Origin of the sequence: Streptomyces sp. ID05-26A, from assembly GCF_033794685.1 — a bacterium.
Taxonomy (GTDB): domain Bacteria; phylum Actinomycetota; class Actinomycetes; order Mycobacteriales; family Pseudonocardiaceae; genus Lentzea.
Genome location: NZ_JARAYZ010000003.1, coordinates 113,196 through 225,922 on the forward strand (window position 1 = coordinate 113,196; position 112,727 = coordinate 225,922).

Here is a 112,727-nt window from a genome sequence, read left to right on the forward strand (position 1 = left end):
GAGAAGGTCGAGCCGCGCCGCAACTGGCTCGTCGAGTCCGCCGCCAGGGTCGACCAGTCGGCCATCGACCTCTAAGCCTTCTTCCAGAGACAGACGGAGTCACGAAGTCATGGCACGCCGCAAGGGACCCACGACCAAGGTCGACCCAGCCGCGTTCGACAAGGCCGGCGCCAAGGTGCTCGACAACTCGCTGAAGACGGAGATCGAGGACTCGTACCTGGAGTACGCGTACTCGGTCATCCACTCGCGGGCGCTGCCGGACGCGCGGGACGGCCTCAAGCCGGTGCACCGCCGCATCCTGTACTCGATGCACGAGCAGGGGTACCGGCCTACGCACGCGTACGTGAAGTCGTCACGCGTCGTAGGCGACACAATGGGCAAGTTTCATCCACACGGTGACACGGCCATCTACGACGCTCTCGTCCGTCTGGCACAGGACTTCAGCCTCAACGAGCCCCTGATCGACGGCCACGGCAACTTCGGTTCCCCGGACGATGGACCGGCCGCGAGCCGATACACCGAGTGCCGCATGTCCCCGGTGGCGATGCAACTCGTCGGTGAGCTGAACGAGGACACGGTCGACTTCCGCCCGAACTACGACGGCTCGCTGCAGGAACCGGCCGTGCTCCCCGCCGCGTTCCCGAACCTGCTGGTCAACGGCACGTCCGGCATCGCGGTCGGCATGGCCACGAACATGATCCCGCACAACCTCCGCGAGATCGTGGGTGCGGCGCGGTGGCTCATCAACCACCCCGGCGCCGACCTCGACAAGCTCATGGAGTTCGTGCCGGGTCCCGACCTGCCCACGGGCGGCATCCTGCTGGGGCTGGACGAGGTCCGGAAGGCCTACGAGACCGGTCGCGGTGTGGTCCGGATGCGTGCCAAGGTGGAGATCGGTCCGCTGGAGGGCAGCCGGGGGCGTCAGGCCATCACGGTCACGGAGCTCCCGTACGGCGTGGGCTCGGAGCGGATCGTCGAGAAGATCACCGACGAGGTCAACAAGTCCAAGCGCCTCACGGGCATCGCGGACGTGAAGGACCTGACCGACCGCGAGAACGGCATCCGTCTCGTCATCGAGTGCAAGGTCGGTGTCAACCCGCAGGCGCTGCTCGCCGACCTCTACCGGCTGACGCCGATGGAGCAGTCGTTCGGCATCAACAACCTGGTGCTGGTCGACGGTCAGCCGCAGACGCTGGGGCTCAAGCAGTTGCTGGAGGTCTTCCTCCAGCACCGCTACGAGGTCGTCACGCGGCGCACGAAGTTCCGGCGCCGCAAGCGCGAGGAACGTCTGCACCTCGTCGAGGGCCTTCTGCTGGCCCTGCTGGACATCGACAAGGTCATCAAGCTGATCCGGGGCAGCGAGAACGCGGCTGCCGCCAAGGACGGCCTGATGAAGCAGTTCAAGCTGTCGGAGATCCAGGCGACCTACATCCTCGACACGCCGCTGCGCCGCCTCACCCGGTACGACAAGATCGAGTTGGAGAACGAGCAGGACAAGCTCCGCCAGGAGATCGCGGAGCTCAGCGCGATCCTGGACGACGAGGGTGTTCTAAAGAAGCTGGTGTCGTCCGAACTCGCCGCAGTGGCGAAGGACCTCGGCGGCGAGCGGCGGACGAGCCTCATCGACGGTGACCTCAAGGAGGTGCTGGCGGCGTCGAAGCCGGCCGGGCCGCTGGAGGTGGCGGACGATCCGTGTCAGGTGATCCTGAGTGCCGCCGGTCTCGTCGCGCGGACCGCGGCGGAGTCGGAGGAGGCGTCGGAGGGCAAGCGCCGTGCGGGTCGTGTGAAGCACGACGCCGTGCTGGCGATGGTGCACTCCACGGCGCGAGGCCAGGTCATCCTCATCACGAACCGAGGCCGGGCGTTCAAGACGGACGTGCTCCCACTTCCCGTGTTGCCTGAACAGAGCGGCACGGTCTCGTTGCGCGGCGGTATGGCAGCGAGTGAGCTGGTGCCGCTCGACAAGGGCGAGAAGGTGGTGGGCATCGCGCCGCTCGACCCGAAGGACTCGCCGGGCATGGCGCTCGGCACGAAGCTCGGCACCGTCAAGGTGTGCGTGCCGGAGTGGCCGGTCCGCTCGGACGAGTTCGAGGTCATCTCGCTCAAGGACGGCGACGAGATCGTCGGCTGCACCTGGCTCACCGATGGCAGCGAGACGATCGCGTTCGTCAGTTCCGACTCGTCACTGCTGCGCTACGACGCGAAGCTCGTGCGGCCGCAGGGCCTCAAGGGTGGCGGCATGGCGGGCATCAACCTGAGCGGTGACGCGTACGTGGTCTTCTTCGGCGCGATCCGCACGGACGACGACGAGCACGGCGAGCCGATGGTCGTCACGTCGTCCGGTCTGAGCGTCAAGGTCACGCCGTTCAGCGAGTACCCGGCCAAGGGGCGCGCGACGGGCGGTGTGCGGTCGCAGCGCTTCCTCAAGGGCGAGGACCATCTGGTGCTCGCGTGGATCGGATCCCGACCGGCAGGCGCGGACGACAAGGGCACGCCGGTGGAGTTGCCGGCCATCGACCCGAGGCGCGACGGCTCCGGTCACGCGCATCCCGGTCCGGACATCATCGGGCACCTGGTCGAACGCGACTAGCGGCTCGCGGCCGGTGGGGCAGGGCGACCTCCTCACCGGCTGCTGCCGCACGTGCTGCCGGGGAGGGAGCCGTGCCCGACCGACCTGAGATCGTCTGCATCTGCGGCTCCACCCGGTTCGTGGACGAGATGAACGCGGCGAACCGTGATCTGACCTTCGCGGGTGTCATCGTGGTCGCGCCGGGCGTCTTCCCCCGCATCGAGGCAGACGAGTCGGTCACCGGCGAGCAGAAGGCCGCGCTGGGTGCTCTCCACCTGCGCAAGATCGACCTGGCCGACCGGGTTCTGGTCGTCAACCCGGGCGGGTACGTCGGCGAGTCCACGCGTAGGGAGATCGAGTACGCCCGCGCCGCCGGCAAGCCGATCTCGTTCACCGATCCCATGTGAAGGCCACCGAACGACACCACCGCTGATCCGGACCATGGCAGCATTCCGCCATGGTCCGCACGACTCCGCCGCGCCCGGTCGATCTCACGGCACACCTGCCCGCCCTGGCGCCACTGGCCCGCACCGCCGTCCGGTTGCATCCCCGCCCAGGCGAACCAAGTGCGGCGGACAGTTCATTCGGTGGTCCGCTCCTGTGGCCCGCGGGCGAGGCGTGGCCGACGTGTGCCGCGCACATCGGTTCCTTTGTGGACGGTGCGACCATTCCCGATGTGCTGGCACGGCGGCGAATCCTGACGGAGGCGTGGGCCCGCCCGCGTGAGCGCGGCGTGAACCTGTTGACCCCGGAGGAGAAGGTCGTCGTCGACCGGGTGGACGAGGGCACGCAGATGGCTGTCGGCGGGCCTGTTCCATTGGTGCCCGTGGCCCAGTTGTACGCGCGGGACGTTCCTGGTCTTCCCGGTCCTGGCGGTGCTGATCTGCTGCAGGTGTTGTGGTGCCCGTTCGACCACGAGGACGACGGTTACGTGCCGAGCACCGCGCTGCGCTGGCGGGTCGCGGCCGAGGTGACGGACGTGCTGGTCGAGCCTCCGGCGCCGGTCCTGGTCGACGACAACTACCTGCCGCAACCCTGTGTGCTGCACCCGGAGGAGGTGACCGAGTACCCGGCTCCGCACTGCCTGCCCGAGGACCTGCGGAAGCAGGTGCGGGAGTGGGAGGAGCGGGAGGGGACGCGGTACCAGTACGACCTGTCCGTCGCCCCCGGTTGCAAGGCCGGCGGGTACGGGCCGTGGAGCTTCTCCGACCCGTTCCCGATGTCCTGCGACGACTGTGGCGCTGCGGTCGAACCGTTGCTCACGATCGCGAGCAGCGAGTGGGACGGCGTGGAGAGCTGGCTGCCCGTCGAGGACGCCGGGGTCGAGCACCCGCCCTACCCGGCCGCGACCGAGCCGACCATGCTCAGCATCGGGCGTGGCTACAACCTGCAGCTGTACACGTGCGTCGCGTCCGCCGAGCACCAGCACGTCACGAACATGCAGTGACGCTCTAAAGACCGAAACCGCCGGACACCTCGACGTTCTGCGCGGTGATCCATCGGCCGTCGTCGCCTGCGAGCGCCGCGATGGCCACCGCCACGTCACCGGGCTCGCCGACGCGGCCGAGCGCGGTCTGGGCGGCCAGCGCGGGGATGAATTCGGGGAACTTCTCGAAGGCGTCGTCGCCCAGCCTGGTGCGGGTGGCGCCAGGGGAGACGGAGTTGACTCGGATGCCTCGCGGGCTGAGTTCCTTGGCCAGGTAGCGGGTGAGCACCACCAGCGCGCCCTTCATGGTGGCGTACCCGGAGTAGCCGGGTTCGGGGCTCTCGGTGGAACTGCTCGTCGTGTTGACCACGGCGCCGCCGTCCGCGAGGAGCGGGAGCAGGGTCTGGGTGAGGAAGAACGGACCCTTGAGCAGGACGCGGTAGAACCTGTCGAACAGCTCCTCGGTGGTGTCCGGGAAGAGGGCGGTCTGGGCGAAGCCCGCGTTGTTGACCAGGACGTCGAACGTGTCTCGTTCCCACCCGCGCAGCACCTCGGTGACCCCGTCGCGGAACGCCTCGAAGGTGTCGCTGCGTCCGGTGTCGAGGTGCAGCGCGGCCGCCTTGCCGCCGTTCTGCTCGATGGCCGTGACGGCCTGCTTGGCGCCTGCCTCGTTGGAGCTGTAGGTGAGGATCACCGCGGCGCCTCGCCGGGCGAGTTCGACGGCCGTGCTCCAGCCGATGCCCGAGCTGCCACCGGTCACGATCGCGACTGACATGTTCCTACCGCCTTCTTGGTCTGCTTGGTTTTCGATGAACCAAGCAGACCAGTCAGGGCAGTGGTTGCGGCAGATCGGAGCTATCGCGTTCTTGCCTGATCCTCTTCTGGTGTGCCGAACCTCTACTGGCACACGGTGGTCATCGCCTCGGTCAGCGCGTTCGCGTGCAGCCGGTCGAGGCGGTGCCGCACGACCGCGGACCGTTCCGCGATCTCGGCCTGCACCTCGCAGCGGAGCGAGGGGTGGCGGACCCGCTCGGTGTCCTTCAGCTCGGCCAGGAGGTCCGTGGTCAGCCGGTCGGGCACGGGGCGGACCTCGGTGGCCAGATCAGGGCGCTTCGTCGGCGCTTCACCGGGATGCGTGGTCCAGCGCTCGTACAGGCCGCGCTGCACGAACTTGTTCGCCTCGATCTGGGCGCGGAAGAACCGCGCCGCGTTCTCGGGGTCGAGGTTCAGCGCCACCGCCTTCGTGCGCACGCCGTCGAGCACGACCTGTTCACGCGCCGGGTCGTCAATGGGCTGTGTCGTGCCGAACTTGGCCGCTGCCACCAGATCCGCGATCTGGACGCGCCGCACGGCCAGGTCGGTGAGCTCGCCGAGCTGCCCCACGGGCGCGATCGGACCGAGCGACGTCGCCAGGGTGAGCGCGACCGCCATGATCTTCATTTCCGCAGGATGCCACGTCGGCCGGTGCCGACGCGGCATCTCGCGGGTGGTCACTCGATGTGCAGGCTCTGGATCTTGGCCTCCGTGACGATGCGCTCCGCCTCGTCACGGGCGACGTTGCGCAGCTCGGCCAGCGCCCGCATGGCTTCGGCCCGGCGGGCCGACATCGCGAGCCGGAAGTCCTCGCGGATCCCGTCGCGCTTCTCGGCCGCCTCCTCGTCGAGCCGGCGGGCCCGTTGCTCGGCCTCGCCCACGATCATCAGCGCCTTGAGCTGGGCGTCCCGCACGACGTCACGGCGCTCTTCCTCGGCCAGGGCGACCATGCGGGCGAGCCGTTCCGGCAGGCCCTTCGGGTCGATCGGGGTCAGGCAGATGCGGTGCAGGCCGTCCTGCAGGGCGGCGTTCTCCTCCTGGACCGTGACCAGTCTGGCGGCCAGGGCCTCCGCTCGGGCCTCCGAGGCGTCCCGGTCGGCCGTGACCAGGCGAAGCTCGGCTTCCAGCTCGGCGACGTAGTCGTCCACCTCGTCGCGGTCGTAGCCGCGCCAGCGCAGCCCGAACCACGTGCGAAGGGGTACGAGCTCTGTCCTGCTGTCGACACTCACTGCCGTCTCCTCTGCCTCCCGCGAGTCAGTCTTGACAAGGGGTACGTACGGGGCGCGGCATCGGTTCTAACGGGTTCACCAGGCACAATGTGGAGGTGACCAACAAACTGTGCCCCTGCGGTACCGGTCAGTCCTATGTGGACTGTTGCGGTGCGCTGCACTCCGGGGCCCGCAAGGCGGCCACCGCGGAGCAGTTGATGCGTTCTCGCTACAGCGCTTTCGCCGTGTCCGACGAGGACTACCTGCTGCGCACGTGGGCCGCGAAACACCGCCCTTCGAGCGCCGGGATCGACTCGACCGACCGCTGGTTGAAGCTCGAGATCCTGTCGACCGAGAACGGCGGGTTGCTCCAGGCCGAGGGTGTGGTGGAGTTCCGGGCGCACTACGTGGGCGGGGTCGTGCACGAGCGCAGCAAGTTCGTCAGGGAGAACGGCCAGTGGGTGTACGCGGAGGGCCTGGAATGAGCAGCGTGATCGTCGCGAGCAGGTTCAACGGGCCTCCCGGCATGGGCAACGGCGGCTACTCCGCCGGTCTGCTCGCCGCGCACGTTCCCGCCGCCACTGTGAGCGTCCGGCTGCGCAAGCCGGTGCCGCTGGACCGGGAGATGCAGGTCAGGGACGGTCAGCTGCTCGACGGCGAGGTCGTGATCGCCTCCGCCGAGCCCGCCGCGCTCGACCTGGAGGTGCCCGCCGCGCCGACCCTGGACGAGGCGCTGAAGGCCTCCGCGAAGGTTCCGTGGCGCGACCGGCACCCGTTCCCCACCTGCTTCGGTTGCGGCCCGGACCGGGAGGACGGCATCGCCGCGCTGCTCGGCCCGCTCGACGGCCGCGACGAGTGGGCCGGGGTCTGGACGCCGACCGGGATCCTGCCGAACGACGGGGTCAGCGTGCTGCCGGAGATCGTCTGGGCCGCGCTCGACTGTCCGTCCGCGCAGCCCGTCGCCCCGGACGGCGGCCCGGCGTTCGTGCTCGGCACCTTCGTCGCGCAGGTCGAGCGGCCGGTCGCGCTGGGTGTGGACCACGTGCTCCTCGCGTGGGAGCTCGGTAAGGAGGGACGCAAGGCCTACTCCGCGTCCGTCATCATCGGTCCTGACGGAGTGTGCGGACGAGCACGCGCCGTGTGGGTCTCGATCGGATGAGATCAAAGAACCCAGCTGGGTGACGGAACTACGGCGCGTCTTGATAGCGTGCACGACCGTTGCCCGATTAAGCCGAAAGGGCGAGTGACCGGGATGGCACGGAGGTGATCAGGCGCTTGTTGGGCCGACGTGCCGCCGCCCAAGGCGACCAGCAACCACAACAGACCCAGAGTTCTGGCCAGAGCAGTTTCGGAGTTCAGACCATCACGAGCACCGACCAGGACATGGACCTGTATCCAGTCGAGCAGCCGGCGGCCGCGATCCCGCAGCCGGACCCGGTACCCCAGAGGACGCCGTTCGCGGCGAACTCCGTCGGGTCGACGCTCGTCATCTCCGCTCCCGAGGGCCCGAGTCAGGGCGCCACGGGACTGGCCCGCGCGCTCCCGGCCGACCAGGGCCGGACCGTCGTCGTGGTCGATTTCCCGAGCGGGGACCAAAGCACCTTCTGGCCGCACGTCGTGACGGCGCTGCACGGCCGCGGGCCCGTCCGGCTCGCGGTCTCGCACGCCGGCACGATGCGGCCGACCGCTCCCGCCCAGTGGCTCGCCGAGCAGCTGCAGGCCGAGGTCGTGGCGCCGGACGGCGTGCTGACCACGGTGCCCGGTGCCGCGTTCGTCGTCGGCACTCAGGGTTACGGCAGCTGGGTGCGGTTCCAGCCGAACGCGTCCCCGATGCCGTTCGGCCGCCGCTTCCCGGTGCCGCAGTGGGAGGCGATGGACCCGAACTCGCCGTGGCCCACGGGCGAGGTCGGCGTCTCCGAGCCGATCCCGAGCGGGCTCTGGCTGCGCGCGCAGCAACCCCCGTTCGACCCGGCCGCCCAGGACTCGCGGCCGATCGTGGCGCTGCCGTGCCGCGACAACGTGCTGACGGTCGTCGTCGGCGGGCCCGGCCAGTCGTCGATCCCGATCGACGAGGTGTGCCGCCTGCTCACGGCGCTGCCCCAGGCGGCCCGGTCGCGCGTGCGACTCGTCCCCTACGGCATCGACGCGAGCATCGGCAGCCTCGTCGCCGACCAGATCGGCGAGCCGATCGCGATGTTCACCGGCATCCCGGTGGGCAACCTGCGCGGCGGCGGCCCGGCGGTGATCGCGGTCGACCCGCGCGGCCAGCAGACGTGGCGCCCGTTCGTCACCGAGGTGCTGTGCGTGCCGAACGAGTCCGTGCCCGTCGTCTCGGGCTACCGGACGCCGGTGCAGGGCCTGACCGAGGTCTCGTCGGGCGTGTTCGCACTCGGCGACGGCGTCGTGCTCGAAGTCGTGCCCTCCGGCCTGTGGGTGCGTGAGCAGGACGAGCCGTACAACGCGGCCGAGGTGCGCACACAGCCGTTGGACCCGGAGTGGGCACGTCTGACCGTGGGCACGCCAGGGCGCACGACGCCCGGCGCGGTCGCGGTGCACGGCGCTGCTCTCGTGGAACGCCTCGAGCCCGAGGTGCGCAAGCTCCTGCGCCTGGTGTTCTGCGACTCCAAGGTGATCGCACCGCCCCCGCCTCCGCCCACCGCACCGGTCGTCTCAGCGAGTTCGCCGGCGCACGCGCTGTCGACGCGGGACTCGTCCGACAACGGCAACGGCTTCTTCACCCCCGTCACGCCCGCCGAGCCCGAACAGCCCGCGTACGCGAGCATGGGCGCCGGTCCGGCCATGTCGTCCGTGACGTCGCACGCGCTGGACGACCCGGACGAGGCCGCGTTCCCGTCGGACGACCCGGACTTCGCGCCGGTGAGGTTCCGCGTGGACGGCCCGCTGCCGTTGCAGCCGCTGGCGACGTGGGAGGCCCAGCCGGAGAACGACGGCGAGCGCGAGTTCATCGACGCGGACCACAGCAGCTCCGACGCCGAACGCGACACGGTCCGCCGTGCCCTCGGCGAGCGCTACGGCGTGCACGCGGCGACGGTCGTCCGCCTGCTCTCCCAGCGTCCGGACGCGGAGGAGGACCCGGCCGCGTTCGAGGCCATGGTCACCGACCTCACGGCGTTGCTGGCGTGCGTGTCGCAGGACGAGGACATGGTCGTCGAGACGCTCCGCATGGGACGCCTGGGCCGGTTGCGCCCGTACGTCGCGTGCATCGTCTCGGGCATGAACCGCCTGCCCGTGCACAGCGGCGTGGCCACGGTGTGGGGCGTCAGCGGCCAGACCGGCCCGCGGCGCTACCGCAGCGGCGACGTCCTGGTCGAGCACGGCCTGCTGGACGCCGTCGCGAACCCGTCCCAGCGCGTCGGCGGTGTCACCGAGTACCTGATCTGGTCGGTCACCGGCCGCCGGGTCGAGGTCGCCGACCGCGTCGCCGTCGCCACCGAGGAACGTGTCCTCTTCGCGCCCGGCACGCCCTTCCGGGTGCTGGCCGTGGCCGACGCCGAGGGTGATCACCCGCAGCAGGTGCTGCTGCAGGAGATGGCCGGACCGGCGTCGGACCAGGAGATCGCGGGAATGCGCCCGAGCGTGCTCTCCCAGCTGGAACGGGCGGCGGCGAACCTGCGCGTCCTCCCGGTCTCGCACCAGGTGACGGCCTGAACCTCGGCATCCGTTACGCGGAGCCGCCGGTCGGCTCGCTGCGCCTCCACCCACCGGTGGACTGCGACGGCGAGCCGACCGGCGCGTTCGGCGACAGGCACACGCTCAACGTCTGGTCCGCGGTGGACTCCGGTGCGCCGGTGATCCTCTGGGTCCACGGTGGCGCGAACACCGTCGGTTCCTCGGCCCAACCCGAGTACGCCGGCGACGTCCTCGCGTCCCTCGGCGTTGTGTTCGTCAGTTGCGACTATCGGCTCGCTGCCGACGGTTATGGCGCGGTGGAAGGGTTTCCGCACAACCGCGGTCTGCTCGACGTCGTCTCGGCGTTGCGCTGGATCCAGCGCAACATCACGCGCTACGGCGGCGATCCCTACAACGTCACCGTCGCCGGCCAGTCGTCCGGGGCGCAGACCGTCGCGAGCCTGATGGTGATGCCGTCGGCCGCGGGCCTGTTCCACCGTGCGATCGTGCACAGCCTCGCCGGACGTTTCTTCACGCCTCGCGAAGCCGTCGAGGTGCAGCGTGCGAAGGAACCGGATGTCGTGCTGTACCAACCGATCATCGACGGCGACACGCTGCCGCGCAGCCCGCTGGAAGGCCCGTACGACGTCGAGCTGATGGTGTGCCACACGGCCGACGAGGACACGGAGCTGTTCCAGCGCCCCACGATGAGGCTGGCGAACGAGCACGGCGGCGCGTTCCGGTCGATCTACGCCCGGCATCCCGCACATCACGGCGCGGACGTCCCGGACATGTTCCGCGGCGACATCGCGCGGGCGTGGGCCGAGTTCGCGCGCACTGGCGATCCCGGCTGGACGCAAGAAGAACTGAAGCTGTGGACCTAGCGGCGTGACTCAGAACGTCGGCGGCGAATCCGCGCCCAGCAGGGCGCCTCGCGGCACCGCCCCCACGCCCCCGTACAACCAGTACGAGGACGTGGTGGCGGCACCACGAGACACCCGTCTGAACACGAATACACCGGCAACGTTCTGAGCCACGCCACTAGCTCTCGGTGTTGAGCCCGAGTGACCCGTCCAGCCGCGCCACGCACGCCCCGTCCCGCTTGTCCGACGCCAGGAACTCGCTCAGGCACCGCCCGATCTGCTCATGACCGCGGGCGTTGGGGTGGAACGACTCCTGCAGCGCGTGCGACGACCGCCGCTGGTCCTTCAGCCCGTCCCAGTCGACCGACAGCCGCGTGAACCACTCGGTCTCCGGCTCGTCGCCGCCCACGCACGCCTCGCGGCCGACCCCGGCCCGCGCCAGGTCGAGGAACCGCGCGCCGACCTTCGCCGCGGCCGTGCGCAGGCCGTTCGACAGTTCCGGCACGGCCTCCTCGACGACCCACTCCAGGTCGGCGGTGCGCAGCGGGCAGCCGGACAGGTTCTGCAGCGACTGCGGCATCTTCGGGGACACCGGGGCCGCGTACGACTGCACGACCAGCTGGTACGACGAGTCGAGGTAGCCGGAGTCGCGCATGGTCTGGCGGATGGCGTTCAGCGTGTTCTCGACCTTCGGGACCATCCGCCGCACGCGCTTGGTCCACTCCGGCGCCACGGACGACGTGCAGTCGCTGCGCTTGCCCCACGCCTCGAAGCACTTGTTGAGGATCTCGGAGAACCTCGGGTCGTCGTTCGCGCCGATGGCGACGACGATCGCGACCACCTGGTTCGCCCCGGCGATGTCGCGCAGACGGGGCAACTGCTCGTTGCGCAGCTTGTCCGAGTTCGCGCCCGAGCACGCCAGGTTGATCTTCTGGTCGGCCTGGATCGCGGTCTTCATGATCTCGGCCTCGCGCGAGCGGTGGCACCAGTTGCCGCCCTCTTCGCCGTCGGTCCCGGCCTCGTAGCTGCCGGCGCCCTCGCCGGACATCGTGCTGTCGCCGAGCGCCACGACCGCCGTCCTGGTCTCCCGGTCCGGGGCCGAGGGGGGCGGGAACACGTGGTCGCTCACGACCAGCACGATCGTGAGCAGGCCGATCGCCGCGAGGAAGAGCAGTTTGCGCATCGCGCACCAGTTTACGGGGGTGGCCGAATGCGAGGGGGATCTGGCGTTGCCGCCTCAGCCGGGGTTGAGGAAAGTGGAGGTGTGGGGAATCCGAGGGAAGTAGTCGTGGTCGGGTACGACCGCACGGCGTTGCTGGACCTGGCGGGACCGATCGAGGTGTTCGAGGCGGCGAACTACAGCGGGGAGCGGTACCGCGTCACCGTCGCCACGCTCGGGGGAGGACCGTTCACCGCGACCGCGGGTGTGCGCATCGAGGCGGGGGCCGACCTGCGCACGCTGGACCGCCCGATCGACACGCTGCTCGTGGTCGGCGGCTGGGGGTACGACGAGGCCGCGTCCGACGCGGTGCTCACGACGCACCTGCGACGGCTGGCACTGCGGTCCCGGCGCGTCGCGGGCGTCTGCACCGGGGCGGTCGTGCTCGCCGGCGCGGGACTGCTCGAGGGCAAGAAGGCGACGACGCACTGGGCGTTCACCGGCGAACTGGAGAACCGCGGCGTCGAGGTGGAGCCGGACGCGATCTTCGTCTGCGACGGCGAGGTGTCCACGTCGGCCGGGGTGACGGCGGGCATCGACCTCGCGCTCGCCATGGTGGAGCAGGACCACGGACCGGCGCTCGCCCGCAAGATCGCGCAGTACCTGGTCGTCTTCCTGCAACGCTCGGGCGGCCAGTCGCAGTTCAGCGTCCACACCCGCGCGAAACCGGTGTCGGACGGCTCGCTGCGCGCGTTGCTCGACGACATCCACGCCGATCCGACGCGGGAGTGGACGGTGCCGGTCATGGCGCGCAAGGCCATGATGAGCGTGCGGCACTTCGCGCGGGTCTTCTCCCGCAGCGTGGGCATCTCGCCCGCGCAGTACGTCGAACGAGCCCGCGTCGAGGCCGCCGCCGACCGGCTGGCCAGCAGCGGAGACTCGCTCGACCTCGTCGCCCGCCAGTCGGGGTTCGGCTCGGCCGAGACCCTGCGGCGGGCCTTCCTGCGCGTGCTCGGCGTGTCGCCGGGCAGCTACCGCGCCCGTTTCCGGACCACTGGGGTTGCCTGATGGATGCCACGTTCGTGCTCTACCCGAACATGACCGCCCTCGACTTCGTCGGCCCGTTCGAGGTGATCGCCAGCGTGCCGGTGGTCTCGGCGCGGTTCGTCGCCGCGACGCTCGACCCGGTGAGGTCCGACAACGGGCTCGTCGTGACGCCGACCGACACGTTCGACTCGCTGAAGTCGACCGACATCGTCGTCGTGCCGGGCTCCGGGCACTGGAAGGAGCTGCTCGAGGACTCCGGCGGTGTCGTCGAGTGGCTGCGAGAGGTGCACCCGACGACGAAGTGGACGACTTCGGTGTGCACGGGGTCGACGCTGCTGGCCGAGGCCGGGCTGGTCTCGAAGGCCACGACGCACTGGGCCGCGCGCGAGGACCTGGAGGTGCGCGGCGTCGAGGTCTCGACCGACCGGGTCGTCTTCGACGGCAAGGTCGTCAGTGGCGCGGGGGTGTCGGCGGGCATCGACATGGCGTTGCGGCTGGTCGAGGCCGAGTTCGGCGAGATGGTGGCGCAGGCCGTGCAGGTCGGCATCGAGTACGACCCGCAGCCGCCGCGCGCCTACGACTCGATCCCGCCGGAGATCATGGACGGCCTGAAGGCCGCGTTCGACTCACGTCAGGCCTGACTGGACGGCGAACACGACGAGCTGGGCGCGATCGCGTGCGCCCAGCTTCACCATCGCCCGCGACACGTGCGTGCGCACCGTCGCGGGCGAGATCACCAGCACCGCCGCGATCTCGTCGTTGGACGCGCCGGACGCCACGTGCCGCATGATCTCCCGCTCGCGCTCGGTCAGCTTGTCCAGGTGCGGCACGGGCCGCGCCGACGCGCCGGACGCGAACCGGTCGATCACCCGGCGCGTCACGGACGGCGAGAGCAGCGACCCGCCGTCGGCCACCACGTGCACGGCGCGCAGCAGGTCGGTCGGGTCGGAGTCCTTGACCAGGAACCCGGACGCGCCCGTCCGCAGCGCCTCGAACACGTACTCGTCGAGGTCGAACGTGGTGAGCATGACGATTCGGACGTCGGCTAGTTCGGGGTTGGCCGAGACCCGGCGCAGCACCTCCAGGCCGTCCAGCAACGGCATGCGGATGTCGAGGAACACCACGTCCGGCTTGACCGACTGGATCAGCGCCAGCGCCTCGCGTCCGTCGGCGGCCTCTCCGGCGAGTTGGACGCCGTCCTCGGTCTCGATCAACGTCCGCAGCCCCATCCGGACCAGCGGCTGGTCGTCGGCCACCACCACGCGAATCATGCGGGCAACGGTATCCGGGCGAGCACCGAGAAGCCGTGCGCTCCGCCCACTTCGAGCGTGCCGCCGAGCGCTTCCGCCCGTGATCGCATGCCCGTGATGCCGTGGCCCTCGACGAACGCGGCCGGCGCGCCCGTGTCCGTCACGTGCACGACCAGTTCCTCGCGCACGGTGTAGACCTTGACCGACGCGGTGACGCCGGGGGAGGAGTGCCGCAGGACGTTGGTCAGCGACTCCTGCACGATCCGGTAGACGGCCAGCTGGTAGGCGTCGGGCAGGTCGATCTCGGCGACCTCGACCGACACCTCCAGTCCCGCCTCGCGCATCCTCGAGGCGAGCGCGGGGACGTCGGCGAGCGTGATCGTCGGAGTCAGGGGAGCCGAGCCGCGCAGGGTGTCCAGTTCGGACCGCAGGCCCTCCAGGGCCTCTTTCGACGTGTCGCGGATGGCTTCGAGTGACGCCCGCGCCTTCGCCGGATCCTTGTCCAGCACGTACAGGGCGACTCCGGCCTGCATCGCGATCACTGAAAGGCCGTGGCCGACGACGTCGTGGACCTCCTGGGCGAGCCGCAGCCGTTCGGAGATGACCACGCGCTCACGAACGTCCACAACGGACTTCTTGCGCAGTTTCATCAGCACGCCCGCCGCGACGGGCAGCAGGATCCAGCCCGCCGACCAGGTGATCCACGACGTCACCGTGTCGTTCCACCACGGCAGGATCGCCAGCGCGTAGGCGAGCGCGCACACGGCCGCCAGTTCGATGCGCGCGTACACGGCCACCGCGTACATCGCCGCGACGCCGCTCATCAGGATCGGGCCGAACGGGTAGCCGAACGCCAGGTAGACGACGATCGGCACGGTCGTGATCGCCACTGTCCACAGCGGACGCACCGAGCGGAACAGCAGGCCGGACGCCGCCATGGCGATCAGCAGGTAGGCGAGGACGTCGAGGTTCTCCGCGCCACCCTGCAGGCGCGCGGCGAACCGCGTGCCGCCGAGTCCGAAGAACAACAGCGCCACGGTCAGCGCGATGTCCTGCCACTTGATCCGCATGGTCCGACCATACGACCGGGGACGTACGCAGATGTGCGTATCTTGACGACGCTCCGGAGCGGACGCGCCGCGTCTCCAGCGGGACCAGTGTTACCGGCATGATCGTGACGACGGAGAAGCTGACGAAGCGCTACGGCGACCGCGCCGTGGTGGACGAGGTCAGTCTGTCCGTGCGGCGGGGCGAGGTCTACGGGTTCCTCGGCCCCAACGGCGCGGGCAAGACGACCACGATCCGCATGCTGCTGGGGCTCGTGCAGCCCACCAGCGGATCGGCCAGGGTCCTCGGTGAGGCGCCGGGCACCCCCAGGGCGTTGCTCAAGGTCGGGTCGCTGATCGAGGGACCCGGCTTCTACCCGTACCTGTCCGGCCGCGACAACCTCCGCGTGCACGCCGCCCGCCGCGGTGCCGGCAGGACGCAGGTGGAAGCCGCGTTGGAACAGGTCGACCTGGTGAGCGCCGCCGGCGAGAAGTTCCGCCGGTACTCGCTCGGCATGAAGCAACGGCTCGGCGTCGCCGCGGCCCTGCTCGGGCAGCCCGAACTGCTGATCCTCGACGAGCCGACCAACGGCCTCGACCCGGCGGGCATGGCCGACATGCGCGACCTGGTGCGGGCACTGGCCGCGCAGGGCCAGACGGTGCTGCTGTCGAGCCACCTGCTCGGCGAGGTCGAGGAGATCTGCGACCGGGTGGGCGTGATCTCGCAGGGGAAGCTCGTCGCGGAGAGCACGGTCGAGCAGTTGCGCGGCGAGACCGTGCTGCTGATCCGCGCCGACCCGATCGAGAAGGCGCGCGTGCTGATCGAGGGCAGCACCCTGCACGGCGACGTGCTGCACGTGCGGGAGACGGACGCGGGCGCGCTGGTGCGGACCCTGGTGGCCGCGGACGTGGACGTGCGGGAGGTCCGGCCGCTGCGCCGGACGCTGGAAGAGGTCTTCTTCGAGATGACGGGAGCGGCGTGATGGGCAGCGTGAAGGCGGAGCTCCTGCGGCTGTGGAAGTGGCCGGCGACGTGGGTGCTGATCGGTGTCTGGCTGGTGATGACGCTGACGTTCGGCTACGTGTTCAACTACCTGGCCCTCAACGGCGGCACCACCACGCGGTCGATGTCCCAGCAGCAGTTGATCAGCGCGATGCAGCCGGAGAACGTGGGCGCGGCCGTCGTGCGCGGCCTGCCGATGTTCGGCGGCGCGATCGTCCTGGTGCTCGCGGCGCTGGCGGTCGGCAGCGGATATGGCTGGGGCACCTGGAAGACGACGCTGACCGCGGGTCCGCGCCGGGTCTCGGCGATGGCCGGCACGCTCGGCGCGTTGGGGATCATCGTGGTGTTGCTGGTGGCGCTGACGTTCGTCGTGAACCTCGGGGCGTCCATCACGGTGGCCTCGCTGGAGGGCTGGGACTGGAGTCTGCCCGGGCTCGGGGTCTTCGAAGCCCTGGGCGCGTCCCTGCTGATCGCGGCCATGTGGACGGGATTCGGCGTGTTCCTCGGCGTCGTCACCAAGGGACCGGCGCTGGCCGTCGGTCTCGGGCTGATGTGGGCGATCGTGACGGAGAACCTGTTGCGGGGCGTGGGATCCCTCCTCGGACCGGTCGAGTCGCTGACGAAGGTCCTGCCGGGCGGGTCGGCGGGCAACCTCGCCGGAGCCGTGGGCGGATCGGGTGCGCCAGGGGTGCTGACGGACCTGAGCGGCACCACGGCGGCGCTGTTCCTACTCGGGTACGTGGTGTTCTTCGTTGGTGCGGCGACGCTTCTGAAGGTGCGCCGCGACCTCGTATAGGGCGACGGAGGCCCAGACCAGGCCCAGCACGACCGCGACTCCGGTGGGGTAGTCGCGGTCGTGCAGGCCCGGGTTCACCGGGCCGCCGTGCTCACGCCAGAGCAGCGGGACCGCGAGGAGTCCGACGATGCCCGTGGTGACGAGCCCAACGCCGATGGACGGGCGTGTGACGACGAACCCGGAGACACCCACGAGCGGGGCGATCACGAAGTCGTGCAGGACAACGCCTCCGCCGAGCCAGAACAGGAGCTCGATCGTGATCTGGGGCAGGAGCAGCCAGGCTCCCCAGGCGCCGAGCGCCACACCGGCGACACCGAGCACGATCCTCATCGGACCTCCAGCGACGTGACCCACTTGGTCTGCAGCACACCCGGCCGGTTCGGCGCGATGAGCCGGCACGGATAACCGTGGTCCGGGCTCAGCTCCTCGCCGTTGAGTTCGAGCGCCAGCAATGTGAGAGGGTCCCGCGCGAACGCCTCCGGCAGCGTGGTCGCCCGGTACAGGCCGTCCTTCTCCAGCGACTCCACCCGGACGTCCCCTCCGGCCACCAGATCGGAGATCCGGACACCGGTCCACGTCGCGTTCTGGCTCCAGCCCTCGACGCACGCGATCGGCAGGTCGACCGTGGTCTGCGGCAGGGCCTTCAGCTCCGCCAGCGAGTAACTCTTCGCGCCTGCTCGGAGCCGCCAGTCCGGTGGCACCACGATGTTCGCGGCCTTCGCGGTCCGGTTGACCGGCAGATCGCCGTCGGACCGCCACGCGAGCACCGAGACCTTGCGCAGCCACGGCACCGTGACACCCGCCGTCGCGACGACGGCGACACCGGTCGTGAGCGCGGTCGTGCGCAGGAAAGCCCTGCGGGAAAGCACGGTCTTCTCCGTCGACGCTGGTTCGAGGGAGCGCCGGATCCGCGGGATCTTCACCGCGATGTGCACGAGCAGCGCGCCGATCACGATCCACGCCACGGCGTAGTGGGCGGTGGGGAAGTAGAACGACCACGGGTAGTTCTGCGCCGCGTTGAACAACCCGGTGGCCAGCTCGAAGAACGACGCCGCCACCAGCACGAGGATCGAGCCGCGTTCCAGGGCGTGCGGCACGGACCTGACCAGGGGCCGTTCGAACAGCTTCGGGTAGACGCTCCACAACTTGGCCAGCAGCAACGGGATCGAGGCGACGCCGGAGATCACGTGCACGCCCTGGGTGACGCGGTAGAGGTCGACCGGCCGGGTCGGCCACGGCCAGTCGTGCTGCACGCCGTGGCTGAGCAGGCCCGTGACGAAGCACAGCCCGAACGTGATGCCGAGCCAGGTGCCGACCCGGCTGGTCACGCCGGTGTGGTGGGCAGGCGACCGGAACCTCACAGCTTCTCCCAGCACGCGAACCAGCGACCGGCGCGTTCTCGCTGCCACAGCAGGAAGAACCCGTCGGCCGTGAGGGACTCGGCGTCACTCCAGGCCCACGGGAACCACCGGCCTTCGCTGCCCGCGGACCGCACCCGTGCCTGCCCGACCGCCAGCCCGGTACCGGGCGGCTCGACCTCGACGACGACCGTCCCGCTGGGCATGAGCAGTGCCTTGACCCGGCGCAGCAGTGCGGCCGGATCGCCGCCGATGCCGATGTTGCCGTCGGCGAGCAGCACGTGCTGCCAGCGGCCCTCGCCGGGCAGCAGGTCGAACACGTCGCGGCGGATCGCGATGCCGCCGCGTGCGGTGGTGCGCCGGACCGCCTCCGGGGACACGTCGACGCCGAGCGCCCGGACCCGGCGGCCCAGCAGGGCGGCGACGAGACGGCCGGGGCCGCAGCCGACGTCGAGGGTGGGGCCGGTGCAGGCGTCGAGCAGGACGTCGTCGCCACCGCCGGCGTCGGCGTGCCAGCGGGCGACGGAGAGTTCGCGGGGGCCGGTGCCGGAGAGGTCGAGCCAGCTGGGGCGGCCCTGGAGGGCGAGGTCGAACATCATCGCGTCACCGCCGCGATGTCCAGCAGCGTCGCGGCGAACCGGGTGTCCGGTGCCTGAGCGGCGACAGCGCGGGCGTCCGCCATCGTGTCCACATCGGACAGAGGCGGTAGCGTTCGTACCTCCAGGCCGGGCGCCGCCTCCGGCGTTCGCACCTCCAGGCCGGGCATCGACTCCGGCGTCCGCACCTGCAGGCTGGGCGCCGCCTCCGGCGTTCGCACCTCCAAGCCGGGCGCCGATTTCAGCGTTCGCACCCGTGGCTCGGCCGCGCCGGTGATCGGCCACGCCTGCGGGCTTTGCAGCGCCTCCAGCGTCCGCGCACCCGTGTCGGATCGCGACATCGGCACGTCCCTCAGCACGTGAGCCCGCAGCGGGTCCCGCAACCCGAGCGCCCACCACCCGCCGTCCAGCGCCAGCCCGAGCGCCGCCTCCTCGAACTCGGCACACGACGCCAGCAGCGACGGCGTCACCTGCGGCGTGTCCATCCCGATCTGCAGCACCGGCATCCGGAACCGCGCCACGTCGGCGTGCGCGTGCACCAGTCGTTCGGCGAACGTGTCGCCGCGCTGCGGGATCACCACGCACTCCGCCAGCGCCTCCCGCACGTCCTCGCGCCGCACCACCCCGGCCAGCGCCACCACCGGCACCGCGCCGGGTGTCTCCAGCGCGGCCTCCACCGTGTCGAGCAGCGAGGCCGCCGCGACGTCCGCCGCCTCCTCGGAGGTCAACGGCGGGCACAGGCGCGTCTTCACCTGGCCCGGAATCGGCGACTTGGCCATGACCAGCAGGCAGAACCTCACCGCAGCACCCCCGCCATGTCCCGCGCCGCCCGCAGCGTGCCGCGCACCGAGCCCGAGACCTTCGAGCGCGTGCCGGCCGCGCGTGGCCCGTAGGTCACGTCGACCTCGCGCACCCGCCAGCCCGCCGAAGCCGCGCGCACCAGCAGTTCCAGCGGGTAGCCGAACGCGCGGTCCTGGACGTCCAGCGCCAGCAACGCCTCCCGCCGGCACACCCGCAGCGGTGCGATGTCGTGCACGTCCAAACCCCTGCGCCGCAACAGGGACGCGATCACGGCGTTGCCGGCTCGCGCGTGCCACGGCCACACGCGGGTGCTGACGGGCCTTCGCCGGCCCACCACCAGATCGGCGTCGGTGAGCAGCGCGGCCATCGCGGGCAGTTCGGCCAGGTCGAGCGAGCCGTCCGCGTCGCCGAACGCCACCAGGTCGGTGGTGGCCGCGAGCAGGCCGGTGTGCACGGCGGCGCCGTAACCGCGCCGGGGTTCGTGCACGACGAGCGCGCCGAGCGAGGCGGCGACCTCGGGCGAACCGTCGGAAGACCCGTTGTCCACGACGATCGCGCGGTGTCCGGGAGGCAGGGAGGCGAGGACCGCGGGCAGTGCGGCGGCCTCGTCCAGGCAGGGCAACACGACATCCATGCGTCCACCCTGGACCATCGGAAAGTGTTGTGGTGCTTACGGAATTGTGACGCACGAAAGAGTTCTTACGGTTGTCTTTCGAGGCCCGCGAGCGCCCTTGCGACCCCCTAGGTTGGGCGCGGTGCGTCTAGTCATCGCAGGGCTGCTCGTCGCTGCCGCCATCATCACCGGGGTCGTCCTCAACGTCAACGAACCCGGCCTCCTCTTCGCCGCCGCGGCACCGCTCTTCGGCGACTGGCAACCCCATCTGGGCCCCGGCACCCCGGCCGCGGTGCTGATCGCGTTCCTCGTGGTCGCCAAGGGGCCGGAGCTGGCCCGGCACCGGTACGCGCTGCCGATCGCCTACGTGACGGCGACGGCGTGGACGTTCTCGCTGGCCATGATCGACGGCTGGGGCCGGTTCGTCACGCGGCTGACGACCGAGGACGAGTACCTGCACGAGGTGTCCGGGATCACCGACGTCCCGGCGATGCTGCGCGGGTTCGCCGCCCGCATCCCGGACTTCCAGCCCGACTCGTGGACCACGCACGTCTCCGGCCACCCGCCGGGCGCGCTGCTCACGTTCGTCGCACTCGACCGGATCGGGCTCGGCGGGGGAGCGGCGGCCTCGATCTTCTGCGTCCTCGTCGGTTCGCTCGCGGTGGTCGCGATTCCCAGGGCCATCGGCACCAACGCCGTGCTGCCGTTCCTCGTGCTGTTCCCCGGAGCGGTGTGGGTCGGGGCGTCGGCGGACGGCATGTTCATGGGCGTGGCGGCCGTCGGCATCTACCTGCTCACCAGGAAACCCCTGCTGGGCGGCATCGTGCTGGGCTGGTGCCTGTTCCTGTCCTACGGGCTGGTCCTGCTGGCCCCGCTCGCGATCGTCGCCGTCGGCAGGAAGATCGGCTGGGCCGTCGCGGGCGCGCTCGCGGTCGTGGCGGCGTTCGCGCTCAGCGGGTTCTGGTGGCTCGACGGCTACGAGCTCGTGAAACTCCGCTACTACCAGGGCATCGGTGACACCAGGCCGTACTGGTACTGGGCGTGGGCGAACCTCGCGGCACTCGCGCTCGTCATCGGCCCGGCGGGGATCAAGGGGCTGCACAAGGACAAGTGGGTCATCGCCGCCGGCATCGCGATCCTGGCCGCCGACCTGTCCGGCCTGAGCAAGGCCGAGACCGAACGGATCTGGCTGCCGTTCGCGATCTGGCTCCTCGCCGGCACCGCGAAGCTCGACCGGCGGTGGCTCACCGCCCAGGCCGTCACGGCCCTGGCGGTGAACCACCTGGTGCTCACGAACTGGTGACCGGCTCCCGCTGCGAGGCGGAGGCGAACTCCCGGACCCCCTCCTCGAACCCGACCCGAGCCTCGAAACCCAGCGCCTCCAACGCCTTCGCGGGCGACGCCACGACGTGCCGGACGTCGCCCGGCCGCGCCCCGCCCACGATCTCGGGCGCCGGTCCGTCACACGCGTCAGCGAGCGCGAACGCCAAGTCGCCGATCGTGTGCGGGGTGCCGGAGCAGACGTTCACGGCCTCGAACCCAGGGCGAGGGGACGACAGCGCCAGCGCGTTCGCCCGCGCCACGTCCGTGACGTGCACGAAGTCGCGCCGCTGCCGCCCGTCTTCCATCACCCGCGGTGCGACGCCGTTCTGGAGCGCGGACCGGAAGATCGACGCCACCCCGGCGTACGGGGTGTCCCGGGGCATCCGCGGGCCGTAGACGTTGTGGTAGCGCAACGCCCACACGCTGCCGCCGGTCTGCCGGGCCCACGCCACCGCGAGGTGCTCCTGAGCCAGCTTCGTGGCCGCGTAGGTGCTGCGGGGCTCCAGCGGAGCGTCCTCGGGCACCAGCTCGGACACCACGAAGTCACCGCAGAAGCACCGCGGTTCGTACACACCGCGCTCGACGTCGGCGGCCGTCCGCTCCGCCCGCACGATCCCGTGCGAGAGGCACCGGTAGCGCCCTTCGCCGTAAACGACCATCGACGACGCCAGCACCAGCCGCGACACCCCGGCCCGGTGCATCTCGGCCAGCAGCACCGCCGTGCCCAGGTCGTTGTGCCGTGCGTAGGAGGGCGCGTCGAACGGATCGACGCCGTGCCCCACCATCGCCGCCTGGTGGCACACCGCGTCCACTGTGGACAACAACGGCCGCAGCGCGTCGGCGTCGGTCACGTCGCCGACCACGAGTTCGTGCTCCAGCAACGGAACTGTGCCGTGCGCTTCGGGGAGCAACGCGTCGAGCACCACGCATTCGTGGCCCTGGGAGGTCAGCTCGTCCGCGACGTGCGACCCGATGAACCCTGCCCCGCCGGTGATCAGTACTCGCATGAACCGACCGTAGGGCCGTGCACGACGGGTGGCGCGGCCGGACGGCTAGCCGTCAGAACTCCGTAAGACCATCTCCACGACGAAACGGGAACCGTGCGGGAACCTGTCCTCCACCCACACCCTGCCACCCAGCCGGTGCACGTGCTCGCGGACCAGCGCGAGCCCCAGGCCGCTGCCCGTGTCGTCACCCCGCGCCGTCCCGCCGCCGCGCGCGAACCGTTCGAAGATCTCCTCCCGCATCCGTCCCGGCACACCGGGCCCGGCGTCCTCCACCTCCAGCCGCACCCGAGAGCCGAGGGCCCGCACGGACACCAGCACCGCGCCGCCCGCGTGCCGCTCGGCGTTGTCCAGCAGGTTCGTCAGCACGCGGTCCAGCCGGCGCCGGTCACCCAGCACGACGGCGGGCCGCAGGTCCAGCGGCACCGGTGCGCGGGTCGCGACCACGTTGCGCACCAACGCGTCCAGCGCGATCTCCTCCGGCACCGGATCGTCGGTCTGGTCCGCCCGGGAGATCTCCAGCAGGTCGACGACCATCCGCGCGAACCTGTCGATCTCCGATGTGAGCAGTTCCAGGGCCGTGCCCGCCGTGCCCGGCACGTCGTCACGGCGACGGCGCAGCACCGCGCCCGCGTTCACCATCGTCGTCAGCGGTGACCTCAGCTCGTGCGACACGTCCGAGGCGAACCGGGCGTCCCGCAACGCCCTGCGCTCCAGCGCCTGCGCCGTCGAGTTGAACTTCGCCGCCAGCGCGGCGAGATCGGGGTCGTCCTGGACGGGCAGCCGGGCGTGCAGATCACCGCCCGCGATCCTGCCCGCCGCGGAGTTCAGCTCCTTCAACGGTCTCAACGCCCGCTTCGAGGCCCACGACCCGAGCACCGCTCCGAGCAGCGCCGAACCGATCGTGCCCGCGACCAGAACCGCTCCCAGGAGCGCGAACGTCCGGTCGAGCTGCTGCAACCCGGACAGCTCGACGTAGACGGCCCCGTCCGCCAGCGGACGGGAGACGACGAGCATCGGCAGCCCGTCCACGGTGACCCGCGCGGTGGCGGGAGAGTGCTCGACCAGCCCGGCGGGCAACTGCGCCGGATCGACCTTCCGGCCCGCCGTCCGCGGCCCCGCCGGGCTCAGCACGAGGATCGCCCCGTCCGGTCCGGTGAGCAGGGAGTCGAGGTCCAGCGACTTCTCGACGAGCCGCACGTTGACGTCGGCCTGCCGGGTCGCGCTCGCCTCCCGTTGCCGCAGCATGGAGCCGGAGGCGAGGTTCCAGGTGGCGAACGCCAGCACGCTCGTGACGACCAGCAGGCCGAAGCCGAACGAGAGGGTGACCCGACGCCGCAGCGTGAGCCTCACGAGCGGATCCGATAGCCGGTGCCGCGCACGGTGAGCACCACTTCCGGATCGTCCGGATTCGCCTCGATCTTCCGGCGGAGTCTCCTTATGTGCACGTCGAGCAGCCGGGTGTCACCAAAGTAGTCATATCCCCAAACCTTTTGCAGCAACTGTTCCCTGGTGACGATTCGGCCGCCCGCACCAGCGAGTTCCAGCAACAGCCGGAATTCGGTCCTGGTGAGATGAACGCGTTCCCCCGCCCGGTGCACGAGCCCTTCCTGCGGACGGATTTCCAGTTCCCCGATCCGAACGGCTTCACGGCCCGGCCCACGCCTGCGCAACAACGCGCGGACGCGTGCCGCGAGAACGTTCGCCATCAACGGTTTCGTGACGTAGTCGTCCGCTCCCGCCTCCAGCCCGGCGATCATGTCGCGGGCGTCGGCGCGCGCCGACACCACGATTATCGGCAGGTCACCGCGGGATCGGAGGGTCCGCACGACCTCCAGACCGTCCACGCCGGGCAGCGTGAGGTCGACCAGTACCACTTCGGGCGATTCTGTCTCCAAACGGTGTAACGCCTCTTCGCCCGAACCCGCCTCGTCCACCGAGAAACCCTCGTCGGACAAGGCGAGGCTCAACGCCTGCCGGATTCGCTCGTCGTCTTCGACCAGCAGGACCCGTACGCACACAACGACTCCACTGTGTGAGAGCCGCGGCGACGGCTCTCACACAGTGGAGTGAAAGTCGATCAAAAGCAAGATTGTTTCGGTCTAAAATCCGGTCAGCGTGATCTTTGCCGAACGCGGGTTCGGTTCGTGGACAAGTGACTCGAAGCCACCGACGTCGTCGAAGGCGAACCCGTAGGCCCGTCCGTCGACCATGTTCGCGTGCACGATCTTCGAGAAGTGGTTCGTGGTCGCGCGGGTGTAGAACTGGCTCGCGTTGTACGTCGGCTGGGTGTGGAGGAAGCCGAGCGTCGACCGGTTGAGCGCCGCGCAGAGCGACCGCGAGATCGCGCCGAGCTCGTTGTTCGGTGCCGCGAGCCTGCCGTCGCAGTTCAGCACGTCCCGGGTGGACGGCTGCTGGAACTCCGCGACCTGCTGGCCCGAGGTGTTCGTGAACCGCATGACGCCACCGCTGACACGGCCGGTGAACCTGCGGTTCGGTTCGTTCTGGAACGGGACCACGGTCAGCGGCGTGCTCTGGTACGTCGACCAGACGCTGTTGACGTAGCTCTGGAAGTACGAACCGGAGAACAGGCCCGCGTCGAGCCCCTTGCTCGGGTTCAGCACGCGCAACCGGGTGCCGTCGGACCGGCTGTACGCGAGCCTCGCCCAGTCACCGCCGAGCTGCTGGTGCTGGTCGAAGACGCGGTTGCGCCCGTTCGCGACCAGCTGGCCCGCCTTCTTCGTCGCGCCGCCCTGGGACGTCGCCTCGACCGCGTGCGGGACCGCGAACATGTCGACCTGGGAGCTGTTGAGCCACAGACCGCCGCCGTCGTAGCTGAACTCGCTCCAGTCGAACAGGATGTCGCGGTTCGGGTCGCCGCCCGCCCACGGGGCCGGCTGCACCAGGCCGTTCGGGACCAGGCCGAACTTCAGCTTGTCCCGGAACGACATGTAGATCCGGCCGCCCGCGAAGTTGAGCGGGATGTTCACGGTCCTGCTGGCGCCGTTGCCGGGGCCGGGGATCGAGAAGTCCGGCGCGGGCACCGGCGGGATCGCCCCGCCCGACCACGGCGTGAACTGGCCGCTGCCGTTCAGGTAGCCGAGCCGGCCGTTCATGATGCCGGTGATGTACAGGTGGACCGCGTCGCCGCGGCCCGAGTTGTTCGTGACGGTGAGCGGGAGTTGGCTCGGGGGAGCCGCTTGAGCAGGTGCGGACATCGTTGTCAGCCCTAGTAGGGCCGATGTCGCGAGCAGCAGGAGCTTGCGCATCGACTATCTCCTCACTGAGACAGGGTGTCGTGAGAGCGCTCCCATGGTCGGCGTGATCGTGTTGATGTGTCAAGAATGGTTCTCATGCGCGCACTGACTGTTGATCTCGCACGAGCCGGGTCGCTCGCGGTGGTGGAACTGCCCGATCCGGTACCCGGGCCGGGCGATCTGCTGGTCGAGGGGATGGCGATCGGGATCTGCGGGACGGACCGCGAGATCGTCCGCGGCGAGTTCGGAGTCGGCGGGACCCTGGTGATCGGTCACGAGTCACTCGGACGCGTGGTGAGCGGTCCGGGATTCGCTCCCGGTGCGCTGGTCGCGGGCGTGGTCCGCAGACCCGACCCGGTGCCGTGTGTCGCGTGCGCTCGTGGCGAGTTCGACAACTGCCGGAACGGCCAGTACACCGAGCGCGGCATCACCGGCCTCGACGGTTACGGCTCGACCTTGTGGACCGTGCCCGCCACCTATGCCGTGGAGGTCGGTTCCTCGGCGGGTGTGTTGGTCGAGCCCGCCTCGGTGGTCGTGAAGGCCTGGGAACGCCTCGACCGGATGGCGCTGTACCCGTTCGAGAGCGTGCTGGTGACCGGGGCCGGGCCGATCGGGCTGCTGGCGGCGTTGATCGGGGTGCAGCGCGGCCTCGACGTGCACGTGTTCGACCTGGCGTCGTCCGGCCCGAAGCCCGACCTGGTCGAGTCCCTGGGCGCCACCTACCACCGGACGCTGCCCGACTGCCCGGTCGTGATCGAGGCGACCGGCGCGCCGTCACTGGTGGCGCGGCTGCTCGGGCGGGACCTGGTGTGCCTGACCGGCGTGCCGTCCACCGAGGTGCTGCCGGCCGACATCGGTCAGATCAACCGTGATCTGGTGCTGCGCAACGGGATCGTGTTCGGGACGGTCAACTCCGGCTTGCGGCACTACCGGGAGGCCGCCGCCGTGCTCGACCGGGCGGACGACGCGTGGCTGTCCGCGATGATCACTCGGCGGGTGCCGCTCGAGGACTTCGCTTCCGCGTTCGAGCACCGGGCCGACGACGTGAAGGTGGTGCTAGAGCTGTGACCGCGGCGACGGTGACGATCCCTGCGGCCAGCAGCAGGGCGTGGTCGTAGCCGTTGTGCAGCAACGGGGTGGCCACGAGCGGGCCGATGATCTGGCCTGCCGAGTAGCCAGCCGTGAGGATGGCTGGCCCGTTGGGGAAGCCCGCGCCCTGGTTGAGTGCGGTCGCCGCGATGCCGATGAACGTGCCGCCGAACAGGACCGTCGCGATGAGCGCGGAGCCGTCGACGAGGGCTGGTAGGGCGATGCCGACGGCTTGGACCGCCAGTGCTGCAGGGAGGGCGCGGCGGTGCGGTCTGATCACGATGGGGGAGAGGGCTGCGGAGACGCCCACGAGGATCCACGCGCTGCTGCCCAGGGGGCCGCTGATGGCGGCCACGAGGAACGTGGCGGCGATGATGTAGCCGACGCCTTCGAGGGTGTAGGCGGTGAAGAGGACGGCGAACGCGGGCCGGGACCTGTGCGTGCTCTGGATCGATCCTGACTCACCGGCCCCCAGGGGGCGTCGGGCCCCCACTCCAATCCTCTCAGGCAGGTCTGACACTTTCGGCGGCTTCGGTTCCAGTCCCCACGCCCCCGCCGCCAGCACCGCCGCCGCACCCGCCGCGGCCCACCAGGCCGCCTGCCACTGCCCCCACTCCAGCACCAGCAGCCCGGACAGCGCGATCCCCACCCCCACACCGCTCATGCCCCACCCCGGCCGCGCGTTCACCGCCGCCACGAACACCAGCGCGCTCGCCACCCCGGCCACCAGCCGCAGCACGAACCACGCCACCATCCCGTGCGTCAGCGGCATCCCGGCGAGGGTCGCCACGAGCAGCACGAGCGCGACACGGTTCACCAGCCGTGATGGTGCCCGCACGACCGTGATGAGTGCACCGACGAAGTAGCCCAGGTAGTTGGCAGTGGCCAAACCAGCGGCCGAGGTCGCCGACAGACCCGCCTGGGCCGTCATCAGCGGCAGGATCGGGGTGTAGACGAACCGTCCGATGCCCATGGCAGCCGCCAGCGCCGCCGCGGCCCGGACGGTCACAGCCGGCCGGGGTCGTTCGGGTGGGGCTGCACGGCGGTGACGTCGAACTTCATCCACGGGCTGAGCGGGAGCGTGCTGAGCACACGGGTGTGGAGGTCGGCTTCGTCGTCCGCGCGCCACAGGCCGATGCTGCGCATCTCGCCGATGGGGCGCCATAGGCGGACGAGGTTGCCGGATGTGGTGAGTTCCTTGGCTCGCACGGCTTCCGCGGCGCGGCGTGCGTCCACTTCGGACTGGGGTGTGCCGTCGGGGATCGTTGTGGTGATCTCGACGATGAACTCTCTCATGACCTCATCGTGCGACCGGGGCGCGACGGACGCCACGACCGGCTTTCTCCTGCGTGAGAGCCTGGGCCTCCTAGGATGCGGGGCGTGGAACTGCGTCAACTCCGGTACTTCCTCGCGGTCGCCGAGGAGCTGCACTTCGGGCGGGCGGCGGCACGGCTGCTGATCGCGGGGCCGTCGTTGTCGCAGCAGATCAAAGCGCTCGAACGGGACCTCGGTGTGCCGTTGTTCGCCCGCGACCGGCGGACGGTGGCGCTGACGTCCGCCGGTGCCGCGCTGGTCCCCGAGGTGCGGGCGCTGCTCGAACGGGCCGATGAGCTGCAACGGCACGCACGGCAGCTGTCCGGGTCACGGCCGGTGCGCATCGGGTACGTCAACTGGCTGCCGCCGGACCTCACCGCGCGCACGGCCGGGGTCGCGCAGCTCTACGTGGACGCGTGGGTCGTGCCGTCGCACCAGCAGGCGGCGCGTGTCGCGGACGGCAGCCTCGACCTCGCCGTGTGCTGGATCCGCAGGACCGAGGCCGCGCAACTCGGGCTGAAGGCACAGCTGCTCGGCGCCGACCGGCTCTACGCGGTGGCGGTGGGCACGGACACCAGTCCGGTGCGGGCCGAGGACATCGCGGTGCTGGTGGACGACGACGTGACGTCGTGGCAATCGTGGAACGACTACGCCGAGGAGTTCGCCGAGGACACCGGCTGCCGCGTCCGGCGCATCCACAACGGCGCGATCACCGGGCCGGCGTTCTTCGACCACGTGCGGGTGTGCACGACGCCGGTCCTGAACTCGCCGAAGGGCCAGACCACGCCGTTGCCGCCGGATCTCGTGGCGCGGCCCGTCGTCGACCCCGAGGTGCTGTGGACGTGGTCGCTCGTGCGGCGGGAGGACGAGGAACGCGAGGACGTCATCGCGGCCACCGAGGCCATCGTGCGCGGCGTCGGCGACCTCGGACTGGACCGCGCGTGGCTGCCCTCGGACGACCCCTACCGCGCACTGGGAGGCTGAGCCTCTCACGAGGGAGGAAAGGGGTCGCAATTCTGCGAAATGCGAAGCGGGAGTGCGCCGTTGTGGCTGTCAGAACAGCTACTCCTCCTTCGAAAGCGAGCAGGACAATGACCAGCAAGGTGGCAATCGTCACGGGTGCGTCACAGGGAATCGGCGCGGCACTCGTTCCCGCCTATCGCAAGCTCGGCTATTCGGTTGTCGCGGTCTCGCGTTCCATCGAGGCCTCGGACGACCCCGAGGTGCTCGCGATTCGCGCCGACCTCTCGAAGACCGGTGAGGGCGCGCGGGTCGTCGAGGAGACGCTGGCGCGGTTCGGCCGGGTCGACGCGCTCGTCAACAACGCCGGGATCTTCGTCGCCAAGCCGTTCACCGAGTACACCGACGAGGACTTCGCCACCGTCACGGGCACGAACCTCGTCGGCTTCTTCGACATCACGCGCGGCGCCGTCCAAGCGATGGAGGCGAACGGTGGCCACGTCGTCAACGTGTCCACCACCCTCGTCGACCACGCGCTGTCGGCGGTGCCGTCCGCCCTCGCGTCGCTGACCAAGGGCGGTCTGAACGCCGTCACGAAGTCGCTCGCGGTCGAGTACGCGGCCCGGAACATCCGCTTCAACACGGTCGCGCTCGGCATCATCAAGACGCCGATGCACGCCCCGGAGACCCACGAGGCGCTCGCCGGGTTGCACCCCGTCGGCCGCATCGGTGAGATCTCCGAGGTGGTCGACGCGATCACCTTCCTGGAACAGGCCGGCTTCGTCACGGGCGAGATCCTGCACGTCGACGGCGGCCAGAGCGCGGGGCACTGACATGGTCGTCGAGGACGTCGTGGACCGCTGGAAGGCCGCGGTCGACGCGCACGAACCGGAGCAGGTGGCGGCTGTCTTCACCGAGGACGCCCTCTTCCAGGGGCTCAAGCCGTACGGGGTGGGAAGGGCGGCCGTCGCCGCCTACTACGAATCCCAGCCCATCGGCATGAAAGCCGACTACGAGGTGCTGGAAACGCGCCGGCTGGCCGACGATCTGGTTCTCGGCTATTTGAACGTCGATTTCTCGTTCGTCGACCGGCCGACCATCAACCTCTACCTCAGCGTGCTCGTGAAGGGAGACCTGATCGCGCACTACCAGGTCTCCCGTCTCGGTTAGCGCCTCCTGGGCTCCCGGCCGTGGGGCGACTTCGGTCGCTCGACGCCGGGAGCCTTCGGGATCGCCATGGTCACCGGAGCGTCCGCGGTGATCGTGATCGGCTCCCCGTGGTGCCGCGTGGACAACTCCGTCCCGTCCACGATCCGGTAGACGGCCTCGTCCTCCCGCACCTCCACGCCGATCCTCGTGCCCTGGAACGACATGCGGAACGAGAACCGGGTCAGCTGCTCTGGCAGCCGCGGTGCGAACGTGAGCTCACCGCCGTGGTCGCGCATCCCGCCGAACCCCGCCACCAGCGCCGTCCACGCGCCCGCCAGGGACGCCATGTGCAGGCCGTTGGTGACGTTCTCGTGCAGGTCGTGGAGATCGGTGAACGCCGCCTCGACGAGGTAGTCGTAGGCCAGCCCGAGGTGCCCGACCTCGGCCGCCAGCACCGCCTGCGTGCCCGCCGACAACGACGAGTCGCGCACCGTGCGGGCCTCGTAGTAGGCGAAGTTGCGGGCCTTCTCCTCGTCGGTGAACGCGTCGCCGCGCACGTGCATCGCGAGCACCAGGTCCGCCTGCTTGATGACCTGCTTGCGGTAGAGGTCGAAGTACGGGAAGTGCAGCAGCAGCGGGTACTTCTCCTCCGGGGTGTTCTCGAAGTCCCACTCCGCGTGCTTGGTGAAGTTGTCCGCCTGCGGGTGCACCTGCAGCATCTCGTCGTACGGGATCGACATCGCGTCCGCGGCCCTGCGCCACGTCGCGATCTCTTCTTCCGTGACGTCACAAGGGTTCCGCTCGGCGGCGTCGGCGGCGGCCCACAGGTTCTGCTGGGCGATCAGGTTGGTGTAGACGTTGTTGTCGACGATCGCCGAGTACTCGTCCGGGCCCGTCACGCCGTCGATGCGGAACCCGTCGTGCGGATCGTGGTGGCCCAGCGACACCCACAACCGTGCGGTCTCCACGAGGATCTCGGTCGCCTCGTCGCGGTCGAAGTCCTCGTCGTTCGTGGCGTTGAGGTACTGCTGCACGGCGTACGCGACGTCGCCGGACACGTGGAACGCGGCGGTGCCCGCCGGCCAGTACGCGCTGCACTCGGCGCCGTTGATCGAACGCCACGGGAACGCGGCGCCCTCGAGTCCCAGCACCTTCGCACGCTCGCGGGCCTTGTCCAAAGTGGAATGACGCCACCGCAGCGCGTCACGGGCGGCGTCGGGCAGCGTGTAGGTGAGCACCGGCAGCACGAACATCTCGGTGTCCCAGAACGCGTGGCCGTCGTAGCCCGGCCCGGTGAGGCCCTTGCCGGGGATGGCCCGCGTCTCGCCCCTGGCCCCGGCCTGCAGGATGTGGAACAACGCGAACCGGATCGCCTGCTGCAGCTCGTCGTCGCCCTCGATCTCGATGTCGGCGACCTCCCAGAAGTCCTCCAGGAACGCCTTCTGCTCCGCCAGCAGTCCGTCCCAGCCGGTCTGGCAGGCGCCCGCCAGCGCGGCCTCCACCTGAGCCCGCAACGCCGGGGTCGAACGCTGCCCCGACCAGCCGTAGGCGAGGTACTTGGTGAGCTTCAGGCACCCGCCCGCGGGCACGTCCACGGCCGAGGTGAAGCGGGCCAGGTCGTCCTCGGCGCGGATCTCCGTGCGCGGGTCGTCGTGCAGCTCGTTGTCCGAGGGGGTGACCGAGACCTCGTGGTCCATCGCGGCGGCCATGCGCAGCCCCGAGACCTTGGTGCGGTGGCACAGCACGGCCCGTGTCTTCTCGGCCATCGTGAACTCGTTGACCAGCGGCGAGTCCAGCGCGGCGGCGACGCGGGGGTCGTTGCTGCGGCTCTTGGTCGGCTCGTTGGCCAGCAGGTCCGACTGCACGACCAGCTGCAGGTCGTCCTCCGGCTCGACCTCGTAGCGGATCGCGGCGACCGCCCGCTGTGAGAACGACACGAGCCGTTCGCTGCGCACGGTCACACGCCGGCCCGTCGGCGACTCCCAGACCGTGCGGCGGCGCAATGTTCCGGTGCGGAAGTCGAGCGTGCGTTCGTGCTCGATCGCCTCGCCGTACCGCATGTCCAGCGGCTCGTCCTCGACCAGCAGCCGGATGATCTTGCCGTCGGTGACGTTGACGACGGTCTGCCCCGCCTCGGGGTAGCCGTAGCCGCCCTCCCCGTACGGCAGCTCGTGCTCCTCGTAGAAACCGTTGAGGTACGTGCCGGGCAGCCCGCGCGGCTCACCCTCGTCGAGCGTGCCGCGCAGGCCGATGTGGCCGTTGGCCAGCGCGAACGTCGACTCCGTCTGGTGCAGGTGGTCCACCGACAGGCCCTGCCAGCGCAGCTGCCACGGTTCGACGGCGTAGCTCATGACAGCAGCTCGTCGAGCTCGTCGACGACCACGTCGGCGCCGCCGGCCTTGAGCGCGTCCGCCTGGTGGCCGCGGTCGACGCCGACGACGAACCCGAAGCCGCCGTCGTGACCCGCCTTCACGCCCGCGAGCGCGTCCTCGAACACAGCGGCGTGCTCGGGTGCCGTCTTGAGTCTTCTGGCGCCCTCGATGAACGAGTCCGGGGCCGGTTTGCCGTTGAGTTTCGACGCGATGATGACGTTGCCGTCCACCAGTGCGTCGACGTAATCGAGCAGGTTTCCCGCCCGCAGCACGCGCATGGCGTTGGCCGACGACGTGACGACGCCGATCGGCAGTCCGGCCTTCTTCGCGGCCTGGAGGTACTGGACCGACGCCGGGTACGGCGTGATGCCCTGTTCGTCGATGATGGCGTTGACCAGGTCGTTCTTCTGGTCGCCGATGCGCCGGACCTCGTCCTCCGGCGGCGTGAGGCCGCGCGAGGTGAGGAAGCTGCGGACGCCGTCGTAGCGCGGTTTGCCGTCCACGTACGCCAGGTAGTCCTGTTCGCTGAACGGCTGGCCCATGGCTTCGAACGTCTGCCGCCACGCCTGTCGGTGCAGCACGGCGGTGCTGGTGAGCACGCCGTCGAGGTCGAAGAGCAACGCGGTGATCTTCTCCGGGATGCCGAGGCTCATATGACGATCATGCACCCGTCTCGCCGACATCGCTGCGCTCTTCTTTGAGGCGTTCATCGAGCGGTCGCGGGTGCGCCTGCTCGTATTCGGTCATCCCGTACTTGTCCGACTCGGCCCAGCCCTCCTCCGGCTCGGTCTCCAACGGGTCGTGCTGCAGGTTGTCCTCGTCGAGGGCCTCGAAGCTGTCGCTGTCCTGCGGGACGTAGGCGCCGCGTTCTTCGCTCATGGTGGAGGCAGTACCCAGTCCGGCCCTATCCGATGCTTTGACCGACCAGCGAGCCGATCGCGTACGTGACGCCCATGGCGACCAGCCCGCCCGCGACGTTGCGCACGACCGCCCGCCGTTTGCCGGCGCCGCTGAGCTTCGCGCTGATGAACCCGGTCAGGGCGAGGGTGAGCACGGCGGCGAGGACCGTGACCGGCACGCGGAGGCTGGTCGGGGTGAACGCGATCGCGGCCAGGGGGAGGAGCGCGCCGATCGTGAACGAGACGAAGCTCGCGATGGCGGCGCCCCACGGGTTCGTCAGCTCGTCCGGGTCGATGTGCAGCTCGGCCTCGGCGTGCGCCCCCAGGGCGTCGTGCGCGGTGAGCTGCTTCGCGACCTCCTCGGCCGTCTCCTCGTCAAGCCCCTTGCCCTCGTAGATCTCCTTGAGCTCCTCCAGTTCCTCCTCGGGCATGTCGCGGAGCTCCTGGCGTTCCTTGGCGAGGAGGGCGCGCTCGGCGTCGCGCTGGCTGCTGACGGACACGTACTCACCGCTCGCCATGGACATCGCCCCCGCGAAGAGACCCGCGAGGCCCGCGACGAGGATCTGGGCCCGGTCCGTGGTGGCGCCGGCGACGCCGACGACGAGGCTGGCGGTCGACACGATGCCGTCGTTCGCGCCCAGGACGCCCGCGCGAAGCCAGTTCATCCGATCTCCGGTGACCTCGTCGTGAGGCTCGTGGTGCGTCATTTCCGCAGGTTAGCGGTCGTGTGGAGGCTCCGCACGAGTCTTGTGGGTGACGACCGGCGCTCTGCTGAACGGGTGAGTTCTGCCTGGTCAGCGGCTGGAGGTTCATTTTTTGTCAGACCCCCGTGGCAGCATGTCGAACAGGTGTTCGTGTGCGTGCTAGAGGAGGTCAGTTTCCGATGCAGATCGAACCCAACCGCTGGCCAGGCCGCGTGGTGCCGTCCACCAACTCGGACGTGGACGTCGCCGTCGAGTCCCTGTGCGTGCGCGCGTCCTGGGCCGACGCCGACCGCCGCTGGGTGCGGCGGCTGCTCGAGCCGTGGTTCAAGGCGGGCTGGAGCGTCGACGCCCTGCTCGTGGCCATCGACAAGAAGCCGGACGGCACCCGCCAGGGCCGCCCCCGTTCCCGCGCGCAGGTGGCGCACGAGTTCCTGCGCGCCCGCCTGCGCACCTGGACGGCCGACGGCGCCGCCCTCGCCAAGCCCCCGCTCACCGGCGTCACCCTCGGCGAGTGGTACCGCGTGAACCGCCGCAACGCCGCTCTGAACGCTCCTCGGCGCGGCACCGGCCTGTCGTCCGAGGGGCGGCAGGCGCGGGCGGAGACCCGCGCGCTCGCCCACCGGCGCGACCCGGTCGAACGCAGCCGCGAGAAGGGGCGCCGCCGCCAGGAGGTGCTCGACAGCCTGCTCGTGCCGGGGCAGGAGGTGCCGTCGTTCGCCGACTCGTGGAAGTTGGTCGCGGAGCTCATCCCGGTGCCTCGGGTGTGCTCGGCCTGCGGGCACGTGCGGAACGAGGTGTCGCGGCCCGCGCACCGCGTCGCCTAGGAGGGGAGCGGCCGAGCTTGCCGCAGCGCCCTGCGGACCGCTGCCGCGTCGCCTAGGGAGGGGGAGCGGCCGAGCTTGCCGCAGCCCCTTGCGGACCACTGCCGCGTCGGAACGCGGCGGGGTTCCTGGGCCTGCGAGTCCAGCCCGTCCCTGGTCCGGGCTCGACACCGTCCGCGCCTGCGTGCGCGATTTCGGGCTGTCGTGCCCGCGCGTGAACCCGTGCGGCCGTGCCCGCGTGCGTGAACTCGGGGTCGTCCCGTCTCCACTGCCGCATCTGTCCCGCAGCAGGCCTTCTACCTGCGACTTCGGCGAATGGTGGTTGAAATCCGCCCACCCCGGGAACACGGAACGAGTTTCTTGTTTCCGATGTTAGGGGCCGACATGCTCGAAGTGACGCCGATGGCCGCCGAGGTCATCAACGAGCTGACGTCGCAGTCAGACGGCAGCACAGATGACGTCGGCCTGCGTTTCGCCCTGGCCACCGAGCAGGAGAGCCAGGCGCTGGAACTGTCGCTCAGCGAGGCCGTTGACGGCGACGAGGTGGTGGCTGCCCCCGCGGGCGCCAAGGTCATCATGGAGCCGGCGGCCGCGCAGTACCTGGAGGACAAGGTCCTCGACGTGCGCCAGGACGAGGAGGGCAACCCGGCCTTCGCGATCGCGCGCCAGGACCTGCCCGGCTGAGGCGGTCGATTCTTGGCCGGGTGGGATCAACGACGATCTCGCCCGGCATGCGAAACGGGCCGGGCTCCTCAGCGACGAGGAGTCCGGCCCGCTTCGGTGAGCGCCCCGGATCAGGGGATGGTCAGCACCTGACCGGGGTTGATCAGGTCCGGGTTCGCGATGCCGTTGGCGTTCGCGATCTCCATGTAGCGGTTGCCGTCACCGTAGAAGCGGTCGGCGATCGCCCAGAGCGAGTCGCCGCCCTCGACGGTGTAGGTCCGCACGGCCGGAGCGGCGGGTGCGGCCGGGGCCTCCTCGACGACGGGCGCCGGAGCGGCCGCCTCGGGGGTGGCCTGCGGCGAGTCGGTGTTGGTGTTGGACGCCCAGCGGGCGCCGCCGTCGCTGCCGAAGACGACCAGGTTCCTGTCGTCCTGCAGGACCAGGCGCGAGCCCTCGTTGCCCTGGGTGCCGGTGGACCACACGGCGTTGTCGTCGCTCGTGTAGAGCACGAAGTTGCCGTCGTCCTGCAGCGCGGCGCGCACGGCGCCCTTGCCGTCGGTGCCGCTGGCCCACACCGTGCCGGTGTTCTCCGACAGGACGAGGTTGCCGTCGGACTGCAGGGTCAGCATGTACCCGTTGGCGCTCGTCAGCTGCTGGCCGCGGGTGAGTTCCTGCCCTGCTTGCAAGGTGTCCACAAAAAGCTCCACTTCGGACGATGACGACCGCCCGAACCGGCGGCGCCCGAAGCGCAAACTAGCCAAGGCGCCACCGTCCCGCCGGGTCACCGCGGCATGTGCACCCGAGGGAGTGAAAAACGCCCCCTGCCCGGAGGCAGGAGGCGTTCGGCACGAGAAGGAGATCAGCCCTCGATGCGGCGGATGGCCGTGACCGGGCCGATCGAGTCGATGTCGGCGATCTTCACCGGCACGCCCTCGGTCGACGCGTGCACGGCACGGATGCCGTCCACCGCCATCGCCACGTGGGACTGGCTGGAGTAGTAGACCAGGATGTCGCCGGCCTTCACCTCGCTGCGGCTCACCGGGCGACCGGCCGCGGCCTGCGCGTAGCTGGTGCGGCCGATGGAGACGCCCGCCGCGCGGTACGCGGCCTGGATCAGCGAGGAGCAGTCCCACGAGTTCGGGCCGTTCGAGCCGTAGACGTAGGGCTTGCCGCGCTCGCCCAGCGCGAACTGCAGGGCACGGCCCGCGGTACCCGCCGGAACCGAGATGTTCGACATGTCGCCGGACGCGGCCAGCTGGTTCTTCACCGTGGTGCTGAGCGACCGGTACTGGTTCTGCGCCTCGGCGAGCTGCTTGTCGAGATCGGCCTTCTTCTGGTCCATCTCGGCGAGGAGCTTCTTCGACGCCTCGGTCGCCTCGGTGGCCGACTTCGTCGCCGCGTCCGCCGCGTTGACGGCGTCGGTCAGCTTCTGCAGCGCGTCCGCGTTGTCGGCCGCGAGGATGTTGATGGCCGACATGCGGTTGAGGAAGTCCTGCTGCGAGTCGCTCACCAGCAGCGCGGAGATCTGGCTGAAGTTCGCGCCGGAGTTGGTGGCCTCGGTGAGGAGGTCGACCTGCCCGCGGAGAGACTCCTCGGCCTGCTGCGCGGCGGTGAGGTCGCCCTTGGCCTTGTCCAGTTCACCCTGCTTGGCCTTCAGGTCGTCCTGGGCCTTGAGGTGGTCCTGGTTGAGCTTGGAAGCCTGCTCGGAGAGCTCGTTGTACTTCTTGAGCGCGTCCGCTGCGTTGGGCTGTGCGGTGGCCGGCGCCGTGGGGAGTGCCGCCGCGACAACTGCTGCCGTCGCTACGAGAGCTCCACGCACGATGCGGCGTGAGGGTTGCGACACCACGTCGCGGTTCCTCCTTTTTCCTGGCAGCCGCTCCGCGAGAACTACTCCGCGTGAGGCGACAACCTTGGCGGGTGCCCCGAGTGGGTTAACTGCTGGGCCGAAGGTCTCGGACAGGTTACGGAATGACCTTGCCCTCGTCTACCACCGGGTCCCCATCAGTTCACCGGCCCGCACGCTCTCACAGTCGTCCACGTGGGTTTATCGCGGGGTGGGAGAGACGCGTCACCCGACGACCCGGCGAATCACCGAAATGGGTCCGATGGAGTCGATGTTCGCGACCTTCACCGGCACGCCCTCGGTCGACGCGTGCACGGCACGAGTGCCGTCGATGGCCATGGCCACGTGCGACTGACCTGAGTAGTAGATGATGAGGTCGCCCGCCGTGACCTCGCCGCGGCCGACGCCGCGGCCGACCTTCGCCTGGTCGTAGGTGACGCGCGGAATGGCCACGCCGGCGGCCCGGTAGGACGCCTGCATCAGCGACGAGCAGTCCCACGAGTTCGGTCCGTTCGACCCGAACACGTACGGCTTGCCCTGCTGGCTCATCGCGAAGTTGAGGGCCGTGCCGGCCGCGCCCGCCGGCGCGTTCACCGTCACCTTGGGGCCGGTGCTCGCCAGCGTCTGCTGCTGAGGCCTGCTCAGTGACTGGTACTTCGACCGCGCGGTGGACACCTGTGCGTCCATGGCGACCTTGCGGGTGGAGACGTCCGCGGCGAACTTCTCCGCGGCTCCCGCGGCGGTGGTGGCGTCGGTGCGGGCCTTCTGGGCCGCCGCCAGCGTGGCGTTCATCCGCGCCACGGCCTCGTTCTGGTCGGTGGCGATGATGTTCATCGCCTGCATCCGCTCCAGGAAGTCCTGCTGGGAGGAGGACGTGAGCAGTGCCGACAGGTTGTTGAACCGGGCGCCCTCGAACGACGCCTCCGTCAGCACGTCGACCTGGCCGCGGAACTGCTCCGACTCGGCCAGCGCCCTCTTCTCCGCCTCGGTGGCGGCGACCACGATCCCGTTCGCGGTGTTCAGGTCGCCCTGCGCCTTGAGGTGGTCCTGGCTGAGCTTCTCCGCCTCGCGGGTCAGGTCGTTGTAGACCTTGAGCGCGTCGTCGGCGGGCTGAGCATGCGCCGAAGGCATCGACACCACCGTCGCGGCGATCACAGCGGCAAGAGCGGTCGTCCTAGCTGCACGTCGGCCGGGCACGCGGTCTCCTCAGGAGTCGGAATCGGCTTCTGAGGAGACGTACGGCCGAACGGGTGCAGTGGTTCAGTCGAGGTCGGCGAGCGGTCCCTCGACGACGACCAGCGGACCGTCGAACTCGACGTCCACCAGTTCGTCGGCGAGCACGGGAGACGCCGTGACGAGGGCTGTTCCCGCGGCCATGGCCAGAGCGATCGCGATGCGTGAAGAAATGGACACGAACAGCAACATAGTGATCCAAAAGCGGCAGATCGGGCGTTCTCACCCGATCAGGCGGCCCGGTGTGCCTCGATCGAGGCACGGCACGCGGCGATCAGGCGGGCGGTCGCCGCGCTGTCCCCGCACCCGCAACGGGGGCAGCGCATCACCACGGCACCGGCGAGTTCGTCGACCACCACGCCCAGCGGGGAGTCGCAGCCGCGGCACCAGCGATGCCGCGTGACCGGGTTGACGTGCACGGGCGACGAGACGCACTGGTGGATCCACCTGCCGTGCACGTGGCAGGTCAGCCGGTCGTCGGGCGCCAGGACGCCGTCGTCCTCGGCGTGGTCCTCCTCGACCAGCGTGGCGATGAGCGTGGCGATCATGGCGACCCTCCGATCTCCGAACCTGCCTTCTGACGGGACGTCGAACCGGCGAGTCCGGAATCGACACGGGCGCCGAACTTCTTCACGGGACGCGACGCCCCGTCGTCGTGCGGTTCCGTGCGGTGACAACCACCCGCTGATGCGCAGCTCCCCGACCGGCTTGATAGGTTAGGCATGCCTAAATCAGGAGGTGGACAGGTGCGCAGGACAGTCGCCGCGGTTCTGCTGCTCGGCCTAGTGGCCGGGTGCGGTGGAAACGCTCCCACGGAGCAGGGAAGTGGCCAGTGGTCCTTCAAGGACGATCGCGGCAAGGAGGTCACCGCACCGAAACGGCCCGAGCGCGTCGTCGCGCAGGTGTCCGCCGCGGGCGCCCTCAAGGACTACGGCATCAACGTCGTCGGCACGTTCGGCCCGCTCAAGCGCCCGGACGGCACGACCGACCCGGAGGCCGGCAGCATCGACCCGAGCAAGGTCACCGACGTCACCGGACCGGGCTACGGCGAGATCGACTTCGAGAAGTTCGCCGCGCTGAACGCCGACCTGGTCGTCGCCGGCTACTACCCCGAGGTCTCCGGGCTCTGGCACCTCACCGCCGAGTTCGAGGAGAAGGTCGCCAAGATCGCCCCGACCGTCGGCATCGGCCAGTCGAAGATCCAGCTGCCGGACGGCGTCAAGCGCTTCAAGGACCTCGCGAAGTCCCTCGGCGCCGACGTCGACTCCGCGAAGGTGAAGGCCGACGAGGAGGCGTTCACCCAGGCCTCCGAACGGTTGAAGGCCATCGGCAAGAAGATGACGGACGCGAAGCAGAAGATCCAGGTGATCGGCGCGGACCCGAAGCTCTTCTACGTCGCCGTGCCCGCCCGCAACCCCGACCTCGACTGGTACGTCAAGGAACTGGGCCTGCCGCTGCTCACGCCGGAGAAGCCCGACACCGAGGGCGGCGGCTACTTCCAGTCGCTGTCGTGGGAGAACTCCGGCACGTACAAAGAACACGTGATCATGTGGGACACCCGCCAGCACGTGCTGAACCCGGAGCAGATGAAGGAGGGCCACCCGGTCTTCCAGGGCCTGCCCGCCGTGCAGGCCGGCCGGTTCGTCGAGTGGAACGCGGTCGCCCCGCTGAGCTACTCCTCCTACGCCGGGATCATGAACAAATTGGCTGACCAGCTCGACCAGGTGTTGGCAAAGTAGCCATGTGCTGACGCTTTTGAAGGAGAACGGCCCGTTGCGCGTGCTCAGCACCGCACGGGTCGTTTCTGTTGTGGGGGACGCCCTCAGCCTCGTCACGCTGATGGTGCACGTGCAGTCCGTGCTCGGGAAGGCCATCGCGGTGGCGGCGCTGCTGCTCGTGGGCGACTTCGCGCCGTCGTTGCTCAGCCCGCTGACGGGGGTCATCAGCGACAGGTTCGACCGCCGCACGGTGATGATCGTCTGCGAGGTCGCGCAGGGCGTGCTGCTGGCGGTCATCGCGTTCACGCTGCCGCCGTTGCCGATCCTGCTCGCGCTGGTGGGCGTGCGGGCCGTGATCGGGCAGGTCTTCCTCCCGGCGTCACGGGCGGCGGTGCCGAGCCTGGTCGCGGAGAAGGACCTGGCGCAGGCGAACACCGCGCTGGGCCTGGGTTCCAACAGCGCCGACGTCATCGGGCCGTTCCTCGCCGCCCTGTTGCTGCAGTTCCTCGACACCCGTGGCGTGCTGCTCGTGGACGCGGTCTCGTTCGGTCTGTCGGCGTTGTTGTTGCTGCGCCTGCCGAAGCTCGTCGTGCCGTCGGAGCCGGGGGAGACGGTGTTCACCGACGTGAAGGCCGGGGTGAGCGAGATCTGGCGGAACCGGGCGCTGCGGATCGTCTTCCTAGGTTTCTGCGGTGTGGTCGCGTGCACCGCCATCGACGACGTCGCGGTGCTGCAGCTGACGATGGGCGTGTTCGGCGAGTCCGACAGCGTGGCCGGCGTCGTGCTCGGCGCGGTCGGCGTCGGCCTGCTGCTCGGTTACGCGTTGCTGGCCAAGGGTTCGGCGGGCCTGAGCATGGTCACGTTGCTCGCCGTCGGATTCCTGATCAGCAGCGCGGGCAACCTGTTCACCGGGCTCGCGTGGGGAGTCGCGTCGGCGTTCGCGCTGCAGGCCTTGCGGGGACTGGGGATCGCGGCGATGGACGTCGCGCACAGCACGTTGATCCAGCGGCTCGTGCCGGGTGATCGGACGGGCAGGGTGTTCGCCAACTTCTACGGCGGGATCGGGGCTGCCGCGGCTGTGTCGTACCTCGCCGGTGGTCTGCTCATCGACGTGCTGGGCCCGCGGCTGATCCTGGTCTTCGCGGGTGGTGCCGGGGTTTTGGTGACGTTGTGGGTGGTTGCTGCTTCACGCGCGAGAGGTGTTGAGTGGGAATCAGCCTCTTGAGGGGAGAAGGCGATGTGGGGGAAACGCATTGCTGTTCTTGCTGTTTCGGTTCTGCTGACCGGATTGACCGCTTCCGTCGCGCACGCCGCAACCGGGGTCGTGCCCGCGTCGACGTCGTGGACGTCCGCTGACCGGGGTTTCGTGCTGGGGCTCGACACCCTGTGCCAGACCGCGAAGTGCCCGCAGCTCGTCCGCACGCTCGACGGCGGCGCGTCGTGGACGCGGGTGAGGACCCCGGCGCTGTCCGTGCCGGAGACCGACCGGTTGCGGGTGCTGTTCGCGAACGACGCCGCCGGGATGGTGACCGACGGCGAGCAGTTGTTCGTCACGAGCAACGGCGGCACGCGCTGGGAACCTTCCGGCATCAAGGGAACCGTGGGAGCGCTGGGGTTCGACAGCTCCGGGTTGGACAGCTCCGGGTTCCTTGCGGTGATCTACGACGGCACGTCCTCGCGGTTGTTCCACCGCGAGCTGTGGTTCGGGTCGTGGCAGCCGGTGCCGGGGGTCGAGGTCAAGGGCCAGTCGCGCGGGGAGATCGCCGCCGGTCAGGTCTCGTTGTCGGTGATCGGCGTGGAGAACCGCTACTGGACGCGGTCCGCGGCGGGCTGGCTGGAGGAACCGGCGCCGTGCACGGAGTTCTCGGCGACTCGGCTGGGCACGGTGGGCACCGACCGCTATGCCTTGTGCAGCTTCGATCCCGGCTTCGGGAACATGACCAAGGAGCTGCGCAAGTCCGACGGCGGGCCGTTCGAGACCGTCGGCGTGCCACCGCGTGAGGGCATCACGACGGGCTTCGCGGTGTCACCGGAGGCAGCCCTCGTGGCCGCGACCGGACGCGACTGGTCGTTCGTGCACCGCGGCTCCGGCGCGAAGTGGGACACTCCGCTCACGCTCGGCGGACCACCGTTCGAGGACCTGGCGTTCTCGGACGCTCGCCACGCCACGCTGGTGCGCGGCGGGCCGGGCCAGGAGTTCGCCGAGTTGCACAGATCCGACGACGCCGGACGGACCTGGAAGATCTTGTCGGTGTAGCTCGGTACGCTCGTTCCATGGAGCCCTATGAGCACGGCGTGCTCGACGTCGGCGACGGCAACCAGATCTACTGGGAGACCGTCGGCAACCCTGGCGGGAAGCCCGCCGTGTTCCTCCACGGCGGTCCCGGCGCGCCGTCCAAGGGCGCGCGGAAGTCGCTCGACGCGGAGAAGTTCCGCATCGTGATCTTCCACCAGCGCGGGTGCGGGCAGAGCACGCCGCACGCCAGTGACCCGGCCGTGGACATGGGCGTGAACACGACCGAGCACCTGATCGCGGACATGGAGAAGCTCCGCGAGCACCTCGGCATCGAGAAGTGGTTGCTGTACGGCGGTTCCTGGGGCACGACGCTCGCGGTCGCCTACGCGCAACGGCATCCTGAGCGGGTGTCCGAGATGATCCTCATCGCGGTCACCTTGTCGTCGCAGCGCGAGCTGGACTGGCTCTACGGCGGCGTTTCCCGGTTCTTCCCCGAGGCGTGGGCCCGGTTCAGCGCGCACGCCGGTGGCGCATCGGACGTCGTGAGGGCGTACGCGGAGCTGATGGAGAGCCCTGACGCGGCCGTGCGGGAGCAGGCGGCGCTGGAGTGGTGCCGCTGGGAGGACACGGTGCTGTCGCTGGAGAACTTCGGCCAGCTGGACGTGTTCGCCGGCCGGGCGTCCGCCGACGTGATCGCGCTCGTGCGGATCATCGCGCACTTCTACGCGAACGGCGGCTTCGTGGACGACCTGCTGGGCGGCGCCGGCAAGCTCGCCGGCATCCCGGCCGCGCTGATCCACGGCCGGCGCGACATGAGCTGCCCCGCGGACACCGCGTACGCGCTGGCGCAGGCGTGGCCGGACGCCGAGCTGACCCTCGTGGACGACAGTGGCCACAAGGGCAGCCCCGCGTTCCGGGAGGCGATCGAGACCGCGGTCAGGAGGTTCTCCCCATGACACAACGGAAACCGCCCGGAATGGGCTTCGAGTCGTGGATCGACAGGCAGATCCGCGAGGCTGAGGAACGCGGTGAGTTCGACGACCTGCCGAGCGCCGGCAAACCGTTGCCCGGCGCGGGACAGGCGCTCGAAGAGGACTGGTGGATCAAGAGGAAGGTCCGGGAGGAAGAGGGCGCGGCAGGGTTGCCCCCTTCCCTGGTGCTGCGCAAGCGGGCCGAGACCGCCAGAGCGCGCGCCCTGGCGGCCACGACCGACGCCGAGGCACGCGCGATCATCGAGGAGATGAACGCGGAGATCCTCGACGCGCTGCGGAAACCGTTGTCCGGCCCGCCGTTGACCCTGATGCCGTTCGACGTCGACGAGCTGCTGCGTGAGAGGAAGGGGTCCTCACGCGGTCGGTGATCAGCTCGCGTTGATGTCGATGCAGGAGTAGAAGGCCATCGCCGTGTCGCCGATGTTCCACACGGCCAGGACCTTGTGCCTGCCGGCGGAGCCCACGTTCACGGTGTGCGACACGGTGGCCGGCGGCTGCTGGTTGTTGCCGCTGAACGTCGCGACCTTGCGGCCGTCGACGAAGTAGTCGTAGTCACGCGTGCGGTGGCGGGCGGTGAAGGTCCAGTTGAACGTCACCGAACGGCCGGTGTTGGTGACCTTCCAGCCCTTGTTGTTGTCGTTCAGCACCGCGAACTGCGACAGGTTGGCGTTGCAGCTCTGCAGGCCCTTCGGGCCCTCGACGGACTGCGGCTCCCACTGGATCGCGCCGCAGTTCTTGACGGTGCCGCTGGCGCACTGGGCCTGACGGCTGGCGGGTGAGTTCACATAGCCGTGCGCGAACGCCGTGCCGCTGGGGAGTGCCACGACGATCAACGGTGCAGCGAGAACACCGGCCATGGCGGCCGTTACCTTGCGTCCGATCTTCATGTGACTTCCTTTGCCTTGATGTGTCCGTACTCCCGTTACATCGCGGCGGCGATTGAAGGTCTAGACCATACCGCGCGTAATCGCGGGGCCACAAGACGTGTCTGATAGATCAGGTAGGTAAGGGATCGCGGCTCAGCTTCGTACGGCTGCGAAGCGCGGGCCGGAAGTGGTGGAAGTCGTTGAGTTCTGTGGGACTTCTGGCTTCGAGCTGAGTGCTTCGTGCGTTCCGGCGTCGGCTTGGACCGGGTTCTCGGGACGTGCGGAGGCGACCGGGACGAAGACCGGAATCCCGGCGGTCCGCGACGGAGGGTGAGAACGGCGTCTCAGCCGGAGCGGGAGTGGATGAGCGACGCGGAGGGGGCGATGGCGGCTCGCGACTACGCGGGCGTGACCTCGTCCTCTTTCTCGGCGGCCTTCGCGAGCCTCTTCTTCACGATGAAGACACCGGCGACGCCGAACACCACCGCGAGCGCGAGACCCGCGTAGGAGAAGCCCTTCAGCCACTTCTCGGCCACCACGCCGAGGTAGTAGACGGCCGCCGCGGTACCGCCGGCCCACACGATGCCGCCCGCCGCGTTGGCGGCCAGGAACTTGCCGTAGTTCATGTGCATCGACCCGGCCAGCGGTCCGGCGAGAATGCGCAGCAATGCGACGAAACGGCCGAAGAACACCGCCCACGCACCGCGTTTCTGGAACACGCGGCGGGCGTGGTCCAGCTGCGTTTCCCCGAAGTGCTTGGGGAATTTGCGGCCCGCCCACGCGAACAACCGCGGTCCGCCGCGCCGCCCGATGAGGTAGCCGAAGTTGTCACCGATGATGGCGCCCGCGCTCGCCCAGACGCCGATCCACAACGGGCTCAGCTCGGCGTGCTGTGACGCCAGCAACGAGGCCGTGACCAGCACGATCTCGCCGGGGAGCGGGATGCCGAGCGATTCGAAGCCGATCACCAGGCCGACGATCGCGTACACGAGCAGGGGTGGGATGGCTTCGAGCCACTGTTCGATCGGCACGTTCGCACTCTAGCGTCGTCGTCGTGAACGAGCTCGCACTCGCGGTCGTCGCGGGAATGGTGGCCACGGTCAACCCGTGTGGATTCGCGATGCTGCCCGCCTATTTGGCGTTGGTGGCCCGGGACAGTCCGGCGAGAGCATTCGTGTCCGGTTTGGTGATGACGGCCGGATTCGTCACGTTCTTCGGCGCGTTCGGAATTCTGGTCAGCCCGGTGGCGGCGACGCTCAAGCGCTACCTGCCGTTCGTGACGGTCGTGATCGGGCTCCTGATGGTCGTCGTCGGTGTGCTTTTGCTGCTGGGCAAAGACCTCTACGTCCGGCTGCCCAAGCTTCGGGCCGCGCCGAAAAGTCTCTGGTCCATGTACGGCTACGGCATCGCGTTCGCCGTTGCCTCTCTCTCGTGTGCGATTGGCCCGTTTCTCGCCGTGGTGGGTGCATCGCTGCAGACGGGCGTGATGGCGTTCTTCGCCTACGCGCTGGGCATGGGCCTCATCGTCACCGTGCTCGCGGTCGCGGGTTCGGCGCTCGCGCCGCACATCAGGAAGGTGCTGCCCCACGTCGGACGGATCGGTGGCGCGGTCCTCGTCGTCGTTGGCGCGTATGTGACCTACTACGGCGTCTACGAGCTGAGGTTGTTCCTGGCCGGTGGCAGCGCGATCGACCCGGTCGTGCGAGGCGCGGGCCGGTTCCAGAACGTGCTCGTGCAACTCGTCGGCACGTTGGGGCCGTGGCCGTTCGTGGTGGTGCTGGTGATCACCGGTGCGTGGTGGCTGAACCGGAGGAGGCGCAAGGCCGTACGCCCAGAAAGACATCTCAGGTTTTTGAAAGTCAAGCCGCGGCAGCGAGTGGAGGTGGAAAGGCCCGATGTTCGTTGAAACCGTGTCGATGCTGAAGGCAGTGGTAGAGCTGCCCGAGGAACTTGTTGAACAGGTGTCGCTGGGCCTGGTGGTTCCAGTCTCCGGTGGCACGGCGGGCATCGAAGTGGCGTCGTGCGCCGGGGCTGGCTTTGAGCGAGGCGAGCGCCCAGGTGTGGCCGACGGCGGCCAGGCGCCGGTTCTTGATGTGCCGGTGCAGCACGACTTTCTTCTTCCCGCTGGCGCGGGTGATCGGTGCGGAGCCGGCGTAGGCCTTGAGACCGCGAGCGTCGGCGAAACGGGCGCGGTCGTCGCCGATCTCGGCGAGCACCCGAGCGCCGGTCAGCAGTCCCAGTCCCGGGAAGCTGACCATGATCTCGGCGTCCGAGTGCTGCTCAAAATGGGCTTCGGCGGCTTCCTGCAGCTGATCGGCCGCAGCACATGCTGCCTCGAACTGGACCAGCAGCGCGGTCAGCTGCAGGGCCATCGCGTTCTCCACCAGCGATGGTTGGCGCAGTTGCTCGCGGCCGAGCAGGTCGTGCAGGGCGTCGGCATCGCGGCCGATGTGCTTGCGGCGCCCGGCCTGGGTCAGCAGGGTCCGCAGCTGTGCGCGGGTCAGCTGTGCGGCGGCTGCCGGTGTAGGTGCGGTGCGCAGCAGCGCTCGGGCGTCCGCGCGGGCCAGGCCGCCACTGGGCAGCAGGCTCACCGCGGCGAGGGCGGCCGGGTAGAAGTCCTTGAGCAGACAGCGAATCTGGTTGCCCAGCTGCTGTCGGGCCCAGACGGTGTCTTGCTGCGCGCGAGCCAGAACGCGCACGGCCTGGGCGAGCTCGGTGTCCGCGGACAGCATCCGATGGGCGTGCGCGTCGGTGCGGATGATGTTGGCCAGCCCGACCGCGTCAGCCGGATCGGACTTCGCGCCCGAGACCTGGTGGCGGGAGCGGTAACGCGAGGCCGACAACGGGTTGATCGCGTAGATGCTGCGTCCAGTCGCGCGCAGGGCGGCGACCAGCAGTCCTCGGTCGGTCTCGATCGCCACCGGCGTCGGCTGCTCGGCGGTGTCGCCGGCTTCGGCGAGCATGGCCAGCAGCCGGGCGAAACCCTCGGTGTTGTCGCGGATCCGGCCACTGACCACCACTGTTCCGGCCTCGTCGATGATCGCGACATCGTGGTGGTTCTCGGCCCAGTCGATGCCACAGAACAGCGCCAACTGATCACATCTCCTTTCGTGTCAACGCTTCTCTCGGGTCCAGGCGAAGTCACTCGACGCCCTAATCGCGGGACTCTGTGGTCCGTCATCTCAGTAGCCGTGCGTGACTCCAGCGCACCGCAGGAACCTCGTTCTGTCGCAGAGCTCAGGGCTCGGGAGCGCATGGTGAGGTCACTTCCTGCGGCGGACTCGGGCAACGCACACCCAATCACCGCGCGATCACTGACTCGTCGGCGGACGCGCCCTCTCTCTCATAGGGCCTTGCAGACCGAGGGGCGGGTAGGCGTCGTCCGCCGACGAGCAGCAATCTCCGGCCGTTCACACGCACCGTTCTTTCTGAAGACATCTGATGTCTGGAGGCAGCGGGCGTCATGCGACAGCCGGAAGTCCAATCCCTACAACACGATTAGGAGGTGAGGAGCCGAATGCGCATCCTCGGACTGCTGCTAGGGGTTCTGCTGCTCGCCGGCTGCGCGGAGAAGACGCCGCCGCCGGAGAAGTTCCAGTTCACCGCGAAAACCTTGGACGGCGCGGAGTTCCGCGGCGACAAACTCGTCGGCCAGCCGGCCGTGCTCTGGTTCTGGACACCCTGGTGCCCGTCCTGCAACGCCGAGGCGGAGACGGTCGAGCAGGTCGCCCAACGCCACGAGAAGGTCCAGTTCGTCGGTGTCGCGGCCGAGGACCAGCTCGACGCGATGAAGAAGTTCGTCAGCGACCACCGGATGGGCAGCTTCCCGCACCTCGCCGATCTCGACGGCTCGGTGTGGAAGCGGTTCGGCGTCACCGCGCAGCCGACGTTCGCATTCGTGGGCACCGACGGCTCCGTCGAACTGCTCACCGGCTCGCCCACCGAACAGCAGCTCGACGAACGCGTTTCCTCTTTGGTGCCAAAGACCTGACCTCGGCAGAAAGTCCCTGCGTGATCGGGACCAAGGCCCGGTTCGGCGGTGCGGCTGAAAACGTAGCCTCGACGAGGCCGCGGGGTGCTGCCGCGTGGCCTTGAGGAGGCAGGTTTCGATGGACTACATCCAGGTCTCGCTCGCGGACGCCATTCCCGAGCAGGCCAGGGACTACGCGTCCGCCCGGATCGGCTCGCTCGACCGTTACGCGCCGGACCGCGTCGACTTCGCGTGGGTCAACCTGACCTCGGACCGGACCGTGATCCACGCGCACGCCCGGCTCGACCTCAAGTGGGTCGAGGTGCAGGCGTACGCGGAGGGGTACACGGTCACCGAGGTGATCGACCTGGTGCGGGAACGCATGCGCCGTCAGCTCGTCTCGATGCAGGGCGTACCCGCGCACGTGTGACCTCGGTGCGATGAACCCACCACTCGGCGGCGGACGGGTGGTGGGTCCATCGCACCTTTCTCGACGGCGTCGCGCGCGCCTGTCGAAACGGTCTTCTACCGTTCGTACAAAGGGCGAGAGGAGACCACCATGACGCAGAAGTACCTGCTCAGCATCTACCAGCCCGACGGTGAGGCCCCGCCCCCCGAGGTGCTCGACCCGATCATGGCGAACCTGGCGGCGTTGAACGAGGAGATGCAGGCCAAGGGCGCGTGGGTGTTCGCCTTCGGCCTGCACCCGCCGTCGACCGCGACCGTGCTCAGGGCGAAGGACGACGACGTGCTGATGACCGACGGGCCGTTCGCCGAGGGCAAGGAGCACATCGGCGGGTTCACCGTCATCCAGGCCGCCGACCTCGACGAGGCGCTCGAGTGGGGCCGTCGGCTCGCGGGTGTGCTGAGCCCGTTGTCGATCGAGGTCAGGCCCATCGCGTTCTGATGATCGAGGAGATCTTCCGGGCCGAGTACGGCCGTGCTGTGTCCGTCCTGACCCGCCTCCTCGGCGACATCGACCTCGCCGAGGAGGCGGTGCAGGACGCCTTCGCCACGGCCGTACGACGCTGGCCGGTCGACGGCGTCCCCCCGGCGCCCGCGGGCTGGATCATCACGACCGCCCGCCACCGCGCGATCGACCGGCTCCGCCGTGAGGCCAAGGGCCGGGAGAAGTACGCGCAGGCGGAACTGCTGAACCACGAACCGGAAGAGCAGGAGGTGGGAGACGTGGCCGACGACCGGTTGCGGCTGATCTTCACCTGCTGCCACCCGTCTCTCGCGTTGCCGGCTCAGGTGGCACTGACGCTGAAACTCCTCGGCGGGCTGACGACGGCGGAGATCGCCCAGGCGTTCCTGGTGCCGGAACCCACGATGGCGCAACGGATCGTGCGGGCGAAGGGCAAGATCCGCGCGGCCCGCGTCCCGTACCGGGTGCCGCGTGACGCCGACCTGCCCGACCGGCTGAAGGCCGTGCTCGCCGTCGTCTACCTGATCTTCAACGAGGGGTACCTCGACCGCGCCGAACTCGCGGAGGAGGCGCTCCGGCTCGGTCGTGTGCTCGCCGGGCTCATGCCGGACGAACCGGAGGTGTGGGGGCTGCTCGCGCTGATGCTGCTCGTCGCCTCACGCCGGGACGCACGGCTGCGCGACGGCGAGATCGTGCTGCTGAAGGACCAGGACCGGGCGTTGTGGGACGCGGACCTCGTGCGCGAGGGCCAGGACGTCGTGCGCCGCTGCCTGCGCTGGAACCGGCCGGGCCCGTACCAGCTCCAGGCCGCGATCAACGCCGTGCACAGCGACCCGCCGACCGACTGGCACCAGGTCGTCGCCCTCTACGACCAGCTGCTGGTGATCACGCCGAGCCCGGTCGTGGCGCTGCACCGAGCCGTCGCGATCGCCGAGACGGAAGGCCCGGAGGAGGCGCTGAGGGAGGTCGACGCGCTCGACCTCGACCGCTACCACCTGTTCCACGCCGTGCGCGCGGATCTGCTGCAACGACTGGGCGAGGACCCGAGAGCGGCATTGGAGGCCGCGCTCGACCGTGCCGAACACCCGGCCGAACGCGACCTCCTGAAGAGACGACTAGGCCTTGTTGCGGCGCCCGACCAGCAGGATCGCGCCGACGACGACCGCTAGCCCGATCACGATCCACACCCAGATCGGCACGCCACCGGACTCCTCCGGCGCGGTCGACGGGGGAGCGGTCGCCGTCGGTGCGCTCGCGGCCGAGGACGGCGGGGCGCTGGCCGTCGTCGACTGCGCCACGACGGTCATCGTGAAGGCGATCGTGCCGGTGATGGTGTCGCCGTCGTCGGACTTGGCGGCCCACGCGATCGTGTGCGCGCCGGACTTGGCGGCGGCCGCGTCGACCGTCGCCGTGATCGTGTTGTCGAGGGCGTGCACCTGGGTGACCGGCAGCTTGGCGCCGTCGGCCCCCGTGACGGTGACCGCGTCCCCGTCCGGCAGCTGGATCGCCGCGCTGAACACCAGCTCGACGTGTTTCAGAGGGGTGTCCAGGGCCGCGCCGGTCGCCGGGTTGCTGCTCTTGAGCTCGGCGTGGGCCTGTGCGGGGACGGCCACGGCCGTCGAGGCGAGCAGCGCCAGCACGAGCGCCGTTAGGTAACGCGTCACGTGCGCAGCGTAGTGGCTGAGCAGATCAGTCCGGCAGTCTCGGTTCGGACCGGAACCGCTCCCGAACCGGGACGAACGCCAGCGCGGACGCGAGCAGGGCGGCCACCCCGGCGGCGACCACCGGCGCGATCGGCTCCACCTCGTACAGCAGGCCGCTCAGCATCGGCGCGGCGATGAACGTCAGCCCGCTCGTCGCCGTGACGAGACCGGCGACCAGGCCCTGGCGCGCGGACCCGGCGCCGAGCGAGGCCGTCGCGGCGAACCCGGTGACCGCGAGACCGACTCCCGCCGAGACCACGAAGAAGACCGGGCTCATCAGCGCCGGCGCGACCGCGATCACCGCGTACCCGGCCAGCGCCACCGGTGCGCCGACCTTCATCAGGCGGTCCGCCGGCCACTTCAGCACCGGCACGAGCACGCCCTGCGCCAGCACGAAACCGATGGCCGACGCGATCAGCGCCGTCTCCAGGGAGCCGCTGTCCGCGACGAGGTACAGGGCGACGACCTGCACCAGCCCGAACGACAGGTGCATCAGGAACCCGACGCCGAACGCGGGAACCACCTGCGACGGCGGGAAAGGCACCACCTCCGGCGGTCCCGCGGGGACGGGCTTGAAGGCGACGAGGACACCGAACGCGAGCACCGCGGCGATGACGGGCGCGAGGTACAGCGGCATCTGCAGCGACGCGATCGCGATCGCTCCGCCGGCCACCGAGCCGAGTCCGGCGGCGAGCCCCTGCGTCGCCCCGACCAGACCGATCGCCGTGGTGCGGCCGGCCTGGGTCGACGAGCCCGCGACGGCGAGCGCGACGACGATCAGTGCGGCGAGCCCGGCACCGAACAGGAAGCTGCGGAACACCAGCACCATCGCGAACGCCAGGCCGGGCGTCAGCGTCTCGTCGGAGCTGAACACCACCGCCGCGGCGAACCCGGCCGGTCCGGCCACGCACAGGCCCAGCCCGGCGACCAGCACGGGACGCGGCCCGGCGGCGTCGACCAGCACTCCCCAGACCAGGCTCGTCACCGTGATCGTCACCGAGGCGACCGTGAACACGAGCCCGATCTGGAAGGTGGTGAGCCCGAGCGAGCCGGCGACGGGCGCGATCACACCGCTGAGCATCTGGTGGACCGAGTAGATGACCAGCAGTGCGACCAGCAGAGGTGTCAGAGATCTGGGCACGCGGTTCCCCCTGGCGTTGCGGCGGAGCCGTGAGGGTAGTTGAAGTTGATGAACGACTGGTTTGGCCGCTGATGTACTCGGGTATCCGGCGGCCTAACTGATCATCTGACCGAGGAGCGGTTTGGCGCGCGACCAGGCAGCGAGGACGGGCGAGGCGTCGGATCTGCCACTGGGCAGGCAACGGCCGTCACTCGCGGCCGTCCGGCGCTGGGTGCGGCTGGAGCTCATGGGCGAGGATCCCGACGCCGTGGCGGACGTGTTGCTGGTGGTGAACGAACTGGTCAGCAACGCGTACCGGTACACGTCGGAGCCCTCCTTCCTGCGTGTCGTCGTGGAACAGCACAGGATCCGCGTCGAGATCGCGCACGACGCCCGCGCCCACCCGCCGTTGCGCAAGGTGTCCCGTCCGCAGCGCGGCTACGGCCTGGTCCTCGTGGCCAGACTCTCCGACCGCTGGGGCGTCGACAGGGCCCACGGCGGCACCGTGGTCTGGGCCGATCTGCCCAGGACGTCATGACCGTGGTTCGGTGGGTTTCGATGTACGCGTCCCGGGGTACGAGGGCTTGTGCCTTGAAAAAGCAGGGCGCGGGGAGATGCTGATGGGTATTGCAGGACGGTCCGGCGAACGACTGGACCTCGTCCTACCGGAGGGCGCTCTGCCGCTCGCGGACGTGCGGGCGGAGGTGCGGCGCCTCCTGAGAGGGATGCACGAGAACGTCGTGGTCGACGTGATGGTCGTGGCAACAGAGCTCGTGAGCAACGCGTACCACCACGCCGCGCCGGCTCGGCGCGCCCGGATCCTCCGCCTCCCGGAGCGCGAGGTGGTGCGGGTCGAGGTCGACGACGGAACCCCCGGCCGGTTCCCGCAACTCGGGCGGATGGGGTTCCTCGGGCGACGCCAGCGCGGTCTGCTGCTGGTCAACGGCCTGGCGCAGGTGTGGGGGCACAACCGGTTCCCCGACTTCAAGACCGTGTGGGCGGACGTGTCGTCGGTCAGATGAGGGTCTTCACGACGTAGGCGGCGGCTTCGGCGACGAGTGCCTCGTCGTACTTCGCGTCCGCGGACGCCTTGCTCGACATGATCGCGACCAGCAGTGGTTCCCGGCCCGGTGGCCACACGACGGCGATGTCGTTGACCGTGCCGTAGCCGCCGGTGCCGGTCTTGCTCGCGACCCTGCTGCCCTGCGGCACACCCGCCCGGACGCGCTTCGCCCCGGTGACCGAGCGTTCGAGCAGGTCGCGCAGGAAGTCGCGCTTCGCGGGCTCGAGGGCGTCGCCGAGCACGATCCGCCGGTAGTCCGAGCCGAGCGAGCGCGGGGTGGCGGTGTCGCGCGGGTCGCCGGGCGTGGCCGAGGTGATGTCGGGTTCCATCCGGTCCATCCGGGTCTCGGTGTCGCCGAGTTCGCGCAGGAACCCCGTGAGCCTGGCCGGGCCGCCGACGTCACGCAGCAGCAGGTTGCCCGCCGTGCCGTCGCTGTGGCGCACGGCGGCGTCGCACAGGTCGCGCAGGTTCATGCCCGTCCGGACGTGCTGCCTCGTGATGGCCGAGCTCTTCATCAGGTCGGCTTCGGTGTAGGTGACGACCGTGTCCAGGTGCGACATCGGGTTGCGGTGCAGGACGGCCGCCGCGGCGAGGCCCTTGAACGTCGAGCAGAACGCGAACCGCTCGTCCGCCCGGTGCTCGATCGTGCTGCCGTTGTCGCTCATCGCGTAGACGCCCAGCCGTGCGTCGAACTTCTTCTCCAGCTCGAACAACGCGTCGTGCCGCACGGGTGCGGCGCTGGTGGTCGTCGTCGTGGTCGGCTGGGGAGCCGGGGCGGCGGCCGGCCGGGTGGCACATCCGGCGAGCGGGAGCAGGGCGAGGGTTTTCAGGACTGAGCGTCGGTCGGCCACTCATTCACACTATTTGATCTCACCGTGGGCGCGGTCACTGGTCTTCGGCGACGGTTCCTCGGGCGTTCTAGGCTGGGAGAATGAAGGTTCTGTCCATCCAGTCCGTCGTCGCCCACGGCCACGTCGGCAACTCCGCGGCCGTGTTCCCGTTGCAGCGCATCGGGGTCGAGGTCGTCCCGATTCCCACGGTGAACTTCTCCAACCACACCGGGTACGGCGCCTGGCGGGGTCCGCTCATCCCGCCGCCGGACGTCGCGGAGATCCTGCTCGGGGTGGAGGAACGCGGGGTGTTCCCGCAGGTCGACGCCGTGCTGTCCGGGTACCAGGGTGGCGTGGGCATCGCCGACGTGATCATCGACGCGGTGGCGCGGGTGAAGGCCGCGAACCCGGCGGCGCTCTACGCGTGCGACCCGGTGATGGGCAACGCCAAGTCCGGCTGCTTCGTCGCGCCCGAGATCCCCGTGCTGCTGCGCGACCGGGTCGTGCCGGTGGCGGACATCATCACCCCGAACCAGTTCGAACTGGGCTTCCTGACCGGCACCGAGCCCGCGAGCGTCGAGTCGACGCTCGCCTCCGCCGACCTCGCCCGCGCGATGGGCCCGTCGACCGTGCTGGTCACGAGTGTCGAGCGGCCGGACCGGGAGGAGGGCACGATCGAGATGCTCGTCGTGGACACCTCCGGCTCGTGGCTCGTGAGCACCCCGCACCTGCCGTTCAAGGCGAACGGCTCCGGTGACGTCACGGCCGCGCTGTTCACCGCCCACTACGTGCAGACGAAGGACGCGGCGCTGGCGCTGGAACGCACCGCGTCGAGCGTCTTCGACCTGATCGACCTGACCTACCGGTCCGGTGAGCGCGAACTGCGGCTGGTGCAGGCCCAGGAGTTCTACGCGGCGCCGCGGATGCAGTTCAAGGCCGAGCAGGTGCGCTGAGCCCGAGTCGGGCGCGATCACCGCGCAGCACGACCCACGACCGTTCGACCTGAGCCCCGGTGCTGTCGGTGCCGACCCATCCGACCGACAGCACCGGGGTGGCGGGCCGGACGTCCAGCAGGGTCGCGACGCGCGGGGTGGCGCGGGCGGTGGTGCACCACGGGTGCGCGTCGCCGAACCGGATCTCGTAGGTGTCCGTGAGGAATCTCCTCAGCGGCGTGCCGTCGTAGCGTTCGGCGAAGCCCGGGAACCTGGTGGCGCGCAGGTAGGTCGAGCGCACGCCGATCGGTTCGTCGCCGTGCAGGAGGACCGACTCGGCGTTGACCAGGTCGGCGAGGGCCCGGACCTCGGGGCGCTCGCGGGTGACGACGTCCCGCACCAGCGCGTCGAGGGTGATCCGGTGGATCTCGCCCCGTGGCGCCACGAAGGTGCCCTGGCGGCCGGTGCCCCGGATGAGCCTGCCCTCCAGCACGAGCTCTTCCAGCGCTTTGCGGATCGTGGTGCGGGACATGCCGAACACGTCCGAGAGCGTGCGTTCCGGCGGGAACGCGCTGTGGCCCGGCAGGTCGCCCAGCAGGTCGATGAGCCGGGCTTTCGCCTGGTAGTAGCGGGGGATCACGGTCCGGACGCTAGGGGTGCGCGATAACCAGCGACTCATCGTCGGGCTTCGACCCGATCTCCCGGTAGATCCGGCGGGCCTCCTGCCGGTCGCCGTTCAGGAACGCGACGGCGGCGTCCTTCCAGCGGGACCAGGGCGCGTCGGCGAGGCAGTCGGGGCCGTGGCCGGTGGCGGCGAGGACGATCGGGAGGCTCGCGCCGAGCACGGCGGTGACCTGCCGGGGGAGCGCGGCCTCCACCCGTTCGCCGGTGAGCAGCGCGATGTGGGCCCGCAGGACCGGCGAGTGCACGGCGTCTTGCGCGGCACCGGCGAGATCACCGGTCAGGAGCCTGGTGCGGCCGCGGACCGTGAGCTGGTCGGGGGTGGCAGGCTCGGCCAGGGCCTCCAGCGCTTCGGCGTAGCGGCCGGACCAGAACAGCTCCAGGTAGCGGGACGAGTCGAGCCAGGCGATCGTGTCCTCGTCGCCGTGCCGCCGGGCGGCCACCCGTGCTTCGGCCCTCACCGCGAGGCGTGTCTTCGTGTCGCCCAGCACGGAGTAGGCGGTGCTCGTGTTGAACAGGCACAAACCTGTCGAGACACCGGCACCTCTGCGCTCGTGCAGGGCTTGGCGCAGGTCGTCGATGCCTGCCGGATCGCCCAGGTTCACCTTCGCGAGGCCCAGGGCTTCCAGTGCGATGGCCCGTTCGACACCGGTGGCACCCCGCAACGCCTGCCGTGCCGCGTCGATCGCCTCGACCGGCCTGTCCGCGAGGGTCAGGGAGTGCGCGAGGTAGGCCTGCACGCCGTGCGCGTCCTCGGTTCGCGTGAGGAACTCGATCGTGCGGTCGAGGTGCCGTTCGGCGGCTGCGTGGTCGCCTCTCTGCCAGGAAGCACGCCACGACGCCCTCGTGGCCGCCGCCGCGCCCGCGAAGTTCCCGGCCGCCAGGTGGAGTTCGACGGCCTGGGTGAGCTCTTCGATTCCCTCGCCGCTCTGAGCCAGGCTCGATCCCAGCAACGTCAGCAGTTCGGCTGTGTCGGGATGGCCGGGCGGGCACACCGCCAGTGCGGCGCGGTAGCACCGGATCGCGGTGTCCTTGGCGGCCAGCGCGGTGGCTCTCCTGCCCGCCTCCGTGAGGGCTTCCCTGGCCGCCCGGCCCATGATGTCGCACGGCCTGCCCGACGCCTCGGCGATCCAGACGGCTTCCTGGAAGTGGTGCGCCAGCAGGGGAACGTGCTCCAGCGGCAGTTTCCGCACCCATCCAGCGGCGTGGTAGTGCTTCATCGCCTTGGTGCCGCGGGGAATCCGGTCGTAGGCGACGTCGCGCACCAGCACGTGGCTGAAGGCGTACTCGATCTCGCCGGCGACGTTGCTGGTGCTGCGGCGTTGCAGGAAGTCCTTTCGCGCCAGCACTTCGAGGCTGCGGGTGACCTCGGTGACGTCTTGTTCGGCGACGGCCGCGACCACTCCCGGCCAGACCGTCGTGCCGACGACCGCGGCGTCCTGGAGCACTGATTTCTCTTTTTGCGGCAACGAGTCGAGCCGTGCGCCGATCACGTTCTGCACCGTCTCGGGAAGAGCGTCCGGGACGCCGTCGCGCAGCATGCGGACGTACTCGCCGGCGAACAGCGGGTTGCCGGCCGCCCGTCGCAGCAGCGCGGGCAGGTCGGCGGTCACGTCGTGGCGCGCCAGCAACGCTTCGAGCAGCTTCCGAGTGTCCTCTTCGGACAGTGGTGTCAGCGTGATGTCGCCGCGTGCCTCGAGCCGGCTGGTGAGGAGCACCAGCAACGGCACGTCGGCGTCGGCGAGCCCGTGCAGGAACCCGAGCAGCAGGTCGTCGGCCCAGTGCACGTCCTCGACGATCACCACCAGCGGCTCCTCCGCGAGCTGCTCGACCAGCCTGCGCCAGGCCATCAGCACGTCGCTGCCCTGCCCGATCCCGGCCAGCGCTCCGAGCTGCGTGACGAGCCACGGGTCGTCGGTGATCGCCTGGATCTTGGCCATGACCGCGGCGGCGTCGTCGGTGTCGAGGATTCCCGCGTGGCTCCGCACGATCTCCGCCAGCGGGGCGAAGACGTCGTTGCGCGCGAACGGGGGAGTGCGGCCGGTGAGCGTGCGGCGGCCGGTGGCGAACTCCCGGACGAGCCTGCTCTTGCCCGCGCCGGGCTCGCCGGTCAGCGTGATCAGCCTCGCTCGTCCCGTGGCGCGGACCTGCTCGTACGTCTCGGCGAGCGCGGCCATCTCGGTGGTCCGGCCCACGAACGGCGCGTCGTCACCGGCCGGGGCGAGGGCCCGGTCGGTCACCGGGCACGTCCTGACCTCGTCGCGCACGGCCTGGGCGAGCGACCGCAGGCAGGCGTCCAGCACGCTGCCGCCGACCTCGACCCGATCGCCGGACGTGACGAGCGCGGGCCCGGTGGTCACGGCGGCCGCCGCCGGATGCGCGCCGGTGATCTCGAACGCGGCGCGCACCGCCCGTGCCGCGTCGTCCTCGCGGTTGACCGGCGCCCCGAACGCCGCGCACACGGTCGAACCGAGCGTCGTGACCGTCGTGCCCCCGAGGCCCTCCACGTGCCGGCGCACGGCGGACACCGCGGCCTCGATCCGTTCGTCGGCGGCCTCGCCCTGGCCCGGTAAGTCCAACCGGACGCCGAGCACGCTGACCTTCTTGCGTTCCAACAGGGTCAGCGCCGATGCCGGAGCGGCGGCGAGCGCCGGGTCCTGGGCGAGAACCGCCCGTTCCAGCGCGACGAGCTCCGGTCCGGGATCGATGCCGAGCTCGGTCGCGAACCGTTCGCGCGCGTCGCGGAACACCGCGAGCGCGTCGGCCTGACGGCCGCACCGGTAGAGCGCGAGCATCAGCTGACCCCGCACGCGTTCGCGCAACGGGTGGTCGCTCACCAGCGCTTCGAGTTCCGCGATCACCTCGCGGTGACGCCCGCACGCCAGTTCGGCGTCGAGCCTGTCCTCGACGGCCACGTCGCGCAGCCGGGTGATCTCCACGAGCGCGGGCCACGAGATCCCGTCGGCCACCAGGTCCGCCAGCACCGGTCCACGCCACAACGCCAGCGCGTCGGCCAGGACCTGCGAGGCCTGCTCCGGTGCCTTGGCGGCCTGGGCGAGCGCGGCGCGGAACCGGTGCAGGTCGAGACGATCCGGTTCCACGCGCAGCAGGTAGCCGGGCTTGCGGGTGACGATGTCGAGCCCGGCCTTGCGCAACGCCGACACGACGTTGAGCAGGATCCCGCGCGCCGTCGGCGGAGGTTCGTCCGGCCACACCGCCGCCGTGAGCTCGCTGATCGACACCACGCGGCCCGCGTTGAGCAGCAGGAACCCCAGGGTCGCCCGGCGGGTGAACCCGCCGACCCGGTGCTCCCTGCCGTTCACGCGGACCTGCAGGGGACCGAGCACCGCGAACTCGACAGACATCGGTCTGGACCATACCGCCGATCACCGCACCAGACGGGCACGTGTGTTCGAGCGTCCTGGCCACGGATGTCGCCGAGAGGTTGTGGCCGTGGTGATCCAGTGCCAGGTTGGAGCGATGGGGCGAACAAAGGCGTTCGGGCTACTGGTGGTGTGCGGGCTGTTGGCGGGATGTCTGGGACAGACCCAGACCGGTGATCAGGCGAGAAACGCCGACGCCAAGGAGATCACCCTGACGATCGTCGCCAACGCGGCGGTGGGCGGGAAGAACGCGCGCGGGGCGAACTGGATCCAGAACTGGGTGATCCCGAAGTTCACCGAGATGCAGAAGGCCAAGGGCGTCACCGCGACGGTGAAGTTCGAGCAGAACGGCACCGGCGACGAGGACTTCAAGACCAAGGTCGCGCTCGACCTGAAGACCGGCGGTGGCGGCGACATCATCGAGATCGACGGCATCTGGCTCGGCGAGTTCGCGCAGGCCGGACAGATCAAGCCGCTGGACGAGGTCGTCGGCGACACGGGCTGGGACGGCTGGAACCAGATCCCGAAGGCCGTGCAGGGGCTCGGCGAGTTCGACGGCAAGCGGTACGGCGTGCCGATGGGCACGGACGGGCGCGTGCTGTTCTTCAACAAGAAGCTGTTCGCCCAGGCGGGGTTGCCCGCGGACTGGCAGCCGAAGTCGTGGCAGGACGTGCTCGACGCGGGCGCGAAGCTGAAGAGCGTTCCCGGTGTCACGCCGATCCAGCTCAACGCCGGGTCCGCGATGGGCGAGGCCACGACCATGCAGGGTGTGCTGCCCGCGCTCGTGGGCACCGGCAGGCCCATCTACGACAACGGGAAGTGGCAAGGGGATTCGCAGCAGGTGAAGGACGTGCTCGGGCTCTACCAGAAGATATACGGCGGCGGGCTCGGTGATCCCGTGCTGCAGCAGGAGGCCACCGGGCGGCAGCGGTCGTTCACGTCGTTCAGCGAGAACAAGATCGGCATCCTGCTGGAGAGCGACTACTTCTGGCGTTCCGTCGTGGAACCGAAGAACGGCGTGGCGAAGATGGAGGACCGGGACGCCGCCGTCGGGTGGGCGCTGGTCCCGGCTAGGGAACCCAAGGCCGGAGTGGGCGGGCAGGACTTCGTCAGCATGTCCGGCGGTGGCGTACGGGTGATCAACCCGAACACCCGGTACCCGCGTCAGGCCTGGGAGTTCATGCAGTTCCTCAACTCCGCGGAGGCCGTGAAGGAGTCGCTGGCCGGCACCGCGCAGCTGACCCAGCGGCAGGACGTCAACGACCAGGTGCTCGGCGGCGATCCGATGCTGTCGTTCATCGCGGAGAAGGTCCTGCCGATCACCCGGTACCGGCCGGGCCTCGCCGACTACCCCAAGGTGTCGGCGGCGTTGCAGCAGGCGACCGCGGACGTCGTGTCCGGCAAAAGTCCCGACGACGTGGCGAAGTCGTACAGAGAGGCGTTGGTGAAGGCGGTCGGCGAGCAGAACGTTGGATAGCTCGGGACTGGGCGTCCGGCGCGCGGTCGGGTTCGTCGCGCCGGCGCTGGTGCTGATCGGGATCTTCCTGGTCTTCCCGGCGCTGTGGACGCTGTACATCGGCATCACGAACTACCAGCTCACCGGGGCCGCGGCGGCGAACCCGCAGGTGGTCGGGCTCGACAACGTGGTCGAGGCCGTCCGGGACCCGCTGTTCACCAACTCGGTGTGGCTGACGGCGTTGTTCGTGCTGTTCTCGGCCGTGATCGGGCAGAACGTGCTCGGGTTCCTGCTGGCGTGGCTGCTGCGGTCGGTGAGCCCGTGGCTGCGGCGCACCACCGAGGGGCTGGTGCTGCTCTCGTGGATCCTGCCCAGCACGGTCGTGGCGTTCCTGTGGTTCGCCGTGCTGAGCCGCGACACGGGCACGCTGGGACTGCTGCTCGGGTCGCCGGAGACGTCGTGGCTGGTCCAGTACCCGATGACCAGCCTGATCATCTTCAACGTCTGGCGCGGCACGGCGTTCTCGATGCTGCTCTACACCTCGGCACTGGCCGCCGTGCCGCCGTCGCAGCTCGAGACCGCGCGGCTGATGGGCGCCTCCGGCTGGCAGACGGTGCGGGACGTGGTGTTCCCGCACATCCGCGGGCACGTGCTGACGAACACACTGCTGATCAGCCTGTGGACGGCCAACGACTTCACGCCGTTCCTGCTGACGTCCGGCGGGCCGAACCACCAGTCCGAGGTGCTGCCGGTGCTGATCTACCGGCAGGCGCTGGAGGGCGGTCAGCTCGGGTACGCGTCCGCGATGTCGATGCTGCTGCTGGTGGGCAACCTGGCGATCGCCCTGGTGTACCTGAGGTTGCTGCGGAGGCGGGCATGAGTCCTCTGTGGATCGTCCGGCGGATCGGCTTCTACGTGCTGATCACGGTGGTGCTGGCGTTCTTCGCGGTGCCGATGCTGTGGCTGGCCTCGGCACCGTTCGACACTAAGCCCGGCCTCGGTTTGCGGTGGCCGGACTGGACGTTGCGCAACGTCGTGACCACGTTCGAGCACCCGTACACGGTGACGTCACTGGTGAACTCGCTGGTGCTGTGCGTGATCGCGACCGTGGTGACGACGGTGCTCGCGGCGCTGGCCGCCTACGCGTTGTCGCGCGTGCGGATTCCCGGCCGGGATCTTTTGCTGTACCTGCTGTTGCTGCTCTCTTCAGTGGTCACCGGCACGGCGGCGATGGTGCCGATCTTCGTGATGATGCTGCAGCTCGGCCTGATCAACTCGCAGTTCGGCACGGCGCTGGTGATCGCCGGAGGAATGCTGCCCGCGGCCATCTTCATCCTGAAGGACTTCATGGACGCCGTGCCGCGCTCGTACGAGGAGTCGGCGCGGGTGTTCGGCGCCTCGCCCCGGCAGGTGCTCGCCCACGTCGTGCTGCCGGTCGCGCGGCCCGGTGTCGCGACGATCTTCGTGTGGGCGTTCGTCAACGCCTGGGGCAACTTCCTGCTGCCGTTCCTGCTGCTGCGCGACGTCGGTCAGCAGCCGGCGGCGGTGTTGCTGCGGACCCTGTACGACGAGGGCGGCAGCGCCAACCTGACGGTGATCCCGGTGTTCTCGCTGCTGTACTCGATCCCGGTGGTCGTGCTCTACCTGTTCGTGAGCAAGCGGTACGGGTTCCGATTCCACGGAGGCATCAAGAGCTGATGGCGGGTATCACTGTCGAGGGCCTGTCCACCGTGTACCCCAACGGGGTGCGGGCGGTGGACGCGCTGGACCTGGAGATCGCGGACGGCGAGCTCTTCGCGTTGCTCGGGCCGTCCGGGTGCGGCAAGACGACGTTGCTGCGGACGATCGCAGGTCTGGAGGGCGCCACCGACGGGGCCGTGGCGATCGGAGACCGCGACGTCACGCGGGTGCAGCCCGGTGAGCGGCGGATCGCGATGGTGTTCCAGGACTACGCGCTGTTCCCGCACATGACGGTGTCGGAGAACATCGCCTACCCGCTGCGGGTGCGGGGCGCCGCGAAGTCCGTGCAGCAGGAGACGGCCGCGCGGACGGCCCGTGGACTGAGCCTGGGGGAGTTGCTCGACCGGCGGCCCGGCCAGCTCTCGGGCGGCCAGCAGCAACGGGCCGCGCTCGCCCGCGCGGTCGCCGCGTCGGCCGAAGTGCTGCTGCTGGACGAACCTCTGTCCAACCTGGACGCCCGGTTGCGCCTCGAAGCACGGACGTTCCTGAAGAAGCTGCAACGGGAACTGGCGTTGACGACCGTGTTCGTGACGCACGACCAGGCCGAGGCGCTGGCGCTGGCCGACCGGATCGCGGTGATGGACGCGGGCCGGATCCGGCAGCTCGGCACACCGCGAGAGGTGTTCCAGCGACCCGCGGACACGTTCGTCGCGAACTTCATCGGCTCGACGCCCATGAACCTCGTGCCGCGCCAGTCGGAGATCATCGGCGTGCGGCCCGAGTACCTGGCGCCCGCGGCGGAGGGGCTGTTCACCGGCGAGGTGTCCATTGTGGAGAACCTCGGCGTGACGTCACTGGTGACGCTGGACTGCGGCGAGGACCAGATCGGCTACATCGTGCCCGAGGACGAGGAACCCGCGGTCGGCACGACGGTGACCGTGGACGCACCACCGGCGCGCGTTCTGCGCTACGACAAGGAGACCGGCCTACTCGTGAGGTGAGCCCGATGTTCCAGACCGACGGCTACGAGACGTATTCGAGCGTGCTGGCGCCGGCGAAGTTCGAGGCGCTGGCCGCGCACTTCGAGGCCAAGCTGGCGGCACTGCCGGAGGGACAGCGCCCGGAGCACATGGACGTGCCGCACCTGACCGACCCGGCGCTGTTCGAGTGGCTGCTGGACCCGGACGTGCTGGACCTCGTCGAGTCGCTGATCGGCCCGGACATCGCGCTGTTCTCGTCGCACTTCATCTGCAAGCCCGCGGGCGATGGCAAACCCGTGCCGTGGCACCAGGACGCGCACTTCTGGCGCGACAGCATCTCACCGGCCGGTGACGCGATCACCGTGTGGCTGGCGATCGACCCGTCGACCGTCGAGAACGGCTGCCTGCGGGTGATCCCGGGCAGCCACCTCGCTCGGGTCGAGCACACCGGCACCACCGACTCGTTCTTCAACCAGGAGACCGCGGTGGACGAGTCCCGTGCCGTCGACGTCGAACTGGAGCGAGGGGCGTGCAGCGTGCACTCGGCGATGCTGGTGCACGGCAGCCCGCCGAATCGCAGCACCTCGCGCCGTTGCGGGTACACCATGCGGTACATGCCGACCACGGTCCGGTTCCTGAAGGCCGACGGTCACCGGATCTACCTCGCGCGGGGCCGTGACCACGCGGGCAACACGTACAGCACCTGCTAATAGCCAATAGTCGTGAAAATCGATTCAGTCGTCCTGCGGGTCCGGACGGGTGCCGGTTCGCCTCGCCCCCAGCTTCACCGAACCTCCACCTTGACCGTTCAGTGGACCGGACATAGCGTACTTGGAAAGCGCTTTCCTAACCCGAGGGAGCTTCGTGGACAAGGTTCAGGCGGACCGGTGGCGAGGCGTCGTGGAGCGGACGTGGCGTCCGGCCGCGCTGCTCGCCGCCTGCCTCGCGATCTGGCACCTCATCACCGTCACCGGCCTGGTCGAGGCCTACCTCGTGCCGTCACCGGCCAAGACCTTCGGCCTGCTGGTGGACAAGTGGTCGTACCTGTGGGGTCACACGTGGGTGACCACCTACGAGACGGTGCTCGGCTTCGTCATCGCGGGCGTCCTCGGCGTCCTCGTGGCCGTCGCGATGGTCTACTCGCGGACGATCGAGAGCACCGCGTACCCGATCCTGCTGTTCGCGCAGGTCATCCCGAAGATCGCCATCGCGCCGCTGTTCGTGGTGTGGCTCGGTTTCGGCCTCGAGCCCAAGGTGATCGTGGCCGTGCTGATGGCGTTCTTCCCGGTGGTGATCTCCACCGTCACCGGTCTGAAGTCCGTCGACACCGAGATGCTCGAACTCGCCGCCACGATGGGTGGCGGCCCGGTCAAGACGTTCGTGAAGATCCGCTTCCCGGCCGCTCTGCCGCACCTGTTCGCGGGCTTGAAGGTCGCCGTCACGCTCGCCGTGACCGGTGCCGTGGTCGGTGAGTTCGTCGGCTCCAACGAAGGCCTCGGGTACGTGATCCTGCAGGCCAACGGCAACATGGACACCCCGATGCTGTTCGCCGGCCTGATCGTCATCTCGGTGGTCGGCGTCCTGCTGTTCCTCCTGCTCGACCTCGCCGAGAAGCTGATGCTGCCGTGGCACGCCAGCCGGCGCGGCGCCGCCGTCACGACCCTTCTTGCGAAAGGCTGATGATGAGGACACTGCTCGCAGGCCTCCTTCCCGCGATGCTGCTGGTCACCGCCTGCGGTGGGGGCGGTGGCACCACGACCGGCACCGGCGGTGAGGCGAAGGAGGTCACGCTGACCCTCAACTGGTACCCGTACGGCGAGCACGCGCCGTTCTACTACGGGGTCAAGCAAGGCATCTACGAGAAGCACGGCATCAAGCTGAAGATCCAGGCGGGCCAGGGTTCCGGCAAGACCGTCACGGCGACCGGCGCGGGCCAGACCGACTTCGGCTGGGCCGACACGTCCGCGCTCGCCACGGCCGTCGAGCAGGGCGTGCCGGCCAAGAGCATCGGCGTGTTCCTGCAGACCACTCCGGCGTCCGTGCAGTTCTTCACCGACAAGAACATCAAGAAGCCCGAGGACCTGAAGGGCAAGTCGGTCGCCACGACGGCGGGGGACGCGTTGACGAAGACGTTCCCGGCCTTCCTGAAGCAGAACGGCATGCAGGAGTCCGACGTCTCCATCCAGAACATCGACCCGGCGGGCAAGATGGCCGCGGTCATCTCCAACCGCACGGACGTGCTGCTGGGCTTCGCGTCCGACCAGGGGCCGACGATCAAGGAGAAGTCCGGCAAGGACGTGGGCTACCTGCGGTTCTCCGAGTTCGGGCTGAACTACTTCAGCAACGGGCTGCTGACGTCGAAGTCCATGCTGCAGAAGGACCCCGAGCTGGTGAAGAAGATGGTCACGGCGACGCAGGAGGCGTGGGCCGAGGCCGAGAAGACCCCGGAGGCCGCGGCCGAGTCGATGAAGGGCGCCGCCGAGCAGTTGCCGTCGCCGACCGTGGTGCTGGAGCAGTTCAAGACCACGCTGACGTTGCTGCACACCGACGCCACGAAGGGCAAGGCGCCGGGCGTCAACTCCGTGGACGACTGGAAGAAGACCATCGAGACCTTCCAGAGGACCGGCATCATCAAGGAAGCGTCCGAGCCGTCGGCTTACTGGGAAGAAAGCGTGGCACCCAAGGGATGACCGGCACCTTGACAACTCCCGCCGTCTCGATCGGCGACGTCTCCGTGCGCTTCCAGTCGAAGCGCACGGAGGTGACGGCGATCCAGCAGGTCTCGCTCGACGTCGCACCGGGCGAGTTCGTGTCCATCGTCGGGCCGTCGGGCTGCGGCAAGTCGACGTTGCTGAAGCTGGTGTCCGGCCTGCTGAAGCCGTCGTCGGGCTCGGTGACGTTGCTCGGCGAGCAGGTGAACGGGCCGCGGCACGACATCGGGTTCGTGTTCCAGCGGGCCGCGTTGCTGGAGTGGCGGTCGGCGCGCAGGAACATCCTGCTGCAGGCCGAGATGCGCGGGATGAACTCGGCCGAGGCGGGCAGGAGGGCCGACGAGCTCATCGCGATGACGGGGCTCAGCGGGTTCGAGAACGCCCTGCCACACGAACTGTCCGGCGGCATGCAGCAGCGCGTGGCGTTGTGCCGCGCGTTGCTGCACCAGCCGCGTGTGCTGCTGATGGACGAGCCGTTCGGCGCGCTCGACGCGTTGACGCGCGAGCAGATGAACGTCGAGCTGCACCGGGTGTGGCGGGAGACCGGCACTACGGTGTTGCTGGTGACGCACTCGATCGCGGAGTCGGTGTACCTGGCCAACCGGGTGATCGTGCTGACGCAACGGCCTGCGGTGGTGCACGAGGTCATCGAGGTCGACCTGCCGGGCGCCAGGGACTACTCCGCGACGATGGCCCGTCCGGAGTTCGCGTCGGCGACCGCGCGCATCCGGGATCTGCTGGGAGCCGTGACAGGACAGGACTAGGCGCTGTCCTGCAAGTCTCGTCGGGCGACAGCGGCGGGCGAGGGCACCGTCTCCGGGACTCTCGCCCGCGTCTCTCGCCTGACGAACTTGCAGGACAGCGCCTAAAGGGTTGTAACCGCCTTATTAGCTGGGTAGCGTCCGAGTTCCGCCGCGTTGGAAAGCGCTTTCCGTCGCCGTGCTGGCCACGGCCTGGCCCACAGGGTGGTGGGGATGTACCGACGCTTATCCCGTTTGACCGCAACAACTCTGATGCTGTCCGCGTTGTTCGTGCCCATCGCGTCGGCGCAGGCCGACGTGCCGATCGCCGACCCGCTGCCGACACCGGGCGCCTCCGGTGTCGGCCTGGAACTGACCGAGGTCGCGCAGCTGCCGAAGTCGCAGCCCGTGCCGCCGCCGACCGACACCAGGCTGGTGCGCCACAACAGGATCAACTACCTCGGCGAAATTCCGGACGGATCCGGCCGGATGTTCGTGCCGGACATGAACGGCAGGCTCTACCTGCTGGATGGCGGTGTGCAGCACGCGTTCCTGGACCTGGGCGCGGCGGTCGGCCCCGACTTCCACACCCACCGGGGCCTGGGCAGCGGCTTCGGGTTCGCCGCGTTCCACCCGGACTTCCGGCGCAACGGCAAGTTCTACACCGTGCACACCGAGACCGGTTCCGCGCTGACGACCAAGAAGCCGGATCTGCCGTCGCCCGCGAACACCGAGGTGCACGGCGTGATCACCGAGTGGACCGCCTCCGACCCGAGCGCGGACCTCTTCGCCGGCACGCGCCGTGAACTGCTGCGCGTCGGCTTCGCGTCGTTCATCCACGGCTTCCAGGAGATCGGGTTCAACCCGACGGCCCGCCGGTGGGACGAGGACCACCACCTGCTCTACATCGCTTCCGGTGACGGCGGCATCGGCTACACGACGACGGTGCCGCAGGACCTGGCGTTGCCGCAGGGCAAGATCCTGCGCATCGATCCGGCCGGGACGAACGGCGTGAACGGCCGGTACGGCGTGCCGCGCTCGAACCCGTTCGTGGGCAAGGCGGGCGCGCTGGGCGAGATCTACGCGTACGGCATGCGCGACCCGTACCGCTTCAGCTGGGACCCGATGACGCGCCGGATGTTCATGGGCCACATCGGGGAGAAGGCCGTCGACGCGGTCTACGAGGTCCGCAAGGGCGCGAACCTGGGCTGGAGCGAACGCGAGGGCATCTGGGCGTACCGGCGCGGCGACCCGTCGTGCGGCGTGTTCCCGCTGCCCGCCGACGACGCCAAGTACGGCTACACCTACCCGGTCACCGCGTTCGACCACAACCGCACCTCCGCCCAACGGCCGTGCGCCGACAGCGGCAACGCGTTGATGGGCGGCTTCGTCTACCGCGGCTCGAAGATCCCTTCGTTGCGCGGCAAGTACGTCTACGGCGAGGGCGTGAAGGGCCTGCTCTACGTCGCCGACGAACGCGAGATGCGCGCCGGTCGGCCGATGGCCGTCACGCGCGAGTTGATGGTGTACTCGGGTGGCGGGCTCACGACGATGAAGGCTCTGGTCGGCGACCCGAACCGCGTCGACCTGCGCTTCGGCCAGGACGCGTCCGGTGAGCTCTACGTGCTGGCCAAGGCGAACGGCAAGATCTGGAAGGTGACGGGTGCGCGCACCTTCGCCTCCTGCCCCGCTGGCCACGACCACGTCCTGGGCGCCTCCGGTGCGCGTTCGTGGCAGCCGGTGACGCCGGACCTGTGGCAGTTCCCGGGCCGTGAGGTCGTGCTGGCGCAGGCCGGTGCCGCCCGTCCCGGCCCGCGCCGTCCGTTCGAGTACGCGGTGCTGCGGAAGGGACCCGAGTTCGGCTCGGTGCAGGTCGACGCGTCGGTGCGGCTCGACACCCCGGTGGCGGAGTCCAATCGGGACGTGATCATCGTGTTCGGACACCGTTCGGACACCGAGTTCTACTACGCGCACCTCTCGTCGGACAACAAGATCTACCCGCACAACGGGATCTTCGTCGTGAACAACGCGGACCGGCTGCGCCTGGACCACCAATGGGACGCGGCACGTTCGGTGGGCGCGCCTCCTGCCGTGACCGACACGGCGTGGCATCGCGTTCGGGTCAAGCATTGCGCCGACACCGGCGAGATCGCCGTCTACCTGGACGGGTCGCGGTATCCGCTGATGACCGCCGTGGACAAGACGTTCGCGTCGGGCCGCGTCGGCTTCGGCTCGTTCGACAACATCGGCCGGCTTCGCGACCTCCGGGTGCAGGGCAAGGGGATCCGATGAAGCGGCTGCTCGTCCTCGGCCTGGTGGCCGCCTTCGGGGTGGGCCTGGCAGCACCGGCCCAGGCCACGTTCGGCCCCGTGCTGCCGACCCTGTCCCGCAACCTGGTGGCGTACTACGACTTCGAACACCCGGTGCGCGGGAACCCGTCACTCGAACAGGACCGCGGCCGGTCGGGCACCGCGTTGCAACTGATCAACGGCGGCGCCGGCATGCGGGTGCGCGACGGTGCGTTCAGCCGCACCTCGGTGCAGCTCAGGCAGATCAACCCGGACACGGCGGGCAACGACGACTGGAAAGCGGGCCTCTACACCGAAACAGGCGTGCCCACGCTGAAGGCGTTCAACGGCGCACGCCAGGCGTCGATCCTGGGCTGGGTGAAGATGACGGGCCAGAACCCGGCCCCGAACTCGAACTCCGCCTCGCCGGACGACCTGTACGGGGCGATCGGCCTCGCGGGCGTGCTGACCGGTGACTCCAACGGCCACGCGGTCCGAGCGCTGCTGGAACTCATCCAGGTCGACGGTGAACTGAAACTGGTCGCGCTGGCCCGGCGGCTCGATGGAGGTGACTCCCAGACGTTCGCGGCCTCGGAGGGCTGGCAGTCACTGCTGCCGCAGAACGAATGGGTGTTCCTGGCGGCGACGTTCGACTTCGACACCGGCACGATGGCCCTGTACCGCAACGGAAAACCGTTGGCGGGCAAGTACGTCGCGGCCGGTGACCCGTGGAAGCTCGAAGGCGAACCGGAACCGGACCTCGCGTCGGCCACGAACCCGCGCGGCATCAAGATCGGCGGCAGCTACCCGCAGAACACCCGCGAGGGCAACGCCTGCAACTGCCGGATGGACGGCCTCATGTTCCTCGACCGGGCCGCCCACCCGTGGGAGGTGCGCCTGCAACACCTCTGGACTAGTCGAACACCGTGACGCCCTGGGCGGCCGGCTGCATCGTCCCGACCTTGGCCTCGCTCACCTTGAGCTTGGTCAGGTCGGCGATCGGCTGGCCGTCCGTCCCGATGAACGTCACCTTCACCGGCACCATGCCCGGCAGTTCGGCGGTCATCTCGTTGATGGCGAACGAGTTGGTGTCGTCGTCCACGTCGAGCTGCACCCCGGCGAACGCGGTCTGGCCCGGTTGCAGGGTGATCGACGGGCCCTCGCCGGGCACGAGCTTCTGCTCCACCGGGATCGCGGCGGGCTGGTTCGCGGGGTTGGTGAAGGCGAGCTTCGGCCAGCCCTGGAACGTGATCGGCGCGGGGCCCTGGTTCGTGGCCGTGAGCAGGCCCAGGCCGGGCTTGCCCTGCATGGTCAGCTCGGCCTTCACCGCGGGCTGCTGCTTGTCGCTGGTCGCACTGGAGGTCGGTGTGGCCGTCGTGGTCGTCGCCTGACCCTCGGACTGCGCCGGAGCCGGCGACCCGCAGGCCGTGGCGCCGAGGGCGACGGCGAGGATCGTGAGACGCATGCGTGGACCCCTTACCGGTGTTCGTGTGGATCTCCATCGAATAACCGGGGCAAGGGGTCGCGCAAACCGTCACCGCCCGATCGAGTGTCAGAGTGTGGCGGTCTTCACCGCCTTCGCCATCGCCTCGAACCCCTTGTCCCCGGGGTGCAGGTGGTCGCCCTGGTCGTAGTCCGGGCGGATCCGCTGCGGGTCGGCGGGATCGCGGATCACGGCGTCGAAGTCCACGACGGCGTCGAAGTCCGGGCTGGTGCGGATGAACGAGTTCACGGCCTGCCGCACGGCCTCCAGCTCCTCCGTGTAGCTGTTCCAGCCCTTGAACGGCGTGATCGTCGCCCCGACCACCCGCAGCCCGCGGTCGTGCGACCGGGACGCGATCTGCTTCAGCGCGGCGATGATCTTGGTCGGGTCGGTCTCGTGCGGGGTCTGCTGGATGTCGTTGATGCCCTCGAACACGATGACCGTGCGGACGCCGGACTGGGTGAGCACGTCGCGGTTCAGCCTGGCCAGGGCGTTGGGGCCGGCCCAGTCGCCGTCGCGCAGGAGGCGGTTGCCGCTGATGCCCGCGTTGAGGACGCCCAGGCGGGTGTTCACGCGGTCGGCGAGCTGGTCGGGCCAGCGCAGGTTCGCGCCCCAGGTGGAGTTGGCGCCGTCGGTGATCGAGTCGCCGAGTGCGACCACGCTGCCCTGCAACTTCGAGCTGCGCACGTCCACACCGGAGACGTAGTGCCAGTTCGAGGTGCGTTCCCGGTAGGCGGCGGCGGATTCTTCAGCCGTGTGGTTGCCGTCGCGGGTGAAGTACGAGTTCTGCATGGCCAGGTTGTGGTGCGTGACGGGGCCGCCGGGTTCGGGCGTGTAGACGCTCACGAGCAGGTCGGTGTCGGCGGGGACGTCCAGGCTCACGCCGTCGCTCACCACGTCGGCGCCGGCCGGGGCCGTGATCGACCGGGCGCCGCCGAACGTGAGCGTGCGCATGGTGCCGGGCAGTGCGAGGGGTGTGTCCGGGCCGGCCGCTCTGGCGACCGTGACCTGGCCGAACAGCACAGGTGTGCGGCCGTAGGCGTTGGAGAGCCGGACGCGGATCTCCTTGCCCCCGGCGCTGACGTGCACGATGTTGCGGATCGAGAAGTTCGGATAGCCGTTCTCGGTGCCGGGGACGGCGGAGGACGGCGCGGTGGCCCACGTGCCCACCCATCGGAGCGGTGCGGCCTGGGCGGGGGAGGCCGCGGCCACGAGCAACGCCACTGCCAGCAGAAAGCGCGTCATGCCTCGACCTTGGCAGCGCTCTCACGCGGGCGGTATCCGCCGATCTTCGGATCTATGATGCTCATCGTGTGGAACGGAGCGGAGTACCAGCGCAGGTTCGACTCGCTCGCGGCGTCCGGGGTGGACGTGCACGGCGAGGCGACGTTCGTGCGCGCGTTCGGGCCGGCCTCGGTGCTGGACGCCGGCTGCGGCACCGGACGGGTCGGGATCGAACTCGCCAGGCACGGCATCGAGGTGGTCGGGGCTGACCTCGACGAGTCGATGCTCGCGCAGGCGCGTGAGCTGGCGCCGGACATCTCGTGGGTGCGGTCCGACCTGGCCGAACTCGACCTCGGGCGCACGTTCGACGTGGTCGTGATGGCGGGCAACGTGCCGCTCTTCACCCCGCCCGGAACGCAGGGCGTGCTCGTCGCGGGCGTCGCCCGGCACGTCGGGAACGTCCTGATCGCCGGGTTCAGCCTCGATCGCGGGTACACGGCAGACGACTACGACGAGCACTGCGCCCAGGCCGGACTCACGCTCGTCGAACGGTTCGCGACCTGGGACCGCACACCGTTCGAGGGCGGGGACTACGCGGTGACCGTGAGCCGTCTCGACAGGACCTGAGCCGCCGTCTCGACGAAGTCCCGGGTGAGCGGGTCGTCCTCGACCCACGCGACCACCACGGGACTGGGTGCCATGTCGGTCAGCGGCACCACGACGAGCTCGCCCAGGTCGTGGCCGAGTGGGGCCAGGCCGACGGAACCGTTCCACAGCACGGACTGCACGCACTCCTGGACCGCGCGCACGACCGGTCCGGTGCGGGGTTTCCCGCCGTTCCAGTAGCTCTGCCAGATCTCGTCGGTGCCGTCCGGGAACTGGAACCAGTCGCGGCCGGCGAGGTCCCCGGTGGTGATCTGGTCCCTCGAAGCCAGCGGATCGTCGCGCCGCAGCACCGCGCCGACCGGCTCCTCGCGCAGCACCAGGGTCTTCAGGCCGCTCTCGTCGAACGGGCCGCGCGTCAGGGCGACGTCGACCTGGCCGGTGCGCAGGCCGCAGGTCGGGTCGGTCAGGTCGGCCTCGCGGACGCGGATCTCGACGTGCGGGTGCCTGCGCCGGAACGCCTCAGCCAGCCCGGCGGCGTGGTCGCCCAGCATGCCGACCGTGATCGTGGTCCGGGCGAGCTTGGCGCGGATGCGGTCGGCGTGCTCCAGCAGCGCCCTCGCCTCGGCCAGCAGGACGTGGCCCGCGTCCGTCAGCGTGACGCCGGCGGGGGAGCGGAGCAGCAGGACGGCGCCGAGGTCGTGCTCCAGGTGCTTGATCGCCCGGCTCAGCGGCGGCTGGCTCAGGTGCAGGCGCCGCGCGGCACGGCCGAAGTGCAACTCCTCGGCGACCGCGACGAAGTACCGCAGGGTCCGCAGCTCCATGATCAGGCACGATACTCGCGCGGTATCGGGTGTGCGCAGACGGTCTTGGACGCCCGGCCCGCCCGCCGGTGGAGTGGAGGGCATGAACCTCCCTGACCCCGTAGTCCAGATCTCCGGTGCCGTCGACGTCGCCCCGGACGTGCTGGTGATCCCCAACGAGCACGTCGGCCTGGTGCCCAACGTCGGGATCATCGGTGGCACCGACGCGATCCTCGTGGTGGACACCGGACTCGGCCTCGCCAACGCGTCTCGGGTGCGGGAGTTCGCCGAGGAAGTGGCGCGCGGGCGCCGGATCCACCTGACGACCACGCACTTCCACCCCGAGCACGCGTTCGGCGCGTCCGTGTTCGAAGGCTCCTACCTGGTGAACCGCGCGCAGGCGGATGACCTGCGGCGCAAGGGATCCGGCTACCTGGAGATGTTCCGCGGGTTCGGCGGGACGATCGCCGAACGCCTGACCGGAGTCGAGATCCCGGTGCCGGACGAGGAGTTCGACGGGGTCCGCGCGCTCGACCTCGGCGGCCGGACGGTGCTGCTTCGGCCGACCGGGCGCGGGCACACCCTGGGGGACCAGGTGGTCGAGGTGCCGGACGCGGGCGTGCTGTTCACCGGCGACCTCGCCGAGACCGGGCAGTTCGCGATCTTCCCGTGGTTCCCGCCGCACGACACCGACGTCTCGGGTCTCGCGTGGATCGACGTGCTGGACGGGTTGATCGCGTCCGGGCCGCGGGTGGTCGTGCCCGGGCACGGGACAGTGGGGGACATCGCTGTGCTGCAAGGGGTCCGGGACTACCTGGGCGAGCTGCGGGACGAGACCTGGCGGCGCCGGGACTCCGCGATGGGGCTCGACGAGATCGTGGCCGAGGTACGAGCGGTGCTGGTCGAGCGGCATCCCGAGTGGACCGGGCAGGAGTGGATCGAACGCGGGGTGGACTGCCTCTGCGCGGAGAACGGTGCGCCCGATAACTTCAGTGTTGACTAAAGATAGTCCTCACCGAGGCGCTCGCGGATGACCTTCTTGGGCACGCACATGACCCAGGCGCCGATGACGAGCTCGGTCATCTCCTCGACGTCGAGGTGGGCCATCGAGGCGTGCACCCACTGGAAGCGCATGTCGGACTGGCTCGGGAGCGCGAACTTGACCGGGTCGCTCGCGACGAGCGCCTCGCGTTCCTCGCGCGGGTAGCCGAAGCCCAGCACGGTCTCGTCGCGCGAGAGGGCCGCGTAGACGATCTGGCCCACGCGGAACTTCACGCGGTCGCGGATGAGGTGTTCGGTGGTGCGCGGCAGTGTGAGCGCTACGGCGCGAATGTCGGCGACGGTCACCATCGGTTCATTCTGCCGTACACGGTGCGTGAACGGAGTGACTTCAGGCAAATTCGGCAAATCGGATTGAATCGGACAATGGCAATCGAGAACGGCTTCGTTCTCGATTGCCGGATTGCGTCTCAATTCGAATTTGCGTGGTCAATAACTTGCCTGAACTACTGCTTTCTGCAAGTGAGTTGCAAGGTTCTGACCTGCATGTCTGCACGTAGAAGCGCTGAATTGGTTCAGCGTCGTTCTGGTCGGAACGACGGGAATGATTTCGTAAGGTGAGAGCGCGACCACAGTCTCTTCCCTATTTCACTCGATCGGGTGAAAAGTTGCGCCATGAACATCAAGCGATCCCTTCCGGCGCTTCTTCCGCTCGTGCTCACCGCGACCTTCTTCGCGAGCGGCGCGGCCGAGTCGGCGACGCCGAAGCAGAGCCCTGTGAACGTCACGCCCAACGCGATCCGGTTCGATCCGCACGCGCCGAAGCTCGACGTGTCCTACGGGCACTCCGCGCTGGAGTTGAAGTACATCCGCAAGGACGCGGCCAAGTCCGACGGCTGCACGACCCGCGACCACGAGGAGACCGAAGAGGCGGAGGTAGAACCCGGAGCGGGTCACGTCACCGTCGCGGGGACCAGATACGACCTGGTCCAGTTCCACTTCCACACGCCGTCCGAGCACCAGTTCGGCGGCCGCAACACCCCGCTCGAGATGCATCTCGTGCACCGCAGCGCCGAGGGCAAGCTGTTGGTGGTCGGCGTTCCGCTGGTCGTCGGCTCGCACTCCGTCGTGGACGACGTGCTGGCCACGCTCTCGCCCGAGTGCGGTGCGCCGGTCGACATCGAGCCGATCAACCTCAACCGGCTGCTGCCCGCGGGTCACCACACGCTGCACTACACCGGTTCGCTCACCACGGCGCCGTTCACCGAGGGCGTCGAGTGGTACCTCACCGGCGAGCAGCACGTGACGGCCGCGACCATCGCGCGCTTCAAGGGGCTGTTCACCGCGGGCAACGCCCGTGCGACGCAGCCGCTCAACGGCCGCACGTTCGTGGACGTTCCGCGCATCTGACGCAGGCGGAAGGCCGGTCCCGGAGTCGGGGCCGGCCTTCGTCGTGTCCGGGGTGACGCGCTTCACCGATACAGGAGTCGTCGACAATTGCCCGCGTGTGCAACTATTGCTCACGCCGACAACCATCGACTTCAAGGACCGTGTGACATGCCTGTCGCCCTGCTCGCCCTCGCGATCAGCGCCTTCGCCATCGGCACGACCGAGTTCGTGATCATGGGACTGCTGCCCGAGGTCGCGACCGATCTCGGGGTCTCCATCCCGAGCGCCGGTCTGCTGATCTCCGGTTACGCACTCGGCGTCGTGATCGGCGCGCCGCTGCTGACCGTTCTCGGCGGCCGGCTGCCGCGCAAGAAGATGCTGCTCGGGCTGATGGTGCTGTTCATCGCGGGCAACCTGGTCTCCGCGCTCGCGGACACCTACGGCGTGCTCATGAGCGGGCGTGTGGTCGCGGCGCTGGCGCACGGCGCGTTCTTCGGCATCGGCTCGGTCGTCGCCGCTGACCTCGTCGCGCCACACCGCAGGGCGAGTGCCATCGCGTTGATGTTCACCGGTCTGACCGTGGCGAACGTTCTGGGCGTGCCGATGGGCACGGCGCTCGGCCAGGCACTCGGGTGGCGCTCGACGTTCTGGGCGGTGACCGTGCTCGGCGTGATCGGGCTGCTCGGCATCGTGTTCCTTGTGCCGAAGCAGCAGGCTCAGGGCGGAGACCTGCGCAGCGAACTCGCCGTGTTCCGCAATCCGCAGGTGTGGCTCGCACTGCTGATGACCGCGTTCGGCTTCGCGGGTGTCTTCGCGTCGTTCACCTACATCGCGCCGATGATGACCGAGGTCGCGGGCTTCTCGTCAGGCGCCGTGACGTGGTTGCTCGTGCTGTTCGGCGTGGGGTTGTTCGCGGGCAACCTGATCGGCGGCAAGGCGGCGGACCGGTCGGTGATGAAGAGCGTGATCGTCATCCTGGTCTCGCTGGCGGCGGTGCTGACGGCGTTCGTGTTCACCGCGCACTCGCCGGTGCTCGCCGCGATCACCATCGTGCTGTTCGGCGCGGCCGGGTTCGCGACGGTGCCGCCGTTGCAGATGCGGGTCATGCAGACCGCGGAGGGCGCGCCGGCGCTCGCCAGCGCGGCGAACATCGCGGCGTTCAACCTTGGCAACGCCGGTGGCGCGTGGCTCGGCGGGCTCGCCATCGAGCGCGGTCTCGGCTACACCGCGCCGAACTGGATCGGGGCCCTGCTCGCGGTCGGCGGACTCGTCATCGCGCTGGTGTCGGTATTCCTCGACCGGCGTGTGAGCATCGGCACCGGTCCGGAGTCTTTTGAAGCGCTTCAGAAGACCCGTAAAATCGATGCGGTAGCTAACTAGTGCCGCGACCGGCAACCTTCGCCGCGTCTTCGACGCTCAGCAGGGCGCCTCGCGGCACCGGCACCACGATGCACCCGTCTGAACGCCGAACAAGGGGCGAAGGCTGCCAGTCGCGGCACTAGTCCTCGCTGCTCACCGACCATGGGGAAGCCTTGAACACCACCCGCGCCATGACCGCTCTCGCGCTCGGCGGGTTCGGCATCGGAACGACCGAGTTCGCGACGATGGGCCTGCTGCCGCAGATCGCGGAGACGTTCGGCATCCCCGACTACCAGGCCGCCTACGCGATCAGCCTCTACGCCGCCGGTGTCGTCGTCGGCGCGCCGTTGATCGCGGTGCTCGGTGCCAAGCTCCCGCGCAAGGGGATGCTGATCGGCCTGATGCTCGCGGTCGCGCTGGGCAACGGGTTGTCGGCCATGGCGCAGGACAAGACGTTGCTGCTCATCGCACGGTTCGTCGCGGGGCTGCCGCACGGCGCGTTCTTCGGCATCGCGGCCGTTGTCGCCGCCACGCTCGTTGCTCCCGAACGGCGCGGTACGGCCGTTGCGCGCGTGATGGTCGGTCTGACTGTGGCGAACCTCGTGGGCGTGCCGCTGGCAACGGCGGCGGGGCAGCAGATCGGCTGGCGCACGGCGTACCTGGCGGTCGCGGTGATCGCGCTGGTCACGGCGGCGGCGATCGCGGCCTGGGTGCCGCTGGTGCCCAAGGTCGAGGACGCCTCGATGAAGAACGAGGTCCGCGCGTTCGGCCGGCCGACGGTGTGGTTCGCGATCTTCACCGGCATGATCGGCTTCGGCGGCATGTTCGCCGTCTACTCCTACGTCGCCCCGCTGACGACCGAGGTCGCCGGGCTGGCGTCGGGGGTCGTGCCGTGGATCCTCGCCGTGTTCGGGCTCGGCATGACGCTGGGCGCGACGTTCGGCGGCCGGTTCGTGGACAGGTCCGTGACGGGCTCGGTGTTCGGCGGGCTGATCGCGGTCACCGTGATCCTGGTGCTCTTCGGGCTCACCGCGACCATCCCGGTGCTCCTGTTCGTCTTCCTGTTCCTGCTGGGCTTCACCATCCAGATCCTCGCGGCCGCGCTGCAGATCAAGCTGATGGACGCCTCACCGGACGCGCCGTCGCTCGCGGCCTCGTCCAACCACTCGTCGCTCAACGTCGCGAACGGCGCGGGCGCGTGGCTCGGTGGCCTGGCCATCGCGGCGGGCTGGGGCTACACCTCGACGGCGTGGGTCGGCGTGGCGCTGTCGGTCGCGGGCCTCGCGATCGCGGCCGCGGCGCTGGTCTACGAACGGCGTTCCTTGACGCGGGCGACCACGAACCAGGCGACGCTGATGGCCAGCACGGCGAGCACGGCCGTCGAGAGCCAGCCCAGGTAGCGGTCGACGAGCTCGTAGTTGTCGCCCAGCGCGTACCCGGCGAGGATCAGCGCGCTGTTCCACACCAGGCTGCCCGCCGCCGTGTAGAGCGTGAACTTCATGATCGGCATCCCGGACACGCCGGCGGGGATGGAGATCAGGCTCCGCACGACCGGCACCATCCGCCCGATGAACACGGCCTTGCTGCCGTGCTTGTCGAACCACGCGTCGGACTTGTCCACGTCGGACGCCGTGACGAACGGGATCTTGTCCGCGAGTTTCCGCAACCGGTCGAGCCCGAGCCACGCGCCGAGGCCGTAGAGCACCAGGGCACCGACCGTCGAGCCGATCGTCGTCCACACGATCGCGGCGACCAGCGAGATCTTGCCCTGGCCCGCGGTGAACCCGGCCAGCGGCAGGATCACCTCGCTCGGCACCGGTGGGAAGACGTTCTCCAGCGCGACCAGCAACCCCGCGCCGGGTGAGCCCAACGCCTCCATCAGCCGAGTGATCCACTCCATGGATGTCGAAATACCCGTTTTGCCGCTCTGCTGAACCCCTCGCGCTCCCGCCCGGCCGCGTACGGGTCTACCGTTGACCGCCTTCACTTCTGGAGGTCGACGTGCGAGGCGCGATCGCGGCGGGCCACCCGCTCACGGCTCAGGCTGGCGCGGCGATGTTGCGCGCGGGTGGGAACGCCGTGGACGCGGCCGTCGCGGCGATGCTGACGTCCTGCGTCACCGAGCCGTTGCTGACCGGGCTGGGCTCCGCCGGGTACATGATGATCGCGCCGGTCGGGGAAACCCCTGTGCTGCTGGACTTCTCGGCCGTCGCACCGGGCCGGGGCAGGACCGGTGAGCGGGCACCGCTCGACCCCATCACCGTCCACTTCGGTGACGCGGAGCAGGAGTTCCACGTGGGACCGTCGTCGGTCGCCGCCTACGGGATGCCCGCCGGTGTCGCGGCCGCCGCCACGTACGGGCGTGCGCCGTTGCACGAACTCGTGGCCACAGCGGCGATGCACGCGCGTGAAGGCCACCTGGTGAACCGGTACCAGGCGTACGTCACGTCGTTGCTGCTGCCGCTCGCCCGCAGCGCGGGGCTGACCGCGTTCGAAGAGGGTGAGCTCCTCGTCCAGCCCGAACTCGCCGAGGCCCTCGACCGGCTCGGCAGCGACGGCGCGTGGCCGTTCTACCGCGGTGACATCGCGGCGGCGGTCACCGACTGGATCGGGAGCAAGGGTGGCGACCTCACGCGCGCGGACCTCGAGGCGTACGAAGCCGTGCGGCGCGAGCCGTTGCACGTGTGGCATCGCGGCCGTGAGATCCACACGAACCCACCACCGGCGGCGGGCGGTGCGTTGCTCACGCAGATGTTGGAAGCGTTGCCGGACAACCCGTCGCAGCAGGACCTGATCCGTGCGCTCGCCACCCCGAAGGCGCACCTCAACCGCCTCGGCTCCACCACGCACATCTCCGTGCTCGACGCGGACGGCACGGCGTGCAGCGTCACGACCACCAACGGCGCTGGCTCCGGGATCTCGATCGCGGGCGTGCACCTGAACAACATGATGGGGGAGGAGGACCTGTCGCCGGACGGGTTCTTCAGCCACGCGCCGGGCGACCGGCTGCCGTCGATGATGGCGCCGACCGTCGTGACGAACCAGGGCCGGACCGAACTCGTGCTCGGCAGCGCCGGGTCGAGCCGGATCTGCGGCGCGATCCTGCAGGTGCTCGTGAACGTCCTGGACCGGGGAATGGCCGCCCAGCAGGCGGTCGACGCACCCCGGATGCACCTGAGCGGGGACCACCTCCACGTCGAACCGGGAATTCAACCGGAAAGCGCGCTGCCGGTCACCCGATTCCGCGCGCCGAACATGTTCTTCGGTGGTTGTCAGGTGGTCGAAATGACCGGATCGGGCCTGCTCAGGGGTGGTGCAGATCACCGTCGCGACGGTGCGATCGTCGTTGTGTGAGATGTTGCCCGCATAATGGGATATCTGGTTTCCTGATTCGCCGCTCAAAGAGCACGATTGACGGGTGACGGCACTCAGCGAGAGAACATCCTCGCCGCTCCTGTCCCGTACGTTCCTCCAACTCTCCGGCATCAGCGTCGTGTCGGGCGTCTCGATGGCGTTCGCGTTGCCGTTCGGCTCGCTGTTCCTCACGAGCGAAATCAAGGTCACGCCGTTCCAGCTCGGCTTCTTCCTGATCGTGAGCCCGGTCGCGCAGGTCGTGGCGAGCACGATCATGGGCAGGCTCTCCGACGGCCGGGTGCAGCGGCGGTACATGCTCGCCGCGGGTGGTGTCGCCGGCGCGATCGGCTACGGCCTGTTCGCCGTGCTGCGCGACTACTGGTTCCTGCTCGGCACGTCCGTGGTGTTCATCGCGATCACGGGCGCGTTGTTGCCGCAGCTGTTCGCGTACGGCCGCCAGGTCTCCTCAGGCCCGTCGATGGTCGTCAGCGTCCTGCGCACGCTGCTCTCGGTCGCGTGGGTCGCCGGACCGCCGGTGGCGGCGCTGCTCGTCGCGAAGACCGGCTGGATCGGCCTCTTCGCCTCCACCGCGGTCCTCCAGCTCGGCGTCGCGGTCCTCGCCCTCACCCTGCCGGTCCCGCCCGCGCGGGTCGAGGAGGAGAAGACCGACGAGGAGTCGGCGGGACCCGCACGCGGCAGCATGGTGGTCGTGTCGGCCGCTTTCCTGTTCCTGCAGGGAGCCGTGGCGCTCGCGGTGAGCGGTCTGCCGTTGTTCATCACGACCGAACTGAACGGCACGGCCGGTGACGCCGGACTCGCGATGGGTCTGTGCGCGGCGCTCGAGATCCCGATGATGCTGTGGTTCGGCTCGCTGGCGAACCGGATGTCCCAGCACAGGCTCGTGCTCATCGGCGCCGTGATCGCGTTGAGCTACCACGGGCTGATGGTGTTCACCGAGTCCATCTGGCAGGTGATGGCCGCGCAGCTGCTGCACGCCACCGTCATCTCGCTGATCATGGGCGTCGGCATCACCTACTTCCAGAGCCTCGACCCGCTTCGACCCGGCCACGCCACGACGATGTTCAGCAACACCCAGATCATCGGCAGCATGGTCGCTGGCGCGTTGCTCGGCGTCTCGCAGGGGCTGGGTTTCCGCTGGGTCTACGGCTTCAGCCTGACGATGTCCGTGTTCGGCCTCGCGTTGCTGCTCGTCGCGGGCTCACTGGATCGTCGAGCCGGTGACCTTCGGCTTCTCGGACGTTCCCAGGTAGAAGATCCCCTTGATGGTCTCGAAACCGAGGCTCGGGTTGCGGCGAAGGGTTGAGCCCTCGACGGACATCGAGCCGGACTTGTCGTTGCTGACGAAGAACACCGCGCCGCCGCCCTCGTTGGCCTGGTTGTCCTCGATCAGCGTGCCGGCGACGCGCAGCGTGAACGTGTTGCCGTCGTTGTAGATCGCGCCACCGCTGCCGCCGCCCGGCGTGCCACCGCGCGCCGGGTTGGCGCCGCGGCCGATGGCCTTGTTGTTCCTCATCAGGCTGTTGAGCACGATCCACGACGCGCCGATGCTGCTGAGCGCTCCGCCGTTGGAGCACACACCTCCCTCGAACGTGCTGCCGGTGACGTAGATCGGCACCTTCTGGGCCCAGTCGGTCACGCGGATGGCCGCACCGCCGAGGTCGGGGCCGTTGGCGTCGCACCTGTTGTTCGCGAAGCGGGAGTTCACGACCTTGAGCTGACCGCCCAGCACCATGATCGCGCCGCCGCCACCGCCCTCGGCCTGGTCGCCGGTCGAGTTGCCGTCGGCGAGGGTGATGTTCTGGACCACCAGCCGCGGCCCGTTCTGGTCGATCAGCCTGCGCTGGCCCTGGCCGCTCAACGTGATCCGGCCACCGCCGTCGAGCACGGTGCGCTGGCGGACCCTCGCGGTCGCGGTCATCGGGACGGTGTGGGGCTGCGGCCCGCAGTTGAACGTGATGACCCCGCCAGCGGCGAGGGCGTCGACCACGGCCTGCGACGTGCAGCTCGCGGGAGCGCCGGTGCCGATCACGCGGGTGGGCTTCGAGGTGTCCTCCGCGGCGGCTTCCGGTGGCACGGCGGTGGTGCCGTTCGGGTTGCCGAACCTCGCGGCGGCGGGAGGGGGAGGCGGTGGTGGCGGCGGCGCGGACGGGGGAGCGGCGCTGCTGCTCGGCGGAGGCGTCGACGTCACGACGGTGACGGTCTGGGAAGCCGAGGTCTGAGGTAACTGCGGTCCTGCGACGGGGGAACCGGGGATCGCCGTGCCGCAACCCGCCACGAGGGCGGCAAGCAGCACGACGGCCTGTCTACCTGAGGGCATGGCGGGCACCCTAGGCGGGCCGGGCGAGCTTGGCTACCACCGTTGCGGCGGTGGAGATCCATCCGGTGATCCGTGCCGGAGTTGCCCGAAAATTCACCGAGATCAAGGCGTTCTGCAGGTGTTTTCGTTCCGTGACACGGAAACCGGAACAAGATCCGGTTTTTTCGGGCCACTGGAACGGGTGTGCGCAGGTGCAGGACGGTACTTAGCCTGACTCACGAGTCAATAATCAGCGCGAACTGAGCCGGTCGTCGTCACGATGCGTAGACGAAACGGGCTAACGGTCTACACAGCGTGCGGTCCATTGAGTGCAAACGACCCGTTCGTGAAAGAACCACGCGTTCGGGTTGCCCTGTGTCCCTGGCACACTGCGCTCCGTGCCGACCCAGTTCCCCGACGAACCGACCGAGCGTCATCTGGCGCCCGACCCAGCGCTGATGGAGGCCGCCCGCGCTCGTGGTGCCGCCCGCTGGGCCGCGGCCGGTGAGGCGCCGCGCCAGGAGGAGACGAAGCACGCCGGTCCGCTCAAGCCCCGTGCCGCCGCGATCGCCGCCATCGCCGCGCTCCTCGTGCTCGGCGTGATCGCCATCGCCACGTTCGACGGCAGTTCGGGTGGGGGCGACACGGACATCGCGCAGCCCTCGCACAGCTACATCCCCGGCCTGATCACCCCGCCGGAGGACCTCCCCGAGGAGGCGTCGGCCAGCCAGAACCCGACGCTCGCCTCGTCCGCGCTGGGCCTGATGCCGTCGACCACGCAGAACGCCGCCCCGCCGCCACCCGCCGGGGACACCGCCAGGGCTCCCGGCGGCGCCAAGTCGTTCACGACGGGCCCCGGCTGCGGCGGCTTCACCAGCGTCGGGTCGTACCGCGACGGCAAGAAGGGCTGGGTCGACCACGGCGACGGCAAGTGCGGCTCGACGTTCGTGTCGATCCCGATGTCCGGTGACGCCCGCCGCGACGACAACTCCGCCTACGGCATGTGGACGTTCGCGGTCACTGGTTCGTGCGACGTCTCCGTGCATGTGCCGAACGGCGGTACGGAGGAGGTCGGGGGTAACCCGACCGTGTACTACGTGTTCGACCGCAACGGTGTCGGCGGCACCCCGATGGCGTCGTTCGCGATCAAGCAGGTCGACAAGCGCGGCCAGTGGGTCAGCGCCGGGAAGTTCAAGGCCAGCGGAAACCTGACCATCCAGCTCGTCACCCGAGGTCAGGACTGGAACAACTCCGGACCCACCTACGCCCATCACGCCGCGAGTGCCGTCAAGGCAGACTGCACGGCGTGACGAGAGATCTGCACCTGGTCCGGCACGGCGAAGCGACGAAGGACGAGTCCCGGCTGACGGCGCGCGGCCGCAAGCAGGCGGAGGCGCTGGCGGAACGGTTGCGCGGCACCGGTTTCGCGGCGGTGCACCACGGCCCGGCGCCCCGTGCCACCGAGACGGCGTCGATCATCGCCGACGCGCTGCGCGTGCCCTGCCGGGTCGAGGCGGCGGCCGACGACTACGTGCCGCACTTCGTCCCTGATCACGACGAGTTCTTCGACCGGTTCCCCGAGTCGGAGCGCACCCGCGGCCCCGCACTGGCGCACGAGGCCGAGACGCGGTTCGCGCGCCCCGGCGACGGCCCGGTGCTGGTCGTGACGCACTCGTTCCTGATCGGCTGGCTCGTGCGGGACGCCCTCGACGCCCCGCCCGAGCGCTGGCTGACGCTGCACCACGACCACGCGGCGCTGACGGTCATCCGCTACACGACCGGCGAGTCACCCAGGCTGGTGCGGTTCAACGACGGCGGTCATCTTTCCGGGGAGCATCTCAGCTCGCTTTGAGCGTCAGCAGACTGATCTCGCTGGGCGCGAAGACGCGCATCGGCGGACCCCAGAAGCCGGCGCCGCGACTGGTGTAGAGCTGGGTGCGGTCGCTGTGCCTGCTCAGGCCGGCGACCACCGGCTGCTGCAACCGCACCAGGTAGTGGAACGGCCAGATCTGCCCGCCGTGCGTGTGCCCGGACAACTGCAGGTCCACGCCCGCGCCGACGGCCTTCTTGATCTCCGACGGCTGGTGCGCGAGCAGCACGACCGGCGCGGTGGAGTCGGCGCCGTGCAGCGCGTGCGCGAGGTCGGCGGCGTGGCCGGGCTCGCCGGAGTGGCTCGCGGTGATGTCGTCGACGCCCGCGAACACGAGCTGAGCGCCACCGCGCTCGAGCGTCACGTGCTCGTTGCGCAACGCCTTCCAGCCGAGGCGGGTCATGAGGTCGACCCAGCCCTGGCCGTTCGAGTAGTACTCGTGGTTGCCGGTGATGTAGAAGCGGTGCGGGGTGTTCACGTCGCCGAGCGGGGTGGCCTGCTCCAGGCGCTGCTCGGCGGTGCCGTCCGCGATGTCACCGACGTGCACGGCGACGTCCGCGTTCAGCCCGTTGACGGCGTCGACCATGCCCCTGGACCACTTCGCGCGGTTGATCGCTCCGTAGTGCGTGTCGGTGATGACCGCGACGGTCAGGCCGTCGAACGCGGGGTCGAGCCGGGGAATCGTCACGTCCTGCCGCTTGATCCGGGGCACGCGCATCGCCTCGTACACGCCGTAGATCGTCACGGTGACGATGAGAACGGCGAGCAGCACGGCGATGAAACGGGAGCGGAACGGGTTCTCGACACCGGCCATCGCCATGCCGAGCCGCACGACGTCGGAGATCAGCGTCCACACGAACGCGATCCACACGAACCCGAGCAGGAACTGGGAGATCCGCGCGGCGCGGTCGCTGCCGCGCTGGGTGAACAGCACGATCATCGTGATGGCACCGGCGACGAACACGATCGCGGCGATGGGCCGGACCGGGTCGGGCCACTCGGCACTGGCCGCGAAGAGCCCCTCGAACGGCACCCAGAACAGCAGCGTCGTCACGGTGAAGAGGACGAGCGTGAACACCACCCGCCGAACCGTGATGCGGGGCCGGGTAGCGGTGGTCGTCATGCGTCGATCCTCCTGTGATCGGTCTCTGTAACCCAACTCAACGCACGGACCACCCCATTTGTTCGCTTCCGGGCGCTTAGACCTCCGTCACAGGCGTTTTCCCAGTTCGGACGCAACCGCGCGAGGGCTGAGGAGTCTTCTAATCAACACCGGAACAGCCGCCGGACCCGACGACCTAGAGTGGGCCACATGATCTTCTACACCGACGAGGAAAGCCGCACGCTGCGCACCGGCGTGTACGGCGCGATGCTGCTGGTTTCCCACGCCGACCCCGGCCCCGTGCTGGAGGAGCGGTTCGCCGGCCTGCGCGCGCTCACGCACCTGTCGCCCGATCTGCGCGGCGTTCTGGGCAGCGCCCGCCCGTCCGTGCCCGCGGGCACCGACGAGGAGATCGAGCCGGTCGTCCTGGAGGCGCTGCGGTCGTCGATGAAGACGCTGACGGCGAAGTCGCCCGAGGACGCCCGCGACTTCCCGCGCGCCGTGCTGGCGATCTGCCGCGAGGTCGCCGAGGCCGACGGTGTGGTGGTGGAGGCCGAGGACGAGATGGTGGCCCGCATCGAGGGCGCGCTCGCCCTGTAGCTCATTCTCCGTCCGGCCGGGACCAGCGTCTCACGTGGTGGATGCTGGTCCGAATGGTCGATGGCGCAAGGCTTCGGCGGTGCCAGGGTGGATTTCCTAGGGGATCGACACTGGGGAGTGTGCCGTCGTGGAACTGTCCCGCCGTGAACTGCTGACCCGCTCGGGCCAGGCCGCCGCCGTCGCCACCGCCGCGTCCACGCTCACGACGACCACCGCTCAGGCTGAGTCCGGCACGAGAGTGAAGTTGACGCAGGGCACCAACATCTCGGTGTCGCGGTCGCGTGACGGCAGGTGGCTCGCCATCGACCTCGTCACCGCGATCTGGGTCCTGCCTTCCGGCGGCGGGCAAGCGCGCAAGCTCACCGACGAACTCCAGGACGCCACGCTGCCGTCGTTCGGGCCTGGCGACCGGATCGCGTTCCAGTCCTATCGGGACGGGAACTACCACCTGTACCTGATCGGGCTCGACGGGCGCGGGCTGAAGCAGTTGACGTCAGGCAGGTTCGACCACCGGGAGCCCGCGTTCTCGCCGGACGGCAGGCACCTCGCGTTCGTCAGCGACCGGGCCGGCAGTTACGGCGTGCACCTGCTGGAGCTGGCCACGGGCGCGATCACGCAGCTCACCGGGGTGCCGGACGAGGCCGCGGCGCCGCAGTGGTCGCGGGACGGCAAGCGGATCGTCTTCACCGTCGGCAACGCGGCGGTCGACACCGTGACGCTGGACGGCAAGCGCGAACGGCTCGTCACCGCACCGGCCGGCACGCAGCTGTTCGGCGCGGCGTTCGGACCCGGTGACCAGCCGAGCTACACCCGGATGCGGCCCGGCCAGGCCGAGTTGGTGCTCGGGACGACCGCGATGGTCACAGGCGAGGACGTCTTCGGGTTCGCGCCGATCTGGGACGGCGACAACGTCCTTTACACAGCGGATGGCCGGATTCGCAGTCGTGTCAACGGGTCTGCGAAGGACATCGCGTTCGAGGCCACGGTTCCCGTGCGCACGAACCGGAGGCCGCACCGCACCAGGAACCTCACCGGTGGCGCGGTCAAAGGCATCGCCGGTCCAGTGGTGTCGAGCGACGGCAAGATCGCGTTCCGCGCGTTGAACGCCCTGTACCTGCTGAGCGACGGCAAGGCCACGAAACTCACGGACAGCGGGTACTTCGACTCCGACCCGGACTTCTCGCCCGACGGCAGGAAGATCGTCTACGCGAGCGACCGCACCGGTGTCGCGCAGCTGTGGGTTCGCGACCTGGCCTCCGGCACGGATGAGCAGTACGCACCGGCCCCGCACGCGCAGATCACGCCGCGCTTCTCGCCGGACGGCACGAAGGTCGCCTACCTGGACCAGGACGGTCAGGTGTGGATCACGGACCGGCAGGCGCGCAGGCAGGTCACGCCAACGTTGTTCCAGCCGGGCCGGCCGACCTGGTCGAAGGACGGCAACACGGTCGCGCTGGCCGCCGTGAAGCCGTTCTCGCGCCGGTTCCGCGAGGGCACCAGCCAGGTCCTGAGCATCGATCTCACGAGCGGTGAGCTGAAGTACACCGAGCCCATGCCGTTCCGGTCGATCGCCACGCGCGGCGACGACGGGCCGGTGTGGTCGCCGGACGGCAGGCACATCGCGTTCGTCGTCGAGAGCGTCGCGTGGGTCGTTCCGGTCGACGCCCAGGGCACCTTCCGGGGCGAACCGCGCCAGGTCACCCGCGAGGTCACGGACTCGCTGGCCTGGCACGGCGACAACGCCCTGGTGTACCTGAACAACGGCCGGATCCGGAAGTCCACTCTGGACGGCAGGGTCACGACCATCCGGCACGGCCTCACCTGGCGCAAGCCCGCCAAGCCGGAACGCAGGGTGATCCACGTCGGCGCCTACTGGGACGGCGACGCGCACGAACTCAAGCAGAACGCCGACATCGTCGTGGAGAACGGCACGATCAAGGAGATCCGCCCGCACCGCGGCAAGGCCAACGTCGACGCGTCGACACTGACCGCCATCCCCGGCCTGATCGACGCCCACAACCACTGGCACCTGCGCGGCCGCCAGTGGGGCGCACGACAGGGCAACGTCTGGCTCGCCTACGGCATCACGACCGTCCGCTCACCCGGCGACCCGGTCTACCAGATGATCGAGACCAGGGAGGCGCTCGCGGCGGGAACCCTGACAGGGCCCCGGTTCTACGCCACCGGCGAGGCCGTCGACGGCTCCCGCGTCTACTACAACTTCATGCGCCCGACCCTGAGCAGGGCCCAGCTCGACCTCGAACTGCGCCGCGCCCACGAGCTCGGCTACGACATGATCAAGACCTACGTCCGCCTGCCCATCGAGCTGCAACGCGCTGCCGTGCAACGGTCCCGGGTGCCGCTGTCGTCGCACTACCTGTACCCGGCCGCGAACATCGGCATGGACGGCATGGAACACGTCGGCGCCACCAACCGGCTCGGCTACTCCCACACCATCACCCGGCAGGGCAAGGCCTACCAGGACGTGGTGGCGTTGTTCACCGCCTCCGGCATGTCCATGACGCCCACGCTGTTCCAGTCGCGGGCCCTGTACGACAACGACAAGTCGCTGGCCACCGACGAACGCACCCGCGTGCTCTACCCGCCGTGGGAGTACGAGCGGAACCTGGCCGACGCCACCAACCAGGGCACCCCGGCGGGCTCGTCGTCCCGCGCGATCCTCCAGGGTTGGGTCGAGTTCGCGCTGAAGGTCCACCGCGGCGGCGGGTTCGTCATCACCGGCACCGACGCACCACTCGACAGCCCTGCCACCGCCACGCACCAGAACCTGCGCGCACTCGTCGAATACGGCTTCACACCAAGGGAAGCGCTCATCACCGCGACCCGCAACCCGGCGCAGTGGCTCGGCCTGCCACTGGGCGCGATCAAACCCGGCGCTCCGGCGGACATCGCGTTCGTGCGGGGCAACCCGCTGGCCGACGTCAAGGCGGCGGCGAACGTCGAGCAGGTCATGGTCGGCGGTGTGCTCCACCGCGTCCCCGACCTGCTCGAGCCCTACCGGCAGCAGCCGCAGGCGCTGACCACGACCGCCGCGCTCGACCCGTTGCCCTCGGCCGAGAACAAGCACTGGTGGCACGAACCGGAGTGGGCCGAGCGGGTCTGCTGCGACCACTGAACGGGCGCCGGCTTCAGACCCTGGACGCGAAGCTCGGTTCCGCCGCCGCGAGCCGAGGTGCGGGGACGCCCAGCCGGCGTGCCTCCGCCAGGGTGTCCCGGCAGATCGCCCGGGGCTCCTCCGCGCCGGGGTCGGAGTGCGTCGCGAAGTTGTCGCGCACCGGCCCGAAGTGGGCGGTCAGCCAGGCGAACAGAGGAGCGGCCAGGCAGGTCGGCGCGCGGAACAGCAGCGCACGACGTCCCACGACGACACCCCGTGCCTCGACCAGCGGCAGCAGTTCGCGCCCGGCCAGCAACGCCTCGCGCACGTCGTGCGTGCGTCCCGCCAGGTCGGCCAGCGCGCCCAGCCGCAGTCCCTGCGAGAACAGCCCGGCGTCCGACACGAAGTGGATCAGCAGCCAGCCGCGGAAGTCCGGCTGCTCCTTGATCCGGAACCCCGACTCGCGGAACATCCGGCGCACGGCCAGGCCTCGTTCCGTCTGCGGCCCGATGGTTCCGAAGAGGACGGACGGCAGGATGGCGCCACGCAGTACGCCCTTCTCGTCGAAACCGCCGCCCGCCTGGGGAAAGCCCCACGCGACCTGGTCGGCGGGAAGCGCGCCGATCGCTTCCAGCGGCTCGGCCCAGATGTTGCCGAACACCAGCACCGTGGCGTTGCCGACGCGGGGTGCCAGGAAGTTCGCCGCCTCGGTCAGCCGGTGGTGCCCCACGCTCAGCACGATCAGGTCGAAGTCGTGGTCCGGCTCCAGTTCCTCGCGCAGGCGCACCGGCCACTCCTGCTCGACGCGCGGCCCCCACAGGCGCTGCCGCACGTCGTGCAGGTCGAGGCTCGTCGTGTCCCCGTACTGCGCAGCACGGCCGGGCCGGACGTAGAACTCGACGTCGTGCCCGGCTCGTTCCAGCGCCCAGCCGTACACGGTGGCGATCACGCCGCGGCCGAACATCAGGATCTTCACGGTCTCACCTCATGGGTTACGATGGAAGTGGAGACAATCTCCACTTCCGAAAATATGGAGGCGGATTCCGTTTGTCAACGCCAGGGAAGCCGCTGCGCGCCGACGCCCAGCGCAACCGCCAGGCACTGCTGGCCAAGGCGAGGGAGGTGTTCGACGCGGGGGAGTTTTTCGCCCTGCGCTTCGACGACTTCGCCCGGCTCGCCGGGGTGGGCACGGGCACGCTGTACCGCCACTTCCCGACCAGGGAGGCGCTCGCCGAGGCGGTCTACCACGAGGAAGTCGTCGCGCTGTGCGACCGGGCCGGCCACCTGCGGGCCACGGTGCCCCCGCTGGACGCCCTGACGACGTTCCTGCGTGACATGGTCGGCTACCTGCACGCCAAACGAGGTCTGGCCCAGACGCTGGCGACCCTCATGGCCGCGGACTCGCTGGCCGAGGGCAGCAGGGCGCTGGAGGAGGCCGTCACCGGGCTGGTCGACGCCGCGGCGGAGGCCGGTGTGGTCCGAGGCGACGTGGGAGCGGGCCCGGTCATGATGGCGCTGCACGGCATCGGCGCGGCCCACGAGAGGCCGGCGTGGCGGGCGGAGGCGGACGGCGTGATCACCCTGGTGCTGGACGGGCTGGTTCAGGGAGCCCAGCCGAGCAGTCCGAACGACTCCCCGGCCAGGTAACCGGCGATCCCGGCGGCCGGGTACGTCATGGTGTCCTCGGGCAGCGCGCCGAGCCCGAACCAGCCCAGCTCCGAACACTTCGCGGGCTCGAGGTTCACCGGCTCCCCACTCCACCGCAGGACCTCGAAGAACAACCCGAGGCGCGGCTCCACGCCGGTTCCGGTGGCGTGCACCGTGTGCACGTGCCGCAGGTCGCCGGCCTCGATCACCACGCCGATCTCCTCGGCGGCCTCCCGCGCGGCGCCGCCGAGCACCGACTCACCCGCGTCGAGCTTGCCGGACGGCAGGTGCCAGAGGCCGTCGAACCGCGGATCGGTGTCACGGCGGCGGGACAACAGGACCTCGCCGTCGCGCACGAGCAGCACGTGGACGTCGATCAGGTGACGGTCGGCCATGGGCTCACCGTAAATGATCTGCGTCGGGCCGAGAGGTCGTGACACGATCGTGCCATGACAGCCTTCGCGACCCCCGAAGACATCGCCCTCCGCACCAACGCCGCACGGGACGCCGCGGTGGCGGCAGGTCGCGAACTCGGCCTGGAGATCACCGAGGGCAAGGTGCTCTACGAACTGTTCTCCGTGGTCGTGCACCTCGCACCGGCACCGGTCGTGGCCCGCATCCCGACCGTCCTGCCGCACACCACGACCCTCGAGTCACTGGCCCGGCGCCAGCAACAGGAGCTCGACGTGGCGCAGTGGCTGCACGACCAGGGCACGCCGGTGATCCCGCCGAGTCCACTCGTGGAGCGCAAGCCCGTGCAGCGCGACGGTTTCTCCGTCACCTTCTGGCCGTTCACCGACGAGGACAAGTCCCAGGAACCGGACTACGTCAAGAACTCCGAACTGTCCGCCGACCTGCACAAGGCACTGCGTGGTTACCCCGGCGAGCTGGAGTTCCTGTCGTCTGCGGAACCGCGGTTCGTTCGCGAGGGCCTCGAAAGGCTCAGGGGACAGGACATCGTCGCCGCCGAGGACCTGGACCGCGCACAGGCCGAGTGGGAGGTGCTGGAGCCGCTCGTCAGCTCCCAGGCTGCGTTCGAGGCGAAGTTCCCCGGTGTTGAGCTCCAGCCCATCCACGGCGACTCACCGCCCGCGAACATCTTCGCGAGCACCGCCGGCCCGTTGTTCTCGGACTTCGAGCTGATCACGTACGGCCCGGTCGAGTGGGACCTGGCGGGCCTCGGCCTGGAGTACGAAGCCGCCTACAACCGGGGCGCCGCGAAGAACGGTCTGCGCGAGCTCGACAAGGAGGTGCTGAGGTTCGTCAACGCGGTCGGCGCGATCCGGGTGATCGCGTACCTGTCGTGCGCGCACCAGTTGCCCGCCATGGTCGACTTCATGCAGCCGTTCATCAACCAGTGGCGGGACACCGACTCCTACGCGTGAGCGGCGGCCCGATCCCCGAGCCAGGACACGACTTCCTCGGCGGGCAACGGCTCGCTGAGGAAGTACCCCTGCACCACGTCGCACCCGGCCTTCGCCAGCGCCGTCCAGGTGTCCTGGTCCTCCACGCCCTCCGCGACGGCCTGCAGCCCGAAGTTCCGGGCCAGCGCCACCAGGGCGTGCACGATCGCCGAATCGCCCGCGTCCGTGCACATGTGCGTGACGAATGACCGGTCGAGCTTCATCTCGTGCACCCGCATGCTGCGCAGGTACGAGATCGACGAGTAACCGGTGCCGAAGTCGTCGATCGAGAGCCGCACGCCCAGTTCCGTCAGGCCGCGCAACACCTCCACCGCGCGGTCCGGGTCCGAGATGATCGCGGACTCGGTGATCTCCAGCGTCAGCAGGCGCGCGGGCAGGCCGTGGCGCTTGATCAGGTCGGCCACGTCGCCGGGGAACTCGGTGTGGTGCAGGCAGGCCGCGCCCACGTTCACCGAGACCGGCACCTCCCAGCCCGCGTCCGACCACGCACGGCACTGCCTCAGGGCGGCGTCGATCACGTACCGGGTCAGCGGCTCGATGAGCCCGTTCTCCTCGGCGATCGGGATGAACTCGTCGGGACGCACGAGACCGCGCGTCGGGTGCTGCCAGCGGGCCAGGGCCTCGACACCGCACACCGCGCCCGTGTCGGCCAGGGCCTTGGGCTGGTAGTGCAGGAACAACTCACCGCGGTCGATCGCGTGCCGCAGCTCCGTCACGGCCGTGAGGTGGGCGGCGCCGCGTTCGTGCAGACGCGCGTCGTAGACGGCGACACCGGACTTCTCGCGCTTCGCCGCGTACATCGCGATGTCCGCGTGCCGCAGCAGTTCGTGGCCGTCGCCCGAGTCCGATGGGCACAGCGCCACACCGACACTGCCCGCGATCTCCAGTTCCAGGCCCTCCAGCGTCACCGGCATCGCCAGCGCGCCGAGGATCTTCTCCGCGACCATGCCGGCGTTCTCCGCCGAACCGACACCGGGCAGCAGCACGGCGAACTCGTCGCCGCCCAGCCGCGCCACCAGGTCCGTGTCGCGCACCGCCCACGACAGGCGGTTCGCCACCTGGCGCAGCAGCAGGTCGCCGGAGTGGTGCCCGAGCGAGTCGTTGACCTCCTTGAACCTGTCGAGGTCCACGATCAGCAACGCCAGCGGCTCGTCCTTCTTGCGCGCCTTCGCCACGGCCTGTTCCATCCGCCGCGCGAGCAGCGTCCGGTTCGCGAGGCCGGTCAGGGCGTCGTGGTGCGCCTCGTGCTCGTTCTTCGCGGCCTGGCGCAGGATCATGCGGCGCTGCCCGAGCAGCACCATGCCGAACAGCGCGACCAGCGCCGCGTCGAGCACGAACACCACGATCTGCGCGATCCGCAGCCGCGCGTTCTTCTCGTCGGCCGTGCGCAGGTACTCGGTGGTGTCGAGGCGCAGGGACCCGATGGTCGAGGAGATCTGGCGGCGCAACGAGGAGTGCGCGAGTCCCGCCTGGTCCGCCTGCAACGGGTCGGTGCCGGCGATGACCGCGCGCAGCATGCCCGTGCTCTGGTCGTACAGGGCGAGCAGCTTGCCGGCCTCGTCGGCGTCGGAGGACGTGCCGTTGACGCGCAGCCACTCCAGCTCCGCCCGCGCCGAGCCGACCGAGTTCTCCAGCGGCTCGACGGTCTGCTGGGTCCGCGCGACCTGCAGGTCGCGCAACGCGTTGTCGGAGACGTTGATGTGCTCCAGCACGCGGGCCCACCGCTCACTGGAGTCGTTGAGCTCCCGCACGTGCGCTGTCGTGGTCCGCGCGTCGATGCTGCTCCACAGCGCCAGACCCGCGAGGACCAGCAGCCCGAACGTCAGCCCCACCGTCGCCACCCGTGCGGTCGCGCGGCCTTCCCAAAAGCTCACCGTGCCTGCTCCAACGGTCGCACCCAGCTCGCCGGATCCTCGACGAAGCTGTCGATCTGAGGCTGGAAGAACTCCCTGCGCGCCTTCTCGGACTCCTGCCGGTGCAGGATCCGGTCCAGGTTCGCGGTGGTCACCGTGAGTCCCGGCGTCTCGACCCAGCCCTCCGGCAGCGCGGCGCCGCCCTTCGCGTGCCGTGCGAGGAGCCAGCCTGCCACAGCGCCCTTGAGGTAGTGCTCGGGTGAGATGGACGCGACCATCGCGCCGTCCCGCACCGCCTGCAACGTTCTCGGGTCGACCCCGAACCCGCCCACCAGCCACCTCGCCGACTTCTCGGTCCTGAGCGCGGCGAGGTTCACGCCGTCGCAGTCGCCCGTACCAACGAACGCGAGGGCATTCGGGTTCGCTGCCACCAGACGTTTCCACGCGTCGCGATTCGCAGCGTCGTCACGTTGTGTGTCGAACGGGCCCAGCACCACTACCCCCGGTAGCTTTTCGGCGAATCGGCCCCGGATTCCGTCGGCCCGGTCGTCGAACCCGGCGAGTCCCGGAGCCGTGTTTCCCAGCACCACCGTTCCGGTCGCGTCCGGGGGCAATCGGCGCATCAACTCGTCAGCCAGCTTTTCGCCGAGTTCGTAGTTGTCGTTACCGATGTGCAGTTTCACTCCGGAACTCGCGGTGAGTCGCATGTCCACACCGATCACCGCGACGTGCTGCGACAGCGCCTCACCGATGGAAGGCGCCATCAGCGCGGGCTCCGACGTCGCCACCGCGATTCCGCCTTGGGCGGCCAGCGTCAAATCCCGGAACAACTCGACTTCCTTGTGGCCGTCCTGCCCCGGAGGCCCGGTCACCGTCGCGCTGACCCCGCCGATGCGGCCGACGCCCTCGTGAAAACCACTCGTCATCTCCTGGGCGAAGGAACCACCCGTGCGCTTCACGACGAAACCCACGTGCGGCAACGCCTCGGACGACCCGGCGGCACCGCAGGCCGCCAACAGCACGAGGCCCAGCACCAGCGCCGCAGCTCGCATGGATGACCTCGGGCTCGCTCGACCTACGGGTGATTGATCTCCAGAGCGGCCGATGCTACATCGATTGGTGCCAATCGGGACAACGCCTCCCGTTACCGGGAAGCGCTTTCACGTCCCGGAACCGTCAGGCGGGTTCGTAACCGAGGTTCGGGCGCAGCCACTGCTCGACTTCGGCGAGCGGCTTGCCGTACCGCGTCGCGTAGTCCTGCACCTGGTCGCGGCCCAGCCGTCCCACCGTGAAGTACTTCGCCCCGGGGTGCTGGAAGATCAGGCCGCTCACACTCGCCGCCGGGTTCATCGCGAACGATTCGGTGAGCGAGATCCCGATTTCCCGTTCCGCTCCCAGCAGGTCGAACAGTTCGCGCTTGACCGTGTGGTCGGGGCAGGCCGGGTACCCGAGCGCCGGTCGGATGCCGCGGAACCTCTCGGCGTGCAGGTCGGCGAGTTCGGGCTGGGCGTCCGGCTCGAACCAGTCGCGCCGCGCCCGCAGGTGGATCCACTCGGCGAACGCCTCGGCGAGCCGGTCTGCCAGCGCCTTCACCATGATGGCGCGGTAGTCGTCGTTCTCGGCCTCGTACTTCGCGGCCAGCTTCCCGGCGCCGAGGATCGTCACCGCGAACCCGCCGAGGTGGTCGCCCTCCGGCGCGACGTAGTCGGAGAGACAGCGGTTCGGGCGCGACAACGGCTTCTGCGTCTGCTGGCGCAGCATCGGAATCCGCACGCCGTTCTCGAGCAGGATGTCGTCGCCGTCGGAATGCGCGGGCCAGTAGCCGTAGACGCCCTTCGCCTCGAACAATTCGCCGGCGATGATGTCGTCCAGCAACGTCGTCGCGTCGTCGTAGAGTTCGCGCGCGACCGGCTGTTCCAGGATGGCGGGGAACTTGCCTTTGAGTTCCCAGGCGAGGAACAGGAACGTCCAGTCGATGAACTCGCGCAGTTCGCCCAGAGAGGGCGTCAGCACGCGGGTACCGGTGAATTGCGGCGTCGGCAATTCGGAGAAATCGACCTTCTCCGAGTTCGCGCGCGCGTCCTCCAGCTTCAGCAACGGCACGGACTTGCGGTTCTCGTGCTGCTCGCGCAACCGGGCCTGTTCCGCGCGGTTCGTGATGTTCAGCTCGTGGGCGCGCCGGTTGTCCAGCAGGTCGGAGACGACGCCGACGACCCGGGACGCGTCGAGCACGTGGATGACCGGCTCGTCGTAGACCGGGGCGATCTTCACGGCGTTGTGCTGCTTCGAGGTCGTCGCGCCGCCGACCAGCAGCGGCAGCTTCATGCCGCGTCGCTGCATCTCCTCGGCGACCGACACCATCTCGTCCAGCGACGGCGTGATCAGCCCGGACAGGCCGATGACGTCGGCCTGCTCCTTGATCGCGGTGTCGAGGATCTTCGCGGCCGGGACCATCACGCCGAGGTCGATCACCTCGTAGTTGTTGCAGCCCAGCACGACGCCGACGATGTTCTTGCCGATGTCGTGGACGTCGCCCTTGACCGTGGCGAGCACGACCTTGCCGTTGCCGCCCGCCTGCGACTTGGGCTCGGCGTCCATGTACGGCTCCAGGTACGCGACCGCGCGCTTCATCACGCGGGCGCTCTTCACGACCTGGGGCAGGAACATCTTGCCGGCACCGAACAGGTCGCCGACGACCTTCATGCCGTCCATCAGCGGGCCCTCGATGACGTCCAGCGGACGGGGGAGGGACTGCCGGGCCTCCTCGGTGTCCTCCTCGATGAAGTCGACGACTCCGTGCAGGATCGCGTGCTCCAGGCGCTTGCCGACCGGGGCCTCGCGCCACGACAGGTCGATGACGCGCTTCTGGCCGGGGCCCTTGACGGTCTCGGCGTGCGTGACGAGCCGGTCCGTCGCGTCCTCGCGGCGGTCGAAGATGACGTCCTCGACCAGTTCCAGCAGGTCGGCCTTGATGTCCTGGTAGACCACGAGCTGGCCCGCGTTGACGATGCCCATGTCCAGCCCGGCCTTCACCGCGTGGAACAGGAACGCGGAGTGCATGGCCTCGCGGACCACGTCGTTGCCGCGGAAGGAGAACGACAGGTTCGAGATGCCGCCGCTGATGCGGACTCCCGGACATCGTTCCTTGATCCGCGGCAGGGCGTCGATGAACGCCTTGGCGTAGCCGTTGTGCTCCTCGATGCCGGTCGCGACCGCGAGCACGTTCGGGTCGAAGATGATGTCCTCGGCCGGGAAGCCGGCCTTCTGCGTGAGCAGGTCGTAGGCACGGCCGCAGATGTCGACCTTGCGGTCGGCCGTGTCGGCCTGACCGGTCTCGTCGAACGCCATCACGACGACACCGGCGCCGTAGTCGCGGATCGTGCGGGCCTGCCGCAGGAAGGGCTCCTCGCCCTCCTTGAGGCTGATCGAGTTGACCACGCCCTTGCCCTGCACGCACCGCAGCCCGGCCTCGAGCACGGTCCAGCGGGAGCTGTCGATCATCACCGGGATGCGGGCGATCTCCGGCTCGGTCGCGATGAGGTTCAGGAACGTCGTCATCGCCTGCTCGCCGTCGAGCAGGTCGGCGTCCATGTTGACGTCCAGCAGGTTCGCGCCGCCGCGCACCTGGTCGAGCGCCACGGCGAGCGCGGCGTTGTGGTCGTCGGCCTCGATCAGCCTGCGGAACTTGGCGGAGCCGGTGACGTTGGTGCGCTCGCCGATCATCACGAACCCGGTGTCGGGGCCGATCTCGAACGTCTCCAGGCCGCTGTAGCGGGTGGTGTGGCGGGGCTGGACGACCTCGCGGGCGTCGATTCCGCGCACGGCCTCCGCGATGGCCTTGATGTGCGCGGGGGAGGTGCCGCAGCAGCCGCCGACGACGTTGACGATGCCCTTGCCCGCGAAGTCCTTGAGCAGGGCGGCGGTCTCGTCCGGGGTCTCGTCGTAGCCGCCGAACGCGTTGGGCAGGCCGGCGTTCGGGTGGCACGCGACGTAGGTGTTCGCGAGGCGCGAGAGGTCGGCGACGTGCGGCCGCATCTCCTCGGCGCCCAGCGAGCAGTTCACGCCGACGACCAGCGGCTCGGCGTGCGCGATCGAGTCCCAGAACGCCTCGACGGTCTGGCCCGACAGCGTGCGGCCGGACAGGTCGACGATCGTCACCGAGATCCACAGCGGCAGGTCGGGGGCGACCTCGCGGGCCGCGGCGATGGCGGCCTTGCAGTTCAGGGTGTCGAAGATCGTCTCGATCAGCAGCAGGTCGACGCCGCCCTCGCGCAGTGCCGAGATCTGCTCCGCGTAGGAGGCCTTGACCTGCTCGAACGTGACGGCGCGGAACGCGGGGTCCTCGACCTTGGGGGACAGCGACAGCGTCACGTTCAACGGGCCGACGGAGCCCGCGACGAACCTGCCGCCGAACTCGTCGGCGGCCTGCCGGGCGATCCGCGCGCCGGCGATGTTCATCTCGCGGACGCGGCTCTCCAGCCCGTAGTCGGCCTGGCCGATCGAGGTGGCGGTGAAGGTGTTGGTCGTGGTGATGTCCGCGCCCGCCGCGAGGTACTGCCGGTGCACGTCGAGCACCAGGTCGGGGCGGGTCAGGTTGAGCAGGTCCGGGTCGCCGGCGACATCCGGTGTGTGGTCGGCGTACTCCGTGCCGTAGTAGTCGGCGGGCGAGAGCTTGGCCTGCTGGAACATCGTGCCCCACGCGCCGTCGAGCACGGCGATGCGAGAGTTCAACAGAGACCTGAGTCCAGCCACACGCGCTCCCGAAAGTCGGAAGCGCCCTTGCTACGTGGTGGTGCGAAGCCGAGCGTGGCAGGCGTCTGGGCCCGTTGCAGCGCTTCTCGGCTTCGCCGTCAAGGTTACCAACCACGACCATGGACCAGGAACCGGTCCCACTTCTTAGGATGACGCTGTGACCGGAGAACGCGCGTTGGTGCTGGGTGGCGGTGGCGTCACCGGAATCGCCTGGGAGACGGGGATTCTGCACGGACTGGCTGAACAGGGCGTCGACCTGACGGACGCCGGCCTGTTCGTCGGGACGTCGGCAGGATCCGTGGTGGCGACGGAGCTGGCGGGAGGTGCGCCGCTGGCTGATCTCTACGCGGGCCAGCTGCTGCCGCCCGACGGGGAGATCCCGGCCCGTCTCACCTCGTGGATGGTCGTCAGGTACGCGCTTTCCTACGTGATGCCCGGCTCGCCGGCGCAGAAGCGGGCCCGGCTGGGCAGGGCGGCGCTGAAGGCCGGCACGCCGTCGGAGGCGTCGCGGCTGGAGGTGTTCGACAGCCGGCTGTCCATCAAGGACTGGCCGGAGCGCCCGCTCAAGGTCACCGCCGTGGACACCGCGGACGGGAAGTTCGTGGCGTTCGACCGGGACAGCGGTGTGCCGCTGGTCAAGGCCGTGGCGTCGAGCTGCGCGGTGCCGCTGGTGTGGCCGCCGGTCAGCATCAACGGCAGCAGGTACATGGACGGCGGCATGCGGTCCGTGGCCAACGTCGACCTCGCGGCCGGGTGCGAGCGGGTCGTGGTCATCGCGCCGTTGACGCGGTCGGCCAGCCCGGCCGCGACGCCCGGCGCGCAGGCCGCGAAGCTCGGCGTGCCGTCGATCGTGATCAGCCCGGACAGGGCCGCGCTGACGGCGATCGGCACGAACCTGCTGGACCCGGCGCGGCGCAAGCCCGCGGCGGAGGCGGGGTACGCGCAGGCCGTCTCGATCGCCGCGGCGGTCCGGGAGGTGTGGGGCTAGCCAGGCCCCGTCCTGCAGGTCTCGTCGGGCGACAGCGGCGGCCGAGGGCCCGCGTCTCTCACCAGACGAACTTGCAGGACAGTGCCCAGTCGCCGAATGTCGACCGGACAAGTGGTTCGTACCTCTTGTCCGAAGTTCACCACCACGCCTATGGTCGCCGCGCCTGCCCTTTTAGGCAGGTTTGTTAACCATTGGTTGGAGGTGGTTGTGGACAGACGATCGGCGTTGGCGGCGTTGAGCGCGGCCGGACTCGTATTAGGTCTCCTGGTGGCGGGGACGACCAGTGCGACGGCCGCGGATCCCCTGGTCTCGCAGGGGAAGGCGGTCACGGCGTCCTCGGTGGAGGGTGCCGGGCTGGAGGCGGCGAAGGCCGTCGACGGCAGCACGGCGACCCGGTGGGCGTCGGCGGAGGGCAGTGACCAGGAGTGGCTCCGGGTCGACCTCGGCTCGGCGCACGCGGTCAGCCGGGTGCGTCTCAACTGGGAGGCCGCGTACGCCAGGGGGTATCGCGTGCAGACCTCCGCCGACGACTCGGTGTGGGCGGACGTGTTCTCGACCGGCACCGGTGACGGCGGGGTCGACGACCTGACGGTGTCGGGTTCCGGCAGGTACGTGCGGGTGCTCGGCACGGCTCGCGGCACCGAGTGGGGTTACTCCCTGTGGGAGCTGGAGGTCTTCGGTGTGGCCGGTGGTACGCCGCCGACCACGACGACCACCCCGCCCTCGGACGGTCTCGGGTACGCGTTCGGCAGCCGCAAGACCTCGTACGCGGCGGGCACGTTGCGCCCGTCCGGTGCGACGTCCACCCTGGACGCGGCGGTGGTGGACTACTACCAGCGCTGGAAGTCCGCGTTCGTCCGGCAGAACTGCGGCAACGGCTGGTACCAGGTGATCTCGCCGGACGCCGACCACCCGTACGTCGCCGAGGCGCAGGGCTACGGCATGGTCGTCGTCGCGCAGATGGCGGGCGCGGACCCGGACGCCCGCAGGATCTTCGACGGTCTCGTCAAGTGGAAGATCGACCACCCGTCCTCGATCAACCGCGACCTCCTCGCGGCGGAGCAGGACGTGAACTGCCGCAGTGTCAACGGCGGAGACGGCGCCACGGACGGCGACATGGACGTGGCCTACGGGCTGTTGCTCGCCGACCGGCAGTGGGGCAGCACCGGCACGCACAACTACAAGCAGCTGGCGATTCGGCACATCAACGCGATCAAGGCCAGCGAGGTCAACCCGCAGACGAACCTGCTCAAGCTGGGCGACTGGTCCAGCGCGGGCGACCAGTACTACTACCTCTCGAGGTCGTCGGACTGGATGGTCGACCACTTCCGGGCGTTCCGGAAGGCGACGGGGGACGGGGCGTGGGACACGATCCGCGCCGCGCACCAGAACGTGATCTCGTCGCTGCAGCAGAACTACGCTCCGAACACGGGTCTGCTGCCGGACTTCGTGGAGAACACGAACTCCGCCGCGCGCCCGCCGGCCGGACAGGTGCTGGAGAGCGTGAACGACGGCAAGTACTACTGGAACGCCTGCCGCGTGCCGTGGCGCATCGGCGCGGACGCGGTGACCAGCGGTGACTCCCAGTCGTTGACGGCGGCCCGCAAGCTCAACACGTGGGTGAAGGCCAAGACGGGCGGCAACCCCGACAGCATCGCGATGGGTTACCAGCTCAACGGCACGCAGATCTCCGGTGGCAGCGCCGCCGCGTTCTTCGCGCCGTTCGCGGTGGTGGCGGCGGCCGATCCGGGCAGTCAGGCGTGGCTGGACGCGTTGTGGAACAAGATGCTGCGGACGCCGGTCGACGGCGGCAGCTACTTCTCCGCGAGCATCCAGCTCCAGGTGATGATCACGGTCACGGGCAACCACTGGGTGCCCTGATCCGTTCCGCGCGGCCCCGGAGGGTGGTCCAGACCTCCGGGGCCGCGTGCTGTCCGATCGCGCAATAACTGGTCAGTACCTCTTGTGAGCTGCGCAGACGCCTGCCTACGGTCCCCCGACTCGCATTGACAGCTTTGTTAACTAATTGCTGGAGGCGGCCGTGGGTGGCAGAACGACGGCGTTGGGAGCGGCGGGGCTCGTGCTCGGCCTGCTCGTGGCGGGGACGACGATGGCATCGGCGGCGGATCCACTGGTCTCCCGCGGCAGGGCTGTGACGGTCTCCTCCGTGGAGGGATCCGGTTTCGAGGCGGCCAAGGCGGTCGACGGCAGCACCTCGACCCGGTGGGCCTCGGAGGAGGGGCACGACCCGGAGTGGATCAGCGTCGACCTCGGCTCGGCGCACACGATCAGCAAGGTGAAGCTGAGCTGGGAGGCCGCGTACGCCAAGTCGTACCGCGTGCAGACCTCCCCGGACGGCTCGGCGTGGACCGACGTGTTCACGACCAGCACCGGAAACGGTGCCACCGATGACTTGACGGTGTCCGGTTCAGGACGGTACGTCCGGGTCTACGGCACCGCTCGGGGCACGGCGTACGGGTACTCGCTGTGGGAGTTCGAGGTCTACGGCGTCGGCGACGGCACCCCGCCGACGACCGCCACTCCGCCCACGACCACCACCACCCCGCCTGCCGGTGGCCTCGGTTACCCGTTCGGCAGCAGGCAGACCCCGTACGCGGCCGGCATCCTGCGGCCGTCGGGCAGCACGTCCGCTCTGGACGCCGCGATCGTCGAGTACTACAAGAAGTGGAAGGCCGCGTTCGTCAAGCAGAACTGCGGCAACGGCTGGTACGAGATCATCTCGCCGGATGCCGACCACCCGTACGTCGCCGAGGCCCAGGGCTACGGCATGGTGATCACCGCTCAGATGGCCGGCGCCGACCCGGACGCCCGCAAGATCTTCGACGGCCTGCTGAAGTACAAGCTCGCCCACCCGTCGGTCAACAACCCCGACCTGCTGGCCGCCGAGCAGGACACCTCCTGCAAGAGCGTCAGCGGCAGTGACAGCGCGACCGACGGCGACATGGACACCGCCTACGGCCTGCTGCTGGCCGACCGCCAGTGGGGCAGCACCGGCACGTACAACTACAAGCAGCTCGCGGTGAAGAACGTCAACGCCATCAAGAAGAGCCTCATCAACCCGAACACGAACCTGCTGCTCATGGGCGACTGGTCCAACTCGGGCAACAGCAGGCAGTACTACGGCTCCCGCTCCTCCGACTGGATGTCCGACCACTTCCGCGCGTTCCGCAAGGCGACCGGCGACTCGGCCTGGGACACCATCCGCACCAAGCACCAGGACCTCATCGCCACGCTGCAGTCGAAGTACGCGTCGAGCACCGGTCTGCTGCCGGACTTCGTGCAGGACACCAACTCCACGGCGAAGCCCGCGGTCGGCGAGATGCTCGAGGAGGCGGCCACCGACGGCAAGTACTGGTACAACGCGTGCCGCGACCCGTGGCGCATCGGCGCGGACGCCGCCCTGACCGGCGACACCAAGTCGCTGGCGGCCGCCCGCAAGATGAACTCGTGGATCAAGGGCAAGACCGGCGGTGACCCGAACAAGATCGCGGTCGGCTACTCGCTCAACGGCACGCAGATCGACAGCGGCAGCGACGCGGCGTTCTTCGCGCCGTTCGCGGTGTCGGCCACGACGGACGCGGGCAGCCAGGCCTGGCTCGACGCGTTGTGGAACAAGATGCTGAACACTCCGGTGGACACGAACACGTACTTCGGCGCCAGCATCCAGCTGCAGGTGATGATCACGGTGTCCGGCAACCACTGGATCCCGTAGGCCGTGCGACGGTTCCGGCCCGGGGCTCGCGCCCCGGGCCGGAACCCGTTCTCACAGTCGCTGGCGGAACCACCGGCGGATCAGGCTGATGGTGATGGCGACCATGCCGAGGAAGCCGAACGCGCGGAACCCGTCGCCGTTGGCGTCCACGCCGCCGGTGTACGCGGTCATGCCGTAGAAGAAGAAGGCGACGTCCGCGGCGAGCATCACGAGGACGGCCCAGCCGGTCCAGGTGTGCACCTTGGCGGTGATGTTGTTGGTGACGCTGTTGTCGATGTCCATCCGGCCGGAGCCGTGGTTGACGTTCATCTGCCCGTCGCCCTGGTTGTTGAAGACGTTGCTGCCCCCGGACGCGCTGTTGCGCGCGCTGCGTCCGAAGGGGTCCTTGGGGCGACTCACCGCTCACCTCCGAAGCCCTGGTTGACGTTCATCGGCCCGTCGCCCTGGTTGGCGATCACGGTGCCGCCGCCGGACGCGGTGTTGGTCATCACCCGCTTCCCTCCTTCCGCCGGAGGTGGCGACGCGCTGCCGCGCTCCAGGTTCTCGATCAGGCCGCGGACGTCGGACTCGAACGTCCGGTGCCGCACCTGCCAGTACATGGAGAGGCTGAGCAGCGCGATGTCGCTGGGAAGCAGGGACCGGTCGGGCAGCGGGGTGTCGTCGAGCAGCACCGGCACCACCTGGATGTCCCGCTCGAACGCCATCCGCAGCTCGGTGCGCACCCAGTCGCGTTGGTCGTCCAGGCAGCGCTCGCCGTTCCTGTTGCGGATCGTCAGCCACGACGGGCCGATCACCGCGATCACCACGTCCGCCCGTTCGAGCTCGCGCCGGATCCGCCGCGGGTACACGGACCCCAGGGGCAACGAGTCCCGGTCGCGGAACACGTTGCCCGGCCCGTAGTGCGCGGCCAGCAGCCCGGAGATCGCCGCCGTGGCGTGGACGCTGTCCTTGATCCGGTAGCTCAGGAAGATCCGGCGCACGGCTCACCCTCCTCCGCCGGCGTGAAACGGCCGACCTCCACCTCGGCCGCGCGCAACACCTTGTCGCCGTGGTGATAACCGCCGCGCAGCTCGCGCAGCACGATGCCGTCGTGCTCGGCGTCGCCGACCTCGGCGACGCGCACCGCCTGGTGCAGGCTCGGTGTGAACGGCGTGCCGACGCACGCCATCCGGCTCACGCCCTGCCGCACCAGCAGTTCTTCCAGCTCGCTCGAGATCGAGTCCACGTCCCCGCACTGGGGTGAGGACTCGATCCGGTCGAGGACGAGGATCACCTGGCGCAGGACGGGGGTGAGGATCTGCCGTGCCCTGTCCTCGCCCGCCTGGTCGAGCTGGCGGCACAGCTCGTCGTACATCTGCTTCTGCAGCTTGTCGTTGAGCAGCCTGCGCTGGAACAGGTCGCGCAGTTCGGCGAGCTCCTGTTCGACCGTGCCCACCTCCACCTAGCGCCCCTTCCGCTCGACGCGGCCGAACTCGGAGGCGGCCTTGAGTCGGTGGTGCCACACCGGCTTGTACCTCAACGTGTAGAAGATGCCGCCGATGGCCACCATCAGGAAGAAGCCGAAGAACGCGGAGCCGGGGCTGCCCGAACCGATGCCGCCGACGAACGGCGCGATGCCGAAGATGAGCAGTGCCAGGAACCACTTGTGCCAGTTGGCCCAGTTCCACGTCTGCTCGCGCGCCTCGGAGGCCATCTGACGCAGCTCGCTGACCAGCTCGGCGACGTCGGGGTCACCGGTCTTGAGGTTCTCGATCGAGTCGGCGCGCTTCACCACCAGCGACGCCTGCTCCTCGGACAGGACGTAGAAGCCACCCTCGCTGAGCACCTGGCCGTGCAGCACGACCGGCCCGATCTTGCCCAGGTGGTCGAGCAGTTCGTCGTGCAGGGCGATGGCCAGGTAGTAGCGGAACGCCGGGTTGTCCGGGTGCTCGCGCACCACGGACTCCATGATCTCCAGCGCCTTGGCGGCCATGTCGTTCTGCAGGAACACCTGCGCGATGGACGTCCGGTACTCGGGGTTGCCCGGATCGATCCGCAGCGCGTCCTCGTACTTGCGCATCGCCTGCTGCCACTTGCCCATCGCGGCGTACGCCTCGCCGAGCCCGTAGTGGTACGAGGCGTTCTGCGGTGCCAGCCGGATCGCCTCGGCGTACTCGTACTCGGCGTCACCCGCGTTGCCCAGCAGGAAGGACGAGTGCGCGCGCAGGAACCAGGCGGCGTCGTGGTCGCCCCGCCGGTTGATCGCCTCGCGGGCCGCGTAGTTGGCCGCGCTCGGGTTCTCCTGGTCGAGGTAGGCGCGGGCGCGGTCGAGCCAGTCGATCCCGTTGCCCTGGGCGGTCGGCCCCTCCGGCGGCCGGTACTCGGCGAGCTCGCGGTCGAACGAGGCACGCGCGCTCGCGTCGAGCAGAACCTTCTCGGCGCGGTCGATGTCGCGCACGCGCGCCTCGGCCTCGGTGCGCCGGTCGGGATCCGCACTGCCCTGCCGTTTGATCCACTGCCTGCGCTGCTTCGTGATCGCCTTGCGGATCTCCTCGGTGCCGGCGGTCTGGCCGACCTGGAGCACCTCGTACAGGTTGACGAACTGGGACGTGGTCAAGGTCAGCTCACTTCCAACGCGCGGATCTTCTCCGCTGCCAGGTCCTTCTCCGCACTGTCCATGTTGGACACGTCGTGCACCTCGAACGTGCCGAGAGAACGGTTCGTGGTGAGGTCGGTGACCTCGATGAAGACCGTCTGGTCGATGTCGTAGGCGAACGTGACGTCCACCGGTGCCCCCGCCGGGTAGGCGGGGATGTGCAGGATCTGCTCGCCGATCACCTTCACGTACCGCGGATCCAGGTCGTCGCCCTGCGTCACCGACACCCTGATCTCGGTCTGCTGGTCGGCGACGGTGCGGAACGAACTGGTGTGCTTGGCGGGAATCCTGGTGTTGGGCGAGATGATGACGACGTTCTCCATGCCGTGCGTGTCGGCCTTCGCCAGGGTCCCGAGTCCCTGCGACGTGACGTCCTTGATGGTGATGGCGGGCAGCGCGGACCTGGTGCCGGTCCGCTCGACGTCGACCATGTGCGCCTGCACGGCGGCACCGAGCGCGACGACCTCGTCCGGGTTGACCGCGCGTTCGGCCTGCTTGCCGGAGAACGACTCCATCATCTCGCGCACCATCGGCATGCGGGTCGACCCGCCGGCCAGCAGCACCCTGTCCACATCGGACCACGACAGGCCGGCGTCCTCGAGCACGATCGCGGTCAGGTCCCGGGTGCGGCTGAGCAGGCTGGAGGTCGCCTCCTCGAACTCCTCCCGCGTCACGTCGACGGTCTTGGTCACCCCGCCCGAGCTGAGCACGACCTTGGTCTTCGCGATGGTCGTCAGCGCGCGTTTGGCGTTCTCGGCCTTCTCCCGCAGGTCGGCCTCGGCGTGGTCGTCCTCCAGCAGGTCGGGGCCGCCCAGTTCCCGGAACCGGGCGTTGAGCAGCCGCATCAGGACGTTGTCCCAGTCGAAGCCGCCGAGGTTGCGGTCGCCGTTCGTGGCGATGGTCGTGAACTCGCGGTTCTCGATCCGCATCACCGTGACGTCGAACGTGCCGCCACCGAGGTCGTAGACGAGCACCGTGCCCGCGTCGGCGGTGTCGAGGCCGTAGGCGAGCGCGGCGGCGGTGGGCTCGTTCAGCACCCGGTGCACGGTGAGCCCGGCGATCGCCCCGGCGTCCTTGGTGGCCCGCCTCGCGCTGTCGTCGAAGTACGCCGGCACGGTGATGACGGCCTGGTCGACCGGTCCGCCGAGGTGCAGTTCTGCGTCCTCCCGGAGCCTTTTGATGATCAGCGCGGAGATTTCCTCCGGCCGGAACGACACGCCCTCACTCGTGTCGAAACGCCAGGTCGGATCTCCCATGGCGCGTTTCACGAATTGGACGGTGTCGAGCGGCGCCATCGCTGCCGACCTTTTCGCCATGGTGCCGACGAGAGTCGAGTCGGATTGCAGGAGAACCACGGACGGCGTGATGTTCTCGCCTTCCCGATTGGTGATGATCTCGGGTCTTCCCAGCTCATTGACCACCGCGGCGGCCGAGTAGGTGGTGCCCAGGTCGATGCCGATCAGGTACCCCAACCTCAGCACCTCATTTCTTGACGCCTGTTGTTGGCATTCAATTTGCTGATGGATGTCGATGATTCTGCGGACTACATCGCGAGCCCTCTCGGGGGTGTTAACGGAATTAGTTGACAGATTGTGGACAGCTGGAATCAGTGGTCGAAGTGATCCAGCTCACCGGCGTCGACGGCTTGACCTTGCCCCTGGGGCAAGGTTCGAGGGTGTGGGCATGGACAACGACTTCATCGCCCGGACCGCCCTGCACTTCGACATCCCCGGCGCCGCCGCCGGCGTCTTCCACGCCGGCCGGGAGCACTACTTCACCCACGGCGTGACCAGCGTCGAGAACCCCTTGCCGGTCAACGAGCACACGCTCTTCCTGCTGGGGTCGATCACCAAGACCTACACGGCGACCGCGATCATGCGGCTGGTCGCCCAGCGCCGGGTGTCGCTGGACGCCTCGGTCCACGAGTACGTGCCGGAGCTCGAACTGGCCGACGGGCGGACGTTCACCGTCCGGCAGCTGCTGAACCACACGTCCGGGCTCGACTGGGGCACGCTGGTGGACACCGGCGAGGGCGACGACTCGCTGCGCCGCCACGTGGACGGGCTCGCCGACCTGAAGCTGATCGGGGCGGCGGGAGAGCGGCCGTCCTACAGCCAGTCCGGGTTCAACCTGGCCGGGCGGATCATCGAGAACGTCACCGGGCAGACCTACGAGCAGGCGATCGCGGCGTTGCTGCTGGAGCCGCTCGGGCTCGCCGACACGCACTTCGACCGGGACGCCGTCATGACCCGCCGGTTCGCCGTCGGGCACGAGAAGGGCGAGGTCGCGCGGCCGTGGAGGCACTGGCGGGCCAACAACCCCGGTGGCGGAATCGCCACCTCGATCGCGGATCTCCTCGCCTGGGCCCGATTTCACCTCGGTGACGGCGACGGCATCGACTTCGCCGAGATGCGTCGGCCCACCGCGGTGTTGCGCGGCAGCAACCTCGGTGACGCGATCGGTGTCGGGTGGTTCCTGCGCACCATCGACGGGGTGGCGGCCATCGGGCACGGCGGGTCGTCCAACGGGCAGTTCGCCGAGCTGCTGATCGTGCCGTCACTCGGGTTCGCGGTGGTGTCGGTCGCGAACCAGGGGCCGGACGGGATCCCGTTCAACCAGGCGGTGGTGCGTCAGGCGCTGGCGCACTTCGCCGGTGTGGTGGATCGTGACCCGGAACCGTTGCCGTACAACGCCTCTGACGCCGCCGAGGTGGCCGGCGGGTACGACAACGACGCGATGGTCATGACCATCGACGACATCGGATCGGGGCTGGTGCTGGAGGTGCTGATCCGGCCGGAGATCCGCGCGGCCGCGGAGGCGGACCTGCCGGCCGACCACGCGCCGTTCCCGATGGCGCTGCTGCCGCGTGACGAGTACATGATCACGTCCGGGGCGTTCACCGGGCAGCGCGGGTTCTTCACGCGGGACGCGGACGGCGTGATCGTCGGCGTCGATCTCGCCGGACGGATGTTCGGTCGTGTCTAGCCGAACGCCGCCATCCGCTCCCACGCCGGTGAGGTGGCGTGGGAACGCATGGACAGGGCCAGCGCGGTGATCTCCGGATCGGCCATGGGGACGGCGGGCCTGCGGGACAGCCAGTCCGCCGCCCGCCGGGCCAGGCCCGGCAACCGCGGATCGTCGGCGGGAAGGTCGAAAGCCTCGTCGTAGGCCAGGTAGATCCGCCGGAACTCGGGATCGGCCAGCGACTCGACCTTGTCCGCGAGCCACACCCCCGCCTCCTGCGGTGCCACGGCCTGCATCAGCACCCAGACCTCCCGCTCCATCCGGACGCCCCGCTCGCTGACACCCATGTCCCGCAACAGGTCCAGCATCGCGGCGGCCTCGGGGGAGACCAGCAGCGCGTTGCCCGATCGCAGCCGCACCACCCGTTCGCGGGCCAGCCGGATCTCCTCCTCGCGGCGGCGCAACGCCTCGTCGATCTCCCTGATCGCCGCGGCGAACTCCTCCTCGTCCGCCCCGAGCAGTTCACCGACGCGGGCGAGGGGAACGCCGGCCTCGGTGAGCGTGCGGATCTTGACCAGGGCGATCGCGTCCCCGGCGGTGTAGCGGCGGTAACCGGAGTGGTCGCGCTCGGGTTCGGGCAGCAGGCCCACCTTGTGGTAGTGCCGCACCGCCTTGATCGTCACCCCCGCGTACCGGGCGACCTGGCCGATCGTGATCACTCCCGCATGATGCCCTACAACGTGCGCAGGAACTCCGGCCCGCCCTCCTCGGCGTTCAGCCCCTTCTCCACGAACGCGATGTTGTGGTGGAAGGAGATTCCGCTGATGTTGCGCTCCAGGTAGGTGCCCTCGCCGCGCGGATCGCCCACCTCGGCCCGGTTCAGGCCGTCCACAAAGGACTTGAGCAGACCCATCGAGGTGGCCGGGGTCGCGCCGGGGTGGCCGCCCCAGCTCGGCCAGTACGAGGTCTGCAGGTCCTCCACGACGTACAGGCCGCCCGCGCGGACGTGGGGGAACAGGGCGTGGAACGACGTGCGCACGTGCTCGTTCAGGTGGCTGCCGTCGTCGATGACCACGTCGAACGGTCCCAGCTCGCGGCCCAGCCGGTCCAGGAACCCGGCGTCGGACTGGTCACCCCGGACGGTCGTGATGCGCGGGCCGGTGACGTTCTTCCGCGCGATGTCCAGGCCGTGGATCAGGCCGCGCTGGAAGTAGCGCTGCCACATGCGCAGCGAGGCACCGCCGCTGTCCGGGTCGTCGTAACCGCCGATGCCGATCTCCAGCACCTTCACCGGCTCGGTGCGCAGGCGGGCGAAGTGGCGTTCGTAGTGCTGCGTGTACCAGTGCAGGTCGCCCCACTTGTCCGAGCCGAACTCGACGGCCAGCTCACCCAGGTCGCGCCGGACGGGCTTCAGGGCGGACAGGAGCTCCTGGACGGACTGCGCGAGGCCCTTGCGGCTGTGGAACCAGCCGGCCAGGCCGTTCTCGTCCAGGTCGGGGTTCGGGGTGGCGACGGCGAGGCTCGGCCACGGGCGGGCGTCGGTGCCGTAGAGGCCGCGCACGGCGTCGGCGAGGTCGAGCGTGACCACCACGTCGGCCTCGGCGCACAGGTGGGAGGTGGTCCGGCCGTCGAAGCGGAGGTCCAGGCGGACGTCGTGCTCGCCGATCTCGCGGAGGACCTCGGCGGTGACGGCTCCGGGGGTCAGCCCGCGGAGGGTGGAGTTCAGCAGGTCCCGGCCGGCGGTGGCGGCCTGCAGCAGCGGAGCGAGAACCGTCCACCGGGCGGTGTCCAACACGGAGTCCCCTTCGTCCGGCTCGAGTCCGACTTGAGCCCGTCCGTTTTACGATCGACTGTATGGGGATCCGACGGGTGTTCTGCATGATCTTGGCCGTAGTCCTGGTCGTGTCGGTCGCGGGACCGGCACGAGCGGGAGAGCGGCAGTTGCTGTTCTACAACCATGCGTGGGGCACGCTCGACCGCGCCACCGCCGACGCGGTCGAGCACTCGCGCTACCTCAGGGAGTTCGCGGACTTCGAGGTGCGCACCACGACCGGTGCCGACGGCAAGGTGTGGACGGGGCGCTACCTGCGAGGCAGGGAGACCTACCTGGAGATATTCGGGCTCGGGGACGTGCCGGGCCAGGACGGTGAGCCGGGGGCCGCCGGTCTCGGGCTCTCCACCGAGCGCGACGGTGACGTCGAGAAGCTCAAGGCCCGGCTGCAGGCCGCGGGGGAGAAGCCGATCGACTTCCTGCAGACCCGCGACTTCGGCGACGGCAAGCCCGTGCCGTGGTTCGACTCGCTGTTCCTGGTCGAGAAGTACGAGCGGTTCGGCGCCTGGGCCATGGAGTACCGCGACGAGTACCTGGACGACCCGCGCAGCAAGGTGGGCCCCGCGAGGTTCCCCGGCGACGTGTCCCGGGAGCGCTACCTGCCGGACGCGTACGAGGACAGGGTGATGCGCGACATCACGTTCATCCGCCTCGCCGTCACCCCCTCCGACCTGGCGGACACCTTGCCGCTGCTGCGCGCCGGCGGGTTCTCGCTGTGGACCGAGGACGGCTCGGTCACGGCCACCCGCGGCGGCACCACCATGCGCTTCGACGAGGCGCCGGTCGGGCGGACCGGGCTGAAGCGGGTCGAGTTCGAACTGAACTGCGCGGTCGGCAGGCACGTGGAGAAGCTCGGCACGTCCACGCTGGTCGTGGGGCCGGGCAAGCGCGCGGTCTGGACTTTCTGAGACCCTGGTCCGAACGGATCAACGAACGGGGTGTCGGACGGGTGTCGCTGGTCGGGCGGGAGCGGGAACGGGAGCGGCTGGCCGCGCTGGCGGGCTCCGGCGGGTCGCTGCTGGTCGTCGGTGAGCCCGGCGTGGGCAAGTCGGCGTTGCTCGCCTGCCTCGACGGTCACCGGGTCGTCGGTGTCGAGGCCGAGCAGGACCTGCCCCACGCCGGACTGCACCAGGTCCTGCACCCGTTCCTCGACCTGACCACGTTGCCCGGTGCGCGGCGGGCCGCGCTGGAGGTCGTCCTCGGACTCTCCGACGGCGCCGCGCCGCCCGTGCACCTGGTGGGGCTCGCCGCGTTGGAGGTGCTCCAAGCGGCACGGACCATCGTGCTGGTCGACGACGCGCACTGGCTGGACCAGGCGAGCCGGGACGTCCTCGGGTTCGTGGCCCGCCGCCTGTCCGCGAGCACGCTGGTGGTGGCCGCGCGGTCGCCGGTGTTCGCCGGGGTGCCCGTGCTCTCCCTGGAACCGCTGGCCGCCGCGGAGTCGCTGGAGGTGCTCGACGCCGTCGCGCCCGGCCTGGATCCCGAACGCCGGTCGTGGGTGCTCGCACGGGCGGCCGGAAACCCGTTGGCGCTCACCGAACTCCCGTTCGGCGGCAACTCTCTCGAGGAGACGTTCGCCGCGCGTGCCTCCGCTCTG

The 112,727-nt window shown here is 69.6% G+C and carries 114 protein-coding genes and 1 riboswitch (2 of these 115 cut by a window edge); of the genes, 61 read left to right on the forward strand and 53 right to left on the reverse strand.

The window, feature by feature from the left end; genetic code table 11:
* From PV646_RS27695 to PV646_RS27710, 4 genes are all read left to right on the forward strand, one after another.
* Positions 1–75, forward strand: the end of a protein-coding gene (locus tag PV646_RS27695; RefSeq protein ID WP_500345196.1) for an ATP-binding protein. Its footprint begins 3,432 nt before the window's first position; 75 of the gene's 3,507 nt are visible here — the last part of the coding sequence; the start codon falls outside the window, past its left edge; the stop codon is at positions 73–75.
* Between the two features lie 34 nt (positions 76–109).
* Positions 110–2,590 (forward strand): DNA gyrase/topoisomerase IV subunit A, encoded by a 2,481-nt coding sequence (locus tag PV646_RS27700; protein WP_500345197.1) that lies wholly within the window; start codon positions 110–112, stop codon positions 2,588–2,590.
* Positions 2,591–2,661: 71 nt separating this feature from the next.
* On the forward strand, positions 2,662–2,976 hold the full coding sequence (locus tag PV646_RS27705; protein WP_500345198.1) for a hypothetical protein: 315 nt from the start codon (positions 2,662–2,664) through the stop codon (positions 2,974–2,976).
* Between the two features lie 50 nt (positions 2,977–3,026).
* Entirely contained in the window at positions 3,027–4,016 is a 990-nt protein-coding gene (locus PV646_RS27710) for a hypothetical protein (protein ID WP_500345199.1), read from the forward strand.
* A gap of 4 nt (positions 4,017–4,020) precedes the next feature.
* Here the strand turns inward: PV646_RS27710 and PV646_RS27715 are convergent, their stop codons facing one another.
* The 3 genes from PV646_RS27715 to PV646_RS27725 form a co-directional block, all read right to left on the reverse strand.
* Complete coding sequence (locus PV646_RS27715) at positions 4,021–4,770, reverse strand: SDR family NAD(P)-dependent oxidoreductase (RefSeq protein WP_500345200.1); 750 nt, start codon at positions 4,768–4,770, stop codon at positions 4,021–4,023.
* A gap of 122 nt (positions 4,771–4,892) precedes the next feature.
* Positions 4,893–5,435 (reverse strand): gamma subclass chorismate mutase AroQ, encoded by a 543-nt coding sequence (gene aroQ / locus PV646_RS27720; RefSeq protein ID WP_500345201.1) that lies wholly within the window; start codon positions 5,433–5,435, stop codon positions 4,893–4,895.
* 50 nt (positions 5,436–5,485) lie between these two features.
* Positions 5,486–6,037 (reverse strand): DivIVA domain-containing protein, encoded by a 552-nt coding sequence (locus tag PV646_RS27725; protein WP_500345202.1) that lies wholly within the window; start codon positions 6,035–6,037, stop codon positions 5,486–5,488.
* A gap of 95 nt (positions 6,038–6,132) precedes the next feature.
* Between PV646_RS27725 and PV646_RS27730 the strand changes: the two genes are divergently transcribed.
* From PV646_RS27730 to PV646_RS27745, 4 genes are all read left to right on the forward strand, one after another.
* Entirely contained in the window at positions 6,133–6,501 is a 369-nt protein-coding gene (locus PV646_RS27730) for a YchJ family protein (RefSeq protein WP_500345203.1), read from the forward strand.
* Positions 6,498–7,175: a hypothetical protein gene (locus PV646_RS27735; RefSeq protein WP_500345204.1), complete on the forward strand. Its 678-nt coding sequence runs from the start codon at positions 6,498–6,500 to the stop codon at positions 7,173–7,175. The genes PV646_RS27730 and PV646_RS27735 overlap by 4 nt, the downstream gene beginning before the upstream one ends.
* Before the next feature lie 224 nt (positions 7,176–7,399).
* Positions 7,400–9,685: a hypothetical protein gene (locus PV646_RS27740; RefSeq protein WP_500345205.1), complete on the forward strand. Its 2,286-nt coding sequence runs from the start codon at positions 7,400–7,402 to the stop codon at positions 9,683–9,685.
* Between the two features lie 56 nt (positions 9,686–9,741).
* On the forward strand, positions 9,742–10,530 hold the full coding sequence (locus PV646_RS27745; protein WP_500345206.1) for a carboxylesterase family protein: 789 nt from the start codon (positions 9,742–9,744) through the stop codon (positions 10,528–10,530).
* 157 nt (positions 10,531–10,687) lie between these two features.
* On the opposite strand, the gene PV646_RS27750 is transcribed toward PV646_RS27745, so the two are convergent.
* Positions 10,688–11,692 (reverse strand): GDSL-type esterase/lipase family protein, encoded by a 1,005-nt coding sequence (locus PV646_RS27750; RefSeq protein ID WP_500345207.1) that lies wholly within the window; start codon positions 11,690–11,692, stop codon positions 10,688–10,690.
* Between the two features lie 105 nt (positions 11,693–11,797).
* Between PV646_RS27750 and PV646_RS27755 the strand changes: the two genes are divergently transcribed.
* A complete protein-coding gene (locus tag PV646_RS27755) occupies positions 11,798–12,736 on the forward strand; it encodes a GlxA family transcriptional regulator (protein WP_500345208.1) in 939 nt (312 codons plus the stop codon).
* A complete protein-coding gene (locus tag PV646_RS27760) occupies positions 12,736–13,356 on the forward strand; it encodes a DJ-1/PfpI family protein (protein ID WP_500345209.1) in 621 nt (206 codons plus the stop codon). Before PV646_RS27755 ends, PV646_RS27760 begins: the two co-directional genes overlap by 1 nt.
* Here the strand turns inward: PV646_RS27760 and PV646_RS27765 are convergent.
* Together PV646_RS27765 and PV646_RS27770 are read right to left on the reverse strand one after the other, a co-directional pair.
* Positions 13,342–13,986, reverse strand: coding sequence for a response regulator (locus tag PV646_RS27765; RefSeq protein WP_500345210.1), 645 nt, complete (start codon positions 13,984–13,986; stop codon positions 13,342–13,344). The two genes, PV646_RS27760 and PV646_RS27765, sit on opposite strands and share 15 nt — an antisense overlap.
* Positions 13,983–15,035 carry a sensor histidine kinase gene (locus PV646_RS27770; RefSeq protein ID WP_500345211.1) on the reverse strand — a complete coding sequence of 351 codons (1,053 nt, stop codon included), beginning with the start codon at positions 15,033–15,035 and terminating at the stop codon, positions 13,983–13,985. Before PV646_RS27770 ends, PV646_RS27765 begins: the two co-directional genes overlap by 4 nt.
* A 98-nt stretch (positions 15,036–15,133) precedes the next feature.
* On the opposite strand from PV646_RS27770, the gene PV646_RS27775 reads away from it, so the two are divergent.
* Both PV646_RS27775 and PV646_RS27780 read left to right on the forward strand, forming a co-directional pair.
* Positions 15,134–15,994, forward strand: a complete 861-nt coding sequence (locus tag PV646_RS27775; protein ID WP_500345212.1) for an ABC transporter ATP-binding protein — start codon at positions 15,134–15,136, stop codon at positions 15,992–15,994.
* Entirely contained in the window at positions 15,994–16,809 is an 816-nt protein-coding gene (locus tag PV646_RS27780; RefSeq protein WP_500345213.1) for a hypothetical protein, read from the forward strand. The genes PV646_RS27775 and PV646_RS27780 overlap by 1 nt, the downstream gene beginning before the upstream one ends.
* Here the strand turns inward: PV646_RS27780 and PV646_RS27785 are convergent.
* The 5 genes from PV646_RS27785 to PV646_RS27805 are packed head-to-tail and all read right to left on the reverse strand — an operon-like array spanning position 16,741 to position 20,198.
* Positions 16,741–17,139, reverse strand: a complete 399-nt coding sequence (locus PV646_RS27785) for a hypothetical protein (RefSeq protein WP_500345214.1) — start codon at positions 17,137–17,139, stop codon at positions 16,741–16,743. The two genes, PV646_RS27780 and PV646_RS27785, sit on opposite strands and share 69 nt — an antisense overlap.
* Positions 17,136–18,137 carry a molybdopterin-dependent oxidoreductase gene (locus PV646_RS27790; protein WP_500345215.1) on the reverse strand — a complete coding sequence of 334 codons (1,002 nt, stop codon included), beginning with the start codon at positions 18,135–18,137 and terminating at the stop codon, positions 17,136–17,138. The genes PV646_RS27785 and PV646_RS27790 overlap by 4 nt, the downstream gene beginning before the upstream one ends.
* Positions 18,138–18,166: 29 nt before the next feature.
* Positions 18,167–18,766: a methyltransferase domain-containing protein gene (locus tag PV646_RS27795; RefSeq protein ID WP_500345216.1), complete on the reverse strand. Its 600-nt coding sequence runs from the start codon at positions 18,764–18,766 to the stop codon at positions 18,167–18,169.
* The gene (locus PV646_RS27800) at positions 18,763–19,563 is read right to left on the reverse strand and encodes a TIGR04282 family arsenosugar biosynthesis glycosyltransferase (protein WP_500345217.1); all 801 of its coding nucleotides are present in this window, start codon (positions 19,561–19,563) and stop codon (positions 18,763–18,765) included. The genes PV646_RS27795 and PV646_RS27800 overlap by 4 nt, the downstream gene beginning before the upstream one ends.
* Positions 19,560–20,198: a glycosyltransferase family 2 protein gene (locus PV646_RS27805; RefSeq protein ID WP_500345218.1), complete on the reverse strand. Its 639-nt coding sequence runs from the start codon at positions 20,196–20,198 to the stop codon at positions 19,560–19,562. The genes PV646_RS27800 and PV646_RS27805 overlap by 4 nt, the downstream gene beginning before the upstream one ends.
* A gap of 121 nt (positions 20,199–20,319) precedes the next feature.
* Here PV646_RS27805 and PV646_RS27810 point away from each other — a divergent pair, with 121 nt between their 5' ends.
* On the forward strand, positions 20,320–21,480 hold the full coding sequence (locus PV646_RS27810) for a hypothetical protein (RefSeq protein WP_500345219.1): 1,161 nt from the start codon (positions 20,320–20,322) through the stop codon (positions 21,478–21,480).
* On the opposite strand, the gene PV646_RS27815 is transcribed toward PV646_RS27810, so the two are convergent.
* The 4 genes from PV646_RS27815 to PV646_RS27830 all read right to left on the reverse strand — a co-directional run bounded on the left by PV646_RS27815 (position 21,467) and on the right by PV646_RS27830 (position 25,773).
* Positions 21,467–22,507, reverse strand: coding sequence for an NAD-dependent epimerase/dehydratase family protein (locus PV646_RS27815; RefSeq protein WP_500345220.1), 1,041 nt, complete (start codon positions 22,505–22,507; stop codon positions 21,467–21,469). The genes PV646_RS27810 and PV646_RS27815 overlap by 14 nt on opposite strands.
* 45 nt (positions 22,508–22,552) lie before the next feature.
* Complete coding sequence (locus PV646_RS27820) at positions 22,553–23,857, reverse strand: HAMP domain-containing sensor histidine kinase (protein WP_500345221.1); 1,305 nt, start codon at positions 23,855–23,857, stop codon at positions 22,553–22,555.
* Positions 23,854–24,525, reverse strand: coding sequence for a response regulator transcription factor (locus PV646_RS27825; protein ID WP_500345222.1), 672 nt, complete (start codon positions 24,523–24,525; stop codon positions 23,854–23,856). The genes PV646_RS27820 and PV646_RS27825 overlap by 4 nt, the downstream gene beginning before the upstream one ends.
* Before the next feature lie 81 nt (positions 24,526–24,606).
* Positions 24,607–25,773: a beta-1,3-glucanase family protein gene (locus PV646_RS27830; protein WP_500345223.1), complete on the reverse strand. Its 1,167-nt coding sequence runs from the start codon at positions 25,771–25,773 to the stop codon at positions 24,607–24,609.
* An 84-nt stretch (positions 25,774–25,857) separates the two neighbouring features.
* On the opposite strand from PV646_RS27830, the gene PV646_RS27835 reads away from it, so the two are divergent.
* Positions 25,858–26,829: an alcohol dehydrogenase catalytic domain-containing protein gene (locus PV646_RS27835; protein WP_500345224.1), complete on the forward strand. Its 972-nt coding sequence runs from the start codon at positions 25,858–25,860 to the stop codon at positions 26,827–26,829.
* On the opposite strand, the gene PV646_RS27840 is transcribed toward PV646_RS27835, so the two are convergent.
* Both PV646_RS27840 and PV646_RS27845 read right to left on the reverse strand, forming a co-directional pair.
* Positions 26,747–27,859, reverse strand: a complete 1,113-nt coding sequence (locus tag PV646_RS27840; protein ID WP_500345225.1) for a YbfB/YjiJ family MFS transporter — start codon at positions 27,857–27,859, stop codon at positions 26,747–26,749. The genes PV646_RS27835 and PV646_RS27840 overlap by 83 nt on opposite strands.
* Positions 27,856–28,146, reverse strand: a complete 291-nt coding sequence (locus PV646_RS27845) for a muconolactone Delta-isomerase family protein (RefSeq protein WP_500345226.1) — start codon at positions 28,144–28,146, stop codon at positions 27,856–27,858. Before PV646_RS27845 ends, PV646_RS27840 begins: the two co-directional genes overlap by 4 nt.
* 75 nt (positions 28,147–28,221) lie before the next feature.
* On the opposite strand from PV646_RS27845, the gene PV646_RS27850 reads away from it, so the two are divergent.
* The 3 genes from PV646_RS27850 (at position 28,222) to PV646_RS27860 (ending at position 30,294) form a co-directional block, all read left to right on the forward strand.
* Complete coding sequence (locus PV646_RS27850; protein WP_500345227.1) at positions 28,222–29,148, forward strand: LysR family transcriptional regulator; 927 nt, start codon at positions 28,222–28,224, stop codon at positions 29,146–29,148.
* Between the two features lie 107 nt (positions 29,149–29,255).
* Complete coding sequence (locus PV646_RS27855; RefSeq protein ID WP_500345228.1) at positions 29,256–29,957, forward strand: SDR family NAD(P)-dependent oxidoreductase; 702 nt, start codon at positions 29,256–29,258, stop codon at positions 29,955–29,957.
* Position 29,958: 1 nt separating this feature from the next.
* Positions 29,959–30,294 carry an SgcJ/EcaC family oxidoreductase gene (locus PV646_RS27860; protein WP_500345229.1) on the forward strand — a complete coding sequence of 112 codons (336 nt, stop codon included), beginning with the start codon at positions 29,959–29,961 and terminating at the stop codon, positions 30,292–30,294.
* Here the strand turns inward: PV646_RS27860 and PV646_RS27865 are convergent.
* The 4 genes from PV646_RS27865 to PV646_RS27880 are packed head-to-tail and all read right to left on the reverse strand — an operon-like array spanning position 30,291 to position 34,251.
* A complete protein-coding gene (locus PV646_RS27865) occupies positions 30,291–32,624 on the reverse strand; it encodes a glycoside hydrolase family 65 protein (RefSeq protein ID WP_500345230.1) in 2,334 nt (777 codons plus the stop codon). The genes PV646_RS27860 and PV646_RS27865 overlap by 4 nt on opposite strands.
* On the reverse strand, positions 32,621–33,298 hold the full coding sequence (locus PV646_RS27870) for an HAD family hydrolase (protein WP_500345231.1): 678 nt from the start codon (positions 33,296–33,298) through the stop codon (positions 32,621–32,623). The genes PV646_RS27865 and PV646_RS27870 overlap by 4 nt, the downstream gene beginning before the upstream one ends.
* A gap of 7 nt (positions 33,299–33,305) precedes the next feature.
* Entirely contained in the window at positions 33,306–33,524 is a 219-nt protein-coding gene (locus PV646_RS27875) for a hypothetical protein (RefSeq protein ID WP_500345232.1), read from the reverse strand.
* A 25-nt stretch (positions 33,525–33,549) separates the two neighbouring features.
* The gene (locus PV646_RS27880; RefSeq protein ID WP_500345233.1) at positions 33,550–34,251 is read right to left on the reverse strand and encodes a VIT1/CCC1 transporter family protein; all 702 of its coding nucleotides are present in this window, start codon (positions 34,249–34,251) and stop codon (positions 33,550–33,552) included.
* Positions 34,252–34,427: 176 nt separating this feature from the next.
* Between PV646_RS27880 and PV646_RS27885 the strand changes: the two genes are divergently transcribed.
* Both PV646_RS27885 and PV646_RS27890 read left to right on the forward strand, forming a co-directional pair.
* The gene (locus PV646_RS27885) at positions 34,428–35,072 is read left to right on the forward strand and encodes a hypothetical protein (RefSeq protein WP_500345234.1); all 645 of its coding nucleotides are present in this window, start codon (positions 34,428–34,430) and stop codon (positions 35,070–35,072) included.
* 381 nt (positions 35,073–35,453) lie between these two features.
* The gene (locus PV646_RS27890; protein ID WP_500345235.1) at positions 35,454–35,753 is read left to right on the forward strand and encodes a hypothetical protein; all 300 of its coding nucleotides are present in this window, start codon (positions 35,454–35,456) and stop codon (positions 35,751–35,753) included.
* A gap of 110 nt (positions 35,754–35,863) precedes the next feature.
* Here the strand turns inward: PV646_RS27890 and PV646_RS27895 are convergent, their stop codons facing one another.
* The 5 genes from PV646_RS27895 to PV646_RS27915 form a co-directional block, all read right to left on the reverse strand.
* Positions 35,864–36,427, reverse strand: coding sequence for a LysM peptidoglycan-binding domain-containing protein (locus PV646_RS27895; protein ID WP_500345236.1), 564 nt, complete (start codon positions 36,425–36,427; stop codon positions 35,864–35,866).
* Positions 36,428–36,591: 164 nt separating this feature from the next.
* Entirely contained in the window at positions 36,592–37,578 is a 987-nt protein-coding gene (locus PV646_RS27900; protein WP_500345237.1) for a C40 family peptidase, read from the reverse strand.
* Between the two features lie 222 nt (positions 37,579–37,800).
* Positions 37,801–38,772, reverse strand: coding sequence for a C40 family peptidase (locus PV646_RS27905; protein ID WP_500345238.1), 972 nt, complete (start codon positions 38,770–38,772; stop codon positions 37,801–37,803).
* Positions 38,773–38,835: 63 nt separating this feature from the next.
* Positions 38,836–38,988: a hypothetical protein gene (locus tag PV646_RS27910; protein ID WP_500345239.1), complete on the reverse strand. Its 153-nt coding sequence runs from the start codon at positions 38,986–38,988 to the stop codon at positions 38,836–38,838.
* Positions 38,989–39,038: 50 nt separating this feature from the next.
* Positions 39,039–39,356 carry a hypothetical protein gene (locus tag PV646_RS27915; RefSeq protein ID WP_500345240.1) on the reverse strand — a complete coding sequence of 106 codons (318 nt, stop codon included), beginning with the start codon at positions 39,354–39,356 and terminating at the stop codon, positions 39,039–39,041.
* Between the two features lie 198 nt (positions 39,357–39,554).
* On the opposite strand from PV646_RS27915, the gene PV646_RS27920 reads away from it, so the two are divergent.
* The 5 genes from PV646_RS27920 (at position 39,555) to PV646_RS27940 (ending at position 44,122) form a co-directional block, all read left to right on the forward strand.
* Entirely contained in the window at positions 39,555–40,547 is a 993-nt protein-coding gene (locus PV646_RS27920; RefSeq protein WP_500345241.1) for an ABC transporter substrate-binding protein, read from the forward strand.
* 4 nt (positions 40,548–40,551) lie between these two features.
* Positions 40,552–41,751 (forward strand): MFS transporter, encoded by a 1,200-nt coding sequence (locus PV646_RS27925; RefSeq protein WP_500345242.1) that lies wholly within the window; start codon positions 40,552–40,554, stop codon positions 41,749–41,751.
* Between the two features lie 63 nt (positions 41,752–41,814).
* Entirely contained in the window at positions 41,815–42,783 is a 969-nt protein-coding gene (locus tag PV646_RS27930) for a hypothetical protein (RefSeq protein ID WP_500345243.1), read from the forward strand.
* A gap of 17 nt (positions 42,784–42,800) precedes the next feature.
* The gene (gene pip, locus PV646_RS27935) at positions 42,801–43,718 is read left to right on the forward strand and encodes a prolyl aminopeptidase (RefSeq protein ID WP_500345244.1); all 918 of its coding nucleotides are present in this window, start codon (positions 42,801–42,803) and stop codon (positions 43,716–43,718) included.
* Positions 43,715–44,122, forward strand: coding sequence for a DnaJ family domain-containing protein (locus PV646_RS27940; RefSeq protein ID WP_500345245.1), 408 nt, complete (start codon positions 43,715–43,717; stop codon positions 44,120–44,122). The genes pip and PV646_RS27940 overlap by 4 nt, the downstream gene beginning before the upstream one ends.
* On the opposite strand, the gene PV646_RS27945 is transcribed toward PV646_RS27940, so the two are convergent.
* On the reverse strand, positions 44,123–44,641 hold the full coding sequence (locus PV646_RS27945; RefSeq protein ID WP_500345246.1) for a lytic polysaccharide monooxygenase auxiliary activity family 9 protein: 519 nt from the start codon (positions 44,639–44,641) through the stop codon (positions 44,123–44,125).
* 377 nt (positions 44,642–45,018) lie between these two features.
* Positions 45,019–45,651 carry a DedA family protein gene (locus PV646_RS27950; protein WP_500345247.1) on the reverse strand — a complete coding sequence of 211 codons (633 nt, stop codon included), beginning with the start codon at positions 45,649–45,651 and terminating at the stop codon, positions 45,019–45,021.
* Positions 45,652–45,674: 23 nt separating this feature from the next.
* Between PV646_RS27950 and PV646_RS27955 the strand changes: the two genes are divergently transcribed.
* Positions 45,675–46,526 (forward strand): cytochrome c biogenesis CcdA family protein, encoded by an 852-nt coding sequence (locus PV646_RS27955; protein WP_500345248.1) that lies wholly within the window; start codon positions 45,675–45,677, stop codon positions 46,524–46,526.
* On the opposite strand, the gene PV646_RS27960 is transcribed toward PV646_RS27955, so the two are convergent.
* Entirely contained in the window at positions 46,480–47,712 is a 1,233-nt protein-coding gene (locus PV646_RS27960) for an IS110 family RNA-guided transposase (RefSeq protein WP_500345249.1), read from the reverse strand. The two genes, PV646_RS27955 and PV646_RS27960, sit on opposite strands and share 47 nt — an antisense overlap.
* 425 nt (positions 47,713–48,137) lie before the next feature.
* Here PV646_RS27960 and PV646_RS27965 point away from each other — a divergent pair, with 425 nt between their 5' ends.
* The 4 genes from PV646_RS27965 to PV646_RS27980 all read left to right on the forward strand — a co-directional run bounded on the left by PV646_RS27965 (position 48,138) and on the right by PV646_RS27980 (position 50,687).
* A complete protein-coding gene (locus PV646_RS27965; protein ID WP_500345250.1) occupies positions 48,138–48,611 on the forward strand; it encodes a redoxin domain-containing protein in 474 nt (157 codons plus the stop codon).
* 118 nt (positions 48,612–48,729) lie between these two features.
* Entirely contained in the window at positions 48,730–49,020 is a 291-nt protein-coding gene (locus PV646_RS27970) for an HPF/RaiA family ribosome-associated protein (protein WP_500345251.1), read from the forward strand.
* Positions 49,021–49,149: 129 nt separating this feature from the next.
* On the forward strand, positions 49,150–49,497 hold the full coding sequence (locus PV646_RS27975) for a YciI family protein (protein WP_500345252.1): 348 nt from the start codon (positions 49,150–49,152) through the stop codon (positions 49,495–49,497).
* On the forward strand, positions 49,497–50,687 hold the full coding sequence (locus PV646_RS27980; RefSeq protein WP_500345253.1) for an RNA polymerase sigma factor: 1,191 nt from the start codon (positions 49,497–49,499) through the stop codon (positions 50,685–50,687). Before PV646_RS27975 ends, PV646_RS27980 begins: the two co-directional genes overlap by 1 nt.
* Here the strand turns inward: PV646_RS27980 and PV646_RS27985 are convergent.
* Positions 50,634–51,182, reverse strand: a complete 549-nt coding sequence (locus PV646_RS27985) for a copper resistance CopC family protein (RefSeq protein ID WP_500345254.1) — start codon at positions 51,180–51,182, stop codon at positions 50,634–50,636. The two genes, PV646_RS27980 and PV646_RS27985, sit on opposite strands and share 54 nt — an antisense overlap.
* 25 nt (positions 51,183–51,207) lie before the next feature.
* Positions 51,208–52,362: an MFS transporter gene (locus PV646_RS27990; RefSeq protein ID WP_500345255.1), complete on the reverse strand. Its 1,155-nt coding sequence runs from the start codon at positions 52,360–52,362 to the stop codon at positions 51,208–51,210.
* A gap of 121 nt (positions 52,363–52,483) precedes the next feature.
* On the opposite strand from PV646_RS27990, the gene PV646_RS27995 reads away from it, so the two are divergent.
* Both PV646_RS27995 and PV646_RS28000 read left to right on the forward strand, forming a co-directional pair.
* Positions 52,484–52,879: an ATP-binding protein gene (locus PV646_RS27995; RefSeq protein WP_500345256.1), complete on the forward strand. Its 396-nt coding sequence runs from the start codon at positions 52,484–52,486 to the stop codon at positions 52,877–52,879.
* An 82-nt stretch (positions 52,880–52,961) separates the two neighbouring features.
* Positions 52,962–53,363, forward strand: a complete 402-nt coding sequence (locus tag PV646_RS28000) for an ATP-binding protein (protein ID WP_500345257.1) — start codon at positions 52,962–52,964, stop codon at positions 53,361–53,363.
* On the opposite strand, the gene bla is transcribed toward PV646_RS28000, so the two are convergent.
* A complete protein-coding gene (gene bla, locus PV646_RS28005) occupies positions 53,356–54,255 on the reverse strand; it encodes a class A beta-lactamase (protein WP_500345258.1) in 900 nt (299 codons plus the stop codon). The genes PV646_RS28000 and bla overlap by 8 nt on opposite strands.
* Positions 54,256–54,335: 80 nt before the next feature.
* Between bla and pdxY the strand changes: the two genes are divergently transcribed.
* Entirely contained in the window at positions 54,336–55,187 is an 852-nt protein-coding gene (gene pdxY, locus PV646_RS28010) for a pyridoxal kinase PdxY (RefSeq protein ID WP_500345259.1), read from the forward strand.
* On the opposite strand, the gene PV646_RS28015 is transcribed toward pdxY, so the two are convergent.
* Positions 55,165–55,806: a GntR family transcriptional regulator gene (locus tag PV646_RS28015; RefSeq protein ID WP_500345260.1), complete on the reverse strand. Its 642-nt coding sequence runs from the start codon at positions 55,804–55,806 to the stop codon at positions 55,165–55,167. The two genes, pdxY and PV646_RS28015, sit on opposite strands and share 23 nt — an antisense overlap.
* Before the next feature lie 10 nt (positions 55,807–55,816).
* Positions 55,817–59,212, reverse strand: a complete 3,396-nt coding sequence (locus PV646_RS28020) for an ATP-binding protein (RefSeq protein ID WP_500345261.1) — start codon at positions 59,210–59,212, stop codon at positions 55,817–55,819.
* Between the two features lie 115 nt (positions 59,213–59,327).
* Between PV646_RS28020 and PV646_RS28025 the strand changes: the two genes are divergently transcribed.
* The 10 genes from PV646_RS28025 to PV646_RS28070 all read left to right on the forward strand — a co-directional run bounded on the left by PV646_RS28025 (position 59,328) and on the right by PV646_RS28070 (position 70,015).
* Positions 59,328–60,707, forward strand: coding sequence for an extracellular solute-binding protein (locus PV646_RS28025; RefSeq protein WP_500345262.1), 1,380 nt, complete (start codon positions 59,328–59,330; stop codon positions 60,705–60,707).
* Complete coding sequence (locus PV646_RS28030) at positions 60,700–61,566, forward strand: carbohydrate ABC transporter permease (protein ID WP_500345263.1); 867 nt, start codon at positions 60,700–60,702, stop codon at positions 61,564–61,566. Before PV646_RS28025 ends, PV646_RS28030 begins: the two co-directional genes overlap by 8 nt.
* Positions 61,563–62,384 carry an ABC transporter permease subunit gene (locus tag PV646_RS28035; RefSeq protein WP_500345264.1) on the forward strand — a complete coding sequence of 274 codons (822 nt, stop codon included), beginning with the start codon at positions 61,563–61,565 and terminating at the stop codon, positions 62,382–62,384. Before PV646_RS28030 ends, PV646_RS28035 begins: the two co-directional genes overlap by 4 nt.
* Positions 62,384–63,367 (forward strand): ABC transporter ATP-binding protein, encoded by a 984-nt coding sequence (locus PV646_RS28040; protein WP_500345265.1) that lies wholly within the window; start codon positions 62,384–62,386, stop codon positions 63,365–63,367. The genes PV646_RS28035 and PV646_RS28040 overlap by 1 nt, the downstream gene beginning before the upstream one ends.
* 5 nt (positions 63,368–63,372) lie before the next feature.
* Positions 63,373–64,056: a phytanoyl-CoA dioxygenase family protein gene (locus PV646_RS28045; protein ID WP_500345266.1), complete on the forward strand. Its 684-nt coding sequence runs from the start codon at positions 63,373–63,375 to the stop codon at positions 64,054–64,056.
* A gap of 154 nt (positions 64,057–64,210) precedes the next feature.
* Positions 64,211–65,026 (forward strand): ABC transporter permease, encoded by an 816-nt coding sequence (locus tag PV646_RS28050; protein ID WP_500345267.1) that lies wholly within the window; start codon positions 64,211–64,213, stop codon positions 65,024–65,026.
* A gap of 2 nt (positions 65,027–65,028) precedes the next feature.
* On the forward strand, positions 65,029–66,036 hold the full coding sequence (locus tag PV646_RS28055; RefSeq protein WP_500345268.1) for an ABC transporter substrate-binding protein: 1,008 nt from the start codon (positions 65,029–65,031) through the stop codon (positions 66,034–66,036).
* Positions 66,033–66,821, forward strand: a complete 789-nt coding sequence (locus PV646_RS28060; protein WP_500345269.1) for an ABC transporter ATP-binding protein — start codon at positions 66,033–66,035, stop codon at positions 66,819–66,821. The genes PV646_RS28055 and PV646_RS28060 overlap by 4 nt, the downstream gene beginning before the upstream one ends.
* A 231-nt stretch (positions 66,822–67,052) precedes the next feature.
* On the forward strand, positions 67,053–69,089 hold the full coding sequence (locus PV646_RS28065; protein ID WP_500345270.1) for a PQQ-dependent sugar dehydrogenase: 2,037 nt from the start codon (positions 67,053–67,055) through the stop codon (positions 69,087–69,089).
* Positions 69,086–70,015, forward strand: coding sequence for a LamG-like jellyroll fold domain-containing protein (locus PV646_RS28070; RefSeq protein ID WP_500345271.1), 930 nt, complete (start codon positions 69,086–69,088; stop codon positions 70,013–70,015). Before PV646_RS28065 ends, PV646_RS28070 begins: the two co-directional genes overlap by 4 nt.
* Here the strand turns inward: PV646_RS28070 and PV646_RS28075 are convergent.
* Positions 69,999–70,550 carry a DUF4232 domain-containing protein gene (locus PV646_RS28075; protein ID WP_500345272.1) on the reverse strand — a complete coding sequence of 184 codons (552 nt, stop codon included), beginning with the start codon at positions 70,548–70,550 and terminating at the stop codon, positions 69,999–70,001. The two genes, PV646_RS28070 and PV646_RS28075, sit on opposite strands and share 17 nt — an antisense overlap.
* An 87-nt stretch (positions 70,551–70,637) precedes the next feature.
* On the reverse strand, positions 70,638–71,813 hold the full coding sequence (locus tag PV646_RS28080; RefSeq protein WP_500345273.1) for an SGNH/GDSL hydrolase family protein: 1,176 nt from the start codon (positions 71,811–71,813) through the stop codon (positions 70,638–70,640).
* 63 nt (positions 71,814–71,876) lie between these two features.
* On the opposite strand from PV646_RS28080, the gene PV646_RS28085 reads away from it, so the two are divergent.
* Positions 71,877–72,419 carry a class I SAM-dependent DNA methyltransferase gene (locus tag PV646_RS28085; RefSeq protein WP_500345858.1) on the forward strand — a complete coding sequence of 181 codons (543 nt, stop codon included), beginning with the start codon at positions 71,877–71,879 and terminating at the stop codon, positions 72,417–72,419.
* Here the strand turns inward: PV646_RS28085 and PV646_RS28090 are convergent.
* Positions 72,383–73,219 (reverse strand): LysR family transcriptional regulator, encoded by an 837-nt coding sequence (locus PV646_RS28090; protein ID WP_500345274.1) that lies wholly within the window; start codon positions 73,217–73,219, stop codon positions 72,383–72,385. The genes PV646_RS28085 and PV646_RS28090 overlap by 37 nt on opposite strands.
* An 82-nt stretch (positions 73,220–73,301) precedes the next feature.
* Here PV646_RS28090 and PV646_RS28095 point away from each other — a divergent pair, with 82 nt between their 5' ends.
* Entirely contained in the window at positions 73,302–74,201 is a 900-nt protein-coding gene (locus PV646_RS28095) for an MBL fold metallo-hydrolase (RefSeq protein WP_500345275.1), read from the forward strand.
* On the opposite strand, the gene PV646_RS28100 is transcribed toward PV646_RS28095, so the two are convergent.
* Positions 74,198–74,548, reverse strand: a complete 351-nt coding sequence (locus PV646_RS28100; RefSeq protein WP_500345276.1) for an MmcQ/YjbR family DNA-binding protein — start codon at positions 74,546–74,548, stop codon at positions 74,198–74,200. The two genes, PV646_RS28095 and PV646_RS28100, sit on opposite strands and share 4 nt — an antisense overlap.
* Before the next feature lie 324 nt (positions 74,549–74,872).
* Here PV646_RS28100 and PV646_RS28105 point away from each other — a divergent pair, with 324 nt between their 5' ends.
* The 3 genes from PV646_RS28105 to PV646_RS28115 all read left to right on the forward strand — a co-directional run bounded on the left by PV646_RS28105 (position 74,873) and on the right by PV646_RS28115 (position 78,345).
* Positions 74,873–75,607: a carbonic anhydrase family protein gene (locus tag PV646_RS28105; protein WP_500345277.1), complete on the forward strand. Its 735-nt coding sequence runs from the start codon at positions 74,873–74,875 to the stop codon at positions 75,605–75,607.
* 147 nt (positions 75,608–75,754) lie between these two features.
* On the forward strand, positions 75,755–76,966 hold the full coding sequence (locus PV646_RS28110; protein ID WP_500345278.1) for an MFS transporter: 1,212 nt from the start codon (positions 75,755–75,757) through the stop codon (positions 76,964–76,966).
* Positions 76,967–77,136: 170 nt separating this feature from the next.
* Positions 77,137–78,345, forward strand: a complete 1,209-nt coding sequence (locus PV646_RS28115; protein ID WP_500345279.1) for an MFS transporter — start codon at positions 77,137–77,139, stop codon at positions 78,343–78,345.
* On the opposite strand, the gene PV646_RS28120 is transcribed toward PV646_RS28115, so the two are convergent.
* Positions 78,252–78,845, reverse strand: a complete 594-nt coding sequence (locus PV646_RS28120) for a DedA family protein (protein WP_500345280.1) — start codon at positions 78,843–78,845, stop codon at positions 78,252–78,254. The two genes, PV646_RS28115 and PV646_RS28120, sit on opposite strands and share 94 nt — an antisense overlap.
* A 101-nt stretch (positions 78,846–78,946) precedes the next feature.
* Here PV646_RS28120 and PV646_RS28125 point away from each other — a divergent pair, with 101 nt between their 5' ends.
* Both PV646_RS28125 and PV646_RS28130 read left to right on the forward strand, forming a co-directional pair.
* Complete coding sequence (locus PV646_RS28125; RefSeq protein ID WP_500345281.1) at positions 78,947–80,299, forward strand: gamma-glutamyltransferase; 1,353 nt, start codon at positions 78,947–78,949, stop codon at positions 80,297–80,299.
* Between the two features lie 64 nt (positions 80,300–80,363).
* Positions 80,364–81,623 (forward strand): sugar efflux transporter, encoded by a 1,260-nt coding sequence (locus PV646_RS28130; RefSeq protein WP_500345282.1) that lies wholly within the window; start codon positions 80,364–80,366, stop codon positions 81,621–81,623.
* Here the strand turns inward: PV646_RS28130 and PV646_RS28135 are convergent.
* The gene (locus PV646_RS28135; RefSeq protein WP_500345283.1) at positions 81,519–82,637 is read right to left on the reverse strand and encodes a hypothetical protein; all 1,119 of its coding nucleotides are present in this window, start codon (positions 82,635–82,637) and stop codon (positions 81,519–81,521) included. The two genes, PV646_RS28130 and PV646_RS28135, sit on opposite strands and share 105 nt — an antisense overlap.
* Before the next feature lie 377 nt (positions 82,638–83,014).
* On the opposite strand from PV646_RS28135, the gene PV646_RS28140 reads away from it, so the two are divergent.
* Together PV646_RS28140 and PV646_RS28145 are read left to right on the forward strand one after the other, a co-directional pair.
* Positions 83,015–83,926 carry a hypothetical protein gene (locus tag PV646_RS28140; protein WP_500345284.1) on the forward strand — a complete coding sequence of 304 codons (912 nt, stop codon included), beginning with the start codon at positions 83,015–83,017 and terminating at the stop codon, positions 83,924–83,926.
* Complete coding sequence (locus PV646_RS28145) at positions 83,923–84,468, forward strand: histidine phosphatase family protein (RefSeq protein ID WP_500345285.1); 546 nt, start codon at positions 83,923–83,925, stop codon at positions 84,466–84,468. The genes PV646_RS28140 and PV646_RS28145 overlap by 4 nt, the downstream gene beginning before the upstream one ends.
* Here PV646_RS28145 and PV646_RS28150 read toward each other — a convergent pair.
* Positions 84,455–85,609, reverse strand: a complete 1,155-nt coding sequence (locus PV646_RS28150) for a metallophosphoesterase (RefSeq protein WP_500345286.1) — start codon at positions 85,607–85,609, stop codon at positions 84,455–84,457. The two genes, PV646_RS28145 and PV646_RS28150, sit on opposite strands and share 14 nt — an antisense overlap.
* A gap of 189 nt (positions 85,610–85,798) precedes the next feature.
* Between PV646_RS28150 and PV646_RS28155 the strand changes: the two genes are divergently transcribed.
* Positions 85,799–86,188 carry a hypothetical protein gene (locus tag PV646_RS28155; protein WP_500345287.1) on the forward strand — a complete coding sequence of 130 codons (390 nt, stop codon included), beginning with the start codon at positions 85,799–85,801 and terminating at the stop codon, positions 86,186–86,188.
* Between the two features lie 127 nt (positions 86,189–86,315).
* Positions 86,316–89,324, forward strand: coding sequence for an amidohydrolase family protein (locus PV646_RS28160; protein ID WP_500345288.1), 3,009 nt, complete (start codon positions 86,316–86,318; stop codon positions 89,322–89,324).
* A 13-nt stretch (positions 89,325–89,337) separates the two neighbouring features.
* Here the strand turns inward: PV646_RS28160 and PV646_RS28165 are convergent, their stop codons facing one another.
* Positions 89,338–90,279 (reverse strand): ketopantoate reductase family protein, encoded by a 942-nt coding sequence (locus PV646_RS28165; RefSeq protein WP_500345289.1) that lies wholly within the window; start codon positions 90,277–90,279, stop codon positions 89,338–89,340.
* A 71-nt stretch (positions 90,280–90,350) separates the two neighbouring features.
* Between PV646_RS28165 and PV646_RS28170 the strand changes: the two genes are divergently transcribed.
* A complete protein-coding gene (locus tag PV646_RS28170; RefSeq protein WP_500345290.1) occupies positions 90,351–90,950 on the forward strand; it encodes a TetR/AcrR family transcriptional regulator in 600 nt (199 codons plus the stop codon).
* Here PV646_RS28170 and PV646_RS28175 read toward each other — a convergent pair.
* Complete coding sequence (locus PV646_RS28175; RefSeq protein ID WP_500345291.1) at positions 90,905–91,345, reverse strand: NUDIX hydrolase; 441 nt, start codon at positions 91,343–91,345, stop codon at positions 90,905–90,907. The two genes, PV646_RS28170 and PV646_RS28175, sit on opposite strands and share 46 nt — an antisense overlap.
* A 54-nt stretch (positions 91,346–91,399) precedes the next feature.
* Between PV646_RS28175 and PV646_RS28180 the strand changes: the two genes are divergently transcribed.
* Complete coding sequence (locus PV646_RS28180; protein WP_500345292.1) at positions 91,400–92,335, forward strand: phosphotransferase; 936 nt, start codon at positions 91,400–91,402, stop codon at positions 92,333–92,335.
* On the opposite strand, the gene PV646_RS28185 is transcribed toward PV646_RS28180, so the two are convergent.
* From PV646_RS28185 to metH, 3 genes are all read right to left on the reverse strand, one after another.
* Positions 92,326–94,248, reverse strand: coding sequence for a putative bifunctional diguanylate cyclase/phosphodiesterase (locus PV646_RS28185; RefSeq protein WP_500345293.1), 1,923 nt, complete (start codon positions 94,246–94,248; stop codon positions 92,326–92,328). The two genes, PV646_RS28180 and PV646_RS28185, sit on opposite strands and share 10 nt — an antisense overlap.
* The gene (locus PV646_RS28190; RefSeq protein WP_500345294.1) at positions 94,245–95,279 is read right to left on the reverse strand and encodes a sugar ABC transporter substrate-binding protein; all 1,035 of its coding nucleotides are present in this window, start codon (positions 95,277–95,279) and stop codon (positions 94,245–94,247) included. Before PV646_RS28190 ends, PV646_RS28185 begins: the two co-directional genes overlap by 4 nt.
* 124 nt (positions 95,280–95,403) lie before the next feature.
* A complete protein-coding gene (metH, locus tag PV646_RS28195; RefSeq protein ID WP_500345295.1) occupies positions 95,404–98,979 on the reverse strand; it encodes a methionine synthase in 3,576 nt (1,191 codons plus the stop codon).
* A 12-nt stretch (positions 98,980–98,991) separates the two neighbouring features.
* A riboswitch (S-adenosyl-L-homocysteine riboswitch) is annotated at positions 98,992–99,073 on the reverse strand.
* Between the two features lie 63 nt (positions 99,074–99,136).
* Between metH and PV646_RS28200 the strand changes: the two genes are divergently transcribed.
* From PV646_RS28200 to PV646_RS28210, 3 genes are all read left to right on the forward strand, one after another.
* A complete protein-coding gene (locus PV646_RS28200; RefSeq protein ID WP_500345296.1) occupies positions 99,137–99,967 on the forward strand; it encodes a patatin-like phospholipase family protein in 831 nt (276 codons plus the stop codon).
* A gap of 267 nt (positions 99,968–100,234) precedes the next feature.
* Complete coding sequence (locus PV646_RS28205) at positions 100,235–101,848, forward strand: glycosyl hydrolase family 8 (protein WP_500345297.1); 1,614 nt, start codon at positions 100,235–100,237, stop codon at positions 101,846–101,848.
* Between the two features lie 160 nt (positions 101,849–102,008).
* Positions 102,009–103,700, forward strand: a complete 1,692-nt coding sequence (locus tag PV646_RS28210) for a glycosyl hydrolase family 8 (protein ID WP_500345298.1) — start codon at positions 102,009–102,011, stop codon at positions 103,698–103,700.
* Between the two features lie 51 nt (positions 103,701–103,751).
* Here PV646_RS28210 and PV646_RS28215 read toward each other — a convergent pair whose 3' ends face one another.
* The 5 genes from PV646_RS28215 to PV646_RS28235 are packed head-to-tail and all read right to left on the reverse strand — an operon-like array spanning position 103,752 to position 107,807.
* Positions 103,752–104,099 (reverse strand): hypothetical protein, encoded by a 348-nt coding sequence (locus PV646_RS28215; protein ID WP_500345299.1) that lies wholly within the window; start codon positions 104,097–104,099, stop codon positions 103,752–103,754.
* Positions 104,096–104,680, reverse strand: coding sequence for a toll/interleukin-1 receptor domain-containing protein (locus PV646_RS28220; RefSeq protein ID WP_500345300.1), 585 nt, complete (start codon positions 104,678–104,680; stop codon positions 104,096–104,098). The genes PV646_RS28215 and PV646_RS28220 overlap by 4 nt, the downstream gene beginning before the upstream one ends.
* Positions 104,662–105,141 carry a nucleotide exchange factor GrpE gene (locus tag PV646_RS28225; RefSeq protein ID WP_500345301.1) on the reverse strand — a complete coding sequence of 160 codons (480 nt, stop codon included), beginning with the start codon at positions 105,139–105,141 and terminating at the stop codon, positions 104,662–104,664. Before PV646_RS28225 ends, PV646_RS28220 begins: the two co-directional genes overlap by 19 nt.
* Positions 105,142–106,296: a tetratricopeptide repeat protein gene (locus PV646_RS28230; protein WP_500345302.1), complete on the reverse strand. Its 1,155-nt coding sequence runs from the start codon at positions 106,294–106,296 to the stop codon at positions 105,142–105,144.
* A 2-nt stretch (positions 106,297–106,298) separates the two neighbouring features.
* Positions 106,299–107,807 (reverse strand): Hsp70 family protein, encoded by a 1,509-nt coding sequence (locus tag PV646_RS28235; protein WP_500345303.1) that lies wholly within the window; start codon positions 107,805–107,807, stop codon positions 106,299–106,301.
* Between the two features lie 211 nt (positions 107,808–108,018).
* On the opposite strand from PV646_RS28235, the gene PV646_RS28240 reads away from it, so the two are divergent.
* Positions 108,019–109,320 carry a serine hydrolase domain-containing protein gene (locus PV646_RS28240; protein WP_500345304.1) on the forward strand — a complete coding sequence of 434 codons (1,302 nt, stop codon included), beginning with the start codon at positions 108,019–108,021 and terminating at the stop codon, positions 109,318–109,320.
* Here PV646_RS28240 and PV646_RS28245 read toward each other — a convergent pair.
* A complete protein-coding gene (locus PV646_RS28245; protein WP_500345305.1) occupies positions 109,317–110,018 on the reverse strand; it encodes a MerR family transcriptional regulator in 702 nt (233 codons plus the stop codon). The two genes, PV646_RS28240 and PV646_RS28245, sit on opposite strands and share 4 nt — an antisense overlap.
* Positions 110,019–110,032: 14 nt before the next feature.
* A complete protein-coding gene (locus PV646_RS28250) occupies positions 110,033–111,094 on the reverse strand; it encodes a class I SAM-dependent methyltransferase (RefSeq protein WP_500345306.1) in 1,062 nt (353 codons plus the stop codon).
* A gap of 59 nt (positions 111,095–111,153) precedes the next feature.
* Between PV646_RS28250 and PV646_RS28255 the strand changes: the two genes are divergently transcribed.
* Together PV646_RS28255 and PV646_RS28260 are read left to right on the forward strand one after the other, a co-directional pair.
* Positions 111,154–112,038, forward strand: a complete 885-nt coding sequence (locus PV646_RS28255) for a DUF5829 family protein (RefSeq protein ID WP_500345307.1) — start codon at positions 111,154–111,156, stop codon at positions 112,036–112,038.
* A gap of 41 nt (positions 112,039–112,079) precedes the next feature.
* Positions 112,080–112,727, forward strand: the 5' end (the start) of a protein-coding gene (locus PV646_RS28260) for a LuxR C-terminal-related transcriptional regulator (RefSeq protein ID WP_500345308.1). 1,839 nt of this gene lie beyond the right edge of the window; only the first 648 of its 2,487 coding nucleotides appear in the window; it begins with the start codon at positions 112,080–112,082; its stop codon lies off the right edge, out of view.

Bases quoted from the DNA above. Each gene is read 5' to 3' on its own strand.
- PV646_RS27880 (WP_500345233.1), bottom strand. From the start codon at position 34,251: ATGACGCACCACGAGCCTCACGACGAGGTCACCGGAGATCGGATGAAC.
- PV646_RS28155 (WP_500345287.1), top strand. From the start codon at position 85,799: ATGATCTTCTACACCGACGAGGAAAGCCGCACGCTGCGCACCGGCGTG.
- PV646_RS28075 (WP_500345272.1), bottom strand. From the start codon at position 70,550: ATGCGTCTCACGATCCTCGCCGTCGCCCTCGGCGCCACGGCCTGCGGG.
- PV646_RS27980 (WP_500345253.1), top strand. From the start codon at position 49,497: ATGATCGAGGAGATCTTCCGGGCCGAGTACGGCCGTGCTGTGTCCGTC.
- PV646_RS28040 (WP_500345265.1), top strand. From the start codon at position 62,384: ATGGCGGGTATCACTGTCGAGGGCCTGTCCACCGTGTACCCCAACGGG.
- PV646_RS27760 (WP_500345209.1), top strand. From the start codon at position 12,736: ATGGATGCCACGTTCGTGCTCTACCCGAACATGACCGCCCTCGACTTC.
- PV646_RS28035 (WP_500345264.1), top strand. From the start codon at position 61,563: ATGAGTCCTCTGTGGATCGTCCGGCGGATCGGCTTCTACGTGCTGATC.
- PV646_RS28090 (WP_500345274.1), bottom strand. From the start codon at position 73,219: ATGGAGCTGCGGACCCTGCGGTACTTCGTCGCGGTCGCCGAGGAGTTG.
- PV646_RS27780 (WP_500345213.1), top strand. From the start codon at position 15,994: ATGGGCAGCGTGAAGGCGGAGCTCCTGCGGCTGTGGAAGTGGCCGGCG.
- PV646_RS28190 (WP_500345294.1), bottom strand. From the start codon at position 95,279: ATGCGAGCTGCGGCGCTGGTGCTGGGCCTCGTGCTGTTGGCGGCCTGC.
- PV646_RS27870 (WP_500345231.1), bottom strand. From the start codon at position 33,298: ATGAGCCTCGGCATCCCGGAGAAGATCACCGCGTTGCTCTTCGACCTC.
- PV646_RS27965 (WP_500345250.1), top strand. From the start codon at position 48,138: ATGCGCATCCTCGGACTGCTGCTAGGGGTTCTGCTGCTCGCCGGCTGC.
- PV646_RS27855 (WP_500345228.1), top strand. From the start codon at position 29,256: ATGACCAGCAAGGTGGCAATCGTCACGGGTGCGTCACAGGGAATCGGC.
- PV646_RS27915 (WP_500345240.1), bottom strand. From the start codon at position 39,356: ATGATCGCCACGCTCATCGCCACGCTGGTCGAGGAGGACCACGCCGAG.
- PV646_RS27975 (WP_500345252.1), top strand. From the start codon at position 49,150: ATGACGCAGAAGTACCTGCTCAGCATCTACCAGCCCGACGGTGAGGCC.
- PV646_RS27885 (WP_500345234.1), top strand. From the start codon at position 34,428: ATGCAGATCGAACCCAACCGCTGGCCAGGCCGCGTGGTGCCGTCCACC.
- PV646_RS28240 (WP_500345304.1), top strand. From the start codon at position 108,019: ATGGACAACGACTTCATCGCCCGGACCGCCCTGCACTTCGACATCCCC.
- PV646_RS28255 (WP_500345307.1), top strand. From the start codon at position 111,154: ATGGGGATCCGACGGGTGTTCTGCATGATCTTGGCCGTAGTCCTGGTC.
- PV646_RS28070 (WP_500345271.1), top strand. From the start codon at position 69,086: ATGAAGCGGCTGCTCGTCCTCGGCCTGGTGGCCGCCTTCGGGGTGGGC.
- PV646_RS27815 (WP_500345220.1), bottom strand. From the start codon at position 22,507: ATGCGAGTACTGATCACCGGCGGGGCAGGGTTCATCGGGTCGCACGTC.
- PV646_RS27860 (WP_500345229.1), top strand. From the start codon at position 29,959: ATGGTCGTCGAGGACGTCGTGGACCGCTGGAAGGCCGCGGTCGACGCG.
- pip (WP_500345244.1), top strand. From the start codon at position 42,801: ATGGAGCCCTATGAGCACGGCGTGCTCGACGTCGGCGACGGCAACCAG.
- PV646_RS27795 (WP_500345216.1), bottom strand. From the start codon at position 18,766: ATGATGTTCGACCTCGCCCTCCAGGGCCGCCCCAGCTGGCTCGACCTC.
- PV646_RS27850 (WP_500345227.1), top strand. From the start codon at position 28,222: ATGCGGGGCGTGGAACTGCGTCAACTCCGGTACTTCCTCGCGGTCGCC.
- PV646_RS27700 (WP_500345197.1), top strand. From the start codon at position 110: ATGGCACGCCGCAAGGGACCCACGACCAAGGTCGACCCAGCCGCGTTC.
- PV646_RS27835 (WP_500345224.1), top strand. From the start codon at position 25,858: ATGCGCGCACTGACTGTTGATCTCGCACGAGCCGGGTCGCTCGCGGTG.
- PV646_RS28095 (WP_500345275.1), top strand. From the start codon at position 73,302: ATGAACCTCCCTGACCCCGTAGTCCAGATCTCCGGTGCCGTCGACGTC.
- PV646_RS27750 (WP_500345207.1), bottom strand. From the start codon at position 11,692: ATGCGCAAACTGCTCTTCCTCGCGGCGATCGGCCTGCTCACGATCGTG.
- PV646_RS27970 (WP_500345251.1), top strand. From the start codon at position 48,730: ATGGACTACATCCAGGTCTCGCTCGCGGACGCCATTCCCGAGCAGGCC.
- PV646_RS28000 (WP_500345257.1), top strand. From the start codon at position 52,962: ATGGGTATTGCAGGACGGTCCGGCGAACGACTGGACCTCGTCCTACCG.
- PV646_RS28150 (WP_500345286.1), bottom strand. From the start codon at position 85,609: ATGACGACCACCGCTACCCGGCCCCGCATCACGGTTCGGCGGGTGGTG.
- PV646_RS28120 (WP_500345280.1), bottom strand. From the start codon at position 78,845: ATGGAGTGGATCACTCGGCTGATGGAGGCGTTGGGCTCACCCGGCGCG.
- PV646_RS27785 (WP_500345214.1), bottom strand. From the start codon at position 17,139: ATGAGGATCGTGCTCGGTGTCGCCGGTGTGGCGCTCGGCGCCTGGGGA.
- PV646_RS28105 (WP_500345277.1), top strand. From the start codon at position 74,873: ATGAACATCAAGCGATCCCTTCCGGCGCTTCTTCCGCTCGTGCTCACC.
- PV646_RS28025 (WP_500345262.1), top strand. From the start codon at position 59,328: ATGGGGCGAACAAAGGCGTTCGGGCTACTGGTGGTGTGCGGGCTGTTG.
- PV646_RS28045 (WP_500345266.1), top strand. From the start codon at position 63,373: ATGTTCCAGACCGACGGCTACGAGACGTATTCGAGCGTGCTGGCGCCG.
- PV646_RS27830 (WP_500345223.1), bottom strand. From the start codon at position 25,773: ATGCGCAAGCTCCTGCTGCTCGCGACATCGGCCCTACTAGGGCTGACA.
- PV646_RS27845 (WP_500345226.1), bottom strand. From the start codon at position 28,146: ATGAGAGAGTTCATCGTCGAGATCACCACAACGATCCCCGACGGCACA.
- PV646_RS28175 (WP_500345291.1), bottom strand. From the start codon at position 91,345: ATGGCCGACCGTCACCTGATCGACGTCCACGTGCTGCTCGTGCGCGAC.
- PV646_RS27945 (WP_500345246.1), bottom strand. From the start codon at position 44,641: ATGAAGATCGGACGCAAGGTAACGGCCGCCATGGCCGGTGTTCTCGCT.
- aroQ (WP_500345201.1), bottom strand. From the start codon at position 5,435: ATGAAGATCATGGCGGTCGCGCTCACCCTGGCGACGTCGCTCGGTCCG.
- PV646_RS28135 (WP_500345283.1), bottom strand. From the start codon at position 82,637: ATGCCCTCAGGTAGACAGGCCGTCGTGCTGCTTGCCGCCCTCGTGGCG.
- PV646_RS27940 (WP_500345245.1), top strand. From the start codon at position 43,715: ATGACACAACGGAAACCGCCCGGAATGGGCTTCGAGTCGTGGATCGAC.
- PV646_RS27875 (WP_500345232.1), bottom strand. From the start codon at position 33,524: ATGAGCGAAGAACGCGGCGCCTACGTCCCGCAGGACAGCGACAGCTTC.
- PV646_RS28080 (WP_500345273.1), bottom strand. From the start codon at position 71,813: ATGACGCGCTTTCTGCTGGCAGTGGCGTTGCTCGTGGCCGCGGCCTCC.
- pdxY (WP_500345259.1), top strand. From the start codon at position 54,336: ATGAAGGTTCTGTCCATCCAGTCCGTCGTCGCCCACGGCCACGTCGGC.
- PV646_RS28180 (WP_500345292.1), top strand. From the start codon at position 91,400: ATGACAGCCTTCGCGACCCCCGAAGACATCGCCCTCCGCACCAACGCC.
- PV646_RS27710 (WP_500345199.1), top strand. From the start codon at position 3,027: ATGGTCCGCACGACTCCGCCGCGCCCGGTCGATCTCACGGCACACCTG.
- PV646_RS27740 (WP_500345205.1), top strand. From the start codon at position 7,400: ATGGACCTGTATCCAGTCGAGCAGCCGGCGGCCGCGATCCCGCAGCCG.
- PV646_RS27715 (WP_500345200.1), bottom strand. From the start codon at position 4,770: ATGTCAGTCGCGATCGTGACCGGTGGCAGCTCGGGCATCGGCTGGAGC.
- PV646_RS27775 (WP_500345212.1), top strand. From the start codon at position 15,134: ATGATCGTGACGACGGAGAAGCTGACGAAGCGCTACGGCGACCGCGCC.
- PV646_RS27770 (WP_500345211.1), bottom strand. From the start codon at position 15,035: ATGCGGATCAAGTGGCAGGACATCGCGCTGACCGTGGCGCTGTTGTTC.
- PV646_RS27865 (WP_500345230.1), bottom strand. From the start codon at position 32,624: ATGAGCTACGCCGTCGAACCGTGGCAGCTGCGCTGGCAGGGCCTGTCG.
- PV646_RS27805 (WP_500345218.1), bottom strand. From the start codon at position 20,198: ATGGATGTCGTGTTGCCCTGCCTGGACGAGGCCGCCGCACTGCCCGCG.
- PV646_RS28020 (WP_500345261.1), bottom strand. From the start codon at position 59,212: ATGTCTGTCGAGTTCGCGGTGCTCGGTCCCCTGCAGGTCCGCGTGAAC.
- PV646_RS28060 (WP_500345269.1), top strand. From the start codon at position 66,033: ATGACCGGCACCTTGACAACTCCCGCCGTCTCGATCGGCGACGTCTCC.
- PV646_RS27765 (WP_500345210.1), bottom strand. From the start codon at position 13,986: ATGATTCGCGTGGTGGTGGCCGACGACCAGCCGCTGGTCCGGATGGGG.
- PV646_RS28055 (WP_500345268.1), top strand. From the start codon at position 65,029: ATGAGGACACTGCTCGCAGGCCTCCTTCCCGCGATGCTGCTGGTCACC.
- PV646_RS27890 (WP_500345235.1), top strand. From the start codon at position 35,454: ATGCTCGAAGTGACGCCGATGGCCGCCGAGGTCATCAACGAGCTGACG.
- PV646_RS27735 (WP_500345204.1), top strand. From the start codon at position 6,498: ATGAGCAGCGTGATCGTCGCGAGCAGGTTCAACGGGCCTCCCGGCATG.
- PV646_RS28110 (WP_500345278.1), top strand. From the start codon at position 75,755: ATGCCTGTCGCCCTGCTCGCCCTCGCGATCAGCGCCTTCGCCATCGGC.
- PV646_RS28100 (WP_500345276.1), bottom strand. From the start codon at position 74,548: ATGGTGACCGTCGCCGACATTCGCGCCGTAGCGCTCACACTGCCGCGC.
- PV646_RS28115 (WP_500345279.1), top strand. From the start codon at position 77,137: ATGACCGCTCTCGCGCTCGGCGGGTTCGGCATCGGAACGACCGAGTTC.